This window comes from Paenibacillus wynnii (genome assembly GCF_000757885.1).
Classification (GTDB): Bacteria; Bacillota; Bacilli; order Paenibacillales; family Paenibacillaceae; genus Paenibacillus_AQ; species Paenibacillus_AQ wynnii.
In genome coordinates, this window is the sequence record NZ_JQCR01000002.1 from 171,446 (window position 1) to 286,788 (window position 115,343).

88 protein-coding genes, 2 pseudogenes and 1 riboswitch (2 of these 91 running past the window's edge) are annotated in these 115,343 nt (G+C 45.5%); of the genes and pseudogenes, 21 read left to right on the plus strand and 69 right to left on the minus strand.

What is annotated here, in order from left to right:
• Window positions 1–768 carry the 5' portion of a phenylalanine--tRNA ligase subunit alpha gene (pheS, locus tag PWYN_RS03760; RefSeq protein WP_036648690.1) on the minus strand. It extends 267 nt beyond the left edge of the window, so the window shows 768 of its 1,035 coding nt (coding positions 1–768); the start codon lies at window positions 766–768; its stop codon lies beyond the left edge, outside the window.
• Between the two features lie 1,004 nt (window positions 769–1,772).
• Between pheS and PWYN_RS27795 the strand changes: the two genes are divergently transcribed.
• A complete protein-coding gene (locus PWYN_RS27795; RefSeq protein WP_052087730.1) occupies window positions 1,773–3,386 on the plus strand; it encodes a diguanylate cyclase domain-containing protein in 1,614 nt (537 codons plus the stop codon).
• A 68-nt stretch (window positions 3,387–3,454) separates the two neighbouring features.
• Here PWYN_RS27795 and pulA read toward each other — a convergent pair whose 3' ends face one another.
• The 11 genes from pulA to PWYN_RS03820 all read right to left on the minus strand — a co-directional run bounded on the left by pulA (window position 3,455) and on the right by PWYN_RS03820 (window position 19,022).
• Complete coding sequence (pulA, locus tag PWYN_RS03770) at window positions 3,455–5,857, minus strand: type I pullulanase (protein WP_036648692.1); 2,403 nt, start codon at window positions 5,855–5,857, stop codon at window positions 3,455–3,457.
• 411 nt (window positions 5,858–6,268) lie between these two features.
• Window positions 6,269–7,981: a phosphoenolpyruvate--protein phosphotransferase gene (ptsP, locus tag PWYN_RS03775; protein ID WP_036648694.1), complete on the minus strand. Its 1,713-nt coding sequence runs from the start codon at window positions 7,979–7,981 to the stop codon at window positions 6,269–6,271.
• Window positions 7,974–8,249 (minus strand): HPr family phosphocarrier protein, encoded by a 276-nt coding sequence (locus PWYN_RS03780; protein ID WP_036648697.1) that lies wholly within the window; start codon window positions 8,247–8,249, stop codon window positions 7,974–7,976. Before PWYN_RS03780 ends, ptsP begins: the two co-directional genes overlap by 8 nt.
• Before the next feature lie 94 nt (window positions 8,250–8,343).
• The gene (gene ptsG / locus PWYN_RS03785) at window positions 8,344–10,404 is read right to left on the minus strand and encodes a glucose-specific PTS transporter subunit IIBC (protein ID WP_036648700.1); all 2,061 of its coding nucleotides are present in this window, start codon (window positions 10,402–10,404) and stop codon (window positions 8,344–8,346) included.
• A gap of 294 nt (window positions 10,405–10,698) precedes the next feature.
• Window positions 10,699–11,571 carry a glucose PTS transporter transcription antiterminator GlcT gene (glcT, locus tag PWYN_RS03790; protein ID WP_036648703.1) on the minus strand — a complete coding sequence of 291 codons (873 nt, stop codon included), beginning with the start codon at window positions 11,569–11,571 and terminating at the stop codon, window positions 10,699–10,701.
• A 199-nt stretch (window positions 11,572–11,770) separates the two neighbouring features.
• The gene (locus PWYN_RS03795) at window positions 11,771–13,258 is read right to left on the minus strand and encodes a flotillin family protein (protein WP_205622733.1); all 1,488 of its coding nucleotides are present in this window, start codon (window positions 13,256–13,258) and stop codon (window positions 11,771–11,773) included.
• A complete protein-coding gene (locus tag PWYN_RS03800; RefSeq protein WP_036648705.1) occupies window positions 13,258–13,794 on the minus strand; it encodes an NfeD family membrane protein in 537 nt (178 codons plus the stop codon). The genes PWYN_RS03795 and PWYN_RS03800 overlap by 1 nt, the downstream gene beginning before the upstream one ends.
• A gap of 160 nt (window positions 13,795–13,954) precedes the next feature.
• Window positions 13,955–15,118 carry an iron-containing alcohol dehydrogenase gene (locus PWYN_RS03805; protein WP_036648708.1) on the minus strand — a complete coding sequence of 388 codons (1,164 nt, stop codon included), beginning with the start codon at window positions 15,116–15,118 and terminating at the stop codon, window positions 13,955–13,957.
• A 136-nt stretch (window positions 15,119–15,254) separates the two neighbouring features.
• Window positions 15,255–16,838 (minus strand): UDP-glucose--hexose-1-phosphate uridylyltransferase, encoded by a 1,584-nt coding sequence (locus tag PWYN_RS03810; protein WP_036648711.1) that lies wholly within the window; start codon window positions 16,836–16,838, stop codon window positions 15,255–15,257.
• 17 nt (window positions 16,839–16,855) lie between these two features.
• A complete protein-coding gene (gene galE, locus PWYN_RS03815) occupies window positions 16,856–17,842 on the minus strand; it encodes a UDP-glucose 4-epimerase GalE (RefSeq protein ID WP_036648713.1) in 987 nt (328 codons plus the stop codon).
• Between the two features lies 1 nt (window position 17,843).
• Window positions 17,844–19,022: a galactokinase gene (locus PWYN_RS03820; RefSeq protein ID WP_036648715.1), complete on the minus strand. Its 1,179-nt coding sequence runs from the start codon at window positions 19,020–19,022 to the stop codon at window positions 17,844–17,846.
• Between the two features lie 153 nt (window positions 19,023–19,175).
• On the opposite strand from PWYN_RS03820, the gene PWYN_RS03825 reads away from it, so the two are divergent.
• On the plus strand, window positions 19,176–20,054 hold the full coding sequence (locus PWYN_RS03825; RefSeq protein WP_036648718.1) for an AraC family transcriptional regulator: 879 nt from the start codon (window positions 19,176–19,178) through the stop codon (window positions 20,052–20,054).
• Window positions 20,055–20,155: 101 nt separating this feature from the next.
• Here the strand turns inward: PWYN_RS03825 and PWYN_RS29050 are convergent.
• From PWYN_RS29050 to PWYN_RS03840, 4 genes and pseudogenes are all read right to left on the minus strand, one after another.
• Window positions 20,156–20,305 (minus strand): annotated as a pseudogene (locus PWYN_RS29050) (L-glyceraldehyde 3-phosphate reductase); the annotation flags it as partial.
• A 90-nt stretch (window positions 20,306–20,395) separates the two neighbouring features.
• Window positions 20,396–21,142, minus strand: coding sequence for an NAD-dependent protein deacylase (locus tag PWYN_RS03830; protein ID WP_036648720.1), 747 nt, complete (start codon window positions 21,140–21,142; stop codon window positions 20,396–20,398).
• A 28-nt stretch (window positions 21,143–21,170) separates the two neighbouring features.
• Entirely contained in the window at window positions 21,171–21,938 is a 768-nt protein-coding gene (locus tag PWYN_RS03835; RefSeq protein ID WP_036648722.1) for an HAD family hydrolase, read from the minus strand.
• Between the two features lie 42 nt (window positions 21,939–21,980).
• A complete protein-coding gene (locus PWYN_RS03840) occupies window positions 21,981–22,724 on the minus strand; it encodes an alpha/beta hydrolase (protein WP_036648725.1) in 744 nt (247 codons plus the stop codon).
• A 204-nt stretch (window positions 22,725–22,928) separates the two neighbouring features.
• Between PWYN_RS03840 and PWYN_RS03845 the strand changes: the two genes are divergently transcribed.
• Together PWYN_RS03845 and ilvD are read left to right on the plus strand one after the other, a co-directional pair.
• Window positions 22,929–23,969 (plus strand): acyltransferase family protein, encoded by a 1,041-nt coding sequence (locus PWYN_RS03845; protein WP_036648726.1) that lies wholly within the window; start codon window positions 22,929–22,931, stop codon window positions 23,967–23,969.
• A 246-nt stretch (window positions 23,970–24,215) separates the two neighbouring features.
• Complete coding sequence (ilvD, locus tag PWYN_RS03850) at window positions 24,216–25,901, plus strand: dihydroxy-acid dehydratase (protein ID WP_036648727.1); 1,686 nt, start codon at window positions 24,216–24,218, stop codon at window positions 25,899–25,901.
• A gap of 82 nt (window positions 25,902–25,983) precedes the next feature.
• Here the strand turns inward: ilvD and PWYN_RS03855 are convergent, their stop codons facing one another.
• Window positions 25,984–27,369, minus strand: a complete 1,386-nt coding sequence (locus PWYN_RS03855; RefSeq protein ID WP_036648728.1) for a polysaccharide deacetylase family protein — start codon at window positions 27,367–27,369, stop codon at window positions 25,984–25,986.
• A 249-nt stretch (window positions 27,370–27,618) separates the two neighbouring features.
• Between PWYN_RS03855 and PWYN_RS03860 the strand changes: the two genes are divergently transcribed.
• Window positions 27,619–28,767, plus strand: coding sequence for an AI-2E family transporter (locus PWYN_RS03860; RefSeq protein ID WP_036648732.1), 1,149 nt, complete (start codon window positions 27,619–27,621; stop codon window positions 28,765–28,767).
• A 4-nt stretch (window positions 28,768–28,771) separates the two neighbouring features.
• Here the strand turns inward: PWYN_RS03860 and PWYN_RS03865 are convergent, their stop codons facing one another.
• Entirely contained in the window at window positions 28,772–30,556 is a 1,785-nt protein-coding gene (locus tag PWYN_RS03865) for a peptidoglycan D,D-transpeptidase FtsI family protein (protein WP_036648734.1), read from the minus strand.
• 700 nt (window positions 30,557–31,256) lie between these two features.
• Here PWYN_RS03865 and PWYN_RS03870 point away from each other — a divergent pair.
• Window positions 31,257–32,540: an IS110 family RNA-guided transposase gene (locus PWYN_RS03870; protein ID WP_036648736.1), complete on the plus strand. Its 1,284-nt coding sequence runs from the start codon at window positions 31,257–31,259 to the stop codon at window positions 32,538–32,540.
• 670 nt (window positions 32,541–33,210) lie between these two features.
• On the opposite strand, the gene PWYN_RS03875 is transcribed toward PWYN_RS03870, so the two are convergent.
• Window positions 33,211–35,247, minus strand: coding sequence for a methyl-accepting chemotaxis protein (locus PWYN_RS03875; protein WP_052087731.1), 2,037 nt, complete (start codon window positions 35,245–35,247; stop codon window positions 33,211–33,213).
• 352 nt (window positions 35,248–35,599) lie between these two features.
• On the minus strand, window positions 35,600–36,622 hold the full coding sequence (locus PWYN_RS03880; protein WP_036648738.1) for a glycoside hydrolase family 130 protein: 1,023 nt from the start codon (window positions 36,620–36,622) through the stop codon (window positions 35,600–35,602).
• Window positions 36,623–37,086: 464 nt separating this feature from the next.
• Between PWYN_RS03880 and PWYN_RS03885 the strand changes: the two genes are divergently transcribed.
• The 3 genes from PWYN_RS03885 to PWYN_RS03895 are packed head-to-tail and all read left to right on the plus strand — an operon-like array spanning window position 37,087 to window position 40,446.
• On the plus strand, window positions 37,087–38,064 hold the full coding sequence (locus PWYN_RS03885; protein ID WP_036648740.1) for a glycoside hydrolase family 113: 978 nt from the start codon (window positions 37,087–37,089) through the stop codon (window positions 38,062–38,064).
• Window positions 38,057–39,268 (plus strand): AGE family epimerase/isomerase, encoded by a 1,212-nt coding sequence (locus PWYN_RS03890; protein WP_036648742.1) that lies wholly within the window; start codon window positions 38,057–38,059, stop codon window positions 39,266–39,268. The genes PWYN_RS03885 and PWYN_RS03890 overlap by 8 nt, the downstream gene beginning before the upstream one ends.
• 2 nt (window positions 39,269–39,270) lie before the next feature.
• A complete protein-coding gene (locus PWYN_RS03895) occupies window positions 39,271–40,446 on the plus strand; it encodes a glycoside hydrolase family 130 protein (protein ID WP_036648744.1) in 1,176 nt (391 codons plus the stop codon).
• A gap of 98 nt (window positions 40,447–40,544) precedes the next feature.
• Here the strand turns inward: PWYN_RS03895 and PWYN_RS03900 are convergent, their stop codons facing one another.
• The 11 genes from PWYN_RS03900 to alaS all read right to left on the minus strand — a co-directional run bounded on the left by PWYN_RS03900 (window position 40,545) and on the right by alaS (window position 53,964).
• Window positions 40,545–42,371, minus strand: a complete 1,827-nt coding sequence (locus PWYN_RS03900; protein WP_036648747.1) for an APC family permease — start codon at window positions 42,369–42,371, stop codon at window positions 40,545–40,547.
• Between the two features lie 129 nt (window positions 42,372–42,500).
• Entirely contained in the window at window positions 42,501–43,565 is a 1,065-nt protein-coding gene (locus PWYN_RS03905) for a LacI family DNA-binding transcriptional regulator (protein ID WP_036648749.1), read from the minus strand.
• 208 nt (window positions 43,566–43,773) lie between these two features.
• Window positions 43,774–46,023 (minus strand): methyl-accepting chemotaxis protein, encoded by a 2,250-nt coding sequence (locus PWYN_RS03910; RefSeq protein ID WP_052087732.1) that lies wholly within the window; start codon window positions 46,021–46,023, stop codon window positions 43,774–43,776.
• A 198-nt stretch (window positions 46,024–46,221) separates the two neighbouring features.
• Window positions 46,222–47,559 carry a peptidase U32 family protein gene (locus tag PWYN_RS03915; RefSeq protein WP_036648753.1) on the minus strand — a complete coding sequence of 446 codons (1,338 nt, stop codon included), beginning with the start codon at window positions 47,557–47,559 and terminating at the stop codon, window positions 46,222–46,224.
• Between the two features lie 37 nt (window positions 47,560–47,596).
• Entirely contained in the window at window positions 47,597–48,529 is a 933-nt protein-coding gene (locus PWYN_RS03920) for a peptidase U32 family protein (RefSeq protein ID WP_036648754.1), read from the minus strand.
• A 56-nt stretch (window positions 48,530–48,585) separates the two neighbouring features.
• On the minus strand, window positions 48,586–49,635 hold the full coding sequence (mltG, locus tag PWYN_RS03925; RefSeq protein ID WP_240479676.1) for an endolytic transglycosylase MltG: 1,050 nt from the start codon (window positions 49,633–49,635) through the stop codon (window positions 48,586–48,588).
• Window positions 49,636–49,805: 170 nt separating this feature from the next.
• Entirely contained in the window at window positions 49,806–50,111 is a 306-nt protein-coding gene (locus PWYN_RS03930) for a DUF1292 domain-containing protein (protein ID WP_036648757.1), read from the minus strand.
• On the minus strand, window positions 50,104–50,412 hold the full coding sequence (locus PWYN_RS03935) for a DUF1292 domain-containing protein (RefSeq protein WP_036648760.1): 309 nt from the start codon (window positions 50,410–50,412) through the stop codon (window positions 50,104–50,106). Before PWYN_RS03935 ends, PWYN_RS03930 begins: the two co-directional genes overlap by 8 nt.
• A 13-nt stretch (window positions 50,413–50,425) precedes the next feature.
• Window positions 50,426–50,842, minus strand: coding sequence for a Holliday junction resolvase RuvX (gene ruvX / locus PWYN_RS03940; protein WP_205622751.1), 417 nt, complete (start codon window positions 50,840–50,842; stop codon window positions 50,426–50,428).
• Entirely contained in the window at window positions 50,842–51,117 is a 276-nt protein-coding gene (locus PWYN_RS03945) for an IreB family regulatory phosphoprotein (protein WP_036648763.1), read from the minus strand. Before PWYN_RS03945 ends, ruvX begins: the two co-directional genes overlap by 1 nt.
• A 216-nt stretch (window positions 51,118–51,333) precedes the next feature.
• Window positions 51,334–53,964, minus strand: coding sequence for an alanine--tRNA ligase (alaS, locus tag PWYN_RS03950; protein ID WP_036648765.1), 2,631 nt, complete (start codon window positions 53,962–53,964; stop codon window positions 51,334–51,336).
• Window positions 53,965–54,479: 515 nt separating this feature from the next.
• Here alaS and PWYN_RS03960 point away from each other — a divergent pair.
• Both PWYN_RS03960 and bglS read left to right on the plus strand, forming a co-directional pair.
• On the plus strand, window positions 54,480–56,288 hold the full coding sequence (locus PWYN_RS03960; RefSeq protein WP_052087733.1) for an LTA synthase family protein: 1,809 nt from the start codon (window positions 54,480–54,482) through the stop codon (window positions 56,286–56,288).
• 173 nt (window positions 56,289–56,461) lie between these two features.
• A complete protein-coding gene (gene bglS / locus PWYN_RS03965) occupies window positions 56,462–57,175 on the plus strand; it encodes a beta-glucanase (protein WP_036653169.1) in 714 nt (237 codons plus the stop codon).
• A gap of 98 nt (window positions 57,176–57,273) precedes the next feature.
• Here bglS and PWYN_RS03970 read toward each other — a convergent pair whose 3' ends face one another.
• Window positions 57,274–58,869: an extracellular solute-binding protein gene (locus tag PWYN_RS03970; protein ID WP_036648768.1), complete on the minus strand. Its 1,596-nt coding sequence runs from the start codon at window positions 58,867–58,869 to the stop codon at window positions 57,274–57,276.
• 125 nt (window positions 58,870–58,994) lie between these two features.
• Here PWYN_RS03970 and PWYN_RS03975 point away from each other — a divergent pair, with 125 nt between their 5' ends.
• Both PWYN_RS03975 and PWYN_RS03980 read left to right on the plus strand, forming a co-directional pair.
• Complete coding sequence (locus PWYN_RS03975; protein ID WP_052087734.1) at window positions 58,995–60,746, plus strand: sensor histidine kinase; 1,752 nt, start codon at window positions 58,995–58,997, stop codon at window positions 60,744–60,746.
• Complete coding sequence (locus PWYN_RS03980; RefSeq protein ID WP_036648770.1) at window positions 60,724–62,337, plus strand: response regulator; 1,614 nt, start codon at window positions 60,724–60,726, stop codon at window positions 62,335–62,337. Before PWYN_RS03975 ends, PWYN_RS03980 begins: the two co-directional genes overlap by 23 nt.
• Before the next feature lie 48 nt (window positions 62,338–62,385).
• On the opposite strand, the gene PWYN_RS03985 is transcribed toward PWYN_RS03980, so the two are convergent.
• On the minus strand, window positions 62,386–65,352 hold the full coding sequence (locus tag PWYN_RS03985) for a GH36-type glycosyl hydrolase domain-containing protein (RefSeq protein WP_036648773.1): 2,967 nt from the start codon (window positions 65,350–65,352) through the stop codon (window positions 62,386–62,388).
• A 128-nt stretch (window positions 65,353–65,480) separates the two neighbouring features.
• Complete coding sequence (locus PWYN_RS03990) at window positions 65,481–69,047, minus strand: S-layer homology domain-containing protein (RefSeq protein ID WP_036648775.1); 3,567 nt, start codon at window positions 69,045–69,047, stop codon at window positions 65,481–65,483.
• Between the two features lie 414 nt (window positions 69,048–69,461).
• On the opposite strand from PWYN_RS03990, the gene PWYN_RS03995 reads away from it, so the two are divergent.
• On the plus strand, window positions 69,462–70,958 hold the full coding sequence (locus PWYN_RS03995) for an amidase (RefSeq protein WP_036648778.1): 1,497 nt from the start codon (window positions 69,462–69,464) through the stop codon (window positions 70,956–70,958).
• Between the two features lie 186 nt (window positions 70,959–71,144).
• On the opposite strand, the gene PWYN_RS04000 is transcribed toward PWYN_RS03995, so the two are convergent.
• From PWYN_RS04000 to PWYN_RS04030, 7 genes are all read right to left on the minus strand, one after another.
• Window positions 71,145–72,146, minus strand: coding sequence for a glycoside hydrolase family 130 protein (locus PWYN_RS04000; protein WP_036648780.1), 1,002 nt, complete (start codon window positions 72,144–72,146; stop codon window positions 71,145–71,147).
• A gap of 50 nt (window positions 72,147–72,196) precedes the next feature.
• Window positions 72,197–73,033 carry a carbohydrate ABC transporter permease gene (locus PWYN_RS04005; RefSeq protein WP_036648783.1) on the minus strand — a complete coding sequence of 279 codons (837 nt, stop codon included), beginning with the start codon at window positions 73,031–73,033 and terminating at the stop codon, window positions 72,197–72,199.
• A gap of 13 nt (window positions 73,034–73,046) precedes the next feature.
• Window positions 73,047–73,952, minus strand: coding sequence for a carbohydrate ABC transporter permease (locus tag PWYN_RS04010; RefSeq protein WP_036648785.1), 906 nt, complete (start codon window positions 73,950–73,952; stop codon window positions 73,047–73,049).
• Window positions 73,953–74,035: 83 nt separating this feature from the next.
• The gene (locus tag PWYN_RS04015) at window positions 74,036–75,442 is read right to left on the minus strand and encodes an ABC transporter substrate-binding protein (protein ID WP_036648787.1); all 1,407 of its coding nucleotides are present in this window, start codon (window positions 75,440–75,442) and stop codon (window positions 74,036–74,038) included.
• Between the two features lie 225 nt (window positions 75,443–75,667).
• Complete coding sequence (locus PWYN_RS04020; protein WP_036648788.1) at window positions 75,668–77,290, minus strand: response regulator; 1,623 nt, start codon at window positions 77,288–77,290, stop codon at window positions 75,668–75,670.
• Entirely contained in the window at window positions 77,268–79,142 is a 1,875-nt protein-coding gene (locus PWYN_RS04025) for a sensor histidine kinase (protein ID WP_084146583.1), read from the minus strand. Before PWYN_RS04025 ends, PWYN_RS04020 begins: the two co-directional genes overlap by 23 nt.
• Before the next feature lie 475 nt (window positions 79,143–79,617).
• Entirely contained in the window at window positions 79,618–81,225 is a 1,608-nt protein-coding gene (locus PWYN_RS04030) for an ATP-binding protein (RefSeq protein ID WP_036648789.1), read from the minus strand.
• Window positions 81,226–81,500: 275 nt separating this feature from the next.
• Here PWYN_RS04030 and PWYN_RS04035 point away from each other — a divergent pair, with 275 nt between their 5' ends.
• From PWYN_RS04035 to PWYN_RS04050, 4 genes are all read left to right on the plus strand, one after another.
• Window positions 81,501–82,028 carry a hypothetical protein gene (locus PWYN_RS04035; protein ID WP_036648791.1) on the plus strand — a complete coding sequence of 176 codons (528 nt, stop codon included), beginning with the start codon at window positions 81,501–81,503 and terminating at the stop codon, window positions 82,026–82,028.
• Between the two features lie 216 nt (window positions 82,029–82,244).
• Window positions 82,245–83,864, plus strand: coding sequence for a spore germination protein (locus PWYN_RS04040; protein WP_036648793.1), 1,620 nt, complete (start codon window positions 82,245–82,247; stop codon window positions 83,862–83,864).
• Window positions 83,865–83,876: 12 nt separating this feature from the next.
• Window positions 83,877–85,094: a Ger(x)C family spore germination protein gene (locus PWYN_RS04045; RefSeq protein WP_036648795.1), complete on the plus strand. Its 1,218-nt coding sequence runs from the start codon at window positions 83,877–83,879 to the stop codon at window positions 85,092–85,094.
• Between the two features lie 24 nt (window positions 85,095–85,118).
• Window positions 85,119–86,207, plus strand: a complete 1,089-nt coding sequence (locus tag PWYN_RS04050; RefSeq protein WP_036648796.1) for a GerAB/ArcD/ProY family transporter — start codon at window positions 85,119–85,121, stop codon at window positions 86,205–86,207.
• An 82-nt stretch (window positions 86,208–86,289) separates the two neighbouring features.
• Here PWYN_RS04050 and PWYN_RS04055 read toward each other — a convergent pair whose 3' ends face one another.
• From PWYN_RS04055 to PWYN_RS04070, 4 genes are all read right to left on the minus strand, one after another.
• Window positions 86,290–87,261, minus strand: coding sequence for a glycoside hydrolase family 43 protein (locus PWYN_RS04055; RefSeq protein ID WP_036648798.1), 972 nt, complete (start codon window positions 87,259–87,261; stop codon window positions 86,290–86,292).
• 51 nt (window positions 87,262–87,312) lie between these two features.
• Complete coding sequence (locus PWYN_RS04060) at window positions 87,313–88,161, minus strand: carbohydrate ABC transporter permease (RefSeq protein ID WP_036648800.1); 849 nt, start codon at window positions 88,159–88,161, stop codon at window positions 87,313–87,315.
• A 3-nt stretch (window positions 88,162–88,164) separates the two neighbouring features.
• The gene (locus tag PWYN_RS04065; protein WP_052087735.1) at window positions 88,165–89,100 is read right to left on the minus strand and encodes a carbohydrate ABC transporter permease; all 936 of its coding nucleotides are present in this window, start codon (window positions 89,098–89,100) and stop codon (window positions 88,165–88,167) included.
• A gap of 71 nt (window positions 89,101–89,171) precedes the next feature.
• A complete protein-coding gene (locus PWYN_RS04070) occupies window positions 89,172–90,518 on the minus strand; it encodes an ABC transporter substrate-binding protein (protein WP_036648802.1) in 1,347 nt (448 codons plus the stop codon).
• A 333-nt stretch (window positions 90,519–90,851) separates the two neighbouring features.
• Between PWYN_RS04070 and PWYN_RS04075 the strand changes: the two genes are divergently transcribed.
• Both PWYN_RS04075 and PWYN_RS04080 read left to right on the plus strand, forming a co-directional pair.
• Entirely contained in the window at window positions 90,852–91,766 is a 915-nt protein-coding gene (locus PWYN_RS04075; protein ID WP_036648804.1) for an ArsR/SmtB family transcription factor, read from the plus strand.
• Between the two features lie 90 nt (window positions 91,767–91,856).
• Complete coding sequence (locus tag PWYN_RS04080) at window positions 91,857–92,018, plus strand: hypothetical protein (protein WP_036648806.1); 162 nt, start codon at window positions 91,857–91,859, stop codon at window positions 92,016–92,018.
• A 112-nt stretch (window positions 92,019–92,130) separates the two neighbouring features.
• Here PWYN_RS04080 and PWYN_RS04085 read toward each other — a convergent pair whose 3' ends face one another.
• The 15 genes from PWYN_RS04085 to spoVAC all read right to left on the minus strand — a co-directional run bounded on the left by PWYN_RS04085 (window position 92,131) and on the right by spoVAC (window position 104,865).
• Entirely contained in the window at window positions 92,131–92,901 is a 771-nt protein-coding gene (locus PWYN_RS04085; RefSeq protein WP_036648808.1) for a class I SAM-dependent DNA methyltransferase, read from the minus strand.
• A gap of 38 nt (window positions 92,902–92,939) precedes the next feature.
• Complete coding sequence (locus PWYN_RS04090) at window positions 92,940–93,857, minus strand: CvfB family protein (RefSeq protein WP_036648810.1); 918 nt, start codon at window positions 93,855–93,857, stop codon at window positions 92,940–92,942.
• A complete protein-coding gene (gene rsfS / locus PWYN_RS04095) occupies window positions 93,854–94,201 on the minus strand; it encodes a ribosome silencing factor (RefSeq protein WP_036648812.1) in 348 nt (115 codons plus the stop codon). Before rsfS ends, PWYN_RS04090 begins: the two co-directional genes overlap by 4 nt.
• A complete protein-coding gene (gene yqeK, locus PWYN_RS04100; protein ID WP_036648814.1) occupies window positions 94,198–94,776 on the minus strand; it encodes a bis(5'-nucleosyl)-tetraphosphatase (symmetrical) YqeK in 579 nt (192 codons plus the stop codon). The genes rsfS and yqeK overlap by 4 nt, the downstream gene beginning before the upstream one ends.
• Window positions 94,748–95,350, minus strand: coding sequence for a nicotinate-nucleotide adenylyltransferase (locus tag PWYN_RS04105; RefSeq protein ID WP_036648816.1), 603 nt, complete (start codon window positions 95,348–95,350; stop codon window positions 94,748–94,750). Before PWYN_RS04105 ends, yqeK begins: the two co-directional genes overlap by 29 nt.
• 53 nt (window positions 95,351–95,403) lie before the next feature.
• Window positions 95,404–95,697, minus strand: a complete 294-nt coding sequence (gene yhbY, locus PWYN_RS04110) for a ribosome assembly RNA-binding protein YhbY (RefSeq protein WP_036648818.1) — start codon at window positions 95,695–95,697, stop codon at window positions 95,404–95,406.
• Window positions 95,698–95,755: 58 nt separating this feature from the next.
• On the minus strand, window positions 95,756–96,574 hold the full coding sequence (gene aroE / locus PWYN_RS04115; RefSeq protein ID WP_052087974.1) for a shikimate dehydrogenase: 819 nt from the start codon (window positions 96,572–96,574) through the stop codon (window positions 95,756–95,758).
• A gap of 74 nt (window positions 96,575–96,648) precedes the next feature.
• A complete protein-coding gene (yqeH, locus tag PWYN_RS04120; RefSeq protein ID WP_036648821.1) occupies window positions 96,649–97,776 on the minus strand; it encodes a ribosome biogenesis GTPase YqeH in 1,128 nt (375 codons plus the stop codon).
• Window positions 97,773–98,306: a YqeG family HAD IIIA-type phosphatase gene (locus PWYN_RS04125; protein ID WP_036653185.1), complete on the minus strand. Its 534-nt coding sequence runs from the start codon at window positions 98,304–98,306 to the stop codon at window positions 97,773–97,775. Before PWYN_RS04125 ends, yqeH begins: the two co-directional genes overlap by 4 nt.
• 91 nt (window positions 98,307–98,397) lie before the next feature.
• Window positions 98,398–100,635, minus strand: coding sequence for a DUF4129 domain-containing transglutaminase family protein (locus PWYN_RS04130; RefSeq protein ID WP_036648823.1), 2,238 nt, complete (start codon window positions 100,633–100,635; stop codon window positions 98,398–98,400).
• Window positions 100,632–101,879, minus strand: a complete 1,248-nt coding sequence (locus tag PWYN_RS04135; RefSeq protein WP_052087736.1) for a DUF58 domain-containing protein — start codon at window positions 101,877–101,879, stop codon at window positions 100,632–100,634. Before PWYN_RS04135 ends, PWYN_RS04130 begins: the two co-directional genes overlap by 4 nt.
• Before the next feature lies 1 nt (window position 101,880).
• The gene (locus PWYN_RS04140; RefSeq protein WP_036648826.1) at window positions 101,881–102,837 is read right to left on the minus strand and encodes an AAA family ATPase; all 957 of its coding nucleotides are present in this window, start codon (window positions 102,835–102,837) and stop codon (window positions 101,881–101,883) included.
• A gap of 193 nt (window positions 102,838–103,030) precedes the next feature.
• On the minus strand, window positions 103,031–103,381 hold the full coding sequence (gene spoVAE, locus PWYN_RS04145; protein ID WP_036648828.1) for a stage V sporulation protein AE: 351 nt from the start codon (window positions 103,379–103,381) through the stop codon (window positions 103,031–103,033).
• On the minus strand, window positions 103,378–104,412 hold the full coding sequence (gene spoVAD / locus PWYN_RS04150; protein ID WP_036648830.1) for a stage V sporulation protein AD: 1,035 nt from the start codon (window positions 104,410–104,412) through the stop codon (window positions 103,378–103,380). The genes spoVAE and spoVAD overlap by 4 nt, the downstream gene beginning before the upstream one ends.
• Before the next feature lie 3 nt (window positions 104,413–104,415).
• Window positions 104,416–104,865 (minus strand): stage V sporulation protein AC, encoded by a 450-nt coding sequence (gene spoVAC, locus PWYN_RS04155; protein ID WP_052087975.1) that lies wholly within the window; start codon window positions 104,863–104,865, stop codon window positions 104,416–104,418.
• A gap of 524 nt (window positions 104,866–105,389) precedes the next feature.
• Here spoVAC and PWYN_RS04160 point away from each other — a divergent pair.
• Window positions 105,390–106,463 carry a M42 family metallopeptidase gene (locus PWYN_RS04160; protein WP_036648833.1) on the plus strand — a complete coding sequence of 358 codons (1,074 nt, stop codon included), beginning with the start codon at window positions 105,390–105,392 and terminating at the stop codon, window positions 106,461–106,463.
• 288 nt (window positions 106,464–106,751) lie between these two features.
• Here PWYN_RS04160 and PWYN_RS04165 read toward each other — a convergent pair whose 3' ends face one another.
• The 9 genes and pseudogenes from PWYN_RS04165 to PWYN_RS04200 all read right to left on the minus strand — a co-directional run.
• On the minus strand, window positions 106,752–107,900 hold the full coding sequence (locus PWYN_RS04165) for a mannitol-1-phosphate 5-dehydrogenase (protein ID WP_036648835.1): 1,149 nt from the start codon (window positions 107,898–107,900) through the stop codon (window positions 106,752–106,754).
• The gene (locus tag PWYN_RS04170; protein WP_036648837.1) at window positions 107,900–108,334 is read right to left on the minus strand and encodes a PTS mannitol transporter subunit IIA; all 435 of its coding nucleotides are present in this window, start codon (window positions 108,332–108,334) and stop codon (window positions 107,900–107,902) included. The genes PWYN_RS04165 and PWYN_RS04170 overlap by 1 nt, the downstream gene beginning before the upstream one ends.
• Before the next feature lie 16 nt (window positions 108,335–108,350).
• Window positions 108,351–110,417 carry a BglG family transcription antiterminator gene (locus tag PWYN_RS04175; protein WP_036648839.1) on the minus strand — a complete coding sequence of 689 codons (2,067 nt, stop codon included), beginning with the start codon at window positions 110,415–110,417 and terminating at the stop codon, window positions 108,351–108,353.
• A 121-nt stretch (window positions 110,418–110,538) separates the two neighbouring features.
• Window positions 110,539–111,978, minus strand: coding sequence for a PTS mannitol transporter subunit IIBC (locus tag PWYN_RS04180; protein WP_036648841.1), 1,440 nt, complete (start codon window positions 111,976–111,978; stop codon window positions 110,539–110,541).
• A gap of 333 nt (window positions 111,979–112,311) precedes the next feature.
• Window positions 112,312–112,434: pseudogene (locus PWYN_RS28515) on the minus strand (family 1 glycosylhydrolase); the annotation flags it as partial.
• A 70-nt stretch (window positions 112,435–112,504) separates the two neighbouring features.
• Window positions 112,505–113,404: an aldo/keto reductase gene (locus PWYN_RS04185; protein WP_036653195.1), complete on the minus strand. Its 900-nt coding sequence runs from the start codon at window positions 113,402–113,404 to the stop codon at window positions 112,505–112,507.
• Window positions 113,405–113,504: 100 nt separating this feature from the next.
• Window positions 113,505–113,819 (minus strand): DMT family transporter, encoded by a 315-nt coding sequence (locus tag PWYN_RS04190; RefSeq protein ID WP_036648843.1) that lies wholly within the window; start codon window positions 113,817–113,819, stop codon window positions 113,505–113,507.
• 535 nt (window positions 113,820–114,354) lie between these two features.
• On the minus strand, window positions 114,355–114,690 hold the full coding sequence (locus PWYN_RS04195) for a DMT family transporter (protein WP_036648845.1): 336 nt from the start codon (window positions 114,688–114,690) through the stop codon (window positions 114,355–114,357).
• Between the two features lie 90 nt (window positions 114,691–114,780).
• Window positions 114,781–114,889: riboswitch (guanidine-I (ykkC/yxkD leader) on the minus strand.
• A gap of 98 nt (window positions 114,890–114,987) precedes the next feature.
• Window positions 114,988–115,343: the 3' portion of a beta-galactosidase gene (locus PWYN_RS04200; protein WP_036648847.1), read on the minus strand. Its footprint extends 1,648 nt past the window's final position; the window shows 356 of its 2,004 coding nt (coding positions 1,649–2,004); its start codon lies off the right edge, out of view; the stop codon is at window positions 114,988–114,990.

Consider the following 115,343-nt stretch of genomic DNA (forward strand, 5'->3'; position numbering starts at 1 on the left):
CTCAGTGAAAGGAAAGAAACTTGGGCGAAGACGGATTCCTGTATGGGGACCGAACATTTCCTGTACAAACTGCTGCAGGGTGCCTTTAAGATCGCTCATCCGAATGTTGCGTCCAATAACTAACCCTTCGACTTGATGGAACTGGAAGGAATGCGTTGCATCATCATCATCACGGCGGAACACCTTGCCGGGGCAGATGATTTTAACAGGAGCTTCGCCCTTCATACCCTGCATGGTTCGAATTTGTACAGGGGAGGTTTGGGTGCGCATGAGCAAATCATCCGTTAAGTAGAAGGAATCCTGCATATCACGGGCCGGGTGGTTTTTAGGCAGGTTAAGTGCCTCGAAGTTGTAGTAATCGGTTTCCACTTCTGGACCTTCGGCTACACGATAACCCATACCAATGAAGATATCCTCGATTTCTTGAACCACTCGTGTAAGAGGATGAATACCTCCCTGAGCCATACTGCGACCCGGTAATGTCACATCTACTTTTTCCGCCTGCAGGCGGTTTTGGGTCTCCTGCTGCTGAAATGCTTCCTGTTTAGCTGTGATAATCTCTTCAATCGCACCGCGCACATCATTTACAACCTGCCCGATAACCGGACGTTCTTCCGCAGAAAGACCTCCCATACCGCGCAGCACCTCTGTAAGTTCACCCTTTTTACCTAGGTATTTCACACGTAGATCATTCAAAGCCTGCGGATCTGCAACCTCCTGCAGCTTAGCTAACGCCTCAATTTTTAGTGCTTCCAATTTTTGTTTCATGGCCGTGTAGAGCCCCCTTCAAATCATTGTTAGATCAACATTTCAACCCCGCAAATTGGAGCTTACGCTCCTTGCTTATTTCAGTTCTAAGCTGGGGTTCAAAACAAAAAAAGGCCTTTCCTCCCGGTAAAGGGACGAAAAGACCGTGGTACCACCCTTGTTAGACAGCCTATCCTGATCCTGCTTCAGAGATTGTAATCTCTGCGGCACGACAAAATGATCCGTCTCACTCTACACAGATATAACGGTCTGCAGCCGGTGAACCCCTACTGTACATACTCAAGTGTTCTTGAGTGAGATTTCAGGGAACTGCTCCGGAGTGAACTTGGGCAGCTCTGTTTCGTAGAAACGCTCTCAATCACTGGCGTCTCCTCCCTGTAAGTCAGGCGCTGCTTACTCTTCTCCATCATTGCATTTACAATAATTTCAAATCAATTACCTTCTTAAATAAAAGAAGATATGTTCATTTATTATATGCAAAATAAGTTGCTTTGGCAAGCTGGGCCAAAAGTTGGATACGCCATGGGAATTAATTCCTAACTTTACACAAATTATTGATATGTGGTACATGCCTCATGAAAAAAGGAAAGTTTATATCTTATAATTCATATTTTAGAACAAAAGACTGTATCGTTTGTTACAAAGGTGGGTAATAGGTTGCAAGGGTTCGAAATAGAATGAAGAGTGAAGAAAGAAGACTATACATAATCTTATAAATGTTATTGTTCTACTGGTGAAATTTTATCTCCTCTTCGGGTTGCGGGTTGAAAGGCCTACAGGACCGATAAATTGGGGCCTATTCTACTTGGAGAGCGAGAAGAGTTTCCTACTATTGGTAGTAATATTTATCAGGCGAGCAATTGCCCTCTATGTAGAACGTCCTATATACTGAAAGGATATTCGATATACCGGGAGGCTCACTCTCCTGCTTCGCATCTTCTCCAACGTTTTATCAACTGTGTACTGCGGTTTTCCTAATATGTTTATCCGGGGAGAGGATGACAGTGGCTGGTTTTTCCGAAGTCAAAGTAACTCGTAGATTGATCCTTTTATTCGCTGCTATATCCATTCTTCTGGTTGCTATAAGCATCGCCTCTTTATTATATTTGAACCATACTATTAATAAGCTCTCCAGTTCTTTATACGAAGATGTGTATCAGAATTCAGAACTCATCTTAAACGCAGATCGAGATCTTCATCAGTCCTCCTTGGCACTTCATTCCGTATTGGGTCAAGTAACAACCGAGGAAGAACGAGATCAATACGCTCAGGTATTTGAAGAGAATATTATGCAGGCAAAAGAGCGAATCGATACCGTAGCTAAGAATATCTCCTCAGTTAAGGGACTCAATACCAAGTTTCCGGGTGAAGATTTACTACTGGCTGAACTTAAAACGGAGCTGTCGTCCTTCGATACCTCCTTCGCCGAATGGATGTCCGTTGGTCGAAGTATGATATCTGACCGTTTAAAGAGTAATATTAGCCCGGAGTCATTCTCCAGTATTGCAGTAAATCTGCAGATGAATGAAACCCGGGCCAGTCTCGATAAATCCGAGAATCTTGTAGATAGCTATGCTCAGCAGGTAACCAGTCATTTTAAAAACCAGAAGAGTGCCTTGTTCGCCCTGTATTCCCTTCTGTTGTTTCTTCTAATCCTGGTTATTATCTACTTAGGCCGAAAAATTATCGTGCTGCAAAATGAAATGTTAGAGGAACAGTCTTTGTATCAGCTTATTGGTGAAACCATGTCCGACTTTATTGTACTGACCGACCCCAACGGTTTAATTCTGTATGCATCGCCATCACATTCTGTGGCACTCGGGCATATTCCTAAAAAAGGGGAACCGCTTTCTAATTATATTCGTGAACCGGAAATTGCTTGGGCCAAGCTAAAAAGTGTTGTTCAAGGAACGCCTCGAATGTCTGAACTGCGGATGAGGGGAGCGGATGGGCAATGGGTCTGGTTGGAGACAAAAGTCTCCCCGATCAAAGGAAGTCGTTCCTTCCCTGCTCAGTTCATGCTCGTATCCCGTGAAATTACGCAACGCAAACAATACGAAGAGCGACTTCACAAATTAGCCTTCTATGATCATCTAACGGCTATACCTAACAGGGCGCATTTCAAAATGTACATGGAGAACCTGATCACCCAGCCGGAAGAACGGCGTCAGAAAATAGCCCTTGCCTTACTGGACTGTGACAGGTTCAAACAGCTAAACGATACACTCGGCCATTTAGCCGGTGATGAATTTCTCCAGATGCTCTCTCGGGAGCTTCAGCAAACTGTAAAAGGGGCCGGACAGGCATTTCGCATCGGAGGCGACGAATTTGCGGTCGTTCTTCATCGCTTCTCATCTTCAGAAATGTTGGACGAAATGCTAGCCCGTCTGCTCGAGCTCTTCAATAAATCATGGTCGGTTAACAAAGGCTCAAGCTTTCACACCTCTGCAAGCATAGGGGTAGCCCTGTATCCGCTGCACGGTCAAAGCATCAACGATCTCCTGCGCGCTGCCGACCTGGCCATGTACCGTTCCAAAAGTCATGGGGGCAACGAAGCTAATCTGTACAATAAGGCCATTGATGAAGGGTTTCCGAATCAAAAGAATGGACGTACTTAATTTTCCCGGAATGTAAAAGGCTGTTCCATAGTCATCGTAGAGATGATCAGGAACAGCCTTTTTTCGATTTAACTTGTCAATTGCAGATGATCTTCTGCTGTTTCTCCACCGTCATTTTCGCGATCATGAATCACTACCTTTATCAACTTTTCTCCGGGAGGACAGTCAATAAATCGATCTCCGCCGCCGTCCTTTTCCTCCCAATCATTAACCCTTAGGATATACCCAATCGTTTCCGTCTCCGGCAACGCTTCAATAATAGCTACTGCTCTTCCATTTTCCATAAAACTAAAATCACATTGTCCATCCTGTATTCCCGTTCCCCATACCCACAGATTCCAACCGCGATAATCACCATCGGGGCGATCGTAGTGAACCTGAATAATTTTGCTGCGCGGGCCTGGTTGAATGCATTCGTCGTATAGAACCATCATTGACAGTCCTTCAACCTGCACTTCTCTGCCCTCTACGGTACGGAAGGCCTCCTTACCCGCGCGGGTATGATCCACCACTATATTCCAATGGTTAGATTGGTCAGGCATATCTATTGAAATCGGCCATGAATTGGCGTTGAAGATCACAACAATATTATTCCAGCTGTCACTGCCGGCGTTGTTCTTCAGTACATAAGCTACTACCCCGTTATCACAGCGGATGAAATCTAGAGAGCGTTCAATTTCCTGCCGACCATGCAAGCGGAATGCCGGATGGCTGCGACGTAGATCCAGTAAGCCTTGATAATATTTGAATACAGGCATAAATTCCTTCTTGTTGTTCCATCTCAGGGCATTGATAGCATCACTGCTCCGGTAACTGTTGTGGTCACCATACTTGCTGCGAAGCCATTCATCTCCAGCATGTAAGAAAGGTATCCCCTGCGAGGTCAACACTATCCCATTCGCGAGGAGGGAACGGCGAACCGTTTCACTATCCAGAACATTCTCTTCATTTACTGTTACGTAAGGGTTTGAAAGAGCTACAGCTTCCTCGACACTGCCGCCATCCTTCAACTGACCGTTCTCAATATCTGGAAACCCTGCTTCTTGACGTTTCCCCTGCACAGCTAGAATTTTATCCCACAGGTTCAAATTATCGTGAGCCGTAACATAATTAACGGATTCTATAGGGGAATCGGCAAAATCATGAATAGCCCCTTTAATACCTTCGGCAATCGCACTTTCCTTACCGTACTCACCCGTTACGAAGCCTCTTCCCCATCCATCGCTGTCACCTTTAATCGCAGAACGGAAGTTATCGTTAAATACAGCATACCCTTTCCCCCGTTGTATACCCTTCAAGGTTTTGGTGTTCAGCGGAGAATCTCCCCCTGTCCAAGGCTCACCATATATAAGAAAATTAGGATTAACCTCCAAGCGAAGCTCTTCCGTAATTTCACGCATGGTCACCTTGTCAATCAAGCCCATAAGATCGAAGCGGAATCCGTCAATGTGGTACTCTTTAGCCCAGTAGTATAACGAATCCTTTATATATTTGCGTACCATTGGCCGCTCTGTGGCAAGTTCATTCCCAACACCCGACCCGTTCGAGAGTCGGCCGGTAAAGTCATGGCGGTAAAAATAACCCGGCACCAGCCGATCGAAGGGACCGTTCTCCACGGAATAGGTATGATTATATACGACATCCATAATGACTGAGATTCCATGACGATGCAGACTTTGAATCATTTCCTTGAATTCAGTGATACGGGTCACAGGGTTGGCTGGATTCGTGCTGTAGGAGCCTTCCGGCACATTATAATGCTGCGGGTCATAACCCCAGTTATAGTCTGTGAAATGAGGCATTCTGGTACTTGCATCACCTTCAGACTTCAATTCATCAATGGTCTGAAAATCGAAAACAGGCATTAAATGCACATGAGTGATGCCCAGTTCAACTAAATGGTCGATACCCAGTGCATTCCCTGCATCATCCTTGAGCCCCGTCTCGGTAAACGCTTTATATTTCCCCTTGTGTTCCATTCCCGAGCTGTCATGAATTGAAAAATCACGGACATGAAGTTCATAAAGAACGGCATCAGTCGGGTGTAATAAAGGTGGAGCTATATCCTCTGTCCAACCTTCCGGATCAGTACTCTTTAAATCCACAATAGCCGTTCTTACGCCGTTGGCAGATACCGCAGTCGCATAAGGATCCGCAACCTCCTGAACGGTGCCTTCTTCAAAGGTTACGCGGAACATATAATATTTCCCAATCAAATCTTCGCTTACCTTAACCTGCCAAAGTCCATCCACCCAAGGCTGCATTTGAATGAGTTGTCCTTTGTCCCCGATATCGGAAACAGAACTCAGGTTATCTTCATTTCCACCTGTAGCATACAGGACCAGCGACACAGATTTAGCTGTGGGTGCCCATACCTTAAAGACACTGCTTACCGGAGTATACGTTAAACCAAGGTCCTTACCTTCATAACGATCCATTGCGGATTCTGAATTTATATAATTGCTTTTCATTAATATCACCCATCCCATCGCTTCCGGCTTTTAGCCAACAAGCTAATAGATCCATATATTTCCAATATATATCAAATTCATACTTGCACTGCTCTGCAAGCAAGACTAACATAAAAACAACTTGCTCAGGATTCACTACTATAATATGTAACAATATGTTCACAGGTTTGGGTTCCTACAGAAAGGAATTTGTCCCCTGTTATTAATATCGGTAAGTGATCATGAGCATTAAAGACTTTTTATCATAAAATATCTAATTTAAATAAAGTATATATCAAAACTCATCCTTACAAAACACCCCACTTTGTGGAGCCAGATACAAAAAAAACCGACTCCCCAAAGGGAGCCGGTAATAAGTAGTTGGAAAAGTGTAATGCCCTAAAACGGATTGAAGATTTTACTAATTTACTGCTACTTTCCGATGCTTTGAACGAGTTCTGCAACTTCCTCGGCAGTCCCCATCTGTAATGCTTTAGCAGCTAGTTCCTTCATGTCGGCAGCCGACAGCTTGGAAATTTGACTGCGTGCTGGCAATATAGATGTGGCACTCATACTGAATTCATCCAGCCCGAGTCCCAGCAGCAATGGAATTGCTGTAGCGTCACCAGCCATTTCACCACACATTCCAGTCCATTTGCCCTCAGCATGAGCAGCATCAATAACAATTTTAACCAAACGTAAGATAGCTGGATTATAAGGCTGATACAGGTAAGATACCCGCTCATTCATACGGTCAGCAGCCATTGTATACTGGATAAGATCGTTTGTACCGATACTGAAGAAGTCAACTTCCTTAGCGAACTGGTCAGCCAGTACAGCTGTTGAAGGGATCTCAACCATGATACCAAGCTGAATGTTATCCGAAACTTCCTTGCCTTCTGCTATAAGATTAGCTTTCTCTTCCAGCATCAAGTCACGCGCAGCACGGAATTCGCCAAGCGTAGCAATCATAGGGAACATTATGCGCAAATCTCCATGAACACTTGCTCTCAGCAAAGCACGCAGCTGTGTGCGGAAGATATCTTGGCGATCCAGGCAAAGACGAATGGCCCGGAAACCGAGGAACGGATTCATTTCCTTAGGAAGGTCCAGATAAGGCAGTTCCTTGTCTCCACCGATATCAAGAGTACGGACTACAACCGGTTTACCACCCATATTCTCAATAACAGAGCGGTAAGCGTTGTATTGCACTTCTTCGGAAGGTAACTTGTCACGTCCCATATACAGGAACTCTGTGCGGTAAAGGCCAACGCCTTCCCCACCGTTCTCAATTACACCGTTCACATCATTAGGCGTTCCGATATTTGCAGCCAGCTCAACATGCTTGCCGTCCGCAGAGATCGTAGGCTCATCACGAAGTTTTTTCCACTCTGCGATTTGTAAATCGTAAGCTTCCTGCTTCTTGCTATATTCAGCAACGATTGCTTCACTAGGATTAATGAGTACTTCACCGCTTAAACCATCGACAATAATAAGATCGCCGGATTTTACTTGAGAAAGAATATTCTTGGTACCTACAACTGCAGGAATCTCCAACGAACGAGCCATAATTGCCGAGTGGGAAGTACGGCCTCCGATATTCGTTGTAAATCCTTTAACAAATTGACGGTTAAGCTGTGCTGTATCAGAAGGTGTCAAATCTTCAGCGATAACAATAACTTCCTCACTTATTTCAGCAGGACTTACATAATGAATGCCGAGCAAATGATTTAACACACGTTTGGTTACATCACGCATATCCGCCGCACGTTCCTGCAGATAAGCACTCTTCATATTCTCGAACATTTCAATAAACTGACCCGCTACTTCATTCAAGGCATAGTCTGCATTTACAGACTCATCACGGATTTTGTCCATAACGGGGCTGACCAACTCCGGATCTTCGAGAATTAGCAAATGAGATTCGAAAATCTCAGCTTTTTTCTCTCCAAGCTCTGCCAAAGTGCGTTCTTTGATGGATTGCAGCTCCAATTTGGATTTTGCAAGCGCATCGTTCAGCTTGGCGACTTCTGCTTCCGTATCGCTGATTGTAGCCTTAGTAATCGTATAATCCGGATGCTCCAGGATAAAAGCACGGGCTACTGCAATCCCTGCTGAAGCCGCGATTCCTGAAATTTTAGTCATTCAACTCGCCCAGCCCTTCTTTAATCATAATTTCTTGAAGTGCGTTCAAAGCGTCGCTTTCTTCAGTACCTTCAGTAATCAGAGTAAGAGTATCTCCTGCTTCAAGACCCAATGAAAGAACACCTAGAATGGATTTCAAAGTAACTTTTTTACCTTTGGCTTCTGCATAAGCCTCAGTTTCCTTAAACTTAGTAGCTGTGTTAACCAAAGCTGTTGCTGGGCGTGCGTGAATTCCATCTTCGTCGATAATTCTGAATGTTTTTTGCATAATATTCAACCTGCTTTCTATTCATATTAGGTACTTTTAGGAAAGGTGATTGCGCTCCCTTCATTATAATGGAAGCGCAACACCTTTGCACTTTTTACTGGATTACGATGATATCCTTGTCACCAATGGATACCTTGCCCGGCTTCTTCAAAGTTACAGAAGAACCTTCGGGAAGATTCGAGAAAATAACCGGCGAGATTACTGAAGGAGCATGTGCCTTCACGTATTCAAGATCAACTTCCATAATCGGTTGTCCAGCGGCAACAAGGTCGCCTTCTTCGACAAGAACAGTAAAGCCCTGACCTTTAAGTTTCACAGTATTAACCCCTATGTGAACGAGCACTTCTTTGCCGCCATCAGACATGATACCGATAGCATGCTTGCTCGGGAATACGTTGAACACTTTACCATATACAGGAGATGCAATCTTACCATCATCAGATAGGAAAGCAAAACCGTCACCCGTCATTTTTTGGGAGAAAACAGCGTCAGGAACCTGAGTGATATCCATCAATTCTCCATTAACTGGCGATACTATATCTTCCGGCATAATCGCTACACCTTCTTCACCGGCTTGTTTCTCTAACACCGGAGTAGGAACGGGTGTAGGAGCAGCAACTGGTGTTTTACCATTCATTACATCCTGAATCTGTGATTTAATCGTATCGGAACGTGTACCGAAGATCGCCTGTATGTTATTACCAACCTCAAGGACACCTGAAGCTCCAAGTTTCTTGAGACGGTTCTTATCAACACCTGCTTTATCTTTTACTTCTACCCGAAGACGGGTAATACAAGCATCCAGATGGGTGATATTTTCCTTACCGCCAAGAGCGGACAAGATATTACTCGGAAGATCATTGCCGCTAGTTGAAACAACTGCGGTGTTTTGGTCATCGTCATCGTCCGACGGATCTTCACGGCCCGGAGTTCTTAGATTAAATTTCCGTATAACGAACCGGAATCCGAAATAGTAGATTACCGCGATTACAAGACCTACCGGAATAACAAGCCACCATGCTGTGCGGTTCGGAATAATTCCGAAAAGCACATAGTCGATGAAACCCCCGGAGAAGGTCATTCCGATTTTTACATTTAGAATGTGCATGGTCATAAAGGACAGACCCGCAAAAACAGCATGTACTGCGAATAGCAGCGGAGCCACGAAAAGGAACGAGAATTCGAGAGGCTCAGTAATACCTGTGAGGAAAGAAGTAAGGGCGGCAGACACCATCAAACCACCAACAAACTTTTTATTTTCAGGTTTGGATTCATGGTAGATCGCCAGAGCAGCGGCTGGAAGACCGAACATCATGAACGGATATTTACCTGTAGTAAATGTACCCGCTGTGAATTCCACACCATCACGAAGCTGCTGCATAAAGATCCGTTGGTCACCACGTACCAGGTTGCCAGCATTATCTACATAAGTTCCGAATTCATACCAGAACGGGGAGTAGAAAATGTGATGCAATCCAAACGGAATTAGTGAGCGCTCAATCAGACCAAAGATAAAGGCTGCGAACGTTTTATTCGTATCAATCATACTTTGGGACACATAATTCAGACCTTCTTGAATAGGTGGCCAAATTAGGGTCAAAGCAAGACCAAGGATCAGTGAAGTTACCGCAGTCATAATCGGAACAAAACGTTTACCTGCGAAGAAACCCAGGTAGGACGGCAATTCGATTCTGAAGAAGCGTTTGTACATCGCCGCAGCTAGTACCCCGACTAATATACCCCCAAACACCCCGGTCTGCAGCGTCGGAATTCCGAGTACGCTAGCATAAGCAAAGTTACCTTGGCTTAGTACATACTCATTAACACCAACAACGGTACCCATCGTAATGTTTAATACGAGGAAACCGATAATGGCTGCAAGGCCTGCTACGCCTTCCCCACCAGCCAAACCAATCGCTACGCCGACTGCAAACAGCAACGCCAGATTGTTAAAAACGACCTGTCCTGAATTCATTAATACGTTGGCAATAGCTTGAACTGTATTGTTCTCAAGTGCAGGTACATACTGCAAGAAGTCTGGATTGACAAGCATATTCCCGATTCCTAATAGCAAGCCGGCTGCCGGAAGAATGGCTACCGGAAGCATTAACGCTTTACCAACTCTTTGCAAGACGCCAAAAAGCTTTTTAAACATTAAAGTCACTTCCTTATTTTTGATTTCGTAACAAAACAGAAAACAAAAAAAGCATGAGCAATACAGCATACAGGTTGTTATCTAACTCTAGAGTTAGATTACCCCGAGATGGGGTTATACAACCAAAATACTGTAAATCACTCATGCCTGATCGAATCAGTTACACGTTGATATTCTGTTTTGTTTAATAACTGGGATCAGTGTAGCATCGTTTTTTTTAACTTGCAAGCATTTTTTTCAGTAACTTCGGCTATATGTAAAACATAGGATTATAAGCAAAAATGTGCTGTGGAATTAACTGCCGTTCTCTTCCATTTCAGCCTCATCCTCTTTCTTCTGGGCAAGGCGCTGCAAATGAACCGTTAAGTAACTTACCTCAGCAGCATAAACGGGAATGCGAACACGCTGTTCCATCACCTTTGTTAATTTCCAAGCCAACGTATACATCTCTGGATATTCACGCTTCATCAGACCGTCCAGCGAGGATATTTCTCTAACCGTTTCTCCCCGACGCAGCCGCTCCAGAACAAATCTTAAGTGGGTGACCATACGGGAATAATCGAGAGAATCCCGCGGGATTCGATAGTCCAAGCTGTTCTCAACCAACGTTACAAGATCACCTATAAGAACTGAATGCTGTTTCACCTCGGTAATATGACGGTTGCTCAAAGCACTTACAATATGCAGGGCAACAAACCCAATCTCGTCGGAAGGCATGGATACATGCATGAGCTCGTTAATCCTGCCGATCGCATACTCAGCCATCGCATATTCTTCAGGGTATATCTCTTTGGTCTCATACAAAAAAGGGTTATGGATAGGGATATTTTGTTCATTCCGCCGGATGGCAAAAGAAATATGATCGGTTAATGCAATATGGATATGTTCATTCAGCGGCTCACGGCTGTGCTGCATGATGTGAATAATAATTTCCTGAACGACCTCTATCAACTTTTCGTCAATCTGAGGAACGAGCTGCTTGTATTGCTCCTGCTCCTCTTGACTGCGGAGAATAAACATTTTCTCAACGGAGGAAAGCTTTATACGATCACGCACTTTGCGGTTGAATCCTATACCTTTGCCAATGACAACAACTTCGGCATATTGTGGATGTTCGGCGATAATTACATTGTTATTTAGCACTTTAGCCACGGTTATGCTGCTCACTTTGACACCTCTTTTATTTCGGAATACCTGACTTCCGGTGCAACCCTCTATCGAAGCGGCACACGAATTGATTATACTTACGCTCTCATCATAACACCAGAAATTCTATAAAAGAAGTGTACAAACCGTACTGGCAGCTTTTGTTATACAAAAAAAGTATGTCTGTAGCGGCTACAGACATACTTTGATAAATTAAATATTATTCCGCTTTTGGCAATTCTGTTATTTCCGACCGCTTATGAGTGAACCCCTTGATCAGTTCTTCAACATCAATACCGGAGACGCTTTTCAGCATTTCAGGGGCGGTGGACATCAGTTGGGTTACATAATTGCTTACTCGGGCTGCACCTTCACCATTGCCTGTGTCGACAACTGTTAATTTATCAATGGAGGCCAATGGTTTAGCGATCTGTCCTGCCAGCTCAGGCAGCATTTTCACAATAATATCAAGGACTGCAGCATCACCGAACTTCTGGAAGGCCTCCGCCAGTTTTTCTTTGGCTTCGGCTTCAGCGAAGCCTCGCAGCCGGATGACCTCTGCATCTGCTGTACCCTTGGCGAGCTCTGCATCAGCAATGGCCTGACCTTCCAGACGCTTCTGTGCAGACGTTGCCTTAGCTTGGGTCTCAATGCTGTACTGGAGAGCATCTGCCTCACGCATTCTTTTCGCCTTATCCGCTTCAGCCGCTTGTTCAACCGCATAACGGTCTGCTTCGGCCTTTTTCTTCACTTCCGCGTCAAACTGCTTCTCGCGAATCTGAATTTCCCTATCCTGCAAGTCGATCTCTCTCATTTTACGAACGAGTTCCACCTTCATTTGTTCCTCGACCACGGTTTGCTTGCCGCGTGCTTCCTGAATGAAATAGGCCTGATCCGCTTCAGCTTTTGCCGTATCCTGATCCCTTTTAAAGGCAGCGACTTTCAGTTGGTTATCCTTGGATGCTTCCGCAATATTAGTATCACGTAACAGTTCAGCCTTCTGACCCTGTTCCTCTGCTGCGGCCTTTTGGATACGGGCATCACGCAATGCCTCTGCTTCAGCAATTTCTGCATCTCTCTTCACTGCGGCAATACGCGGCTTACCCAGCGCTTCCAGATATCCATGCTTATCACGAACATCCTTAATGGTGAAGGAGACAATCTGCAGCCCCATTTTCTTCAGATCGCGGGCAGCCACACCCTGTACTTCTTGGGCGAACCGATCACGGTTGCGATACACTTCCTCAACAGTCATCGTACCCAAAATAGCTCTGAGATGACCTTCCAGTACTTCCTGAGCTTCACTCTTTAATGACTCTATAGGTTTACCCATGAATTGCTCCGCCGCCGTAGCCACATCTTCAGTAGAACTTCCGACTTTAATTATAGCTACACCATCTGCAATAACCGGAACGCCCTGCTCCGTATACACCTCTGGAGTAGTAACATCAAGCTTATGGGATAACAGCGACATGAATTCAGCCTTCTGAAATACTGGCAAAATAAAAGCACCGCCACCGCGTACGATCTTGATTTTACGACCCGATCCATCATCTAAAATATGGTTATTCCCCAGGAAAGATCCCGTTACAATCATACCTTCATCCGGTCCTACCGTTCTAAAGCGGGCCCAGAATGCTAGCCCCAATACAAAAATGACAGCAACAACCACGGCTGGAATTAATAAAAAATCAGGAATACCAAACATCAAATATCCTCTCCCTTTCTCTCTTCAAATTCAGTTACAAGTGCCACCCCTTCGATAACGTCAATCACAACGATCTTGATTCCAGCGGGAAGGGGCTGATGCTCAAAGCTGGACGCGGTATGTAGACTGTTACCTGCGCCAAATTTCACCATGATTTCCCCAAAGCCCTGAGCCGGTATGGGAACGGTGATCACCCCCATTTTTCCGGGAAGCTCTTTCATGGAGAACCCGTTAGACATCTCGCTTTTGTCCATCGGTTTGACAAAACCCAAGTACAGCAAAACATCAACAGAACCGGCAATTAATAGAGACAAGGCCACCACAGCCCCGACCTCCAGTCCGCTATAACGAGTAAGCAAAAGTCCGGCACCGCCAAATACTGTTACTCCCCCTGCCAATACGGCGGGATTCAGGAAATCAAAGGCTGCAAAATGAAACATACCATGCAGTGCATCCCCAATCAGATCCCCTACCAACACGCTGACTACGGCAAAAATGACACCCAGTGCCAGACAGCCCAAATACAGCGTCTCCATACCCATTTCCTCCTGTCTTTCTTCTGACGATATGTCTTACTCCTATAAACGCATTAGATATGTCCTAGGTTTCACAAACTTGGGTTATTATTGAAAAAGCAAAAAGGATGCCTCTCCCGAAGAAGAAAGGCATCCTTTGCAGTAACTACTCAAAATAGAATTACAAAGACATTTTATAGATTTGAACAACATCCTCATGTTGAAGCTTGCGGAAATTCCCAAACGGTCCAAAACGGACAGCTTTATCCGCCATATTCTGAAGCTGGGAATCATCAATATCATAATCAGCCAAGCGGTTTGGTGCACCGATGGAATTCCAAAAGCTTCGCAAAGCTTCAATGCCTTCTAGACCCACCTGCTCATCACCTTTACCGGAAGGATCAATACCAAACACATTCACGGCCAACTGACGGAAACGTGCAGGTTGAACGCTCAGGTTGTATTTCATCCAGTGCGGGAAAAGGATAGCTAAACCGCCTCCGTGAGGAATGTCGTATACAGCGGATACTGCATGCTCAATGTTATGAGTGGCCCAGTCACCGGCAAACCCCATGCTGACCATCCCGTTCAAGGCCATCGTACCGCAGTAGAGAATCGTCTCACGCAGTTCAAAATTCTCCAGATCCTCAATTAACTTAGGAGCAGTCTCAATTACGGTACGCAGCAAAGTCTCACAGAAACCGTCTTGAACCGGAGTATTGCTATCCAAATGGAAATAATGCTCTAGCACATGCGACATAATATCTACCATACCATAAACGGTCTGGTCACGAGGTAATGAGAAGGTGTGCTCAGGATCTAGAATGGAAAACGCCGGGAAGGAGTACAAACTGCCCCAGCCCATCTTTTCTTGAGTGACTTCATTCGTAATTACCGAGCCGTTGTTCATCTCAGACCCAGTCGCTGCCATAGTAAGTACTGTTCCTAAAGGCAAAGCATCTTGAGGGATCGCTTTACGCTCCACGAAATCCCACATGTCTCCCTCATATTCAGCACCCACTGCAACCGCTTTGGCACAATCCAGCACGCTGCCTCCGCCTACTGCAAGGATCAAGTCGATCTGATGTTCACGACACAGTTCCACACCTTTATGTACAGTGGAAAGACGCGGGTTCGGCTCCACTCCAGAGAGTTCCGTTACTACGGAGCCCAGTGATTTTAACTGCGAGACTACTTTATCGTATAGCCCGTTACGTTTGATACTGCCGCCCCCGTACATTAGCAGTACATTTTTCCCGTATTTAGGCACTTCTCGATTTAGAGCTTCCAATGTACCCTGTCCGAAGATTAGCTTCGTCGGGTTGTGAAATTCAAACTTTCGCATACGTGTAACCCTCCATGATCCTTAATTTAGTTCACCAACTTATTATATCCCTCTGGGTACCCTCATTCAAATCCGTCACAAGCAAAAGACACCCAGATCCTTCCTCAGAGGGATCGGGTGTCTTGTCTATCGGTGTCTAGCTGGCACCAAAGCTCTTCACAAAACGATGGAAAGCTTCTTGCCCTTCAGGTGTCCGCTTATAAACCCCGGCGTGCTCAAGAATATGAGTGAATTTATTGCCTACCTCATTCTGTATGGTCTTCACTGCTTCTTCATGATCCAACGAAGTACCGAAGCGTTCAAGCAGCTCTTGAACCCAGCCTGCATGCAGAGCTAAAGCGTGGGTTGAATCCCCCTGTAGCGCATTCAACGTAGTCGAGTCTCCAGCTAGAATACCCGCAATTCTGTCGAGTTCTTCCTTAAGACGACCTGGTAAAATAGCCAAACCCATAACTTCGATCAAGCCGATATTCTCTTTCTTGATATGGTGCATCTCCCGGTGAGGGTGAAAAATACCCTCTGGATACTCTTCACTCGTACGGTTGTTACGGAGGACAAGATCCATTTCGTAACCACCATCTTCTGCCCTGCGGACAATAGGTGTAACCGTATTGTGAGGAGTAGACTCACCACCTGCCTCAGTAGTAAAAGCCAACACCTCTGCTTCAGGATCACTATATCCCTTCCACGCCTCATAAATGGAATTACCGCATTCCAGGAGAACCGCAGGATCCTGCCCGTGTAAACGCAGTACCGACATCGGCCATTTTACGATACTAATACTGACGCCAAGATAGGCCTCGTGAGTGAACGTACTTTCCTTAGGTGCTTTCTGTATCGGGAAGGTATGGCGTCCTCCTTGAAAGTGATCATGCGTCAAAATGGAGCCGCCTACGATCGGTAAATCAGCATTGGAACCTATAAAATAGTGCGGGAATGATTCCACAAACCCGAGCAGCCGTTTCAGGGTATCCTTAGTGAGCTTCATCGGGACATGGTCATGATGGAATACGATACAGTGCTCATTGTAATAAACGTACGGCGAATACTGAAAAAACCATTTCTCATTATTAAGAGCCATCGGAATAATCCGCAGGTTCTGGCGGGGAGGATGGTTTATGCGACCTGCATAACCCACATTTTCACGACAGAGCTGACACTTTGGATATACAGGTGGAGGAAGCAACCGAGCCATTGCAATTTCCTTAGGGCTTTTCTCAGGCTTTGACAAATTGATTGTCATTTCTAGGTCACCGTATGGAGAATCCTGAAGCCAATAGACGTTCTTAGAGATACGGTCCATCCGAATATAGTTGGAATCAATACTAAGCTTGTAGAATTGATCTGTTGCTGCTGATATCCCCTTCTCTTCTGTCAATCTGCGAAATTCAGCATTGACCTCCGAGGGGCGGGCCATCAACAGCCCCATGATTTTGGCATCCAGAAGATCACGATAGGTATCACTGTTCTCAGGAATAAGTCCAATTTCAAACCCATAATCAATTAAGATATCAAGCGGTGCTTGCGGACCCTCTAATATCGTTTGATCAACCTCATCAAAAGAGGGTTCGCTGAAGCCGAATTGCTCCAGCAGCACGTTGCGGCTATAGTCAAGATCCGCAGGCTCAATTAATCTCTGACGCAGAGCAAAGAGTGCAAGCTGTTCAATAGCTTGTAATGCCTTCACTCCGGCGGGAGTTACTTTATTCTCGTTGTCCATCTTGATTCTCCTTAGAATTAATTACCATAACCTTGCGGGTTCGCTGAATGCCAGTTCCAAGCACTTTGAATAATGTTCTCTAAATCTGCATGTTGCGGGTTCCAGCCTAGAATAGAGCGGGCTTTGGCAGAAGAAGCTACCAGTACGGCTGGATCTCCGGCACGACGCTCCTGAATAACCACCGGAATCTCAAGGCCGGTTACCTTCTTAGCGGTTTCGATTACCTGCTTCACGGAGAAGCCAAGACCGTTCCCTAGATTAAAGACGCTGCTGGCGCTGCCGCTGCGCAGATAGGTTACTGCACGAACATGCGCATCTGCCAGATCGCTAACGTGAATGTAGTCACGGATACAAGTTCCATCTTCAGTCGGATAATCTTCTCCGAATACTGCGATGCTCTCCCGTTGTTTAAGCGCAGTTTGCAGAACCAGCGGGATCAGATGGCTTTCCGGACGGTGATCCTCACCGATTTTACCACTCTCGTGAGCGCCAGCTGCATTGAAGTAGCGCAGTGCCACATATTTGATGTCTAACACTTTGTCAAACCACGCCATCATACGCTCCATGGTCAGCTTAGTCTCACCGTACACATTGGCAGGTTCGGTACGGTCGGTCTCTTCAATAGGCACCTTCTCTGGTTCACCGTAAGTAGCTGCTGTGGAAGAGAATACAATTTTGTTAACGCCGGCCTTCTGCATGGCTTCCAGCAGACATTGTGTTCCGTACACATTGTTGTCATAGTATTTCACTGGATCCTTCATACTCTCACCAACCAATGAACTTGCAGCAAAATGGATAACTGCATCAATCTCATTCTCGGAAAAAAGCTTCGCCAACAGTTCTTTGTCGCGCAGATCACCTTCATATAGCTTGCCGCCTAGCAGTGCTTCGCGGTGTCCTGTTACAAGGTTGTCAATAACAACAACTTCCTCGCCTCGATTCAGCAGCTCCGCTACTGTATGGGAACCAATATAACCTGCTCCACCCGTTACTAGAATCGCCATCTTATTTCACTCCTTTCAGCTCTTCGACACCGTTACCGATACCGCAAACGTAGAACTCGCCGACCAGACCGGATCTTGTAGTGTAGGCCTCTCCAACTTCCGAAATAAAGCGTTCGATATCATCCTCATGGACTAGTGAGACCGTGCATCCACCAAAACCTGCACCTGTCATCCGTGAACCAAGGGTTCCCGGAATGCGTTGTGCTTCTTCAACCATAATATCCAGTTCTACACAGCTCACTTCATATAGATCGCGGAGAGAATCGTGAGAGTCATTCATATATTGTCCAAACTGCTTAAGATCATTATTCTTCAGTACTTCTACGGAGTCGAGTACACGTTGATTCTCTTCCACCACATGGCGCGCACGGCGTCTGACCGTTTCGTCAACAATCTTACCCTGATGCTCCTCAAACTGTTCACGCGTAAGCTCTGCCAGATAAGACAAGGAAGGAATCTCCTTCTGCAAAATAGAGAGCGCCTCATCACATTGCTGACGGCGTTCGTTATATTTGGAATCCACGAGTCCTCTCTTCTTATTCGTGTTGCCGATAACCAGCTTATAAGAACCTGTTACAAAAGGTACCAAGTCATATTCCAATGTGTCGCACATCAGCAAAATCGCATGATCCCGTTTGCCGTTGGCAACAGCGAATTGGTCCATGATACCGGAGTTTACACCCACGTACTGATTCTCTGCACGCTGGGACAAGAGAGAAATTTCAACCGTATCCGTATCTCCGCCTTCCAAAGTCAGGAACGCAAAGGCGGTTACCACTTCAAGGGAAGCGGAAGAAGACAGGCCTGAGCCATTCGGGATATCACCATGGAACAGCAGGTCATAACCTTTTGAAACAGGAGTATCCTTCTTCTTCAATTCGACCATTACCCCAATGGGATAGTCGATCCATTCGCCACTTTTTTCATTCCCAATTTCAGTGAAATCTATAGATGCCTCGTAAGGAAGGTTTGTGGAAGCAAAGTTTATTTTACCGTCACTGCGCGGTCTCACAATCAAAGTGGTTCCAAATTCCAATGCCGCCGGTAGTACATAACCACCGTTATAATCCAGATGTTCACCGATAAGATTAACCCGTCCAGGTGCATAAAACACTCGTTCCTCTTGTCCGCTTTCTCCGTACTTGTCAATAAACTTTTGTTTCATTTGCCCGATGCTCATAATGTTACTCCACCCTTTCGTTTCTTACGGTTTTGTGAAAAAGTATTTGTTCTTGTATGCTTATATTATAATAAAAACAGACTTTAAATAGTAATGCAACCATGTGTGTAATGTATGGATAAATGTGACTTTACACGAAGAGAGGGGTTCGTTATGGAGCCTAACTACGACCACACCTATTCCGTTGCCTCAAATCCGGTTTACTACGAGAATCAAAATTTGCATGTGCTTTTCGCAGGTAAAAGTCAAACCCTGCCGCTGCATCAGGCCGGCCCCAAGATCTACGATTATTACCTCCTTCATTACGTGGAAGGCGGTTCTGGAATTTTCCGTACAGAGCATCGAACTTATGAGCTTGGAGTCGGGGACTGCTTTCTGATTCATCCCGGACAACTTGTCAGTTATGTTTCCGATCGAGATCATCCCTGGCAATATAGATGGGCTGCATTTACCGGAAAGGAAAGTGACGAATTGGTACTGCAAGCAGGATTCACACCTGAACAGCCCGTCCTATCCATAGCAGAAGGAAGCGTGATTCCAACTTCTCTTGGTGGAATGTTGGAAGCCTTCTATGCTAACAAGGAAAGCGCCCATCTGACTTCGCTCGGTTATCTCTACCTTATTATAGGAGAAGCAGCTGAACGATTATCCATTTATTCACGTCTCCCCGGAGCTGGGTCTCAGGTGAAACGCACTGTGAAGCAAATGATTCACTTCATGTCCTCCCAGTACGCCCATCCGATTTCAATTGAGCAAATGTGCGACAGCTTGGGGTATAATCGTGCCTATTTGTCTCGGGTATTTAAACAAGAAACGGGCTTGTCACCCGTAACCTATCTGCTGAAGCTGCGTATAGAAAAGTCCAGACAGCTGCTGAGGGAGAGGCCGGAACTATCCGTGGAGCAAGTTGCCGCTTCTGTCGGCCTAACGGATGCGCTATATTTCTCCAGGCAGTTCAAACGGTTCTGCAGCCAATCACCGACCTCTTATCGAATCAAGGTTACACGGCAATCCGATAAATCTGTCCATTAAAAGCTTATGCAGCAACAGCCCAGGTTCTTTTAGGGAAACTGGGCTGTTGCTGCTGCCTAACTGCATTATTGGAAATGTCACTGCGTACTCTGAGCTTCACATTTGATCATTTCTCTCCCATTTTCATACGTATCAATCCCGCCAAAATTATGCCACAAACCCAGTGATATAGCCGGCAGCTTAAGCCCTGAATGACCACAGCGGTTATACCGCATGATTTCATATCGTTCATCGCTAGCTACATATACCATACTTATCCCAGCCTCTCGTCTGATGTCCAATTAACCTATTTTAAACCACTGGGGGACATTGTAATCCGAGTAGCATGATTTATTGCAGGATTAGGACGAGTATAATAGGTCTTTAACCTTGCTCATCGTCTCGCCAATGCGGTCTGTAAGGATCAGGTCGGCATGATGATCATAGGGTGTAGGCTCACCATTCAGCAGTACTGTATGTTGTCCGCGGAAATATGTAACTAAACTCGCTGCTGGCTGGACAGTTAGCGAGGTACCCCCAATGATCAGCAGGTCTGCGTTCGCTATTGCCTCCACAGCCTCCATAAGAAGCGAGTGATCCAGTTCCTCCTCATACAGAACAACATCTGGCTTAATGATTCCGCCGCAGTCTGGGCAACGCGGTACCGTCTTTGTACTGTTAATAATTGAATCTAATCCGAAATAACGGGAGCATCCCATACAATGATTTCGATGGATAGATCCATGGAGTTCAAGTACACGCTGACTCCCCGCTTTCTGATGTAGGCCGTCAATATTTTGTGTGATGACTGCTTTTAGTTTCCCCTCCTGTTCAAGCTTAGCTAGAAGGTAGTGAGAACCGTTCGGATCAGCCTCCGAATGAATCATTTTACTGCGGTAAAAGTCAAAAAAGATGTCTGGTGAAGACATAAAGAAGGTTCGGCTAAGCATCACTTCAGGTGGGTATGGGGAATTTTGCTGAGTCTGGTACAATCCTGCTGCCGAGCGGAAGTCAGGAATCCCGCTCTCTGTAGATGTTCCTGCTCCGCCAAAAAAAACAATATTGTCACTGCTTGTAATCCATGAAGCAAGAGTATGCAGTTGATCCATTATATAACGCGTCCTTTCTGCACTGAATTCAAGGTGTAATCATGAGTTCCGTAAAATCAGTAATAACGGTGTCGGCGTTAAGCAGATGTTCCATTCTGCCGTCTTTCCCTGAGATACCGACGGTTAAGCACAGGTCAGCCGCTTTGCCCATCTGCATATCTGCATTACTATCTCCAATAAGAATGGTCTCATGTGGAGCCAGCCCCAATTCCCGGCAAGCGAGTTCCACCATTTCCGGCGCCGGCTTGCCCCTATTCACTCTGTCTCTAGTAACAACTGACCCGAAATAGCTAGTGATACCTAACCATTCCAAATGCTCAAAAGTCGTCTCCGATTCATCAGAAGTAACTACACCGAGCTTCAATGAAGCTCCGGCACATTGCTGCAGGAATGGTAACAAACCCCGCAAAGGAGCAGCAATCCTGCGTCTCCTAACCTCCTTCATAGCTTCGCTGCTAATACTAATTACGCGGGTTAATGCATCATTCCAGGGAACTCCCGCGGAATATAGCTGCCAGGCAAGAATACCGTGAGTCTCTTCTGTAGTCGCCATAGGGAGTGGACCTCCGGGATCATACCCAATGACCCTGCCCTCTGCATCGTGCTCGGTTCCAAGCAGCTTGGATGCGTTGCCGCTAAAGCGACTTCCCTCCAAGGCAATCGCATCCTCCATACCGCACAGTACAAGTTCAGCCCACGCCCCCCACATCGTCATGAAATCGAGCAATGTTCCATCCTTGTCGAACAGGATTCCCTTACAAGGGACAGATCTATTATTCACATGGAAAAAAGGCATCTCTCGTCACATCCTCAACTGAACTGGGTATTGGAATAGATATTATCGTAAATTCCCGAGCCAGTCCTGAAGCGCCCGAACGGTTCGGTTCTGCTGCTCATCCTCGGAAATCTTTGCTTCGCCGTCACCATTTTGGGATCCGTAGCTTCCAAACTGGGCGTGATTGCCGCCATCAACCGAATAATATACGGTGTTATCCGGCAGGTAGGCACGGCCTTCCCGATAACTGCCTTTATCAATAACTTGATCTTCTGTACCCAGCACGGATAGAACAGCCAGAGTAGTCCCTTTCAGACTGCCCTTCTCATCCGGATAGGAGGCCAGGAAAAACACGCCCTCCAGTTGATCCGGATGCTCTGCAGCGAACCGTGAAGCCATAACACCCCCCAAAGAGTGACCGCCCAACACAAACGAAGTTTGTGGATGAACCCTAATCATTTCCTCGGCAGCATCCACCTTAGTAATTGGAAGATTGAGCGGCATCTGGGCAATGTAAACTGCATGGCCCTTGGTTGCAATCCTTTTGGCAAGTGTCGAATAGGCTTCAGCTTCCACCAATCCGCCTGGATAAAAAATAATCGCAGGTCCGGTAGAGTATAAAGGCTCGAAAGAGATCCAATTATCATTCTTTTCAACAATAACCCCGCCTTCCGAAACCATAGCAGACTCTGCATTATCGGCAGGACGATAAGGGGTTAGGTATTTCCAAATCCATAAGCCTACAGCAATCAGAACCAGTAAAATGATGATGCTAACCGTACGTTTTGTTCTTGCCTTTTTCTTCAATAGGGTCACTCCTACATGCAACGGACTGTTATTCCTCTGTAATACCAAAATTATAGTGGAATCAAGGATTTCAAACAACCTTCAACGTTTTGGCACAATTCACAGCTATGATAACGCTTACCACTGTGACATTTTTCATAATTAATTAAAAGGAAAAAAGGTATTTTAAAATTAAAGTAACTAACGCGGATTGGAGGGGGAAAAATGGTCGGGGAAACTTCAATAGAGTCACGTGGAGAAACGTTTTTTCTGAACCTCCGTTTTATCCTTATAGCGACCGTATTTGCAAGCAATGCCATTGAGCCGTTGATTGGAACGATGGGCGGAATGCATGCTTTGTACATGTGGATTTTCAGCTTTCACATGCCCCTATTCGTTCTGGTTACAGGCTACTTTGCCCGGAAAAGCCTGAACGGATCTGCTGGACGCAAGATTCTAATGCAAATCGGACTGCAATATGTTGTATTTCAAACCCTTTATTCTTTATTAGATCAAACTCTTTTTCAAGTAAACGGTATTCATCATTCCTTTTTCGCACCCTATCTTCTCCTATGGTTTCTAGCAAGTCATGCCTTTTGGCGTCTTCTGATGCTGGGAATGAGCAAGTGGACACCGGTTGGTCAAATGACTTTCGCCTTACTGGCTGGTATATTAGTTGGATATTTGCAGTTGGACGGGGTTTGGTTCAGTATTAGCCGTACTTTTGTATACTTGCCTTTCTTCGTAATAGGGTACCACTTTTCGTTCGCAGCTTTTACACGTATTTATACCAAATGGATCAAGATTACCGCTGCCGCTGCCTCCCTATTACTCTTCTTCATCCTAATGAATTGGGGAGTTAAGCTTCCACTTGGCTGGTTATTCGGCAGCTTCACTTATATGCAGCTTGACCGTCAGGAATGGTATGCCGGGTTATACCGTCTAGCCATCTATGGTTTGCAGTTCATTGCTGCTCTAGCTTTTCTCGGTTGGATTCCTTTTAGAGCCAGTCGTTTAACAGACTGGGGTCGGCGTACACTGTATGTTTTCCTGTTACATGGTTTTATCGTTCGTCTGGCTGTTGTGTCTGGAATCTACAGCTATCTTGGTAATGCCGTAGGCGCTGCTGTACTGCTAACTGCTGCTGTCTCGCTTACCATCCTTTTGGCCCAGCCGGTTGTGAAACAATGGCTGCACCCCCTCGTAGAACCATCGGTAGGCTGGATGATGACTCTGCAACGGGCGGTATTGCGCCGCTCCTTATAGCCCCTATCTGATGCCCGCCCACTCCCTTGTGAGTGGGTTTTTTATTGAACTTTCACGCCTATACATGACACATGTGCGGTAGAAAAAAGATGACATTTGTGATAGACTCACTAATAACAATGGCTTGCCCTCCTTATATCAGTCGGCTTCCGTTAATACCATCATTGTATACACAGCTCTTCATAGAGCATTGCGTTAATGCGACACAATATTGAATCACAACTTATTTAGGGGGGAAATGTCATTATGGCAGCCAAGAAAATGCGTTCAGACATGATTAAAAAAGGCTTTGACCGGGCTCCGCACCGCAGTCTCCTGCGAGCGGCCGGCGTAAAAGAGGAAGATTTCGGAAAGCCATTTATTGCGGTCTGCAATTCCTATATTGATATCGTACCGGGACATGTACACCTTCAGGAGTTCGGCAAAATCGTTAAAGAAGCCATTCGTGAAGCGGGCGGCGTACCGTTTGAATTCAATACGATCGGCGTCGATGATGGCATTGCCATGGGCCATATCGGTATGCGTTACTCACTGCCAAGCCGTGAGATTATCGCCGACTCTCTGGAAACTGTAGTATCCGCACACTGGTTCGATGGTATGGTCTGCATCCCGAACTGCGATAAAATCACACCGGGTATGATGATGGGCGCACTGCGTGTCAACATCCCTACCATTTTTGTAAGCGGTGGGCCGATGAAAGCCGGAGTGGACAGCAAAGGCAAGAAGCTGTCGCTTACCTCTGTATTCGAAGGCGTTGGTGCTCATCAGGTTGGTAAAATCAATGACGCCGAGCTATTGGAATTAGAACAATTCGGTTGTCCAACCTGCGGCTCCTGCTCGGGTATGTTCACTGCGAATTCTATGAACTGTCTGGCTGAGGCACTTGGACTGGCCCTGCCAGGGAACGGCACCATCCTTGCTATAGCCGATGAACGCAGAGAATTTGTTCGTCAATCAGCAACACAGTTGATGAAGCTTATCGAGTTGGACCTTAAGCCGCGTGATATTGTAACTCAACAATCCTTGGATAATGCTTTTGCGCTTGATATGGCAATGGGCGGGTCCACCAATACAGTGCTTCATACTCTAGCACTTGCGCAAGAAGCAGGCATTGATTACCCGCTCGAACGCATTAATGAGGTTGCAAACCGTGTTCCTTACCTGTCCAAGCTGGCTCCAGCTTCAGACTACTTTATTGAAGATGTCCAGAATGCAGGCGGAGTGAGTGCTGTATTAAATGAACTCCTCAAGAAACCGGGTGCTTTATTCGGCGATTGCATGACGGTTACCGGCAAAACACTTGCCGAGAACGTTATGGGACATGAGATTCAGGATACCAATGTAATTCATACCTTAGACAATCCTTATTCTGAGATTGGCGGTCTATCTGTACTTTACGGCAACCTTGCTCCAGAAGGCTCCATTATCAAAGTCGGAGCGGTTGACGCATCTGTAGGCGGTTATCATAAAGGCCCTGCCATTTGTTTCGATTCTCAAGATTCTGCGCTGGAAGGTATCGCTAACGGCAAAGTCAAAGAAGGACATGTTGTCGTTATCCGTTATGAAGGTCCAAAGGGTGGACCAGGTATGCCGGAAATGCTGGCTCCAACCTCGCAAATCGTCGGAATGGGACTTGGTGCCAAAGTTGGTCTAATCACTGATGGCCGATTCTCGGGAGCATCCCGTGGGATCAGTATCGGACATATCTCCCCTGAAGCCGCTGAAGGCGGACCGATCGCTTTTGTTGAAGACGGTGATATCATCGAGCTGGATCTGAACAATCGTAAGATTGAACTGCTAGTTGATGAGGAAACACTGGCTGTTCGCCGCAGTGGATGGAAAGGCTTTGAACCTAAAGTGAAAACAGGCTACCTTGCCCGTTACTCCAAAATGGTTACAAATGCCAGCAACGGTGCGGTTCTTAAGATCTAACAGCGTTAAGTAGTTAATATAAAACAAAAAGCCTTCACTCCAGTAGATCATCTACGGGGTGAAGGCTTTTATTTGTAAAAAATCAATGTACAATTGTTGCGCTAGGAAGCTCTGCTTCATGAACAACTTTTACCGGATAATCCTCTTCCCGACGTTTCTTCACTTGACTGCCTGTAGGGATTTTCTTCTCCGAGCGAAGCAGAAGCTCTGAGATCGGCATGAGAATCATCTTAGGGATGAGAACTTCGCTGCGTTCTTTAAGCCTTGCACCCCCAGTTGGATGAATGACACTCATCAGAACACTTAAATAGAATTTGGTAGATCGTGCAAACCAACCCTTAGGAAGATCTAGCACAGTGAAACCGAACTTTTCCGGTCCTCGATTGAGCATGCTTACTCCATAAAGCGCCTTTGCTCTCACGAGATGCTCATCAGCAGTAATCCGATCTGCTAGCAGAGGCAGATCCTGATTCATCCGGCGGATCATACGAATCGCCAGCTGCGCTGTTGAACGGGAATGCATCCCTATCTCGAATAGCTGTCTGTTATCAATATGAAGCTCGATTACCTTATCGCCTTTGTTCAAGAATGCACCGTTCTCCATCATCAATGACTGTCCTTGATATTTCCGCAATCGGTAATGCAGGAATGGATCCTCTGGAGAAACCGTCTTCAGCCGGAAGAGAAATTGAAAGACCTGCTCCCACGCCAACCAAAGTCCAACAACCATTCGTTTGGCAAAAGAAAGCCTGTGCATCGGTGAACTCTCGGCTGCCTTGATCATTTCGTCTACTCTAATGCTGCTCAGCCCCCTGAGTTTGGCTTCTTCAAGCGTACGCTCAAGTGCAACCAGCATATGTTCAGGCGCATCTGGATTGGCACCGAGTGTAGTCCCGCGATCATGAAGCAGCATAACCTCACCAGGGTTCAAACGTGACAGCATCTTCTCTGCGAGGCGCTCTGAGCCTTGCTTCTCACGCCAATCACCGAACATTGCTGACCAAAGTACAATTTGTACCTGACGTCGTTTGGAAAAGTCGAACAGATTCACAATTCCCCAGGGTGGGCGGTAATAAGTACTTCTCTCCCCGGTAATATCAAAAATAATATCATCGGTACGCTGAATCTGCCGGCGAACGGTCGAAGGGCGCATTAGCCAGTTGCTCTTGTGCACATAATTATGAATACCGATAAGATGACCTTCCTCATGCATGCGCCGAATGAGATCAGGATGGCGTTCCGCATGGGCTCCAACTACAAAAAAGGTAGCTTTTGCCCCGTGCTGCTGAAGTAAATCCAGTAACCTCGGTGTAAAGCGAGGGTCTGGTCCATCATCAAAGGTAAGGGCAAATCCCCCTGTTCCGATTCCTTTCCGAAAGACGCGGAAACCGAAAATTCGGCTGATGATACCAGGAATAAAGGCATAGAAAGATGAGATGTAGAACAGCCAGAGCAGCAAAGTCTCCATGTGTATTCCCCGCTTTTCCAGAAGTATGACTTTGGCTCGTCTTTGTCTGCAAGCAGATTTAGTGATACGGCCAAGTAGAGTTATAGTCCGCCGTTTTGTAGCGGTTAAATCAGAGACTCACAAAAAAACATTACCTCCTATTTTAACACAGGTTGTAAAGAAAAAGACGCTTTTTCGTTAAAATCGTGTACAATGAATCCAAGTGAATAAAGACTGTTAATTTACCCTGAAAAGGAGTCGTTTATCTCTATGCTACCTCTTTACAAAAAGTATTGGCGCACCTTTTTTGATCTGGGACTGATCGTTCTGACCGTATATTTGGTCATGCTCACGTTCAGTAAGCTCTATCAATTGGCCGCTCCCGTGTTCCTGTCCTTCTTCGTATTCATGTTAATTGAGCCGCTGGCCCGTTTTTTAAACCGAAAAGGTCTAGCCAAACCTTTTGCCTCGGCGATCTCCGTACTGCTGTTTCTTATTGTGCTGCTTGGCATCTTGTTTGGTGCAGGACTGCTGATAACCTCTCAGGTCCTGAATTTCCAATCCAACCTTCCACATTATACATACGTAATTCAGGAGAACTTTGCAGAGTTCACTTCTTTTCTTCAGAACAAATTAAATACACTGCCTCCTGACGTAGCCGATAAGGTGAACGGTTATTTTCAAGATGCGACAAACCTGCTGTCCAAATGGCTGGTTGTATTCTTTAATTATATGATCGGTATACTGGGCTCGTTCTCCTCCTTTATGGCTAATTTCGGAATCGCTATTATTCTGGCTTTTTTCCTAAGTATGGAGATCAAAGATTGGCGCAAAATCGCGCATGACAAAATGCCGAAAACGTTCAAGACCGCCTACAATTTCCTGCAAGGTAACGTCTTTAAGTCTATCGGCTCTTACTTAAAAGCACAGCTTATTCTTATCTCTATTACTTTTGTGATCGTTCTTGTAGGGTTGTTTATTCTAGGCTCCGGGAATGTGATTACGATGGCGCTTATTTGTGCCATATTCGATGTCCTGCCGCTGCTTGGAGTCTCGACGATTCTTATCCCTTGGATTATCTATTTGTTCATTGTCGGAAATACGTCGCTCGCTATTGGACTTTTAGTTCTGCTAGTAATCGTTCTGGTTGTGCGTCAATTGCTTGAGCCGAAGATTACAGGGAACTCCATCGGTGTTTCCTCAGCTTTCCTTATGCTTTCGTTCGTCATTTTATCGACTTCAGCCTTTGGTATGGCCGGATTGATTTTGTCACCGATCCTGCTTATTTTGATTAAAGAGCTCCTGCAGCAAGGCTATCTCCAGCGATGGATTTTTCTGCCGAATGAAGAGTTTATTGTCTCTCCTTTTTCAACGGGTAATGAACCTGATGCTGAAGATAACGAGAGCCCTGAAATCTAAATATTTATACAGGAGATGTCTCGGATAAAAGATCCATTACCTGCCCGAACAGCTTCGTTGCGGTATGCCGGCTGCCGGGAGCTACATTCTGCACAACCACTGCTACCGTATATTGAGGACGCTCAAACGGACCATAACCGATAAACCATTGGTTATTTCGCGGCATTCCCTTCACAAGGGTTTGTGCAGTACCTGATTTTCCTGCCAAAGGCCATTTCGCGCTCTGTAGTGAACTGCCGGTGCCCTCCGTAACTACCTTACGCATCCAGGACAGCAGTAGCTCAGTTGTGTTCTTAGAGATTCGGCCGAACGGAGTAGGCGCCAGATGACGTGATAGATCCATCAGCTTTTGGCCATTTGCGAAATTGACCCTCTGCAAGATACGTGGAGCGGTGACTTCACCTCCATGAAGAAGGGTTACTATAAGATTGGCTGCTTGGAGCGGGGATACGCGAACATCTCTCTGACCGATAGCCGTTTGCACCCTGGTTCCGGCGTCATCAGTTACAAGAGTATTAAAAATCGTTCCCTTTTGCTCCCCTGCCAGCGGCTTCAAATGATTCATCCCGAGGGTATTGTCAGCTTGCCAGGTAATCTCTCTCCCGATCCCTAGTGCCAAAGCGAAAGATTGAAGCTGATTACCGCTTAGACGCTCGGCCAAAGTTGCAAATACAGTATTGCAGGACACGGCGAATCCTTCCTCAAGCGTGAGGGGCCCGTGTCCTTTTCCTTGCTGACAGGACAAGCCGTATTTATCAAATTCACCCTTGCAGGAGAAAAGTTCACCGGGGGATGTCACACCCGTTTCTATTGCAGCGGCAGCCGTTATAATTTTAAAAATGGATCCAGGTTCCACAGCCTGCAGCGCTCGATTGTTCCATTCTCCGCCCTCCGGTGAAATCCTTTCCGAATTATAAAAAGGCCGGGATACCATCGATATAACATCCCCGGTATGAGCGTCTAATACCACCACCGCGCCCTCTTTTATCCCCGCTTTAACGGCAAGTTCTTCGATTCCTTCCTGTATCTTCATATCTATCGTTGTGTAGAGTGAAAGCGGATAATATGGATTTGCGGGTGTACGTACCTTAATATCACTTCCAGGTAGTCGATTCCCCCGAGCATCCACTTGAGCGTATGCCTCCGTATGACCAACTCCTCGAAGCAAGGGCTCCAACGTCTTCTCTAAACCAGCTGTTCCCTTCATTGGAATTCGCAGCCCGGAGGATGAACGCGGTGCTGCTTCTGACAAGTAGCCCATCCATTGCCGCCCGGACATCTCTCCGTTATATCTGCGAGCAAAGGGCAGAACCTTCAGACCGTCAATACCGAGACTGCTAATTTCGTCAGCTTGTGTAGGAGTAATTGCCAGCGGATCGCCTGTAGTAGACGATGGCCATAGAATAGGTTCCTTAAGCGGAGAAATTTTGTTCAATAATGCCTTATGATTAGTTCCTAATATTTCAGCTACACGATTCAGGGCTATATCACGTTTCGTATTGCCGATATTCCCTTTGTTCTCCTCCTGCGGAAAAAAAGCCACCGTCCATATAGTTTCACCCGCAAGCGGCTTTCCGTTTCGATCATAAAGACGGCCTCGTCCCGAATCTAATATGGTCTCTCGTTCACTTTGAACCTCGGCCATCTTAGCCAGGGAATACTTGCTGCCGGGAACATGCCGGTCCTTCAAGAATAACTGAACCCATGCTAGCCGGAATATCAAAATAGAAATGGCAGCACATAATATCATCAGTCCGCTAAAGATACGTTTATTAGGCTTATTCAGCAAAAATATTCCTCCCGGCAGGCTTTCTAATTAGGTACTACCAAAGCTTTATTCTATTATGTCCTTTCATCACACAACGGAAACTTAGAATGGCAAAAAGAGCTGTCCCATAAGCCATAAAATGGCTACTTGCGATAGTACTTGCTTTTTGAATAGGAACGAGTTTGACACTCGATGAGGACGCTCCACGAACGGACCGTTGTTACAATCGCTGTTGTGTCCAGATTTTTTTTAACTCCCCTTAGCGGTGAAAATCCGGACACAAAGGCGACCGCTGCCGCTTTTCCACAATCGTTCCGTTCTCTCCGCTGCTTTGAGTAGAAAAAGTTTCTACAATCCTCCTAAATTCCTTTTTTGGTAAAATGGAGGTACCACCTACATCCCGTAAGGAGCGATGTAGACAGGACCCTTTAAGTTGACCAACAGCGGGAAAAGCGAACTCAACAAGGTGGCGACCTCGCCGAAGAAAAAGCCATTCAGATGGATTTGCTCCTTGCCTAAAAAAATACGAACAATAACAGCGCTAGGGATTAAAAACGAGAGTATATAAGCTGAACAAAAGAAAATAACAAATGGGAAAAGGAACGAAAGCATTCCTGTTGGCGTTAAGAAATGCAGTTTGCCAAAAGAAAGAGCGCCTCTGTAAGATAGAATCATGTCACGGCCAGTGACTAACAAAATTCATCTTGGGAGGACACTCACTATGGAGTTTAAACAAAGAAATAAACAAAATCAACAGATCGAAAGGATTACACCTAAACACGTGGTCATCGGTGTAGATATTGCTAAAGAAATTCATGTGGCTCGAGCTGTCAATTATCGTGGAATCGAAATAGGGAAACCTTTGAAGTTTGCTGACTCCAAGGAAGGCTTTATCCGGTTCCAGCAGTGGCTGGAGCACCTTCAATCCACTCATCGTCTAAACAATGTCTTGGTTGGAATGGAGCCTACGGGACACTACTGGTTCCACCTGGCGGATTGGCTTCTTGCGGAGTCCATTGATGTCGTATTGGTCAACCCGGCAACGACCAAGCGTAATAAAGAAAATCGGGATAACTCTCCCTCCAAAAGTGATATGAAAGACGCTTTAGTGATCGCCGATGTGGTCTCCCGAGGGTACTATACCGATTTGCCGCGAACGCCCGAAGTCTTCCAACGTTTACGTGTATCCATGAATTATCGGGAAATTTGTATGAAAGACCTAGTCATCATCAAAAACCGTATTACACGCTGGCTGGATGTGAGTTTTCCGGAGTACACCACCGTGTTTAAAGATTGGACCGTACCCCGTTCGCTAGCTGCCCTGCAAGCCTTCCCTCTGCCAAGGGATATCAAGAATCTGGACTCGGAGAAGATGATTGCAGGCTGGAAGCCTTTTATGAAGCGAGTGGGTGGTTCCCGCGCCCTGCAAAAGGCGGCGGAGCTGCTGGCAGCTGCACGTCGCTCTGTAGGGCGTACGACGTGTCAGGAAGAAGAACGGCGCCAACTTGCGAATCTAGTAGCCGATTATCTTCGGCTAGAACAGCGGATAGGAGAGATGCAAAAGGAACTGATCAAACTACTGGAGGAGATTCCTGAATTGACCCAACGGCTCCGTTCGATTCAAGGTCTAGGCACGATTTGTATTGCGGCCTTATTGGCGGGAACGGGAAATCTGAAAACCTATACCCATGGTAACCAAATTCTTTCTCAGGCCGGTCTAAATTTGGCAGAGAAGAGTTCTGGTAAATACCAGGGCCAAGTCAAGATCACTGGACGAGGAAGGCCCCAACTACGTAAACACCTCTACCTGGGTGTCATCTCTCTAGTCTCCCAAAACCCTGCCTATCGGGCTTGGCATGAGCATAATGTGAAACAAAAGAAGATGAAGCCCATGGCTTCCATTTTCAAGTTAATCGGAAAGCTCTGCCGCATCATTGTAGGTCTAGTCCGACAGGAGCGTTCCTTTGATCCAAAGGTCGCTAACCCCGCCCCACTGGCAGCTTAAGATTTATCGACGTTAATTTTTTCGCAAGGATTGGCTCATTTGCAGGATCGCTAACTAAAAGGAGCGTACCGAAGGCCGGATTAAATTTCCATAAGGGCCCAGACCCGCTACCTAAAGCATAACCGGCCTCCACTCCCTGGACAGGTGTAACGAAGGAATGAAAGGGCATAGACCCGTTGAGTCATGGGAGGGAAAACCTCCAGGGATCGAGTGGATCCAGCTCCTACATATCGTGAAACCAGGGAAATAACCCCTCCCTTGTTCCCGTATGCCCTCTGACAAGGAGGAGAGAAGGCTTTAACCGGCCTCACGCTCTTCCTCATCTGATTAGCAGAAAGATATCCTGCGAATGAGCGAGCATTTGAAAGGAAAATGGTTAATACAGAGGGAGGGAAATTTGGAACTGTAGGAGCGATAGTGACCGCCCGAAAGCTTTCCGTAGGAAAGCTCGCTTCGAAAGCATTAGCTGTATCCGGATTTCAACCGCTAAAAGCGGGTTAATTCGAAGAAATCTGGATACAACAGCGGCCGGAAGTCCAAATCTTCACGGTAGTGACACCTGAGCCTTAAGTTAATATCTTAAGTTCATCTTAAATAGCCAGTCTCCAATAACTCAGAGACTGACTAGTTTAATTCTTGAAAAATATCTAATTTTGAAAAAGCTTAACTGTTATACACTGAATTTGGATAGTCTATCCTTTAACTTCACGGAAGCATTCTTCAGACTGGCGGAAAGTTCAACGAGATGGTCGCTCACATTTTGTTGTTCACCGCTAAGCGAGGCCACTTCCTGTGATGCCGCAGAAGATTGTTCAGCCACCGAGCTCACATTCTCCATAGCTTCAGACATCACGCTTTGCGAATGACTGAGACCGTTGATTGATGTTGTCACCGATTCCAAACGATCAATGAAGTGATCCATCTGCCCTTTTACAGTTATAAAGATGTCACTGGTATTCTTAACAGAGGATACCTGCTCCTCAAAGAGCGGAGCAACATGGGACAGGGCCGTTACCGTCTCATTCATGTCTGTCATTATTTTGTCGGTAATCTCAGCCACTACTGCTATAGAACGCTTGGACTGTTCTGCCAGTCCGCGGATCTCTCCCGCAACAACCATGAACCCTCTTCCGGACTCACCGGCGCGTGCTGCCTCAATCGTTGCATTCAGAGATAATACATTCGTCTGCTGTGCTATGTTCTCCATGACTTCAAGAACTTTGATAACAGAAAATGCAGTTTCCTTCAGTTCATTCACCTTAGTAACCAGATCATGGGTCATTTCACCGGTAAGTGTTGTTTTATTCAACAATTCCCCCATCTGAGTGACGCCTTCTTGGCTGAATTGTCCAACAGTGCGTGCTGCTTGATCCATTTCCCGATTTGCGGCTATAACCGTATCCATTTGCTCTGAGATGCGGCTTGCCAGCTCATTGCCACGGTCCGCTTCCAGCGCCAAACTGCCTGCTCCGCCAGCAATTTCCTCTGTTGCTGATGCAATGTCACTCGCTGCAACAGCTGTTTTACGGGAAGCGCCGCTGAGCTCATCTGCAGTTGCCAATATTTCTAGGGCCGCTTCATTCGTATGATTAACCAATTCAGTAATACGTTCCATCATCGTGTTGAAAGACTCTGAAAGCTGTCCGATTTCATCACGGGAGGTTACCTTTGTCCGAACGCTTAGATTTCCCTCTGAACCTTCAAACATTAACTCCTTCAAGGTGGACAGTGGACGTGAAACCATTCTCATCATCCATAAGCCCACCAAAATGGCGATAACCGCTGCTCCGGCCACAACCATATACGTGGTTTGCAGGATCCGACCTGCATCCTTGACGAGGTTACCTTCCGGAACAACACCAAGCACCTTCCATTTAGAATTAACTACTGTACTATAGACCGCTAGAATGGATTCCCCATTCTCATCTACAGTAGGTAAAGACCCTGCTGCAGAGGTTACTCCTTTGAAAAGGGTACCACCTAGACTTAAATACGAGTCGGCTCCCTCCGCCAAGGAAGACGCAATCACCTGATCCTGAGCCGTCATTAGTTGTATGTACGAGCCTTCACCAAGATCCACTCCACTAAGCTGATTCCCCATTACAGTGCTCTTAATATCGCAGACTACGATGAAGCCTCCATTATTGCCACCGTTAGCTATGGATTTCGCTAAATGCAATACACCCGGGGACTTGGGCGTCTGTGCTTCTGTTATCCATAAGCTTGTTGGCTCTTTCTGCAACTGTTTAAACCAAGTGCTAGACTTTGCAGCTTTCTGAAACGCATCATCTAATGTTCCGGCAGCCACTACAGGCAGGGTCTCATTTAGAGGAAAGAGATAAACGGCTTGTACCTCTTTGTTATTCGAAAGCCAATTTCCAAGCTCTGTTAGTGTAGTTTTGCTATCCATATTTGCCTGTTTTACTGCGTCCTTGATTTGCTGATTATAGAACATCTGCTGTAAGTTATCCTCGAAGCGCAGTAATACAACATCCAATTTATTTGCTGTCTGGACTATGGTTTGCTCACTTGATTTTAATGCATTGTCCTCAATGGTTTGTTTGGCTACAGAATAAGAAGTATAACCTAACGATAATACCAACACCATTGTCGCGATGAAAAAAATAAGAAAAAGCCGTACCCCTACAGATTTCGAGGGATGCAGCCGGAAAAGGATGCCTCCTTTTCGTGCTTTTGATGCATTCAACTAGATCACCCGCCATATTTACGTTTATCCTGAAGTTATCCTCACTACAAGGGTTAGAACGTCTGCATCGACTACCCCAAGATATGGAAGATGTTCATGACCGTACTCATAATAAACTATTCGCACTTCCGAAGCTGTGATTTTATTGATATGAGAAATAGGGTGAACAAAGTCGAATGGTATCGCTTACTCCTTTGATTCACAGTACTTTATACCTAATTCGCGGATAAGGAATACTGATGAACAATCATATAAAAAAAGCATAAACGAAGAAAACTCTCCGCTTAGGATAGTTTTCTGTTTATGCTCTTGGTTTTTAACGTGGGTATATTTTCCTATACAAATCTAAAAATTAGATTTTACCAATCTCGGCATCGTCTCCGACTTCTTCATGGGTATCGATCACATAATTGACGATTTCTTGAACAGTAGTGTAAGCAACACCCACATAAGTATCAGCCGCACCGTAGTATATAGCAATTTTTCCGGATTCAGCGTCATGCAGTGTAGCACAAGGGAAAATAACGTTATTCACAAATCCTCTTTCCTCGTACCACTCTTCAGGAGTTAACACGAAATTTTTGGAGCGGTATTTCACTTTGGAAGGCTCATCGAGGTCCAGAATGACCGCACCCATGCTGTACACGAGTCCGTTGCATGTTCCAGTTACACCGTGATAGAACATCAACCATCCTTCGGAAGTTTCGATTGGAGCCGGACCGCCCCCGATTTTAGTGCTTTGCCACCAGCCTTGACCGCCTTTGGTCATTACATGCCGATGCTTGCCCCAGTATACGAAATCAGGGCTCTCACTAAGGAATACGTCTCCGAATGGAGTGTGACCGCTATCACTTGGCCGGGACAGCATAACGAAGTTGCCATTTATTTTCTTAGGGAATAGAACGCCATTGCGGTTAAACGGCAGGAACGGATTCTCTAGGCTGGTAAAGGATTTAAAGTCTTGCGTTTTGGCAACGCCGATTGCAGCACCGTAGAAATCCGTACACCAGATGATATAAAAGGTGTCCTCTACCTTTACGAGTCGAGGATCATAGGCATAACGCGGTTGATAGGGATTCCCTGCTTCATCTACAAATTGAATGGGCTCATCATCAATTTTCCAGTCCAGTCCATCCACACTATATCCCATGCGCAGATGCGGGCGGGTTGTATTGTCTTCTACTCGAAATACACCAACAAAGCTACCTTCATGTGCGGCTACCGCACTGTTGAATATGCGAGCTACTCCTTTAGCCGGATTTCTCTTGATAACCGGGTTATCACTGTGTCTCCATAACGGGTTAACATGTCCTTCTGGCTTCTCCTGCCAAGGAACATTAGGTAGATTATTTCCAATCAACTTTACTTCTTTCATAGTAAGGTATGACTCCCTTCAATTTTAAAGTTCGGATGTTTCTATAAATACATTAGTCAAAAAAACTAACAAATACAATAACTTTTATATCACCGTCCCCAATTTTTTATATTAGAGATAATAGAAAATGATAACTTACAGTGAATATTGACAATAACATCGCTTACAAAACTATTATAAACCTATTTTTCATTGAAAACGATGGTTTTTATCGTTCATTCTAGTCTTCTTTTGTTATTTTTGTTTTATAATATGTATATGTTATTATTATTAATAATCACGAATCTTCACACTTAAATGCATTTTCCTCTTGAAATCAACGCCAAAAAAGTATATAACTAAATTGAAATGTTATTACTAAATAACAAATTAGTAATAACAATATAACAAAATTAACAATGGAAATAACGGCTCCTTGAACATCTCAGGTTTCACATTCACTTACAGAACAATGGGAGGTTGTCATGGTATTGAATAATGAGTATATCGGAGGCGTTACTTGGGGATTCGTGGGTAGACGGGGAACATGGAAGAACGATGCGGCTGAAAAGTCCATGGAATTAATGTCTTCAACTACAGGAGCCAACTGGACAGCTATCGCCTTCAGCGCTCTTCAGGCCACCCCTCAATCCACAGAAATACCTTACTGGGACAATCCAACCGTAACGGATGAGGAGGTTCATTGGGCGATATCCAAAGCCAAGTCATTGAACCTGAAGGTATGTCTTAAGCCGATAGTTAATTGTGCCGACGGAACCTGGCGGGCGCATATCAATTTTTTTGACAAGGATGTTCCTTGCGAGCCTAAATGGTCTCAATGGTTCAACTCATATCGAAACTTTATCCTCCATTATGCCGCTATAGCTGAAGAAACCGGCTGTGAGATGTTTTGTGTAGGCTGCGAGCTTGTTCAGTCGGATCGCCGTGACCAAGAATGGCGCACATTGATTGCTGAGGTTCGCAAGGTCTACACCGGAATCCTAACTTATAATTGCGACAAATATCAGGAGGATAATGTAACCTGGTGGGATGCTCTTGATGTGATTTCCTCCAGCGGATATTACCCCGAACATGACTGGGAAGCACATCTTAACCGGATTGAAGAGGTTGTAAAGACTCATGAGAAGCCGTTCTTCTTCATGGAAGCAGGATGTCCAAGCCGAACGGGAAGTGCTGCAATCCCTAATGATTGGTCACTTCCGGGAGAGCCCAGTCAAGAAGAGCAAAGCCGTTTCTACCAGGCCATGTTCACTCATTGCAAGTCTAGAAAATGGGTTCAAGGCTTTATGTTATGGGATTGGCCGGCCCGTCTATACCCTGCAGAAGAAGGACCCCAGAACGATGATTACTGTATGTATGGCAAAGAAGCAGCGGATATCATCAAGAAATATTACACCGAACTAATTCTGTATTATCAGGGAGTGAACGAGAATAATGAGTAACAAACGGGTGGAGTGGTTGTCGCAACTGGAACACGAACTCAAAGAGAATATTCTAAGCTTCTGGATCCAACATACCATAGACGAGAAAAATGGCGGTTTCCTGGGAGAAATCGACTCAAAGATGAATGTTATTGCCAACGCCCGGAAAAGTCTAGTGCTGAACGCCCGGATTCTTTGGACATTTGCGAGCGCTTACCGAGTCTATGGTCAACCTGAATATTTAACCATGGCAGACCGTGCCTATGCGTATTTGCAAAGCTTCTTCACCGACAAGGAGTATGACGGACTATATTGGATGGTTGATGCTGAAGGCCAGCCTTCAGAGGACAAAAAGCAGGTCTATGGGCAAGCCTTTGTTATCTACGCTTTAGCCGAATATTACCGGGCAACTCCGTCTCCAGAGGTATTGGAGAAAGCCATCGGGCTGTTTCATATTCTTGAGAAATACAGTTATGATTCCCGCAATAAAGGGTATATTGAAGCTTTGTCCCGCGAATGGCAAATGACTGACAACTTAACCTTAAGCAGTAAGGATATGAATGAGAAGAAATCGATGAACACACATCTGCATGTATTGGAAGCCTATACGGGGCTTTATAGAGTCTGGAAATCGGAGCTTCTGCATCATAAACTATCCGAACTAATTGAGACTATGCTGGATCATATTATCGATCAGGACGGAAAGCACTTCCATCTATTCCTAGATGAGGAATGGAATGTTAAGTCTGACCGAATTTCCTACGGCCATGACATTGAGGGTAGCTGGCTGCTCGTAGAAGCTGCGGAAGTTCTGGGAGATCAAGCCCTTCTACAACGTGTAAAAGACGTAGCTGTTTCCATGGCCGAAGCCGTTCTTGCCGAGGGTATCGCTGAAGATCATGGGATTTGGAATGAAGCGGATGCTAACGGTCTTGTGAGCAGGGATAAAGACTGGTGGCCGCAGGCCGAAGCTGTAGTCGGTTTCTACAATGCTTACCAATTAACAGGGGATACAAAGTATGAAGATGCAGCATTTGGAACCTGGAGATTTATTGATAAGTACATCGTAGATCATGAACAGGGTGAATGGCACTGGGGTGTGGATGAGAACCTTCAACCTCTTGCTCATGAGCCTAAAGTAAGTGCTTGGAAATGTCCTTATCATAACAGCAGAGCCTGCTTCGAAATGATCGAACGACTCAAATTAATCACAAAGGAGCACTAATTATGAATTCATTATTCGAGGAACGCAAACAACAATTAACAGCACGTTATGAGGAACTGATCGGTCGCCACAACGAGAAGCTTCCTTACGGAAACGGCATCTATGACCGCTATCGTTACCCTCTACTCACTGCTGAACATGCTCCATTGATCTGGCGTTATGACTTTAATCCAGATACTAACCCCTATTTCGCTGAAAGAATTGGAGTCAACGGAATATTTAATCCCGGTGCTATTGAATTAGACGGAAAATTCTATATTGTAGCTCGTGCTGAGGGCGTTGACCGCAAATCATTTTTTGCGGTAGCTGAAAGTGACAGCGGCGTAGATGGATTCCGCTTCTGGGATCACCCGGTCGTAATGCCGGAGACCGAAGATCCGGATGTGAATGTCTATGATATGAGACTTGTAAAACATGCGGACGGCTGGATCTATGGATTATTCTGCACAGAGCGTAAAGATCCGGATGCACCGCACGGTGATCTCTCCAGTGCTGTTGCCCAGTGCGGAATCGCCCGGACTAAGGATCTGAAATCTTGGGAACGGTTGGCTGATCTGAAGACTGGCTCCGCGCAGCAGCGTAACGTGGTCCTGCACCCAGAATTCATTGACGGCAAATACGCATTCTATACCCGTCCACAGGACGGCTTCATCGATGCAGGCTCCGGCGGCGGTATTGGTTGGGGATTGTCTGATACCATTGTGAATGCAGTAATCACCGAAGAGACTATTATGGATCAACGCTACTACCACACCATTAAAGAAGTGAAGAACGGGCAAGGACCTGCTCCAATCAAAACCTCACGCGGCTGGCTGCATATCGCTCACGGTGTACGGAATACGGCTGCAGGGCTGAGATACGTGCTCTACGCTTTCCTGTCTGATTTAAATGAGCCTAACAAAGTGACATATGCTCCAGGTGGGCACTTCATTGCTCCGGAGGGTGAAGAACGTGTAGGAGACGTATCCAACGTGGTATTCTGTAATGGGGTAATCGCACGAGATAATGGAGACATCTATATCTATTACGCTTCCTCAGACACACGTATTCATGTAGCCACTACTACTGTGGACCAAATGCTCGATTATGTAATGAACACCCCTGAAGACCCGCTCCGTTCTTACGCTTCAGTTCAACAGCGGATTAGCTTGATCGACCGCAACCTTGAGTTGAAATAGGTTATTATACAAAAGGCGTTTACCACCAGCTAAGAATCATACTGGTGGTAAACGCCTTTTTGTGCGCGGTCTCTTTTAGACAGAGTTGGATTCCACATTCATTTCTTTAGATGGTACGGCACTGTAGTAATAATCACATCTCTCCGCCGCAACAAATGAGCACGAATGAACAGGCTGGTTTGATTATGAAGGATATTGTGCCAACCTTTCTTAGGAATAAATTGGGGGATTATAACCGTTACCTGATAGTTGGATTCACTCGCCTTACGTTGGACGGTATCAATAAATTTAGTCAAGGGTTGAAGAATGCTTCTATAGGGTGAATGCAGGGTGACCAATCTTACTCCGGGCTGCCACTTTTTCCATTTGGCTTCAAATATAGCTTCATCTTCTCTTTCGAAAGGAACATAGACGGCAATAATATGTTGGGCCGATAATGATTTGGCATAGTTTAAAGAGTAATCTACAACATGCGTGATGCCCGCTACAGGAACAATAATTACATTCCCTTCTATGGGTATAGACGGCTCGCAAGTGGTTATTCTCAATTGGTCAGCTACCGCATCATAATGCTTTCTAATTCTAAAAAACAGCCATAATATAAGGGGAATAAAAATTAAGACAGGCCAGACCTGTAAGAACTTGGTTAAGAAGAACATGACGGTGACGATAAAGCTAATCAAAGCACCCGTCGAGTTAATCAAGAACTTGGGAAGCCAGCCTTTAGGTTTTTGGCGAATCCATTTCAACATCATACCCGTTTGCGAAAGCGTAAATGGGATAAACACCCCTACTGCATAAAGAGGAATTAGATGCTCGGTCTGCCCTTTAAAAGCCAAAATCAAAAGTATAGACAACAAACCCAGAATAATGATCCCATTGGAATACCCCAGCCGATCTCCACGAACCGTAAACATTCTAGGGATATACTTATCCTTAGCGAGATTAACTGCAAGTAAAGGGAAAGCCGAATAGCCTGTGTTAGCAGCCAGGATTAAGATCAAGGCTGTTGTCCCCTGAATGAAGTAATACATAAAGTTCCGTCCAAATATCTGCTCCGAGATTTCGGAGACGACGGTAACGTTTTCCTGAGGACTAATTCCGTAATAATACGCTAAAAATACGATGCCCGTAAATAACAAAGCAAGCAGTGTCCCCATGGCAACCAACGTTTTTGCCGCATTATTAGGAGCAGGTGATTTAAAGTTGGGAATTGCGTTCGATATGGCTTCTACACCTGTTAATGCGGAGCTTCCCGAGGCGAATGCCCTAAGAAGAAGGAATAAGCTGATTCCCGCCACGGGGGTTCCGATAGGGGTATGTAATTCCGGTGGAACATTTCCCATAAATATATTAAAAATACCTACAGCGATTAGAAGGAACAAAGCTAAAACGAATAAATAAACCGGGTAAGCTAATATGGATGCAGACTCCGTTACGCCTCTTAAATTTAAGGTGGTAATAAATATTACAAAAAAGACGGCAATGATAACATTATACGAATGTAAGCTTGGAAAAGCCGATGTGATGGCATCCGACCCAGCAGACACACTTACTGCCACGGTTAGAATATAATCAACCAACAGTGAGCCTCCAGCGATTAAACCCGGGAATAAACCCAAATTTTCCTTAGAGACAACATAAGCCCCTCCTCCATGAGGATAGGCAAAAATAATTTGCCTGTAAGATAAAATAAGCGCTATTAATAAAACTAATACTCCAATCGCGATCGGCATGGAATACCAAAATGCTGCGGCACTAACTGTGATTAATACAATTAATATTTGCTCCGGTCCATAGGCTACTGAAGATAAGGCATCTGAAGAAAGAATGGCAAGCGCTTTTTTCTTATTCAATTTTTGCTCGCCCAACTCCGTTGATTTTAACGGTCTCCCGATCAAGAATTTCTTTAGAGAAGAATACATCTTCATTCACCGCCACATTTTTTATCTTATATTACCCTGCAAATAAATTATTAACCTCAAAGGCCAGGATGTAATACTGGATATAAAATGCGTGATTTATGAATTAATATTCTTCCATGAAAAAGTCTTCTAACGTTTAGGCTCATCGACAGAATCACGGTGAACGATATCTGCAGTAATTAAGATTTTTTCCAGGGGGGCAGTCGAATTATGGATACGGGCCAGAAGCTTCTCCACCGCTGCCCTCCCCATAGCTTCTTTAGGTACATGCACTGTAGTTAGCGGGGGGATTCCCCGTGATGCATCCTCAATATTATCGAAGCCGGTAACAGATAGATCCCCTGGAACTTGTACGCCCTCTTCTCTAAGTGCATCACTCACGGTAAGTGCAATGAAATCATTAGCACACAAAATAGCTGTTGGAAGTGATTGGTCCTTCTTCCTTTTGGCTACCCAGCTTTTAAACTCTTCCTTGAACGTTCCGTCATCCATACCTTCAAGGAACAGCATAGTATCATCCTGTAAGGGAGACTTTACTCCATTCTCCTCAAGCGCACTGCGGAATCCGATCCAACGGTCCCTAAAGCTGCGCGAGTAGCGGATATTCCCGATAAAATGGATCTGAGTATGACCTATACCCATCAGATGATTCGTTAACCTGGTCATGGAATCGACATTATTAGCAAATACAGTATCACTTGGAATCAACGGATCTTCATGATCAATCAGTACCATGGGCAGTCCAATTCGGTGAACCTCGAGCAATAACGATGTGGAAATTTGGCCTACGCCAACCAGCCCAAGAATACCACTCGGGTTAAGAATATTAATAAAATTATCCGCACGATGCTCGGATACGATCACCATACCCAAACCTTCACTGTCGAGTGCTAATGCAATACCGTCCACAATCTTCCCCCAATACAGGGAATCCTGTGTCTGTGAACGAATGTTAGGCATCAGTACAAGCACAGACTGTTTATTACGATCACTATTGGGCAGGGAAGGTGTACGTTTAATCCCTTGTACATAAGCATTTTTTTGTGTGAAATAACCCAGCTGTGAGGCTGCCTGTATGACCCTCTCTCTTGTTGTTTCATTAACTCCTTCTTTCCCTGAAAGGGATTTGGAGACTACGAACTTAGACACCCCTAAATGATCGGCTATTTTTTGCATCGTAATTTTCTTGGCCATGATTAAGAACCTCCATAAATATGCTAACTTTTTAGGATAATATAACAAATACCTAACAAAAATTATTATACGTCTATCGATGCTATTACACAACAAGAAGAAAGTAGCTGTACACAAAGAAAAGCTAATACATCCATACATAGAGAAACCGCTACTTCACGAGGGAAGCAGCGGTCTCTTGCGACGATCTTAAAATTTATTTGACCTACTAGATAGTGAACAACGACAACTTTTCTTTCAATTGGCTGGAAGCAGTCTCCAACTTACCAGAAAGCGTTACAAGATGAACACTAACACTTTGCTGTTCGCTGCTCAGTGAAGCCACCTCTTGAGAAGTTGCAGAAGATTCTTCGGCTACTGCGCTGACATTGCCCATGGCCTCTGATAATACGCCCTGGGAGTGATTCAGACTGTTAATAGATTCCGTTACCGACTCCAAACTTGTAATGAAATCATTCATCTGCCCTTGAACCGATACAAAGATATCACTCGTACTCTTCACCGAGCTCATTTGTTCCTTGAAGAGCGGAGCCACTTCAGATAATACAGAGACCGTTTCATTCATTTCAGCCATAATCTTATCCGTAATACCAGCTACCAGAGCAATGGATTGCTTCGACTGGTCCGCAAGCTGTCGAACTTCTCCTGCAACGACCATAAAGCCTCGACCTGCTTCACCTGCACGTGCTGCCTCAATAGTTGCATTCAGCGATAAGATATTCGTCTGTTGCGTGATGTTCTTCATTACATCCAGAACCTTGATTACAGAGAACACAGTCTCTTTCAGGTTATTCACTCTTTCTACCAGAGCACCTGTCATTTCACCGGTACGACTTGTTTGTTCCAGCAAGCCCTTAAGCTGCTTTGCTCCCTGCTCACTGGCTTCTCCAACGCCACGAGCCGCTGCATCCATCTCTTGGTTAGCAGATACGACGGTTACCATCTGCGATGAAATCAACTCGGTTAGATCACTGCCCCGTTCTGCCTCTAATGCTAGACTTCCGGCACCTCCGGCAATTTCCTCAGTAGCTGCTGCAATTTCCTTTGCAGACACAGCTGTCTTACGTGAAGCCTCTCCCAGTTCGCCTGCCGTCTCCAATACTTCACGGGCGGTCTCCGTTGTTTGAGCAACCAAATCCGTAATACGTTCCATCATGATATTAAAGGATGCAGACAGCTGGCCGATTTCATCATGAGAAACATATTCTGTACGAACACTTAAGTCTCCCTTAGCCCCCTCAACCATTAAGTCCTTCAAACGAGCTAAAGGACGGGCAATCATACGAACCATCCACATTCCCAGCAGAACCGCTAACAGAGCTGCAGCTCCCGCTGCTAAATACGTTGTTACAAGGATAGGTTTAGCTGCCTTAACAAGTTCACCCGTCGGAACTATGCCGGACAACTTCCAATCGGCCGTTGACATCGGATTATATACAGCTAGTAAGTCCTTACCGTCAGAGCCGGTGGTTTCTTGGCTGTTACTCTGGGTTTTGCTCTCTTTAATAAATCCAAACTCTGATGGCTTACCGTCATCTTCCTTTGCACTGGAAGCAACCACGGTTCCATCCGCAGTAACAAGCTGAACTCGGGAGCCTTCACCCAATTTAACACTATTAAAGGCATCTTCAAGCATTTTATTTTTCAATTCAAACAAGACTACATAACCTGTGCTGTCACCCAAGTTTTTGAGGGATCGCACCATGGCGATATTGGTTCCGCCTTTTCCTTCAACGGCTGTTGAGAACCAAAAATTAGGAGAACCTTTGCCTTCCTTAGTATAATAAGGTTTATATTCCTGTGTATTCGCTACAACCTTCTTATACCATTCCTGATCTCTCACACCCTCGAGGGCTAGTCCTGAACTGCCACTCGTAATAATATCAAGATCCGGCTTTTCCGGAATAAAGGATACACTCACGAAATTCGAATCCGAGGTTGTTTGGCTCGAAAGTTTCTTGCTAATGCTATTCGTAGCTACAAAACTTTCGTAGTAGGTCTTCGAACTCTGCATGGCTGTCAGATCACTTTGAATCTGAGGATCAAAAAACAGCTGAATAGACAGGTTTTCATATTGTTTAAGTATAATATCAAGCTTCTCAGATGTTTGTATAACGGTCTGGCGGTTAGCCTCTGACACATTATCCTTGATCGTGTTCTTCGCTTTAGTATAAGACAATAACCCCAATGCTAGCACTACGACAACTATACTGGATAAAAAGATCAAAAACAGTTTCACTCCTACAGACTTAATAGGGTTGACCTTTCTCACTTGTCTTGCTGAACCGTGCATAACCCCTTTAAAGCTGAATCCAGAGGGAATTCTTTTGTTGCCTTGAGTAGTCTTACCGCTATCTGTCTCTGTTTTCTGTGTAATCAACGACTTCCCCTTAATTCCCACTCTCATCCTTCTTTCTTTCCGCTTTTCCTTCTTACTCTCCTTTTGTGGAGTCCCCATTAACATTCACCTACCAGTTGGATTATAAGCTATATGTAAGCGTAATCTATGTATTATATATCGGCAGAGTTAGAGTTTCATGTTAGAAATTTTATATTTTTGTGATAAATTTTTATATTTTTCTCTCATTTCCGCCATTTTTTTATATATAAAAAAATGGGCCTCCCTCTAACAAGGAAAAGCCCCACTTTTAATGTTTTATTTAATATTCTTTTTCTTCCGCATCATATCGAAGTAAGCTATAGGCTGATCCACTTTCATACGAACAGCCTGCAACGGATGACGTGCTGCATCAAGAGGATTTCCGTCTGTATCCCATAGTTCTCCTACCGTTTGTTTGAAGAAGGTATTATCTGGGCCAAAAAACTCCACTTCTTGCCCTGGCTTGAAGTGATTCCGTTGTTGTATCAGGGCAGTGCCAGTCTCAGCGTCGTATTCAATCACCAATCCGGCAAAATCATAAGGGGCAGCCTTTTCCTCCGGCTCATAAATATGATCCTCATGGTCAGGTGTATCATAGAAAAAGCCTGTATTAAGCGGACGGTTAGCCGCTTTATTAAGCTCCTCGAGCCATTCAGGATTCAGTACATAATGCTCGGGATCTGCCATATAAGCATCGATAGCCTTACGGTAGGCATTAACCACTGTGGCCACGTAATGAATGGACTTCATTCGCCCTTCAATTTTGAAGCTGTCAATTCCTGCCTCAATGAGATCCGGAATACTCTCCAGCATGCATAGGTCTTTGGAGCCCATGGAGAATGGATTGTCCTCCGATTGATGCAGAGGAAGCTGAGTTACTCCGGGCTGCAAGAGTTCAGGCGATACCTGATTCCCCGCCTCTTCCTCGGATACCCAGGTACCCTCTGGGCGGTCGTCCTGGAATAAATCATATTTCCAGCGGCAGGATTGGCAGCAACCTCCGCGATTGGAGTCCCGGTCTGTGAAATGGTTTGATAGAACACAGCGTCCAGAGTAAGACGAACACATCGCTCCGTGGATGAACGTCTCAATTTCGATGTCGACATGATTTTTAATCTCCGCTATCTCTTCAAGACTGGTCTCCCGTCCTAATACAACTCGAGGAAGTCCCTCTTCCTTCCAGAAGGATACGGCTTGCCAGTTCAGTGTTGATTGTTGGGTACTCAGATGAACTTCAAGTCCAGGTACCAGACGGCGGGCAGTATCCACGATGGCCGGATCTGCCACGATAATCGCTGAAATCCCTACTTCATATAAATTACGCAGGTATTCTTCAATACCGGCGACATCTTCGTTGTGAGCATAAATGTTGGCAGCCACAAACACCTTGGCACCATACTTCTTTGCAAATTCTACACCCTCGCGCATTTCTTCGAAGCTGAAATTATCCGCACCCGAACGAAGGCCATATTTCTGCCCTCCGATATATACTGCATCCGCACCATAATGCACGGCGAATTTCAATTTTTCCAAATTGCCTGCCGGAGCAAGGAGCTCCGGTTTGTCCAGGCGATAACGTTTGCCCTTATGCTGCGGCTTTGCCATGGTTTCCATTCCTTTTCTCCTCTCGCTGTTAACCTGTATCATAATTTTAGAATACTTGCTCTTTATAGAAAAATCCGAAAGACAGCTCCCGTTCCGGTTCCTGCAGATGTTTGATTGGGTTCAACCAATTCTCACGAAAGGCATAAGCGGCGGGATTAGCTATATACAAGTCTATAGCGTGACGATAGGCTTTGACTACCGCTACATTGTAGGCAATAGGCTTGAATAAGCCTTCTATCTTGAAGCTGTCCACGCCAGCCCCCATCAGTACATGCAGATCCTCCAATATACAAATATCGTTCGAACTCATAATATGGGTACCGTTCTCATCCTCATAGATCGGGAACTTCTCATTCTGACGTTCGGACTCAATCAGGAACAGACCGCGGTCCTTACCCAGACTTCCGCCGTCACTTGGTCGGCCTTGATGAGACATATAGCTCTCAACCAATTTGCGTTTGGAGTGATATATGTTGGTCATGCCATGGACTTGAACCTGTGCCTCCACTTCCAGAAGCGGCATCATCTCCGTCATTTCCTCCATATTCAATTCACGGGCGAGGACCACCCGGGACGCACCCTTGCTTCCCCAATAATTAGCTGTAGCGTAATTAGTAGAGGTCATCTCCGCATTCCAGTGCAGATTCAAGCCGGGGGCTTCCTTTTTCACGGTCATCAGCACAGCTGGATCTCCGAATTCAATGCCATCCACTCCGAGTTCAGCAATAGCTTTGACATAGGCTGGGAGCTCGTCCAACAGGCGGTTAGGCATTAAGCCGCCTAAGCCGGCATATATTTTGCAGCCTCGTGCATGAGCCATAGCTACAACAGCTTCCGTATCTTTCAAGGAAAAATGTCCGGCCAGTCTCATGCCGAAACGGTCATCTCCGATCAGCAAAGCATCTGCCCCGGCATCCAGCAGCGCAGCCGCTTCTTCCAAGGAAGCTGCCGTCGCCAGTAGCTCCGGTTTCTTATTCATGGTTTATCCTCCTATGGCGTATTCTGTTTCCTGCGCCACTCTTTTATTTTAATAGATTATTTAGCAGATTTATTACTTTTTTGAATATTGGCTAAATGTTCCTTGTACGTCTTAGCAAATAAATGGGCTTGAGTGCCGTCTTTTTTTGTCACATAAAAGAAAAAGTCCGATGCTTCAGGCGAAAGGGCGGCCTCGATCGCGGCAAGTCCAGGATTACAAATAGGGCCCGGTGGCAATCCAACATTCCGGTACGTATTATAAGGGCTGTCTACTTCAAGATCTTTATTTAAAAGTCTTTCCTTTTGTTTGTCCAATAAATATTGAACGGTTGCATCGATCTCCAGCTTTTGTCCTTTTTCAAGCCGGTTATAGATAACTCCCGCCACAAGCGGACGTTCGCTATCTACCACGACCTCCCGCTCCACAAGCGAAGCCACCGTTAACAGCTCATGCAAAGACAATCCGCGCTCCTTCAGCTTTTGCTGCCAGTTCGGGATGGTATCCAGTTTCTTATTGAATTGGGCAAGCATCGCTTCCACCACTTCTTGAGCGGTGCTGTCTTTAACGATTTCATAGGTCTCAGGAAATAAATAACCCTCCAACCTGTGACGAATCCCTTTTTCGTTGGGAATGCCAAGGACATCAGTCTCTTTAAGTTCTGTACCCGTGTTCACTAAATCCAGAAAAACAGCTGAATCTATTTTCCAAGCTTCTTCAAGCTTGTCCACAACCTGCTCTGCGGTATATCCTTCAGGTATTGTAAAAACAACCGTTTCTTCCTTAAGCACATCTCCCGCGTTTAAGCGTGTTATGAGATTATCATAGGTATCTCCCGGTTTGGCACTGTAGGTCCCCGCCTTAAACTGGGAGCCTTCCTTCGTCCACTTCAAATATCCCTTAAAAAAAAGACTTTTACGAATAATTCCATTTTGCTCAAGAAGATCAGCAATTTCCGAACTTCCCATACCTTTTTCAATCGTAAATGTTACGGCGGGTCCCGCAGAACTTACAGGCTGCATCCCGTTCCAAATATACCATGCTCCGCCTCCAGCTGCTGCTACAAGCAGCAGAATCAAGATTAGCACAGTGCGGATTGCGGATTTCAAGGTTTCTCCTCACTTTCCGATTATAAATATAAAATTCTATTGTCTTAAATTCAACATTTATTTTTATAAGTTTCTAATAAAAACGAAAAAACATGAAATTGAAGCAAAAAGAGCGCGGAATTCTCCGCCCTCCTTTTGCAATCTGTACATGTAAGCTATTAGACTTGAGTTTACTCGAGATCTTCGCCTGGAAAGGTCATCTCATCATACAGCTCTGAAATATCTTCCCATTCTTCGTCGTCTACAATGCTCTCAAGTTCTGGCAACCCATCAGGGGAAACAACAATTCGCAATATTTCATGCTCTCCTGCTCCAGGACTTCCCAACACTGCATAACCACGGCCTTCGATCTCGAACTCGGCAATAATATCATAAACGGAAGATTTGCCTTGCTCGTCCTCCAGTTCTACTGCTTCTCCATATGCTTCTTTAAGCTTCGATGTCCATACCGCTTTATCGGCGGAAAAATCAGTCATTCTCCGCTCCTCCATCCAGTTCGTCGACAAGTGTATTGAAAGTCTCTTCGACAATCGCCCACTCCTCGTCATCCTCGATCATGAACAGCTGAAGATCGTCTCCTTCTTCCTCATAACGGAACGCATACACCTCATCGGTTTCTTCGTCCTCGGAATCAAGCGGAACAACCATCATGTATTTGGAATCCGAACCATCTACCTCGAATTTCATGATGACTTCAAATTCCTCTTCATTGCCCTCTTCATCGGGAATATAAATAATTTCCGGTTCTTCGTCTTGGCCTATTTGCTCGTTTGTCATTATGTTGCACCCCTCACCTTTTACTGTTAGCATCCAAAAAATTTTGCAAAATCAGGGCTGCGGCCATCTTGTCCACAAGCCCTTTGCGCTTCTTCCGGCTGACGTCCCCTTCAATCAGCACCCGCTCGGCGGATACTGTCGTCAGACGCTCATCCCAAAGGTGTACGGGCAATTCCAATTGCTCCCGCAGCTTGTCGGCGAATTCAATGCAAATTTCACCGCGGGGACCTACTGTACCATTCATATTCTTCGGGAGGCCAACTATTACCTCGCCTATTTCGTACTCTTTAACCAGTTGACGGATTCGTTCGAACTCATTTCCGTTACCACGGCGTTCAATGGTCTCCAAAGCTTGTGCAGTCCATCCAAAAATATCGCTTGTGGCTACACCGATTCTGCGATCACCGTAATCTAATCCCAGCTTTTTCATCATTGAGTGTCGTCCACCCGATTATTAGCGAGATAGAAGCGAACCAGTTCTTCGATCAACTCATCACGTTCTTTCCTCCGGACCAAACTTCTGGCATTGTTATGGCGCGGAATGTAGGCCGGATCTCCAGAAATCAGATACCCTACGATCTGGTTGATTGGATTATAATCTTTCTCCACCAGCGCGTCGTGTACAGAAAGTAGTATTTCCCGGGGAGAGGCTTCCTTTTCGTCGCCCTTCACATTAAATTTAACCGTTTTGTCCATGGAGTCCATTTGTGACACCTTCCTTCTGCAAAAACATCTATAAGATGGCCTCGCAAAGTTGCTACTATACAGCTTTCTTACTGTCCCATCATAACATATTCACTGCCTATCAGTGAAATCCTTCCAAGGTAATAACGCTTTTTTTGGCAATTTGTCTACAAAATACGCAAGAATTCGTTTTTTTAAGCCAAACATTCGTTAAATCTTACAAATGTTGGAGTCGTTCTAGGCTTGCGCAACTATAAGTTCTTCAGCCTTACGCAGTGCCTCTTCCAGCTTGGATGCATCCTTACCGCCAGCTTGCGCCATGTCAGGCCGTCCGCCGCCGCCGCCGCCGCACACCGCTGCAACTTCCTTCACCAGCTTACCTGCGTGTAGGCCCTTCTTGACCAACTCCTGCGGTACAGCTACAACAAAGTTCACCTTGTCATCCATGACAGCACCCAGAACAAGGACTGCATCAGGAAGCTTAGATTTCAATTCATCCGCTGTAGAACGAAGAGCATCAATGTTTCCGGCCTGAACCGAGACAGCTAACAATTGAATACCATTGCCTACAGTTTTCACCTGACTCGTAAGCTCAGCTGCAAAAGTAGCACTTAATTTGGATTGCAAAGACTCATTCTCCCGCGAAATCTCACGTACCTGAGCATGCAATGCTTCAATACGTTTGGGAACATCATTCAAAGACGACTTAAGCAGGCTTGCTGATTGTTTCAGTAAATCAAGCTGACTTTCTGTATATTGATACGCATATCTTCCGGTTACAGCCTCGATCCGACGAACACCGGAGCCGATTCCGCTCTCGCCAAGCAGCTTGAACACTCCGATTTGTGAAGTATTGGAGACATGGCATCCACCGCATAATTCCAGACTGTAATCACCAACCTGTACCACGCGAACGACATTGCCGTATTTCTCACCGAAGAGTGCCATTGCTCCCATCGCTTTAGCTTCATCAATTAATTTATTCTCAATCACTACATCAAGGCCACGCCAGATTTGTTCATTGACGCGGTGTTCAATCTCAGTTAATTCCTCCGGTGTAATTGCACCGAAATGCGAGAAGTCAAACCGCAAACGCGCTCCCTCAACAAGGGATCCCGCCTGATTCACATGTCCTCCAAGGACTTCCTTTAGTGCTTTATGCAGCAGGTGAGTTGCTGTATGATTCTTCACGATATCCTCACGTTGTGCACGGTTTACCTCTGCGCGAACCGTATCACCTACTATTAACTCCCCGGCTTCCACCGTCACAAGATGTACATGTTGTCCGTGCGGAGCCTTGAATAGTCCTTGTACCTTCGCGGTTACGGAACCGCCGGTGAGAATACCTGTGTCGCTAACTTGTCCGCCGCTTTCTGCGTAAAACGGTGTGGCTTCCAGAATGACCTGGCACTCTTTACCTTCGCCAACTCTGTCAGCAAGCACGCCGTCCACAACAATTGCAGCGATTTTTGACTCTATTATGGAGTCATTATAACCAACAAATTCACTTTTAACCGTTAAATCTGCTAAAGCACCGCCCTGAACTTTCATACTTCCGCTATCGTGGCGAGCGGCTCTGGCACGGTCGCGCTGTTCTTGCATAGCCGCATCAAAGCCCGCACGATCCACAGTCAAACCTTGCTCGGAGGCATAATCTTCCGTCAAATCGAACGGGAAGCCATAGGTATCATATAATTTAAAAGCATCGGCCCCTGCAATTGCGCTGAGTCCGTCAGCTTTTGCTTTGTTACTAATTTCACCCAGGATTGCCAGACCGTCTGAAAGCGTCTCATGGAAGCGCTCTTCCTCTGTACGGATAATCTTTGCAATGTACTCACGGTTCTCTACCACGGATGGGTAGTAAACACCCATAACTTCTCCGACAGTAGCGGTCAATTCATGCAGGAAAGGACGATCTAAGCCCAAGGTCTTTCCGTAACGTACAGCACGGCGTAGCAGACGGCGGATAATGTAACCTCGGCCTTCATTGGAAGGAAGGACGCCATCGCCCACCGCGAAGGTAACCGTACGGATATGGTCGGCAATAACCTTAAGTGCGATATCCTGCTCCAAACTGTCTTTATACTTCACACCGGCAAGCTGTGCCGTCTTTTGGATAATGGGTTGGAATAAATCGGTATCAAAGTTGGAATCTACATCTTGCAAGATGGAAGCAAATCGTTCAAGACCCGCACCTGTATCAATATTCTTATTCGGAAGCGGTGTGTAGCTGCCGTCTTTATTGTGATTGAATTGCGAGAAGACAAGGTTCCAGACTTCCAAGAAACGCTCGTTCTCTCCAGCTGGATTCACTTCTGGGTCAGATAAATCACCATATGCATCCCCGCGGTCATAGAAAATTTCTGAGCACGGACCGCATGGACCTTCGCCGATATCCCAAAAATTATCTTTATCCAGCTTGTATATACGCTCTGCTGGCAGGCCGATTTTTTCATTCCAGAGCTTGAACGCTTCTTCGTCTTCATGATAAACCGTTACGTACAAGCGCTCTGGATCGAAACCGATCCATTCTTTTCCCGTCAGGAATTCCCATGCCCAAGTAATAGCTTCCTCTTTGAAGTAATCACCAATGGAGAAGTTGCCGAGCATTTCAAAAAAAGTGTGGTGCCGGCGTGTTTTGCCCACGTTCTCAATATCATTGGTACGAATACATTTCTGCGAGTTGGTCAGACGCGGATTTTCCGGAATCTCCCGGCCGTCAAAATATGCCTTTAGCGGTGCCATGCCGGCATTGATCCATAACAGTGAAGGATCGTTATGGGGTACAAGGGAGGCACTGGGCTCCACTTTGTGACCTTTACTTTCAAAAAACTCAAGCCATTTGGAACGGATTTCACTTGCTTTCATAATATACAGCTCCCGTCTCATAGTTAATGCGGCACTTACGCCGAATTACAATTTTTCTCCATAAAATTTTAAAGAAAAATACAAAAAAACGCCCCTGAAATAGTTCAGGGACGATTATTATCGCGGTACCACCCTGGTTATCGCCTTGCTCGATTTGTTCGAACACTTGCAGACGATCGCCTTGTCGCGGCTGTTAACGGGAACCCCCCGGTGAGCTTGTTCTCACACTCCGAAATCAGCTTTCCGCCGTTTTGTCTTCAAGGTTCTCGCAGCCATTACGGACAGACCGTAAAGGAACCTATTCTCTGATCAAGCCATACCCCGGCGTACTTCATTTCATCAACGCTTTTTTTGCTTTGTATTTTAACATTTCAAGTATAGCCAGTGCCCTTATTTCTGTCAATCACAGACCGGAGTACTTACAACCCCTCCTCAGAAAAATCCACCGATTTTTAATGTCACTTTAAGAAAAAAGGCGTATACTATTCGTTTAGAAACGTTAGGAGAGGATAAGGGTGCGTCATTTTTTACCTACTAAACGATTGGGATATCTGCTGCTGGCATTATTTATAAGCGGGTTTGTTTTAAACTTCATTTTACAGGCTGCCTCTTATGATATGAATATTATTAGAGTGTTTAATTGGATATCGGAGTTTTACTGGCTTTATTTGTTTGGCAGTCTGTTCTTTTTCTTCTTGCTGCTTGCAGTTGCGGCGCTTCTACCTAATATGTATGCGGGGCCCTTGGTCGTTTTTATGGCGTGTGTTACTCTCGGCTTTGTCGATTATAAAAAGCTGACCACAACTGGAGAACCGTTGTTTCCATGGGATCTGATGCTCCTCAAAAATGCCGGGGAAATGAGCCGGATTACCAAAGGGATGGTTTCACCGCTTGCGATTATAATGGCCGTTGTCCTGCTTGCAGGCCTGATCTGGCTTATCTTCAAACTCCCTAAGCTAACTATCCGGCTGCCGCTACGATTTACTTATCTGCTGTTATCCCTTTCCATGATCTGGGGATTTGGTCTAATGGTCGGAGGTCAGCATACACTCGCTTCTGCCATCCGCTACCAGAATATTTATTGGAATCAGAAGGTGAACTATACTCAAAATGGATTTTTATTTGCTTTTACAGGGAATCTTAGACAGGATTTAATCGAAAAGCCGGAGCATTACAGCCGGGAGACTCTCATGCAAATTGCCAAAAAATACAATTCGTTGCCGGATATCGCATCCGTTTCTACACCTGTAGAGCAGCCAAATATTGTATATATGATGGACGAAGCCTTTTTTGATGTGACACGCCTTCCTGCTTTTACATGGAGTGAGGATCCCTTAAAGTTTATCCATTCGAAGGAAAAGTTAAGTCCATCAGGAGAATTGTTATCACCTGAATTCGGGGGGAATACCGCTAATATTGAATTTGAGGCGTTAACGGGGATGTCGATGTATTTCTTGAAGGACGGTTCAATTCCCTACCAGCAGAAAATTGTGAAAATGTCCTCGTTGCCTTCTATTGTCAGCATCCTCAAAGACAGGGGCTACAAGACGCTGGCGGTTCATCCTTTTGATGATACCTTCTACAACCGAAATCGGGTCTATCCGATTCTTGGGTTTGAACAGTTTACTAGCGAACAGGAGATGCAGAATGGTGGACGGATTACTCCGAATGGATACATCTCCGATAGGTCTGCCGTTCAAGAGGTTGTACAGGAACTGAAGGCATCTGACAAACCGACATTTGTACATTTAATTACCATGCAGAATCATTTCCCTTTCGTAAAAGGGATGAATGGGCCTAACACGATCACCGCCGAAGGAGTAAAGCCGGAACATAAAGAAGAGCTTGAAACTTATGTTCAGGATACAAAGTTGACAGATGAGGCGCTTGCTTTTTTAGATCAGGAGCTAAAGACCATTAAACGTCCAACCATTGTAGTATTCTGGGGGGACCACTTGCCCGCATTGTCTGCCGGAATCTACACACAAGCAGGCTGGGACAGCAATTCAAGAATGAAGCATGAAACACAGCTTCTGTACATCGCTAACTTTGATATCGGCAAGCAGCCTTTGGGTACACTTAGTCCTGCCTTTATCGGGCCGTCTATTTTTAAGTTAACCGGACAGTCCCTGCCAGCCTACTACAAGCTCCTGGAAAAAGTGCAAGAGGAAATCCCCGGATTAAGCAAAAATGTGCTTGTGGGCGCATCCGGCGATATCATAACCGGCTTAACCGCTGCACAGCAGGAATTGCTGAATGATTATAGGTTGGTAGAGTACGACATGCTAGAAGGAGAAAATTACTCACAGAGCCTGCTTTTTTAAGCAAGGCTCTTTTTTTATGAAGTGAGACCCCTTTTCCAATCTAGGTGAAAGCCCAAATAGTTGCCTTTTTGTTATCCAAACTTTAATTATTGTTATTTATCTCTGAAGCAGCTATAAGTATGATTAATCCGTAATGAAAACCCTTACAAGGAGGAGTGAAAATAATGAAACGCATGAAAAAATTAGGTCTCAGCAGCTTGGCTATGGTAATAATGAGCTGCGTTTTCCTGACATCATCGGTTTTCGCAGCTTGGGAATTTTGGGAGCCGCTTACTTATTTCAATTCAGCCAACTGGACCAAAGCAGACGGCTATTCCAATGGTGGCATGTTCAATTGCACCTGGCGGGCCAACAATGTATCTTTTACCGCCGATGGCCAACTGCGGCTTGCACTAACCAGCCCGTCCTATAATAAATTTGACGGGGGTGAATTACGTTCTGTGAACAAATACGGATACGGCAAATATGAAGTGAGTATGAAGCCGGCCAAGAATACAGGAATCGTCTCCTCTTTCTTCACCTATACCGGCCCGTCTGACGGAACGCCTTGGGATGAAATCGACATAGAGTTTCTAGGCAAGGACACTACAAAAGTTCAATTCAATTATTTCACTAATGGTGTCGGCGGGCATGAGAAGATTATTAATCTCGGATTTGATGCCTCTCAAGGCTATCACACGTACGCTTTTGACTGGCAAGCAGGTTCTATCAAGTGGTATGTAGACGGTGTGCTTAAGCATACCGCAACCAGCAATATTCCAACGCATGCCGGTAAAATCATGATGAATATCTGGAACGGCACCGGTGTTGATTCCTGGCTCGGAGCTTACAATGGAGCCAATCCTTTGTATGCCTACTATGACTGGATGAAATACACCAGCAATTAATTGCCTGTGACACTACAAGAAACCGTATTCAGTGAACAGGCAATTTCCTGTTCACACTGACATACGGTTTCTTGTATTACGGGAGTTCCGTCTATCTATTATTTCTGGGAATTTTGGGAGAGATACCAGTTGTTTACTTCCTGAGTAATCTGTTCGCCGCCGTATTGCGACCACTTTTGTACAAAAGAGTCAAAGCTCTCTACCTTCATATCGGAGAAGATGATTTTTTGGAAGGTCTTTTGCTCCAGTTTTCGTAACAGCTCCCAACTGGTTCTCATCGTCTTCGTAGGCGGCCCCGTGAACTGCTCCTTCTTAGAGGACTCTTTCTGAGAAAATAGCACTGGAATAATGGAATTAGGAATGGCTTTGAACACTTTGGAAGGAATCCGTGCACCATCAAAGGTCAACGTGTAGGACGCTACCCTTAAGCCTCCTTGCGGCAGGTATTCAGGTTCAACGGTTGGGCTGCCTTTGATCTCGGTCCAGTCATACTCCTTGGCAAGTCCATGCGTAAACTCACCATTTGACGTAGCATAATAATCAAATAGATAATTCTGGTAGATGAAGAAAACCTCTGGGTGCTTCATCTTCTTATTAATAAGTATTGCCCCGTTGACCGGTAGCGTCCCTCTTCTCTGAACGACCCCTGTTGGTCCTGCCGGAATGGGAACCGCTTGTACAACAGCATCTGGATAGCTGTTCTTTACGTTCGACAATGGCCAGCCATCCATCCAATATGGACCAGCGATAATACCGGCCTTGCCATCCGTGAATAAGGACGCCGCACGCTCTTCATCGAACCATTCACAGTCAGGAGAGATAAATCCTTTGGACACCCAATTCTTTAACAGATCCAGTGCTTGCTTGGTCCCCGGAGACGTGGATCCGTATTGCAGTTGTCCATCCGCTTGCATATTCCATTGTTCGGGAACCGCTCCGAGAGCGCCAAAGATCCAACTGCTGTCTCCCATCCAAGTACTGGGGCCGTTTCTGAATCCCAGGGACAGGCCATACGTATCTTTTACACCGTTGCCGTCCGGATCTTCATTAGTAAAGGCGTCCATGACTGCTTCAAGCTCAATAAAGGTCTGCGGAACAGGAAGGTTAAGGCGCTTGAGCCAATCCTCACGAATCCACAGAATTGGATCAGCCGAATACTCATAGTCCAGAATTGGAATGGCATATTTTTCACCATCACGAATGTAAGAATCCCATACGGAGGGTTCTTCATCCATGGCGCTTTTCCAAACCGGTGAAGCATATTGGTCAAATAACTCCCCAACGTCAATGAATTGGCCCGAATCTATTAACTCATGAATTAATTCATGATCCCTAGTAGTCACAATATCTGGCATATTACCCTTTACCAGTTCCAAACGGAGTTTATTTGCGTAAGCTTCATTAGAATCGGGAATGGTCCATAAATAGCGTATCCGGATACCAAGCCTTTCTTCCGTCCAGCGTGTATGTACATTATTTTCTAAGTTTTCTCCTTCCTTAAAATTAATATCAGGATTGACGGAACCAACGGTATATAGATCTACTGGCGGTACGAACTTCCCCAGTTCTAAGTCATAATGAGCAACATCTTGCTTGCCGTCCAAGGTTGAATTTGCCTCGGCACTGCCATCGCTTCCGCTAGAGCATCCAGCGGTGAATGAGAGTATAAATGTAATCAATAATAGCAACCGCATATTCTGCCTCCCGATTGAGTGCTACCCTAGTTTCTATTATATTTTTCAGTAGTATATCATAAAAAAAAACGTATAAATATGATATACTCTCTAAATTGTATACGCTTTAATAAAGGATGATTCTCTTGCCTATCCGCGTTAATTTATTCATAAAAATGGTTGCCATTCTGTTTTCCATTATATCGATCACTTTATTTTTTTACGGAATCTCCTACCGGAAAGACATACGGGTCATTACGAATCAGATCAAAACTAGCGATTTGAACCATTTGGACTTTTTGACAGAGCAAATGGATAACAATATCAATCAGCTGGCGGGAAGCATATATACACTGCAACACGACCCAACAGTACGCGACTATGAGCAAATTCAGAAGCTCGGTCACTTGATAGACCCTAGTCAAACGATACTGACCGTACTGGAGAAATTGTCGCTCCAAACCGGCTCCAGCACTTGGGAGAACCGGATCTTGATCTACAATCCTCAGAACAAAGAGACGCTTTCCTCAGATTCGGCACTTGCTTTCGACACCTCCGTTCTGCAGCGCGTTTTGGCGCCAGGTTGGGAATATGTTTCTCCCGGGACTGCAAACGGTCAGAATGGTGAATTTCGCTTACTTCTCTCCGATCCCTCCGACTACAGGGAAATGCCCGAATTGGCAAACATGATTCTCGAGGTACGGTTTCCGGTGGCAAATATCGAGAAAATGTTCAATAGCTATCAGTCACAAAATACGGGGAACACCTTTCTATATCATGAGAGACTAGGGTTCATTCAGCCCCCGAATTCAGAGGAACAGCTTGCCCGGACAATTGCGGAATCCATTCCGAATATCACGGACTCCACAGAACTATCCGCAGTAGTTAAGCTGAAAAATGACAGTTATCTGGTCAGCGCTGTGCGGTCATCTACACTCGGATGGTACGTGATCCATTACTCGTCGATTGAACAGATCCTTCAAACGATTCAAAGCAATCGGTACTCTTTCCTTATCGCTTCGGCTGTAATGCTGGTCTTGAGCCTACTGTTCTCACTGCTCTTGTTCCGCCAGGTACAGCGCCCGGTAAGTCTGTTGCTCCGAGCATTAAACCGGATGAAGGAAGGCCAGTGGTCGACCCGCATTCATATGAAGACCAATAATGAATTCTCACTGTTGAATGAGGAGTTCAATGAGATGGCTGCCACGATTCAATCACTGATTGAACGTGTCTATCTGGAACAGCTGAGTACAAAGGATGCTTATCTCAAACAGCTGCAGTCCCAGATCAATCCACACTTTTTATACAACTGCCTCTTTTTCATGAAAAGTAAGGCCAGCATTGGTGATACGGAATCCGTAGAGGCCATGGCGCTTAATCTTGGCGAATATTACCGCTATATCACCAAGATGGATCATTCCCTGACAACGATCGGAGAAGAGATGAAGCTGCTTGAGAACTATTTGGCCATTCAGAATCTTCGAAAACAGAGGATTCAATATGAGATTGATATGCCCGCTGAACTATTGGAAGAACCTATCCCCCGGCTGCTCATTCAGCCACTTGTGGAGAATAGCATTATCCATGGGGTCGAAAAGAAAAATGGACTTGGCGTCATTCGCATCATCGGCGTGCGCAATCCATCGGCAATGATCATTTCCGTCGAAGACAACGGAACCCGAATGGACGAAGGCAGGCTCGCAGAGATGTACACCCAACTAACCGCCTCTCTGCGAGAAGATCACGGGTGTGGGCTTTGGAATGTACAGCAGCGCCTGAAGCTTCAGTTTGGGGAGCTGTCCAATATTCACTTAACTGCATCTGAACTTGGCGGACTCAAAATAAGTCTTTATATACAACAGAAAGAGGCAGAGCATGCAGCAAATTCTACTCGTTGACGATGAGCCCTATGTGGTGGATGATTTATCGATTTCGATTCCATGGTCGGATCTACAGTTTGAGCAAGTTCACATAGCATACTCTGGAATGGAAGCTCTGGAAATTCTCCAGCAGCATCCGATTGACATCGTGATCACCGATATCAATATGCCTGAGATGTCAGGGCTTCAATTAATTGAAACCATCCGCAGACGCTGGAAGCATGTCAAGATCGTACTGCTTACAGGATATGCTGAATTTGAATATGCTAAGCTGGCTATTGAACAGCAAGCCAGCGCTTACCTTCTTAAGCCTATTAGCAACATACAGCTTGTAGAGGTTATAGAGCAGCTCCAAATGGAGATTAACCGCGAATGGGAAAACTGGTCCTCGTATCACCGTACTCTGCAGACTTTTCGAGAGCATCTCCCCCTGCTTCGAGACAGGCTGCTGAATGACTTGCTGCAAGGGCGACGAATTTCCCCCTACCAGCTCGCTGAACAAATGGATAAATTCAGCCTTCCGTTCACTTTGGAGGCTCCGGGCGCAATTCTTGTTGTGCGTCTGGAAGATTTCTTTCAGCAACATGACCTGAACAGCATGATACTATTTGAATATGCCATTGTGAATATTGCGAACGAACTGTTCCAGGAACAATTCTCCATTTGGTCCTGTAAAGATGTGCATGAATATCTGGTGTTTATCCTTCAGCCCAAAGTACCGCTCTCCGCTAATGAATCCCATGATGTTCATAAGCAGTTGGTTCAAACCGCCTATCAGTTGCAGAAAAATGTAGGCACTGTAATTGGAGGCGGCATCTCTGTCGTAACGACGGGTTGGGGAATATTCCCGGACAGTGTGCACGGGCTGTACCAATCCGCAGTCTCGATGATTCGTCAGCACATTGGAAATGAAACCGGCCTGTTCTTGGACGGCAGTGAATCGGCTGTTTTCCCGGAAATTCAAACGCTGCAGTCGCTGTACGAACCGCCCACATTATTTCATTTGTTTGATACGAACCATTGGAAGGGCATAGAAGAGAAGGTACTGACCATCATCACCGAGTTAAAAAAACGCAACGAGCATTCTCCCGAGCATATTCAGGAAGCAAAACATTATCTGGAAAGTGCCTTCTACTATTTTGCTCATAAAAACAACAAGCTGCTAGGTGATATAATCGGTAATGCGCTGCTGGAGGGCAAGCTTCTTCATACGCCGGACATGCTGCAGGAGTGGGCTTTTGATGTATTGCATCGGTTACAGGAGCACTTCGACACCGAACGCAAGGATATCCGCTCCGTTCTTATTCGGAGTATCCATGATTATATCGACCGCAATTTGAATTACGTCTCGCTGCAAGCTATAGCTGACCATGTTATGTTGCATCCAGTCTATCTGTCAAAGATCTACAAGCTGGAGACCGGAATACGCATAAGTGATCATATCAGCGGGGTCAAAATGGAGAAAGCTTCTTACCTTCTGATGCATACCCCACTAAAAATATATGAGATTTCATCGGCATTGGGCTACTCTAATGCGCATTATTTCATCAAGCTATTCAAAGAATACAGCCATATGACACCACAGGAATTCAGGGACCGGTCCAATTAATGGACGGTCCCTGTTTTTATTTATCATATAAGTTGTTGTATCTCTTACTCATCTAAAAGCAACTCTAATCTCATGTCGTTTGCAATCAGCCATTTTCGGTATCCAGTGGCTCTCCAGTCCCTGACCATCCAGACTCACTTGAACCTGGTTATCCATGGATCGATGAAAGCCTTCCGGCTTGCTGATGCTCACATGGTACGTCGTTTCATTTAGATTTAATACGAACTCCAGTGAACGCTCTTCTTCTCGCAGAATAGGATTGATTATAATTCCCTCTGGCGTGTGCTCCACCCCAAGCGCTTCTAACAAAGACAGCGTAAGCCAGGTAGAGGTTCCACTCAGCATCGGACCGATGTTCTCCCCCGTTTCACTGTTGTTATACTGCGTGCAGAATCGGGGGTTTCCGCAGAGGCTGAACGGATCTTCAAGCGTCCGGTACGGAACTGTAATGTCCAAGAGCCAATAGCCGAGACGTCCGAGTCTTGCAGCGAGTTTCCCATCATTCACAGATCGAGCTGCCTTGAACATAGATGTAGTCGCCATCATGCAAGCATGCTTGAACACCCCGCCGTTCTCCCGATCACCGGGGAAGTATTCATCAGAAGCGGTATGGGATGATACCTTGCCCAGTGCAGCAGGCGTGACAAGCTTAAGGCCAAAGGGAGTTTTCAGCCGCTGTTCGATTACATCCAGCATGGTCTCGATCTGTTGCTCACTTGCGCAACCGGACAGAATGCTCCAGCTGAACGAATTCAAGAAATACGAGCCGTCTATTTCCGGATCGGCGGACAATCCGTCTCCACCCGCCCCCAAATAAGTAAACGCACCATTCTCATACCGGTTAAACAGCACCCGCGCAAAAAAATCACCTTTCCAGGCATGCTCCTGAAGTCGCATAAACAGCTGGCTGCTGCGCTCTTCCAATTGCTTCGCATAATCGCTATCTCCCTTGCGTTCCGCCAAATCTATCATTTGATCCATGGCCATTTTGAGCAGGAATGCATTCATAACGCTTTCGGAATAATTATTTTCCAGTGGGTCACCATACATCCCGGAATTCTTGATCTGCTCACGGTACCGTTCTTCCTTTACTATTCCATTTATACAGGTCTCATCGAGCTTGAGGCAGTCATTCCAGTCCGCATAATCCAGCAGCGGAAGTCCGTGTTTGCCTACTGAAATTAAGCCGGAATAGACAAGAATGGACTGTAGAGTCTGATAAACCGGGCGTCTTTCGGACGATACACTACCCGCAACTACACATTCTTCGTCCAGAAAACCGATATCACCTGTTAAGTTAATATAACGGGAGACGGCCTGAACCAACCATAAAGCATCATCCGACCATTTCCCCGCTTCTTTACCTGTCCAGAAAAAATTGTGGTAGGCGAAGCCGAATTCAAATACCATGCTGGTCCATTCCTTAAGGAGTTGCCGGACCAGTTCTCCTTGACCCATTCCTGTAAAATAATACATGGAGGCATACATATCCTGAATCTCCCGAAAGCCGATTTCCCGGTATCCTTTCTGCGTTTGGCAAAAGGAACGGGAAACAAACGACTGGTACAGAACCTGAAAGGGCAAGTTCCGATTTACATACGTATTAAAGTCTTCATTTTGAGTATTCACTTGCAAGTAGTTGCTGTACTTATGAACAAATTCTTGATTTTGTGTCAATGCCCGATCTACCTCTGACGGGTCAGAGAATCGTACCGTAAGCCGCTCTACTTCCTCCGCCAGAGTGTGATCCCCCCAGTGAGGGTTCGCTTTGTCTGAAACAAGGCCTGTGAAATGGTCGGTCATCACCGTCTCACCCGCATTGATTTCTATTTGAGCCGCTACGGCAAAAAAGCCAGGTCCCTTGCGATAAAGAGAGTTGCTTAGTTGTAACGCGCCTTGAGGCCGCTGAAGCGTGCCATTTCCCACAAATTCGTTGTAATTCAGGCAAAACTCCCGTGGGAACTGCGGCTGGCCTCCATTATGGACCATGAGGGTATGAAATCTGCGGTCGGTTCTCCCTCCTTCAGGGTAATAATCGGGGCTGACCGCCGCCAAGGCTCCGGTTTCATCCTTCAGAATCCCTCCCTGCATAATAATATTGCTATAGAGTACATCCTCGAACAACGCGCCGGGAGCCGCTGAACCGAACATTCCTGTATATACCAAACGAAGATTTCTTACCGCTTTTCCGCTATGGCTTATGGTGATGCGCTGTACTTCAGTGGCTAGTGGCAGACCCTCCATTTGCGGAAGAATGAAAATCGTACGTAGAATTGTAAGTCCGCAGGTGGTAACGTATGTAATGGTCGTGTAATTCTGTGAATGGCAGCACACAGCGGAAATGATATTGGGATCCCCAGGTTCAGCAGAATAAAAGATCTGGCGGCTATCTTCATACAGATAAAACTGCCGGTTCGCGGGAAATCCGTTCTCCTCCTGTCGCATATCCCAACGCGTGGCGAGTACCTGCGTTGCGGCATGTGAACGGAAGCTGCCTCCACCCAAGCGGTCGACTACACTTTTAGGTGTTGTCTGCAGAGGATGGGCATAACCGATCCTGTTACCGAGCAGTAGATTAACATGGAAATGCGGTCCGGGCGACGGAGCCATCAAATCAACTTCGTGTCCCCCCTCGCCATTCAACGAACCTGCCCAGCCTTTCACATTCAGCAGTATCTGCTGAATTTCCCGGGTGGTATCTTCTGGAATCTCAGCCTTCTGCACCCTTGATGGGCAGACAAACAGTTCGATTTTCTGATCGCTCCACCTAATCAAAGCAGAGGTTTCCTCTGTGGTCAGACCAAGCAGAAATGAAGCAATGGCTGAGTGCTTCATTATCTCCAAAACTGCCGGTGCTTTGTGTGGTAAACCGGAAACCCCGATAACCGATTGCTGCTCCGCATCAGTATAAATCGCATCCACCATGTCCTCTGGTGAAATCTGGCTTGGGAACAGCTCCCGAAGCCGAGCCTCGGGACTCCCTAGATGCTGTCTTGCTATATGATGTACTAACATGAATTTCCTCCTTTTATCCCATACAGATATAGGCAAGCCGGGTACCCGAATATCAGGGACCGCCCTTCTTGCCTCCATCCGATGAAATCTTGTGTTTTTGCTAGATTAGCAATTAGAGCCTTTGGATCTTAATTCTGTGGTGATGGACCGTTATTGACCAAGCTAATATCGTCAATATTCACACTTAGGTTTCCAATAGCTGCATCCATGACTTTTCCCAGTTCAAAGGATATTCGTCCGATTGTTGTACTGTCGGGTGCAACATCAAACACAATCGTATAGGTCTGATATTCAGTCCCGAGCTCAATGATTTTGCCGCCATACGCGTGCCATAAATAGTTATTAGCCGCATCAAGCCAGCCTAGACTGATATTCATTGATCTTGCTGTTGTAGCTTTAGCCTTGAACGTGAGTGTATAGCGGTTGCCGTTGATGTAATTGGCACCTTCATAAAACACCTGTCTATCCCAAGGATTGTTACCTACGGTGCCAACATTGATTTGCAGGGATTCATCTACATTCTCTATCGAGAGCTGATCGCTGTCCGTAGAGTAGCTGCTCCAACCTTGAAATGCTGTTGCAAAATCACCATTATCCAGCAGATTGGCTCCGGTTGGTTGCTCCCCTGTAACCGGAGTCAAACGTACATTATCCAGTTCAACAGAACCGCTTGCTCCACCCATTAGAAATAAGAGTTCCGCACTTTGGCTCACAGAATCGCTCACTATAATCTCTACACTGTAGTCAGTTATTGTATTTGTCAGTTGGACCACCTGGCCGTCGGTGTAGGTCACGTCTTGGGAATTCCCTGTATCCAATTCAATCTCCAACGGACGGTTAAGATCTGATTTCGCCTCAAATGTTAGGTTGTATGTTGTTCCTGGCGTTAGTTCCAGATCGCCTTGCGACAGGATTACTCCGTCTGTTGACTCTGTGCTGCCCGTAATATCTACATTTAATTTGCGCTCCATAAGTGGAAAAGACAAGACATTGCTAACCCGGGCTACAGAAGCAGCATCGGCTTCCGCTGCGAAGGACCAGAACGCCATGCGGTCCGCCCCTTGATCAAAACCTCCATTATATATCAGGTTTCCGTCCGCTAAAGGTACTCGAACCTGCGGCAGCGGTTCTGTCTCTACCACTCTCACATTGGCAAAATAAGCGTCGATATCACTCAAACCAAGATTGAATTCGAACCGGACATTATTATCCGTCGCTTTATTCATAGTGAAACTATATTCGTAAGACTGCCATTCATCGCTAATTTGGTAGTTTTTCTCTCCTGAATATGCGGTCCAACTTCCGCCGAATTGCGTCAGCTTCGTCATAAATGACCGTTCCCCATCCGCCTTGGCGTCAAAGGTAACCTTATAAGCTTTTCCCTTCTCCAACAGCAGCGGCATCTGCGTCAGCTGGAGGGAGTAATTCTGCGTGCCTGCCTGATCAACGACAACCTTCGCGACCATGTCCTTGTACGTATCTTCAACGACACTTACAGTACCATCTCCACCGCCATTCAAAAGGAACTGCCAATCCTCCGGAACCCCGTTCATGGTATTTCCCGTGAAACCACCGTTATAGATTTGATTACCGTCTGCAAGTGGAGTCCGCTGCGGAACGCCCATCGAGGGGTCCACAGGACGTGTGCCTGTCACATCCGGCAGCAACTCCAAATCTTTGTACTCGTACACCCGTACATAGTCCACATACATTTGATCACTTTGGAAATCATTCTTTGGATTTCCAGGCCAATCTCCGCCAACGGCGAGATTCAGAATCATATAGAACGGACGGTCAAACGGTGCGGGATATGTGTAATAATCACCCTGCCCTTCAGCTTTCGTGCCCCAATCATTAGTCTCAAAGTACTTGTTGCCATCGACATAATAACGGATAACTCCAGGCAGCCATTCCATCGTAAACTCGTGATAATCATCTGCAAAGGTCATGCCTTCCGGGAGCACATATTCCGCAGTTTGTGAGTCATGCGGAACATCATAATGCAGCGAACCATGAACCGTTCTTGGATATTTGCCGGCATGATCCGGATCACTTCCCACCGGTCCGGTTAATTCCATAATGTCTATCTCACCTGATCCAGGCCAAGGTCCATACTGCTGCATCTCATCCGTCGGCATCATCCAGATCGCCGGCCACATCCCCTGCTGTATGGGCAGCTTGGCACGGACTGTGAACTTCCCATAAGTCCAATCCCCCTTCATTTTGGAGGTCAGCTTCGCGGAAGTGTAGCTTCTGTTCTGATAATTCTCACTCTTGGCTTCAAGAGCCAGAACACTGTTTCCGGACTCTTGGCGAATAGTCGCGTTATCAGGCTTGTAATATTCCAATTCGTTATTGTAGACCGTCCCAGTATCTTGAACGTTCCACTTGCTAGTATCTATAATGCTGCCATTAAATTCGTCATTCCAGATCAGCTCCCAGGGATCTGCGGGCGAAGAAGACGGAGCTGGAGTACTTGTTGGAGTGCTTGTTGGAGTACTTATTGGCTCACTTACTGGCGTGCTTACAGAAGGGCTCGCCGGTGTACTTGTGGGCTGGGCCGTTCCTTGAAGAAGTTTAAGTTGCACTCCCCGTTCAAGTGGTTTGCCATTCAGAAGAATGCCATCCGTAAGTACTTCCAGCAGAGCAATAGTGCCGTTATTCCTAATGCTTGATCCTGCCGCTTTCAAGTCAATGGTTACTGAGTCCACCCGCGAACCGGTGGACAACTCCAAATTTGCTTTCTGCGTGATATAAATATGTTCAGCTGAAGAATTGCCGGTCAGCGCCACACGGACAGGCCCACTCTTCTTCCCGATAGATAGATCAGATAATTTCGAATCGCTGAACACAACTGAGTTTACACCGCCACCCAGAATAAACGTTTTTCCAGAGACTCTTACATGATCGAATGCGGCTTCTCCATCCCCGACCCCTTCCGATACATAAAGATCACCTTGAATTTCTGTATTCTTCAAGATAACACCCGGACGGTTAATGATTACATTGCCTTCAACCTTCCCAAGCGTATACTCACCATCCACCATGCTCATCCAACCAATCATTTGATTCAGAAGAAAGGCCGCCTCGGCGCGGGTTATCGTCTGCTTTGGGTTCAATTTCCCTAATGGATCGCCTTGCAAATAACCTCCTGCCAGCATGGACTCCACTGCCGGTTTGGCATAAGTGGAAATGGCATTTCCATCTGTGAACTTTTCTATTCTGGCAACAGATGACTCCTTCAGTTGAAAGGTTCTGGCAAGGAGCAGCATGCTGTCCTGACGCAAAATGAATGAACCCGGATCAAAACGCCCATCACTATAACCGCTGATTAGACCCGCCTGTTGAGCCTTCAGAACAGAGTCTGCATACCAGGCTGATGTCTTCACATCGGAAAAGGTGGCTTCTCCCTTGTCCACATAATGAAATACGCGGTTCAGCATCGAGACAAATTCGGCCCGAGTAACAAAGTCATCCGGATGAAAACGGCCGTCCGTGTAACCGGTAACGATCCCGCCTTCTTGAAGCTCGGTTACCGCTTCCCCGGCCCAGTGGCCTTGCATATCTTCAAAATACACCTTACTTGAAGGAATCCCCCCGTTTAAAGAACCGGCGGCCCCTATGGATGCGGCAGAAGAAACAAGCGATACAATAATACTGAAAATCAGAAGTATGGAAATCTTTCTGTGATGCAAACAAACTCCCCCTCTTGGAATCAACCTCGGTTATTATTTAACCGTTCTGTTTTAGTATAAATTTGACCCCGAACGGGTTATATACCAATTCATTAGCTTAGATAACAAAAATACAACCTTAAATGGTTTGTAAAAAAGAAAGTTACTATAATGATCGCTTTAATGTCAGCTAAGTTTTTCGTTCGTGATCAACCAAACCATTGTCGGCACCGCAATGCCGAGAATTTTTTCCACTATCGCTACAGTGCTTGTCAGGAAGTTATCTGATATTTAAGGCAGGAAACCCTTCCTGTTGGCGGGAACAGTCATTTTTATAATCGGGGCCTTACGGCATTTAACCCATTCGCAAGTCGGCCTTCTGGTATATAATTCGAGAGGGGCGGCTATAGAGCCACTAGAAGGAGGTTTTCGATAATGTCTTTTTCTTATCATACATATGATGCTATTGGACTTGCAGAGCTCGTCAAAGCACGTGAAGTTTCGCCCCGTGAGCTGGTAGAAGCAGCCTTCGCCCGCATGGATGAAGTCAATCCGGTGCTAAATGCGGTCGTGCGTACCCGCCGCGAAGCTGCCCTGAAGGAAGCAGATGAAATGCCAAGGGGTGACTCCTCCCGACCTTTTGCAGGGGTTCCCTTCTTACTTAAGGATATCTCTCAAGCGATTGGCGGAGAACCGCTCACCTCCGGGGCTTTGCTGATGAAGAACCATATAGCCAAACGAGACTCTAATTTCGTGGCCCGTATTAGAAGCGGCGGCTTTATACCGCTTGGACATACAAATACACCTGAATTCGGACTTAAAAATATTACCGAATCCGTACTCCACGGCCCCGCCCGCAATCCTTGGAACACCGAATTTTCTCCTGGCGGTTCGAGCGGCGGTGCAGCAGCGGCGGTTGCTTCGTGCATCGTTCCGGCAGCAGGAGCCAGTGACGGCGGGGGATCCATCCGAATTCCGGCCTCGTTTACCGGCCTATTTGGACTCAAGCCAACACGCGGACGCACACCAGTCGGACCGGGAATCGGGCGCCAGTGGCAAGGCGCATCCATCGACTTCGCGCTGAGCCGTTCAGTAAGGGACAGCGCTGCAATGCTGGATCTGCTGCAGACCCTGCAGCCTGAGGCAGCTTTTCACACCCCCCTCTACCCGGGGCAGTATTTGGACGACCTATTGAAGCCTACTCCCAAAAAGCTGCGAATCGCATATACAACGGTCTCTCCGGTCGGCACACCAGTAAGCGAAGAAGCTGTAAGAGCGGTTCTAAAAACCGTGAAGTTTCTTGCAGATGAAGGGCATGAAGTAGAAGAAAAGCTAAGTCCGGTGAACGGTGTAAGACTCATGGAAAACTATTATACAATGAACGCTGGAGAGGTTGCAGCCATGTTCGTCTCGCTGGAGGGAATGCTTGGACGTACTATTTCTGCCGGGGAAGTCGATATCGTAACCTGGGTACTCGGTGAAGCCGGTAAAAACGTTACCGCCGCCGAATTTATCCACAGTCTACATGAATGGGACGTTGCAGCCGCTCAAATGTCTGCACTGTTCAAACGTTATGATCTTTATGTGACCCCTACCAACGCCGACTCCGCTCCAAAAGTCGGTGAGCTTACCCAGCGGCCAGATGAAATCGAAAAACTGCTGCAAGTAAGCGACATGTCCAAAGACGAACAGCGGCGGATGATTTACACCATGTTCGAGCCGAGCCTTACCTACACCCCTTTTACCCAGCTTGCGAATCTCACCGGACAGCCGGCAATGAGCGTCCCTGTGCATATGACGCCATCGGGTCTGCCGGTCGGCGTTCAGGTGATGTCTTGCAAAGGCCGAGAGGACCTACTGCTTCAGGTGGCTGCACGGCTGGAAGAGTCCGAGCTATGGGTGGGAATGAAGGGTAATCCTCTTATGCCGTAAAAGAAAAGCCTGTTTGAAGCCGAGCTGGACCCGGCATTTCAAACAGGCTTATTCGTATAAGATCTATTAGTTCGCTGCATAAAGCGGGAACCAAGCAACTCATAACCTACAGCATCTGGATGGAAGACCATTCTAAGCCAGGATCCAGCGTAGTTGAGTCTTACCCATAGGTTTCTCATCAGTTAATCAGCCTTTCAGGCAGAGGTCTATTAAATCATCTACATGTGCTGTCGCTAGACATTCGATCGTGTCGGCTGAGCCGTAATAGATTTTGACCTCACCGTTATCCTCTAGAATCATACCGCCCGGAAAAATAACGTTGTTACGGAATCCCCCATCGATCTCGTAACTGACTTCGGGCGCAAGCAGCGGTTCTTTAGACATGCCGATAATTTTCTTCGGATTATGGAGATCGAGCAGCATAATGCCAGCAGTATAGCGTTTTTTCCAAGCTGGCTCCCAGCCATGTTTACCTCTTGCGGGATCAATATCCACCGCGTGAAAGGTCGTTAACCATCCCTTGTCCGTCTTCACCGGAGGTGCAGCAGGGCCCACTTTATCATTAGCGAACGGAACATGCTCCACTCCAAACAGAAGGTCCGAGTTTCCCCAATACTTTAAGTCCGGAGACTCAGAGATCCAGGTATCAAAACGATCCAATCCGCCTCTGCTGTACACTGTAAAGGGACGCTCTAAACGTACATAATTTCCGTTGATTTTCTCTGGGAACAACACCATGTTGCGCAGGTCCGGCGAGGACAAACTCAGTATTTCAAAATCCTCAAAGTCATCCGTAACCGCAATACCGCCTCGGATCCCGTGTTGTGTATCTACTGCAAAGCACATATAGCAGCGGCCATTGATGACAGTCAGCCGCGGGTCATAGGCTCGGATAATTTCTTCGTCATGCAGCTTGAAGCATTTCTTGGAGCTGACTTCCCAATGAATACCGTCTTCACTGAACGCAATGCCAAGGTCCGTTGTATGATGCGGCTCAATGGTCTGATCCTTCAATGAACCGTAATCATTACGGAATACCATTACATATTTTCCGTTGAACTTAGTCACTCCGGCGTTAAAGACTAACGCTGTTGAATATGGCACACGTGCAGCATCCAAAATGGGATTCTCGGGATGACGGTGAATGAACTTGCTGGAATGAAGTATACTGGGAACCTGAACGGTCATGTTGTAATCCTCCTAATATATAAAAATAGCGGACGCAAACCCTCTTGGATTTATCCCTTAAGGGAACCTGCCGTCATTTGCATGAATGATTTGTTAGCAAAAACATAAGCAACAAGTATTGGCAAAATGGACAAGCACGCTCCAGCCATCATATAGTGCGTCTGGGATGCGGCTGAGATTCCATACTTCAGGTTCGCAAGGCCAACAGTCAGTGTCTGAAGCTCAGGCTTGGTCATCGTGAACACGAGCGGCAGCAAATATTCATTCCAAGCACCGCGGAAAGTGAATAACGCACCGACGCCAAGGCCCGGCCCGAGTAGCGGAAGGATAATTCTCCAGAAGGTCCGTCCGAGTGAACTACCGTCAATTTTTGCGGCCTCATCAAGCTCCTTGGGGATTCCCTTCATAAAGCTGAGCAATATGAAGAAGATGGAAGCATGGGCAGAGATCAGAATCAAAATGACCCCCCATAAGGAACTGTGTAAATCCAGCTTCACCATTAGGTCGAACTGCGGACGCAGCACAACCGCCCCGACTGCAACAAACATCGTAAAAGCCTGCATGCTGACATATATTTTTTTACCAAAAAAGTCCATACGATCTACTACATAAGCCGCCATGGAAGCAACCAACAGTGTACCTACCACCGCGGACAACGCGACAATTAAGCTGTTAAGGGTATACGTTGAGAAATTCGCTTGCTCCCAAGCCTCAGAATAGTTCGATAAATGCCATTTGTCCGGCAGCAAGGTTGCACCGGTTGTTAGTTCGATATTTGTCTTAAAGGAACCCAAGATTGTTATAATAACAGGAATCAAAGTGATCAAGCCAAAGAGTAGCAAAAAGACCCACAGTACCGTATTTCCGAATATTTTTTGTATTCTCATCGCATATCTCTCCTCAATCGATCCGATTCATTCGTCTGGATGCATAGAAATAAACCACTGAAACCATCCCGACAATAATCGCGGTAACGAACGAGACTGCACTGCCGTATCCGAACTCCTGCACTTGAGTTGAGGCTGCACCGCCTCCGAGCGGGAAGAACAATTTGTACAGATAGAGAAACATGACTTCCGTCTTTCCTACCGGTCCACCCTCCGTCAACACCATGATGCTCTCATAGCCCTTCAGCGCAGTAATGATAGCCAGCATAATAATCATTTGCATCACGGGCCCGAGCATTGGAAGCGTAATAAAGCGAAATTGCTGAATTTTATTGGCTCCATCTAGTGAAGAGCTCTCATAAACATCCTCAGGGATATTCTGCAGACCCGCCAGGAAGAGTAGCATATAGTTGCCGACCGCCCCCCATACTGCAACCAATATAACGGTAAGCATGGCGTGCTTCGGACCCAGCCAGTCAATACCGGCGGCTGAAATATTAAATTTAATTAGGAACTGATTCAGTATTCCGTTATAGGAGTTAAATATGGTGAAAAAAACCACGGCCATAACCGCTGTACTGATGACAGTAGGCATAAAAAAAACGGCCCGGAGCACATGCTTTCCACGAAGTCCGCGATTAAGAATTGCAGCCAACAACAAGGAAAGCGGAATGGAGAGCAATAACTTGCCTCCTGCATAGACAAAGGTGTTAAGAACCGAATCCCAGAACTGGGTATCATGCATAATACGTGTGAAATTGTCTAGACCGATAAAGCGTGCCGTTCCATACCCTTTATAGTTGTAGAACATATAACGGAACGCCCAAGCGATAGGGTAAATTCCCAGAACCAACGTTAGGATGGCGCTCGGAAACAAATAGCTGTACGCAAAGGTTGCATTCCTAATTTTGTTGTTCATGCTCTCTCTAGGCTCCTTTCCTATCTCTAAAAGAATAGGTAAGATAGGGGGATTTTCTCCCCCTCTTATCTTTTTCTCTGTTTCTATTTAGCGAATTTTCCACCTAGTATTGCTGGATCAAAGCTTGAGTCCGGTTCTGCCTTCAAACCATCGTTTGCAATCGCATCATCCAATGCCGCATTATAGCGTTTATTCAAATCTGTGATTACGGCGTCTATATCCCCACCGTTCAGCATGTATTTAAAGAACGCATCACTTGATTTCATACCTTCCGGTGCTACTGTAGGATAGACCGGCCACACGCCATCATATTTATTAGGAAGGAAGCCTTCGATACCATTCACTTGAGGAACTTTTGCGGCAGCACTGATGGTAGGAACCATCGAGATACCAAATCCGTTCTCCTGATAGTCGGTCAGCATTTGATCAGTGTACATGTATTCCATGAACTTCCAAGCCGCTTCTTTATGTTCTGATTTGGTGCTTAGTGCCAGCCATTGACCACCAAGGAATCCAGAGGCACCTTTTACAGTACCGTCGATAGAAGGTGCAGGAGCTGCAGCCCAATCAATTTTCGCAGGGAATTGTGAGCTGTATACACCTGGTTCAGAGGAATAACTCAGATACATTCCGATCTTGCCTTCGGCAAACTGTGCGCGGAGAGGATCAATATCCAGTGATTCCACACCCGGAAGCATACTGCCGTCATCCCTGATTTGCTTGAAGGCTTCGATAATCGGCTTGAATCCGGAATAATCAAATCGGGCCGTTTTAAAATCGTAACCAAACCCACCAAACCCACTCATTTCAGCAATTACACGTGCGGAGCGTGAAAGCGCACTTGTTGGGTTTTTAAAATTCAGCGCGAAGCCGTAGGCTCCGTCCGCTTTCCCGGCAACGGTCAGCTTTTTAGCAGTGTCTACAAGTTCCTGCAATGTTGTAGGCGGCGCTGTTACACCCGCTTTAGCGAATAGATCCTTATTGTATACCAGGCGCATCGTAGTGCCGAAGTTTGGCAAGCTGTAACGTTTACCGCCAAAGGTATTCAGTTCGTTCATCTCCGGAAACTTCGCTTTCATCTCATCTGTGAGGTATTCATCAATAGGCGCCAGATATTCTTTCAGATAAAAGGTTCCAATAGTATTCTCTTTCACTCGGATGACATCGGGAGAGTCTGCAGTTTGGAAGGATAGATCTAGCGCGGTGTCGAAGTCGTCACCTTTTACTACCAGTTCTACCTCAATGCCATCCGTATTCGTTTCATTGAATTTTGCTACTCTTTCCTTAATGAATTCAGCATCGTGACGGTCGCCGGTCCAATAGCTGATTTTGGTCTTTTCCTTTGGAACTTCTGTCGTACCCTCTGGACTGTTCTTTGTGTTGGTTTTAGTATTGGCGTTCGTGTTAGCTTCGGAATTAGAGTTACCGCATGCTGCCAAACCGAGTGCTAATACAATGCTTAATGAAGATAGAAGTAATTGTTTCTTCATTTCTGGTGTGCCCCCTTTTATTTCAATGCTGGTTTGCCTTACAACCTGATTATAGGTCAGCTCTGTATTTGACATAATGCGGGTAAGCCCACATTAAGGGCAGATTTCTGATGTACTATGGAAAATAACATTCTGCCCTGCCATGATCCGGTTAACGAAAAGAGGATGAACTCCGGCAGTAAACTCCGGCAATCCATCCCCGTCAGAACTCGAATTGAGTCTCCTTCAGACCTTACCTAAAAAAGATATTTTGAACTCTGAAGGTGTCATGTTTGTATACTTCTTGAATACATCACTGAAATAGCGTCTATGCTCATAACCAAGTTCCAAGGCGATCTCCTGTACCTGATACCCTTCGATCAACATACTTTTGGCCTTCTCCATCTTTTCATGCATGACAAATTGCTGGAAGGAAGTACCCACTACCTTCTTGAAAAGGTTCGAAAAATATCCCTGACTGAGATTGATTTGCTTTGCCACCTGCTCCAGCGATAAGCTTGTATGCAGATTTCCGCAAATATACACTTTAGCCTGACGAATAATTTTGGTCGATTCAATAGAGCGTTCTTCTTCTACCCAGCGGCAGCCTTCTGCGCACAAATCACTTAGCAGCGATCGAATTTCCATTAGTGTAGGATGTATGCGGTTCCTCAGCAGATTGACCTGCTGCTCCATGGGCTGCACCTTTTCATAGGGGAAGAGTTCCAGCATGACCCTGCAAATTTTATACGACAGCTCATAACCGATATTCTCCACATACTTAGGCTCCGGAAGCGGGTCGAGACTTAAGAGTTCATCGAAAATTCCTTGTAAAACAAGCTGGCTTTTCTCCCAATTTCCCGAGCGGAGGGCGAACAGGAATTCCTGCTCCGTGGCAACTGAATAATTACTCACAACTCTTGGCTTCTTTAGGATATTGGCATAACTATAGGCAGCATTTCCATCGGTGTAGAAATGATATGCCAATGCACTAAGAGCCTGTCCGTAGGAATTTGCAAGCTCATGGATGGTTGAAACACAGAGACCCATACCGATGGAAATCGTATTACGGGAATAATGGCTGACATTAGAGCAGCACGCTTCTATTATTTCTTCGGCCACCTCTGGATCTGAGCCATTAATAACACAGACATAACGATTCGTAGCTTCCCGGAAAATGATCCCACTCGTCCAAGCAGCTATCGTTTCTTCCAGTATATTTTGCAGACTGAACCGGACTAATTCGATCTCTTGAATCGGCTGTGTCTGATACTTCTCGGCAAAATGATCAATCTCCGCAATAAAGACAACAAAATCCTGCAGTGCAAGCGGAATGCCAAGATACTCCCAACGTGATTTCGCACTATGCTCTGAAGTCTGGTGCTGCATTAGGAAGGTTAAATATTCCTGCTGTAAAATAGGCAGACTTTCTTTGATTTTCCCCTCCATTGCCTTGGTTTTCTCCTGCTCTTCACGATCCTGCAAACATATTTGTTTTGCTTGGAGTACCACTTTTATGATCTCATCGAGGGAGAATGGTTTTTTGACAAAATCCATTGCACCCAGTCGTATGGCCTGTTGGGCATATGAGAATTCCGAGTAAGCGCTCAGAATAATAATCTTGCATAGAGGTGCAAACTCAAGAATAGCTTTCGTCATCTCCAGTCCATCCATACGGGGCATTCGAATATCGGTAAGCACGATATCAGGCAAAGTTTCACGAATTATACTTAGTCCCTGTTCCCCGTCCAGTGCTGTGCCTACGATTTCAATTCCGAATTCCTGCCACTGCGGTTTGCGGGAGATCATATCGACCACACTTTTTATATCATCAATAACGCATACTTTAATGGGCTTGAGATGTTCCATAGGCTTGCTCTACCCCTTCCTTTACTGAGTTTATAGGGTTCATGGTGGTTATGGGAATGATAGGTATCCATAGATCCGTACGGGAGCCCCGTCCCGCTTCACTAGACAGCTTCATCCGTGCTTCGTCTCCATAATAAAGCTGTAGCCGGTGCCTGATATTAACCAGGGCATACCCTTTTTTAGAGACCGTCCTCTCTGCCATTCCCTGTTCCACTTTTTGTATATCCATTCCCTTGCCGTTATCCTCGACTACAATGTGCAGCATCGCTCGCTCTACCTCCAGAGACACCCTAACAGTGATATAACCTCCCGTTCTTCGATCCGTAAAGCCGTGCTGAATACTGTTCTCGACGATCGGTTGAAGCAGAATTTTGGGAATGGGGAACGACAGCAACTCATCCTCCTCAACAATCACCTTATACTCAAATAAATCCTCATAGCATTTTTGTTGAATAGCGCAATATTGCTGCACATGGGAGAGTTCATCCTCGAGCGGAATCAGATCTTTGCCGCCGCTTAAGCCCAGTTGGAACATTTGCGACAAGGCTAAAATCATCTCGTTAACATCGTCATTCTCCCCGAGGACTGACTTGCAATATATTGTATTCAGCGTGTTATACAGAAAATGAGGTTCCATCTGTGCAGTCAACGCACGAATTTCAGCATGCCTTTTGCCCTCTTCGTTTGTCCTTACATCATCAATCAAGTTCTTAATTTCGTTCATCATTCGGTTAAATTGAAAGCCGACTTGGGCAATCTCATCATTATATTTACTTTCAAAAGAAACACTTAATTGATTCTCTTCTACACGCCGCATCAGCCTGCTAAGTTTGAACAATGGCTTTAGCAACGCGGCCGTCAAGGTATTGGAGAAAAACCAAGTAGTCAGCAGAAATATAGCAATTACATAAATCATCGTGCGTTGCACACCCTTCAGCTGTCCGAGAAGCTGATCCTTAGACTGCATACCTGCCACAATCCAATGGGGTGCTGCAGTCGATGGTTTGTAGTTGACTAAATAATCCTTACCATCAATAGGGTAAAAAAATCTTCCTTGGCTCCCGTTTGTGCTTTCCTGCAGAAACTCCGGATTTTGGGGTAGCTTCTGATGATAAGGCCCATTGTTCTGGACTACATCTTCCCCTTCCTTATTCAAAATAAAGTAATTACGGTCATTCTTCGAATTATTCTCATTCAATAAGGAAGCAATCTTATTCTCTCTTAAATTCACGACGATAAACACATTGGTAGTGGGAGTATTATCATAAATCCCCCTTACGACAAAAGAGATCACCCGCTGATTACCTGTAAAAAGCCGGTCAAAATGACCTTTTGCCCAGTAGCCGCCGGGACTTTTTTTGCTATTGTCATACAATTCCGAACCATAAAATGAATTTTCCTGAGATCGAATCTGTGTCGTTGAATAAAAGTCACCGATCGGCGTTGCAATGAGGACGTTCTCAATAATGGGCTCGTTAAACGTCGCTTGCGAAAGGACATATTGCATCCTCGAAAGGTGAACATAATAGTTGGTTACATCATGGGCCTGAACATCAATCATCATTTGCCGATAGGCGTCACTTAACATCAAGGACTGCACAGACATAGCCACATCATTTAACCGATAATCCAATAGCTGGGTAGTCTTGTCCACCGTTTCCTTACTAGTTTCAAAGGCGTTATTCTGTATTTCCTTACCGGCTATCCGATAGGTCAAGGTTCCCATTGCACTGATTGAGAGCGTTATCAAGACTACAAAGGAGAGGAGTACTCTTTGTTTAATAGAAATCTGGTAATAAGTATCTCCAAGCTTCGCCCAGATCAGACTATACCAGTTCTTGAGAGTTTTCATGAGAATTCCTTTCTACACGTAAAATGAATGCCACTTCTCGTCCCCTGTACCATACGACCGATTCCAGCTAGGTGTCAATAGAATTACCTCCATGCATACTTCAAAGAAACCCGCCATGCAAACTCGCCATCCAACCAGGCATCCGGCAACGCCGGAAGCCGCTCTATATAACCTTGATGAGATTAAGTAGCATCTCAGCTTACCGCCGATAATATACGCATAGCTATGTCCCAGAATATGATTTAATAGATTTGACAAGCTGTTAGTTAGCTTTGTAGTTATATTTCATTATAACAAGACATCGTTTTAAAGAGCAGAAAATCGTAAAACCTGCTGCCGCAGTTTCGATTTAGAAGCTAAGGTGACTTCATTTTATGACTGATAACGATCCTTGGAGCCTTTTAGGTATGCTGGTACAAAAAAACGCATCCCTCGGTTTGCTGCCGGGGAATGCGTTCAACATATTCGTTGTATCCTATAATTCATCTGTAGACTTATTATGATTTGGTAAAGAAAGTATGGTGTTCAATAAGTGGAGTTTACGAATCGGCTTAATAATGATGGATTCGAACAGTGATTTGGTTTCGTCGTCCAAATTCGTTCCAATCGGAGCGAGTAGAAATAAGGACAATTTCTTATGAGTAGTTAACTTACTGATTTGTTCAGCCATTGTAATGGCATTTAGGCCTCCGATATCCTTGTCGATAAGGATCAGGTCGAAATCCAGACCATCAGAAATCCATTGGAACACTTGAGTGGGATTCTGCGTAGATGCAACATGAACTCCCCAATCCTCCAGCATCGATGAGATAACTTGAAGGCTGGTTAGATTATCATCTATAACAAGTATGTTTTTTCCTGCTAACACTTCAGTCTCGAAAGGAATGGAGGGTAGATTCGAATACTTATTCAGGAACAGGGTAATCTCAAAGGTGGACCCTTCTCCTTTTTTACTCAACGCTTGTATATGTCCGCCCATCAGCTCCGCCAGATGCTTGCATATCGCCAAACCCAGCCCTGTTCCGCCATAATGGTGAATCGTATTTTCATCATGAACCTGCGTATACTTGTTAAACAGCAGATTTAACTTCTCTTCTTCAATGCCTATCCCCGTATCCTGTATGGCTATCTTGACGCACACTTGTTCATCATCGCGGGCTGGCAATAATTTAAGCTCTACAAAGATTTCACCCTCATGTGTGAACTTAACGGCATTATTTAATAGGTTCATGATAATCTGGCGCACCTTCATTGCGTCACCGACCACATAGAGCGGGACCTCGGAGTCAGTATTAAGTACCACCTCCAGATTCTTCTCAAGTGCTTTTGTAGAGAACAAATAGACGGTTTCCTCTAGGGTGGAGATAAGATCAAAGGGCTCTTCTTCTACGGACAGCTCGCCCGCCTCCATTTTGCTGAATTCCAGCATATCATTTAAAAACTCCAGTAATCTTGAATTGCTCTCGTTGATAATTTCCATATAATATTTCTGTTGCTCGTTCATTTCAGTAGTCAGCATCAAGTCAGTCATTCCTACAATCCCGTTCATTGGTGTGCGCAACTCATGGCTGAGCATAGAGAACAAGTCATTTTTCGTCTGGATACGTCGTTCTGCAGAATCAGATTTCTGCTCCAATTCAATTAAATAGGTTAAAAATATGGCAAGTGCATACAACATTTTTACGTCTTCTTCACCATATTCACCAGCAGCCTGATCCATCACACAAATTGTTCCGTAAGATCTGCCATCCTCAAAAACCAAAGGAATTCCGATAAAGGAGTGTACTCCTTTTGTACGGATATATTCAAGCTCCTCAGAAGTATCATGGTCATTGATATTAGATACGCGAAGTGTTTTATTGTTATTCAATAATATCAAGGCACCGATGTTCTCAAGTAGTGATAATCCTTCATCTCCTTGTGCAAACTCCTTATAGCGATTATAAAATTTATGAATAGGTTCAGACAAACCGGCATTAATTGAGATGATAATCGTATTGACATTCAGCATATGCTTTAACAGAAAAAGCATATGATCTGCGGCATCCTCAATGTTATGAATTGATAAGCTATTGTTTTCCATATTTTTCAGTTCCCCATTCTAATTCTACCTAATCTATATAATAGCTTTAATTCTAATCCAATAGCGTAAAAATATTGATAAAAATATATATATAATTTATAACACTTACCTAAACCGAATAGGCCATAGCATTGGGAAGGATTGGGCTCTTAAGAAAAATGCAACCTTTTTATACCGCATAACGTTAATAGTAATGAAAAGCACGTTTGAGAAATACCCCGAAGGGTAATAAACCTTGTACCGTGTTTCTCAATTGCCAAGGGGGAGAATGACTTATGATTAAGAAGAGATTTGTTTATGTTTTACCTTTTGCTGTATTGCTGTTTCTTTCCCTTATTTCTACGGCAAGTACGGGTGGAACACGGGTGGATGCAGAGAGCAGCGGATCCACGCAAAACCTCACCGTATACCTTCAATCGCTGAAATCCGGTAACGGAACACTTTCCATTGAAGCCGATGAAATAGATTGGTATCAGGGCGAGGCCGCGAATCAAGTCTTTGCCGAAAGAGAACCGGAGGCTTATGCAGAAATAGGTGGAACGCTGAATGACTATTATATTGTAAACGACAGCGATACAACCACAACTTATACGATTGCAGACCATGCAGCAGTCACTATGCAGCTATTCGATCACACTGGAAATCTAGGGGACTTAGACATTCAATGGAATGAGAAGGTTACTCTGCAGCAGTTTATAGATGAATTCAATAAAACGGATATCGTAGATTTGAGTCAATTCCCCTATCACATCACCATCCAGGATGGAGAAATTATCTCTATTGTGCAGCAATATATTCCGTAAATCCTATTTCAATTAAGTTCGAGTTATCCGAATCATAAGATGCATCTCCTTGAAAAACACCGGCAAACCCTTTGGGTTGACGGATGGAATTTTCAGGAGATGCTTTTTTTTATGTCAATATACCCCTAGGGGAGGACTTCCAAATCCGTGACCCAATGCATAAATTCCCGTCCAAAGGTAAACGTTATTGGTTAATCAAGGAAGGGAGTGAGATCTGTGCCATTGAATTGGATAAAGGATGCTTTGAAGCCGGCAAAAAGCCATAAACTGGACGCTCTAAAAAAAAGACAGCAGGCCAATGAAAAATCTCTAACCTCTTCCTTGTCTCATACCCTATCCTTCCTTAAATCAGAGTTAGGAACAAGTCCTGACTTCGTTATTCGTGAATTTAATGAGGACTCGGAACAGACAAGTCCTGTTGCGGTCTGTTATATCCAAGGTCTGGTTGATAATGTACTGCTCACAGATTTAATAGAGGCCATTATCACTGAAAATAGCTCACAAGCTACTTTAAAACTTGATGCAAAAGAAGCAGCAGCTCTGTTTAAGAAAAAGCTCCCTCTGGGAAATATCAAAGTCGTTAAAGCTGAAAATGAATTAGTCCAGACTATGCTTGCCGGGAGCGCTATGGTAATTATTGATGGAGTAGAACATGTTCTAGCAGTCTCCATTTCTGGCGGTTCCCGTCGAGGCGTTGAGGAACCTACTTCTCAGACCGTCGTTCGGGGTCCTAAAGAAGGATTTACGGAGGATATCTCACTCAACATAGCCTTGCTTAGACGAAAACTACTGACACCTCATTTAAAGCTTGAAAGTCATATTATCGGTGAATATACGCAAACAAAGGTCATATTGGCTTATATTGATGGAATTGCCCCGCCAGAAGTGGTGGAGGAAGTAAACAAGCGCCTCCGTGCAATTGATACAGACAGTATACTGGAGAGCGGTTATATTGAAGAGTTCATTCAAGACGGGGCGTTCTCCCCATTTCCGACGATTTTAAATACCGAACGTCCGGACACAGCGGCCGGGGCTCTTCTAGACGGACAAGTAGCCATTTTGGTGGATGGTACCCCTTTTGTTCTTATTGCACCCGTTACTTTTTTTAATTTCTTTCAGTCAAGCGAAGACTACTATCAACGATATGATATTTCCACATTTCTTCGTGTTGTCCGGCTCATGTCCTTTTTAGTCGCCTTGCTGCTTCCATCCCTATATATTGCAATAACGACATTTCAACAGGAAATTCTACCCACTACCCTGTTAATATCTCTGAGTGCACAACGGGAAGGAACCCCTCTGCCCGCTTTAATGGAGGCACTGATGATGGAGATGATGTTCGAGGTTATACGTGAAGCCGGAGTTCGGATGCCTCGGGTCATCGGTCCTGCTATCTCGATCGTAGGCGCACTGGTAATCGGTCAAGCAGCGGTACAGGCCGGTCTAGTGTCAGGAGCAATGGTCATAGTTGTTTCTTTCACGGCCATAGCCAACTTTGTAATCCCCTACTTTAACATGGCATCGGCAGTTCGGTTGATCCGCTTTACGCTCATGATTCTAGGAGGAGTACTTGGACTATTCGGAATCATTGCAGGCATAATACCCATTTTGTCACATCTGGTCGCTCTCAAATCCTTCGGTATCCATTATATGATGCCTTACGCTCCGTTCTATAAATCCAACATGAAGGATCTGTTGCTCAGAGTACCCTGGTGGGCCATGAAGACCCGCCCCAGCAGAAGAACAGCGTCTAACAAGTACAGACAGGCAGCACACCAATTCCCTGAAAGTTCGGTTCAAAAGGGGAACACTAATGAAACTGATTCCCAAGAATAAGGAGAGGTCAAAATGCGCAAATTAGGGGTTATGTTCTTATTGCTTCTTATAAGCCTTTGGCTCTCAGGATGTAGTAATCGAGTCGAACTAAATGAACTTGGGATTATAACAGCTACCGGAGTAGATGGAAAAAGCGGTGCGTGGATTGTGACCTATCAAATTATCATCCCTTCGGCGATGGCTTCAGGCACGGGCGGTGGCGGAGGAGGCTCCCAATCGGCTGTTCATACCTTTTCTACGGAGGCCAAAACCATAAGAGAAGCAATAGATATAAGTAATCTGGAAAATCCGCGAAGACTTTATTTCGCCCATAACAACGTGCTTCTCATAGGCAAAAAAAGTGCAGATCAGGGAATCAACGAGATTATAGATATCTATTTACGAAATTTTGAGACCCGTGAAACGGTGAAAGTATTAGTAGCCGACGGCGAAGCTCGTGAACTCCTGAAGCAGCTTACACCTCCAGAGAAGGTTCCAGGTGTAGCATTAGCTAAAATTCTGGCTAAGGATAATCAGTTAGGATCCTTTTTCCCTTTAATCACGGTGTACGAAATTGCCCAAAGAATCAGTTCAGATAGTGAGGCGGCTGGTATTCCGGAGGTAGCTAAGGTGGGTTCAGGGGATGGAAAACTCGATACTATCGAAGTTTTTCAAAAGACATCCGCTAAGGTTAAGCTAAAACTATCCGGTTTGAGTGTGATAAAGGGGAGCAAAAGGATTGCAACTCTGAAACAAAAGGAAAGTCAAGGCGTAAGCTGGTTAAACAATCAGATGAACAGCAGTACTCTTTCTTTTACAGATCCTGTTAAGAACAATGAGGAAAAACGCTATACCGCTTTTCAGGTCCGTAAAGCTACAGTTAAAGCTACACCGATAAAAGGTCCTCTCCATTACACTTTGAAGGTGGATGTAAAGGTTAAAGGAGAAATTGTAGAATCCGAGACTAAAATAAACATCACTAAATCCAAAGGGATTAATCAAATGCAGCAGCTTATCAATAAAGAAATAGAGGCGCAAATTCTGAACAGCTGGCAAACCATTCAGAGCCTCAAGGTTGATCTTGCAGGGGTTGCTAATAAAATTCACCGTAAATACCCCAAGGATTGGCACAAGATTAAAGATACCTGGCCTGAGGAATTAGCAAGAATGGATATCAAAATAAATGTTGAAACGGTTATCAGCCGACCTGGGTTGTTTCAAAACTCATTTAAAAAGCAGATAGGCAAGTAATAAAGGGGAAGGTGAATCCATTCTATGAGCTTAGGTAAAATTAGGGTATCTGAATTAGTTGTTGTTTTGTCCATATTTGAAGTGGGCAGCACCACCTTATTCTTAATGGGGGCAGAGGCAAAACAGGATGCCTGGTTAGCCATGCTGATAGGAGCTACAGCCGGGTTTCTCCTTCTCTTACTACATTTGTCCATTCACCGACGGGATCCGCAGCTGGATCTCTTTCGGCTCTTCCGCCGTTACATGGGTAAATATCTGGGTACCTTCATAAATATATTGTTTGTCGGCTACTTTACATATGAGGCTTCTAGAAATTTGCGTGATTTCGGAGAACTTACCATAATGAGCTTACTGAACCGTACATCTTTGTGGATTATTATACTTATAGTGGTCCTAATCATTGCAAACTTAGTTCGCTATGGACCTGAGGTATTTTTCATGTTCTGCATGATTCTATTTCCTGTTATGCTAATAGGTTATTTGGTCATAAGTGTTCTAATTCCGGCTACAGGCCTTTTTCATTTTGAGTATATGCTTCCGGTGCTGGAGTTTGGTTTAATGCCTGCTGTAACCTCTGCGATTCCCGAGATCGTATCATTTCCATTCGGCCAGACGGTGTTATTTCTTGTATTTTACCCGCTGGCCATGAAAGGACGTAATCTCCCCCGCGCTGTCATCGTTACCTATATTATCAGTGCACTGTTTCTGACCGTTTTTAATCAACTGAATATTTTTGTGCTTGGAACTGAACTGGCGCCCAATATGACCCTGCCGCTTCTTGAGACTGTGCAATTAATTCAGTTGACACAGGTATTTGAACGGACAGATGCCCTTTTCACAATGGTTCTCTACATAGGGCTGGGAACCAAGATGGCAGCCTTTTATTTAGGGGCGGTGATCGGACTTGAAAGAATAACCAAAATAAGCTACAAAAAGTGGGTCTTACCTCTAGCTATTCTACTCTATTACCTTGCCTTTTTATCTCCGAATTACACCCATCATATCGAGATTGGCCGAGGTATCGCTGTAAATAGATGGTGGCCTATATTTCAGATCATCCTTCCCATTCTGCTATTTTTGGTGATGGTTATTCGAAGACGGAAGAAGGCTTGAATACTTTCTTATATTTTCAAAAAAACCGCCTCGGCAAGTACGCCGTTGCGGTTTTTGGGTTTAGGACAAAACGTGTACTACTCTACTCTTCGATGCGGTCGTCCGGTACCGGAAAACCAAAATTCGGCGTTCCGTCCAAATTCCAAGTGAAAACCTGAGCACGGGTGTGACGGTTCGGATCATATAGAGGATCTCCCACGATATCCGTGTAGTTTCTCGCATGGTAGACAATGATATCCTCACTGTCATCCGCAGAACGTGTGAAGCTGTTATGACCTGGACCAAATTGCCCCGTAGTCGCGTTGCTCTGGAACACGGGTACTACCGATTTGGACCATGAAGCTGGATCTAATAAGTCGCTATCTTCGGGTGCAGCGAGCAGTCCCATACAGTAATTATGGTCGGTTGCGCTTGCAGAGTAGCTAATAAATACTCTTCCGGCATGTTTAATTACCGCTGCTCCTTCATTTACTTTGAAACCGATGATCTCCCACTCAAGCTCTGGCGTAGAAATCATGACCTGCGGTCCTTTGATCGTCCAAGGGTTCTCCAATTCCGCTATGTAGAGATTGGAGTTCCCTTCAATTGCAGGGTCTTTCTGTGCCCAAACCAAGTAGGAAATCCCTTTATGATCAAACCTTGTGGCATCCAGCGAAAAGGACTCCCAATCCGTGTGAAGCTGACCCTTTTCTACCCAAGTACCTTCAAGAGGATTGTCCGCTTCGTTCTCCAGAACAAACATACGATGATCAAATATACCCTCAATCGTATCTGATGTATGTGCTGCAGCAAAATAGACATACCATTTGCCGCCACTGTAATGAATTTCCGGTGCCCATATGTTAGCACTCATGAGCCCGCTTTCAGGTTTTCTCCAGATGGTTAGAGGCTCCGCCTTGCTTAAATCATTTAAAGTCAGAGATCTTCTAATTTCAATTCGATCATATTCCGGTACAGAGGCGGTGAAGTAATAATACCCGTCTGTATGTTTATAAACCCAAGGATCTGCACGTTGTGGAAGAACGGGATTATTTAATGGTTCCTTTGGAAACATCTGAATTTCTCTCCTTTATTCTATCTTTAGAAAAACTGCAACTCTATCAACCTAACCTTTAACTCCACCGGCTGTCATGCCCTCAATGAAGTACTTTTGAAAGAATACAAATACGATTAGAACTGGAATGATTGCAAATACGGAACCGGCAATTAGAATTTTATAGTTGTTGCCATAAGGCGTAAGCAATGTAGATAACCCGATTGGGATGGTCAGCTTGTTCGTACTATTTAGCACGATGAGCGGCCATAAGAAGTTATTCCAGCTAGCCAGTGCCTGCAGAATAGCCATGGATGAGAAGGCTGGAGCCATTAACGGCATCATAATTTTGAAGAAAATTCCATACTCCGTACATCCGTCTACACGGGCAGCATCCAGGAAATCCCTTGGTAACCCTCCGGCATACTGTCTGAAGAAAAAGATCGGCAGCGGGGCCACCACAAACGGAAGGATAACACCCCACATATTGTTGATCAGGTGAAATGAAATAGCGAGCTTATACATAGGCAGCATAATGATTTCCAATGGCACAGCCATTATGATAAGCACGAGTACGAACAGAAAATTACGGAATCTAAACTTATACACAGCCAGCGCATAACCGACCATGGAAGACAACAGCAGACATAACACGGTGAACGTAAAAGTAATTAATACGCTGTTCTTATACCACGTAACATAATTCTCTTTGGGAGAAAATAAATTCGTGTAGTTGGAGAGCGTCAGAAGCTCTTTATCCAAACTTAAATTCAGACCATTCCGGAGCAATTCCTGAGCAGGTTTGAAAGAAGCAATTGCTAGCGTAATGATTGGGAACAGAGCAAAGATTGCGAGTGCGGTGAAGAGCAACAGCAGCAGCACCCGATTTAGCGACCATTTGGTTTCTTCGGCAGTTTTCATCGGCTACTCCTCCTTCTTAAATAATCCAAACAGATTCAATTGAACGAATGTGATAATAAAGGTAATGGCAAGCAATACGATACCCACAGCAGCACCGAGGCCCAGATTATTTTGTTCCCAGCCGCTGCGATATAGGTAACCCACCATTGTGAGACCGATATCTTTCGGTGAGCGGTTGCCGCTCCAAAGCATATAGCTTTCTGTAAACATGGCATAACCGCCGTAAATACTGATTGTGAAAACGTAAATAGTGATTGGTTTCAACAAAGGAACTGTGATATTAGTAAACTTCTTCCATGTATTGGCTCCATCAATTTCAGCGGATTCGTAAACTTCTTTTGAAATGTTCTGCAGACCAGCCATGAAATAAAGCATATTAATCCCCATCCAACGCCAGCATGCCAGAATCAGCAAAGTCATAAGTCCCAGCCAGCGGTCACCCAACCAACGCTGCTTCTCAAGGCCGAGCGCGGTTATAAAGGTGTTCATAAGAGATCCATCCAATTCGCCGAAAGCAAGCCGGAAGATCGTTCCCGCGACAACAACCGAGGTCAACGCCGGGATAAATAGAGTTGAGCGGAAAAAGTTCTTGAATATCATGACTTTGGAATTCAAGAATGCCGCCAGCACCAAAGGTATCGGTATTAGCAAAAGCAGTGTTAATGCGGTATACACTGTACTGTTCTTAATAGCCTTGAAGAAAGTCGGATTCCACAGCTCTTTATAATTATCAAAGCCGATAAACTTACTTGAACCCGGAACAATTTCCTGAAAGCTCATGATGAATGCCGAAACCACAGGGTAGGCAAAAAACACGGAGAACGAAATAATAAACGGGAGCACAAATACGTAAGGAGCAATCTTCTGCGAATAAAGCAGACTAGAAATCGATGTTGAACCAGACGTTTGTTTCACCCGGGTGACGTTAGGCTTGCTCATGAACCGTAACCCTCCTTTGGTAATAACGCATCACCGACGCCAAGGGTCGGTGATGCATTGCTACTCTTTTTCTATTTCAAACCGGAATTAACATCTTTTAATACTTTTTCAGTGTCTTCATTATCAAGCAGAATTCGAACGTTGGATTGAGTTTTGATGGCGTCAATCACTTGAGGTGTTTTCTCACCGATGTTGATACCTTCGATTTCGTCTTTCACTTCAGTAAGTACATCGAAAATGTTACTTCCAAAGTATTCAGTAAACTTGTTAGTAGCCTTCATTGCTGGGTCATTCCATACATCCGAACGGAGGGGATCGAAGCCCAGAATGGTCCAAGTAGCTAAACTTCCTTCTTTGGAGAGCTTAGCAAAGCTCAGGAATTGCTTCACAATATCTTCACTCTTAGTTTGATTTGTAATTACAGTTGCAGTACCGCCCATACCTGCCGAACGTGGTTCGCCTGCACTCCAAGCTGGCATTGGACGAATAACCATTTTGCCCTTCAGATCAGGCATGCTGTCTGTAAAGCGGCCCATGTACCAAAGCGGCATCCATACAGAAGCTGCTCCGCCTTTACCCATAAATCCGAAGTACTCTTCAGCATGATGGAATCCGCCAGGTGCTCCAACAGCCACGCCTGATTTCATTTGCTCTTGTTGCCATTTCATAACTTGTGTAACTTCAGGTCCATCAAGGTTTGGTGTACCGTCTGCTTTCAACAAATCATCTTTTGATGGAAGTTGAGCGGTTTGCAGCCACATCGACCATTGCTCGGAAGTTTCCAAGGTTGTCATAGGAATCCCTGTTTTGTCCAGAACGACTTTACCTGCTTTAGCAAAATCATCCCAAGTTTTGATATCGTCGGCATTCACGCCTGCCTTATCGAGAATTTCTTTGTTATAATAGATTACGGAAGCGCCTACATGATAATCAATGCCGTAATAGTTTCCCTCTTTAGCATAAATATCAAAACGGGCTTTAACGAGGTTATCCAGCTCTGGATCGATAATATCATTTAGAGGTAAAAGTTGTGGTTCACCTTTGATATAGTTAGGGAATTTACTAATTTCAATATCTGCAAAATCAGGTGCTCCGCTGCCCGATTGTAAGGCAACCAACAATTTGTTGTGCACATCATCATACGGACTCACGTTAGCGACCAGTTCAATAGTTTTATCGGGGTTAGCTGCATTCCATCTCTTTACCATTTCAGTATAAAATTCGGCATGAAGCTGTTGGAAAGTCCAGAATTCAACTTTGGTAGCCTTAGCTGTAGTTGGTGCCGTATTACCACTGCCCTCGTTAGTAGCTTTGCCTGCATTGTTCGCAGTGTTGTTTGCATTATTGCCACCGCAAGCAGACAACGCAAGGGTCATAACAAGTGATACTGAAAGCAAGCTTAGACTCTTTTTCCTCATTTCTATAATCCCCCTATTGTGTAATTTATGCTGAATCCCGAAGGATAAAAGCCTTTTGTTTAACTTTCTCTAAATCAATTTATACTTTTATAATATATAGTTCAATAATGAATGTCAACACTAAAATGTATGCGTTTTCTTAATTATTTATATAAAGTAAAGGGCTTGTTTTATTAAAATTTGTGGTACATTTTGTGTATAAAGTTTGATATTCGGTTGGATTTGTGGAATTTTAAAGAAGTTATATGGTATATCATTGCAAAACGCTCCTTTTTGTTTATAATTAATTAAAATGAAACAAAAATTATCATTGAGAGAGGACGCTGTTGTGCTTTGATTCACATAAAAGATCTAAAATCAGGTTTGAATATTTTTAAGGCTTTAAGCTCAGATATTCGAATTGAAATATTGGGATTACTTAATACTTATGAGAGTCTTAATCTGAACGAAATTGCTGAGAAGCTCGGTTTGACCAACGGGGCGATTACAATGCACATCAAGAAGCTTGAAGAAAGTGGATTGATTGATATTACCACTGCAGTTGGTAAGCATGGAATTCAAAAAATTTGTTATCTAAATGAGAATATGCTCACGGTTGATTTACGAAGTAAAGAAACGGAGAACGTATATGAAGTTGATATTCAGGTAGGCCATTACAGTGATTATTATGCGGAACCCACCTGCGGTTTAGCCACTAAAGACAGTATTATAGGAGAGTTTGATGATCAGCGCTACTTTGCTGATCCACAGCATATTAATGCAGGCATTGTCTGGCTTAATAAAGGGTATTTGGAGTATCGAATTCCAAATTATCTGAAATCCAACCAAAGATTTAAGGAACTTCAGTTTATTATGGAGATCAGCTCTGAGGCTCCGAGCTACAACAATAATTATCCATCGGATATCGTATTCTCTCTCAACAAAATCGAGTTAGGGAGCTGGACCTCACCAGGGGACTTCGGGGATCGAAAAGGAAACTTTAATCCTCAGTGGTGGCCGCCACACCTTAATCAGTACGGAATGAATAAGCTGCTCCGTATTAATGACGAAGGAACCTTCATTGACGGCTGCCGTATTTCAGACGTGAGAATCTGTGATATTGGGCTGCATCAGCAATCCGATATCAAATTCAAAATTGCGGTATCAGAAACCGGTCAGTCCGGCGGTCTTACCATTTACGGACGCAACTTTGGCAACTACGATCACGATTTGGTAGCGAGAGTAATGTTTGATGTGGTAAATTCCTAATCTTAACAGTGACCTTCGACTTGTATAATTGCTATCCCTTCGACGCAGAATAACCCTTGTCTCCAAAACCACCGAGAAGGAGTGTTTCGAATGCGCGAAGGTCTGATTCCCACTGTTCTTGGAACTGTTGTCTGTGCTTCAAGCGCCGCTTTTCTTGGTAGCAGAAGATACAAAATGGCTGCTACAGGCGTGCTAGGGTTCGGTCTTGCCCATGTAGTGTTGGGTGCGATTGACTTGTTTGAACACCGTTAAGTGTTTGGAGAATGCTGAGAGGTGCTCACCAGTGCCTCTTGGCTTTTTTTGTACAAAAAAAATAAAACGACCCTCCCCCTATACCGGGCTTGGACCGCTTAGTGTTGATTATTTATTTCACAGCAACATAAAAGAGGCGTTCGGCCCCTTCATCCGCCTCGACCCATTTGAAGTCAGCGTAGGTTGTAACATTAGAGAAACCGGCCTTGAGCAGCTCAGCAGTGAGCCATTCGGGATCATAAGCACGTTGTACATGAGTCTCTTCAAAGCGCCGATACAGAGTGCTTTGTCCGCTCTCTCGGGCAAATATCACTAGGTGGTGCTCAATCTCACGACGTGGGGCATCCAGTTCACAGGTCCATATATAAGATACGGATTCTTCGTCCAGTATGAACGGCTGTTCTTCCTCGTAACGAATTAATGTATTCGGGTGGTGTACATCGAACAAAAAAGTGCCACCGGGCTTAAGTCCTGCAAAAGTGCGGGCAAAGGTAGACTTAATGTCGCTTTCATCCAGCAAATAATTAAGACAGTCGCAGAATGAAATCACGGAGTCCACCATCTCCGGCAGCTCCCATTCCGTCATATTCTGCCTGATCCAGTGTACACTACCCTCTCGCAGAAAGCGGCGTCCCTGCGGATGCTCCTCAAGCTTCTGTCTTGCAACCGAAAGCATGTCCGAGGATAAATCAATACCACTCATGTGATATCCTGCACCGGCCAGGGGAATAGTAATACTGCCTGTCCCGCAGCCAAGCTCCGCTACAGTTACCGGCTTCCCATGTTTTTTCCACGCGGTTTCAGCAAAGGTCAGCCAGTCCGGATAGGGCATATCGGCCATAAGCTCATCGTATACATATGCAAATTTCCCATAGGAAGACACCAGAGTACACCGCGCTTTCTATTCAAAAAATAATAAATTTATTCGGCAGACTCATTACCTTCAACCGAAGTCTCTTCTTCCTTGCGGGCAAGATACGTCCAGTTCTCTTTTTGAGTAATAAGTCCTTCTTTCATCAGCTTGCCAAGCGCTCTCTTAAAGGCTGACTTACTGATCCCAAAGCGTTGTTTGATAATGTCAGCAGGCGTAGCATCTGAATACGGCATGGCTCCACCGGGACGGGCGTTGAGGAATTCCAACAGATTAGCGGAATCTAAATCCATACCCACTTCTTTACGAGGAGCCATAGAAAGATTAACTCGTCCATCTTCCCGAATGTGCGTAACACGTGCTTCAACCTTTTCACCGAGTCGCATCAAACGGCTACGTTCAGAAGAATGAATCATACCGATGACACCAAAGCCTAATACCCCAGCATCCACCAGTACAAAAGTACCCATCTGCAGCGGTCTGTACACTCTGGCGGTAACGGTTTGACCCATCCACGATTCAGGCGCATCCAGAGCTTTCTCTGAAAGCTCGTACTCACCGGCCAATTTAGCGCGAAGACGCCCTTGTTTATCATGCTCCATCATTACATATACACAATCACCTATCTGTGGACGTAGTTCTTGGAGCTCGGGAAGTTCACTGATGGGCAACAGAAGCTGCCGACCCAGACCAATTTCCAGAAAGCATCCCAGACGAGGATGTACATCAGCCACTTCAAGCAAGGCCATTTCTCCAAGAGTAAGAAACGGTTTTCTCATCGTAGCAGCGAAGCGGTCCTCTGTATCAAAGAACAGAAAAACCTCGACGGAATCACCTGGTTTGATTTTACGTGTAAGCTCTGTATAATGCAGCATAACATCTTGATCACCTGCGGTCAGAAAGTAACCGTACGGAGATACTTCCCTTGCTACCTTCAGTGTAACTATAGTTCCGGCAATCAAGCTCATACAGACGTTACTACCTTGGCATCAGACCAAAGGCGCTCGATATTGTAATATTCACGCTCATCGCGGTGGAAAATGTGTACCACAACATCCCCCAAGTCCATTAGAACCCAACGTGCTGAATCTACACCTTCCATACCACGGATAACTCCTCCGGCTTCATGTACTACTTTACGAACTTCAGTTGCAATGGCTTGCACCTGAGTATCGGAATTACCATGGCAAATGACAAAGTAATCACTGATAGGTGAAATATTCCGTAGATCCAACGCAACCACGTTATTTGCTTTCTTGTCTTCCACTGCCGTAACGGTTAACTGTAATAATTTTTCTGGATTTAATTTCATCTTTTTTCCTCCAATGCTCTAACTAAATCATTTCGTGCCAGCACGGTCAGCGGGAATACAATTCTCCGCTTCTCCAGAAGAACACGAATCGTAGAATCAAAACCTTCTACGAGTCCTTGCTCGAGACTAACCTTGGCCAGCTTGCGTATCTCATCCACTCCGGGAAAATCCCGTCCGGGTTCAATATAATCGGCTAAACATACAACTTTCTCCAGAAGACCCATGCCTTCACGGCCAGATGTGTGATAGCGGATGGCATCCAGAACTTCAAGATCATGAATCCCATACTCTTTCTCGGCAACAAACGCACCTACCTCAGCATGCCACAGCTGCTTATCATGAGACAGCAATTCCTGAGAAAGCGCATTCTCCTCAATGATCTTCCGCATTCTTTCAACGGCCCAATACTTGGCCACATCATGCATTATAGCTGCTGTCTCTGCACGCCCGGGATCAGCTCCATATCGGCCCGCTAATTTAACGGCTGACTCCATAACGCCTAGTGTATGCTTCCAGCGCTTATCAGGCATCTGCGCAGATACGGCTTCAATCAGCGCTTCGCGGCTGTACTCCATACAATCCACTCCTATGAACATAATTGAAAACGGCCTCAGGCACCATATAGCGGATCGACTTCCCTTCTGCTGCTCGTTCTCTAAGCATTGTGGAAGAGATATCGACTTGCGGCATATCTGCCAGCACAATCTTCTCGGCGATATTCTCAGGCAGTACTGCAAGGTCAAGCTTGGTTCCCGGGCGACCCACACCGATAAAAGTCAGGCGCTGTACGAGCTCTTCAATTTCTTCCCATTTTGGCAAGTATTGAACCATATCCGCTCCGATAATAAAATAGAGCTCCAGATGAGGAAACTCCTGCTGAAGTTTTCTTACCGTCTGAATCGTGTAAGAGACACCCCCGCGGGAAATTTCCCAGTCAAGGGTTCGAAAACTCTCATGCGCTTGAACGGCTTCCTGCACCATCGCCAACCTATCTTCACTTGATACTCCGGCCTCATGCTTATGCGGGGGAATATGCGACGGCATAAACCAAACTTCATCCAAACTATAGGTATCTCTTGCAGCTTCCGCTGCGAGCATATGACCCATATGCAGAGGATCGAAGGTACCTCCCATGATTCCGACTTTCAAGAGGCCACCTCCTTCAAAGATCATATAAGATGACAACCGCTCATCTCTATTTTCTAACGGGGCAGCTCAATAGTCTTGTTATCCCGTGACTCCTTGTATAGAACAATTGTCTTTCCGATGACCTGAACGAGCTCGCAGCCTGATTGTTCAGCCAAAGTTCTGCCGATTACCTTAGGATCCTCAACATTATTGTTGAGCACACTGATCTTCATAAGCTCACGCTTCTCAATAGCTTCTTCGATATGGCGAACAAGATGGTCGTTTACGCCACCTTTACCGACCTGAAATACCGGGTCAAGATGGTGTGCCATAGAACGAAGGTAGCGTGTTTGTTTTCCAGTTAACATAAATGAACAAAACTCCTTAATTAACATATATTATTACCCGAATTTTCTAAAACCATTTCTATTCATTACCACTAAGACATTCTAGAATAGTCTGCCGCATAATTTCGATTGGAGCAGGCTGACCCGTCCAATACTCCAGTGCATAAGCGCCCTGATATACGAACATGCCAAGACCTCCATGAATGCGGCAGCCGCGTTCTAAGCTTTCCTGGAGCAGTCGGGTACGGAGTGGATTGTAAATCAGATCGCTTACAACCATCCCCTCGCGAAATAAAGAGGTATCTACCGGGGATTCATCCATATGAGGGTACATTCCCACTGAAGTAGTATTAACAATCACATCAATATCCTGTAATAACTCTGGAATTAAATCCAGAGTTATTCCGGTGATATTCCCCTTATTACTCCACTCTTCCGCAAGTTCCAGTGCTTTGTCGGCAGTGCGGTTAGATACAATAATGGATGCCGGAGATTCCTGTAGCAGGGCCGCTATAATTCCTCTAGCAGCTCCCCCCGCTCCAATAACCAAAATTCTGGTTCCGGTTAAGTCGGGAATGGCCTCAGCCTTCAGCGAACGAACGTAACCAATACCATCGGTATTGTACCCCGTCAATATTCCATTAGTATTCACAATGGTATTGACAGCTCCAATATCCTTCGCGCTTTTATCTAGTATATCCAAATATGCCATAACAGCTACTTTGTGAGGAATCGTGACATTAACACCGCGAAAGCCGAGAGTCCGAATCGCCTCTACAGCTTCTCCCAGTTTGTCTGGAGTTATATGCAGAGGGACATAAGCCCCCGATATCCCCATGGCCCGCAACGCAGCTGTATGCATGATCGGAGATTTGGATTGCGCAATAGGGTCCCCCATGACTCCAAGCAGAATATCCCCGTTGCCGGGGAACCAGGTTGCAGTTGTCTCTGGCACTCTTGTAACCTCCCTAGTTAAATCAGTGAAGGGCGGGTAAGCACCTTCACTCCTTTCGGAACGTGTATAGCTATTACAGCCCCTTCAGTACTGTTCAGTTTAATCCATCCCAGGCCTGATACATATATATCGGTATTACTTCCCCGATTGATGCGGAACTCGTGACGCTGCCATTGTGGAAGCTTGTCCATACGATCCGTTCCCGGAGGAGATAGTAACTCCCCGCGATGCTCCTGATATAGAGCATCTGCACGTTCTAGCTTCGTCCGGTGAATCTTGAGTGTTCCACTGATGAAGCAAGTGAAGGACTGACGCTCACCCTGTACAAAGTCAAACCTTCCCAAACCTCCGAAGAACAGGCTTTGTCCCTCGTTAAGCTGATATACCGCAGGTTTCAAGGTTTGCGCCGGCATTACCGCATCCAAATCCTGACGTTCTACCAACTCGCTATAGCGCCAAGGATACACAATACCAGGAGTATCGATAATGTAGTGTCCGTCGTCGAGCGGAATTTTGACTGTATCCAGAGTAGTTCCCGGGTACTGTGAAGTTGTAAGCTCCTGATCCAGATCACTATAATCTGAGATTAGACGGTTAATCAGAGTGGATTTACCTACATTAGTAGCTCCGACTACATAGACATCACGTTGTCCACGAAGTTCAGTAACCGATTCAAGCAAACGGTCAAATCCCTGATTGCGTTTGGCGCTGCAGAGTATGATTTCCTCTGTCTTCATACCATGCTCTTTACAGCGCTGCTGCACCCAATTCCGCATCTTGTTCAGGTTCGTCACTTTAGGCAGCAAATCCACTTTGTTCACTGCCAGAATTACGGGGTTATTACCCACGAACCGTTGCAGACCTGAAATTAGGCTTCCTTCGAAATCGAACAGATCAACGATGTGAATAACAAGTGCGTTCTTCTCACCGATTCCGCTGAGCAAACGAAGGAATTCATCCTGATTCACAGAAACGGATGAAGCCTCATTATAGTTTTTAATCCGGAAACAGCGCTGACAGATGACTGGATCCCGATCATAGGCGACCTCAGGAATAAACCCAGGAATCTCCTTATTTTCGGTTTGCAGTTTAATTCCGCAGCCGCTGCATTTTACAGGAAGCTGTGCTTCATGCTCTTGACTCATTTCAATTTTTCCTCCTCGTGCTCATGCCACAATCCTTGTTTGCGCAGTCTGGTCAGAGCAATTTGCTCTATTCTGCGATTAATTCGGGTACCTATACCTTCATCCTTCACCGATATGGGAAGCACTAATACGGTATGAAGACCCAGCCGATTTCCGCCATAGACATCCGTAAGCATTTGGTCACCTACAACAATAGTTTGCTCCGGTGATAGCTCCATTTGCTTCATCGCCTTGCGAAAGGGCGCATTACTGGGCTTGCGTGCCTGATGTACAAATCCAATATTAAGCGGAGTGGCAAACCGCGACACCCGATTCATGTTATTATTTGATACAATGATCAGCTTAAAGCCGAACTGCTTCACCTTCTCAAACCACAACAGCAGTTCCGGAGTAGCTAAAGGTGCTTTGGCACCTACAAGCGTGTTGTCCAGATCCGTTATAATGCCGCGATAACCCTTGATATAAAGCTCCTCCAGAGGAATATCAAATACCGTATTCACGCGGAGTTTAGGGACTAGCATTTCAAACAATACATTCACCTCGATTTCATACAAAAAACTATATCATACTCTCTGCACTTCGCAAATGACTGAGCGCAAGGCTACTATTACTCCTAAAGCATTACTTCCCGGACTTCAGGCTTTTACGTAGCCGCAAAGCTTCAGTATACACGTTATGCCAATCTTTGTCTTCTATAACATCCGGGCTATATTGCGCTTTTTCAAATATTCCTAATAAAATGCGGAGAACGCCTGTAAGGTCAGGGCGTTTTAGGCTCCAATGTTCTACGGATTCACGCAGCGTTTCATGTTCTTCCTTCACAAAACCTCTCCGCCGCAAGTATCGTACCCACCGCTCCGTCTCCACCGCAACCTTTTGAGCCGGTGATAAAGGATGTCCTCTTCGCAACTGCAGAATTAGAAAACGAAGACTAAAGCGCCGAGCCCAAACTAGATATCCTACCCATGCAAGCAATACTATACCCGATGCCACTGCAGCCCAGGCTCCGAATTGAAAGCCGTTATCTTCTGCTCCTGTGTTGGCTGCATTATCCTCGGACTGTGCATTGTCCTCTTCTTCATCCAGAGGGTCCTTTACAGGTTCAGTCTCATTCTTAGTCAGCAGGGGAGCATTAAATCCGGGTGTCGCTTCTACCGGAATCCAACCATAATCCCCGAAATAAACCTCTGCCCAAGAATGCGCATCAGCATTTGTAATCGTATAGTTGTTACTAACCGACCTACCCTGCTGCAAAGCAATATTATCAGGGAGCTCTGCCTGTTCTCCGGGTGCATAACCCTTCACCCATCGAGCAGGGATATTAAGAGAGCGGGCCATGGTGACTAGTGCAGTGGAGTAGTAATCGCAGTATCCTTCTCTGATCTCAAACAAAAAGCTGTCAACAAAGTCAGAGCTGGTACCAAGAGAAACATTGGGTTCATTGGTATACGGAAAGGTTTGTTGTAAGTATTGTTGCAATAGCGCCGTTTTTTCATACGGAGTTTGTGCACCAGCCGTAATTTCCTGAGCGAGCTCCTTTACCCGAACCGGGAATTTACCGGGCAGCTGCAGGTATTGCTTATCTACTTCATTTTCTTGATACAAGTCTTCGTATGTCATCACACTCAGCTCTTGAACAGGAACAATTGGAATTTCGGCGGTTAGCACGTAGGTCTGCGGATAAGGCAGGTTTTTTTTGTCGGGATCCCACAATAATTCACTATCCTGATTTCTCCAGAATAATCCGCTGCTGTTCTCAACACCGTTGATTGTATTGACTGTAGAAATGGAATAAGGACCGAAAATAACCGGATAGCGGTTATTTCCTAGGATTTTAACCGTTTGCTGCAATTTCTGGGTCTGGACCTTCGAAGTAGAGGGATTATCCAGAAGCTGGCCCACTGCAACTCCATCGAGCAGCCCCCGGGTAGACCGGTCATTATCAACCCAACCTTCTCCGGAGTAGACGTTGCGGCTTTCTCCACGCATGTAGGTACGCATATCAGAGACTACTGTCATAACGGGAGTATAATCAAAAGCAAAGCCCCCACCAAGATTGTCATCATTCAGACTATATCCTGATGAAGTGTTCTTCACCGCCGTACCTGCCCCTGTTCCCGTCCCTTTTCCAGAGGTACCGAAGCCGGAAGACCCCCCCGTTCCGCGCCACTCTATCCAGGCCGTGTAGGGATCGGTTAAACGCGGTTTTACTTCAGGCATATTGATACCGGTAAGAATAATAAGAGAGAAAATGATAGCAATATTCACGAGAATTTTTAAAGGATAGTCCATAAGATAAGACCAGCCGCCCGGATACCGCAGTTGGAAGCTTCTCAAGTGCTGAGTTACAAGCCAGCCCATACCGGCGAATACGGTCCACGCCACTTCCTGCCATAATACAGTGGAGGTAAACGAATCGAGTGCAGCAAAAGCAACAATGTTTAAGCCTATAAATAGTAAAATACGCGCCTTCGTAGATGCCCACCAGGATGACAGAAGCAGTAAGACCCAGACCCCAAGTGCAAACCATATATACGGCATCATCTGAGCAGCTATATCAGGAAGACGCTCTAGAACTCCCAAAAAGGGGTCAGGAGTATATAATCCGTAGTATTTGATGGTTCGGAAGACAATATAGATGATTACCGCGGCTTCAACGAGAATCCGGTATAGAGAACGAACAGGGATTAGGATCTCAATAATTATTGCCGCGGTCAGTGCTAACAAAACGGATGATGTCGTCTCCCGATACCAGAGGGGCTCTGTATAAGAAATCCACTGCAGCGCAATAATCATAATCCAAAGCAATCTTAAGGAGTGGTGCCAAGAAGACTTCTGTTGAGTCCACCAATTACTCATCTTTTCTCCCCTCCCAGCACAGCAGGCAGCTCTTGGAGAGAACTAACGCTGTATCCTGTCAATCCGCGAGATGTCAGCACACCCATCCAATCATCAGCACGGCTTGCCTCTGTAGGATCAATTACATGTATATGAGAAGGATTCATTCCGTGGCTCTCCGCCCATAGCAAAGCATCCAAGACCGGAATTCCCCGCTGGGGGCTGATCAGAACGAAATAGGACCCTCTTGGGAACATACGGTATCCCATTTCCAATCTGGAGACAAGGGGTCCTTTTCCTTCTGCATTGATATCTATTAAATATTGAATCATTTTCTGGCGCTCTGCTCCGGTCTCCGCAGGTGAGAACATTTTGGTATTCTTATCAAGACAACATAGGCCAATACCGATCCGTTCCCGGATGCCGAAACCCAATAAGGAAGCTGCAGTAGAAACCGCCAGTTCAAAAGCACTTGAAGATGAATAAGCCCTTGAACTGCCGTCCAGAACGATCATCGTCTTCGGAATGGATTCATGCTCAAATTCCTTCGATTTCCATGAACCGGTCTTCGCAGTTGCATTCCAATGGATGCGCGTTAGCCTGTCACCATATACATAGTCACGCACCCCATTGATTTGTGTAGTTTCACGCCTGGATTGAACCCGAGAGACTTGCGGTCCCGCTCGTCTCGAATTCCGTTCATATAATTGCCATCGCGGGATGAACACAGAACGTGGTAATATCCGAAACTGCCCCTTCGCCAAAAAGCTTCCTTTGTGCTGTGTAAGCCCAAAGATATCTTCCGTGATAATATCCGTGTCTGCAAACGTATAGCTTCCGCGTTCCAAGGCCGGTGTCTGAAAACGCAGCTCCCCGTCCCCTTTAAAGTTCGGAACAAAACTCTCTTCAAAAACCCATGATTCCCCGTTATGCCGTTTCAACATTTCTCTCACGACGACATAAGGCAAAGGTAAATAGCCGGGTATAGAGATTTGAAGTTTTACCCGAAGAGCACCACCCGCATAGAGAAGATCAGGCTTTTCCTGTTCAGCATAAAGACTGCGTACCCCTTTGGAGCGGCGAACACCGCCTAGACTTGCGGCTATTAAATAAACGATAAGCAGTGAGACCATTATAAATAGCATGAATGAGGTTTTCCCGCCTTGAAATAGTACATACAGCAAAGTAATACTCCATACCCCGAGTATTCCGGCCAGCTTGACTGGCTGTATGACCGCTGCCGCTGCAGACAAGTAGCGTCCCATCTTATTGCCTCATCGTAACTGGCACATGGATGCTCTGCAGCAGTTTTTGCAATAATGAATCCACACTTACATTGTCCAGCCGTGATTCCGGACGAAGCAGAATACGATGGCTTAGCGCATAAGGGGTAAGCACCTTGACATCATCGGGAAGCACATAGTCCCTCTCCTGCAGGAAAGCATAGGCTTTGCAGGCCATCATGAAGGATAACGATGCCCGCGGGCTCGCTCCCAGCAAGACGCGAGGATGTTCTCTAGTCGTGCGCACAATTTCCAGCAAGTAATTCAACACAGGGTCGCTTATATAAACCTCGCGAATTTCCTTCTGGATCGCCGAGATCTGTTCCATATCTGTTACCGGTAAAAGCTTATCCACCGGCTGCCCTTCTTGATGCTTCCGCAGCAAGCTTTTTTCCGTATCCGCATCCGGGTAGCCCAAGCTGATCCGTAACATGAAACGATCTAATTGCGCCTCTGGGAGCGTATAAGTCCCCTCGAAATCTATGGGATTTTGGGTGGCACACAGCATAAAAGGATGCGGCAGCGGATAGGTCTCCCCATCGACAGTAACATTCCGTTCCTCCATGACCTCAAGGAGGGCGGATTGCGTCTTAGTTGTAGCTCTATTAATCTCATCGGCCAGCAAAATATTAGTCATTACCGGACCCGGACGAAAGTGAAACATCTCATCACGCGGATGATATACAGAAACACCCGTAATATCACTCGGCAGAATATCCGGATTACATTGTATACGGCGGTATTCACCGGACATAGATCTGGATAGTGCACGAATCAATTGCGTTTTGCCTGTTCCCGGCACATCCTCTATGAGAACATGTCCGCCGGCGAGCAGCGCTGTTAACAACAGTTGTATTTCAAAAGATTTTCCAAGGATGCACGATTCCAAATTCATACGGACAGCATTTACAGTTTTCATCGATTCTTGACCTACGGGCATATATAGTAAACCTCCTATGTCAGAATAAAACAGTATATTTATATTTTACATGATGAAGGGACCCAAAGTACATTAGCGGGCCTCAGGAAAGTGAAATGTAATAGTCCTGTAATAGAAGAGATCGTTTTGATGCAAAAAAAAGAACCATACCCTTCGGCATAAGCCTGTCGGGTATGGTTCTGAGGGATGCATTTTATCCTTTAGGCCGAGCGATCAACGCTGCCAGAAATGAGAAAACTATAGCCGAGGAAATCCCCGCGCTGGTGATATCGAAAATACCGGTTACCACACCGATCCAGCCATCTCGCTCAAGCTCCGTAAGTGCACCGTGTACAAGTGAATTTCCAAAGCTGGTTATCGGTACCGAAGCACCTGCCCCAGCAAACTTGATCAGAGGGTCGTAGATTCCAACAGCATCAGCTATAGCTCCTACGACAACTAAGGTACTCATTGTATGAGCAGGTGTCAGCTTCACCACATCCATCAGTAATTGACCAACTACACAAATAGCTCCCCCGATGAGAAAAGCCCATAAAAAAATCATGCTTCTTCACCTCCGCTCTCCAGAGCTATAGCATGAGCAACACATGGGATGCTCTCTCCTTGCTGATAAGATAAAGGGGATAGCAGTGCTCCGGTTGCTACAATAAGTACACGCTTCAACTCGCCCTTCCTCATGCGTTTAAGAATGTGTCCATAGGTCACCACTGCGGAACAGCCACAGCCGCTGCCTCCAGCAATCGCGTACTTCTGCTTGTCCAGATTATAGATCAGGAGGCCGCAGTCATTGAACGTTGTCTCCTCCATCGGAACACCTTCATCTGCCAACAGCTTCTTGGCAATCGGCAAACCTACAGTGGCAAGATCACCGGTAACAATTAAATCATAATGGCCGGGAGTGAGGCCCGTATCCCTAAAGTGGGCAAGGATGGTATCCGCTGCTGCCGGCGCCATGGCTGCTCCCATATTTAAAGGGTCCTTAAGGCCGAGATCCATAATCCGTCCAAGCGTTGCTGAGACTACAAATGGACCCTTTCCAGATCCGTCATTTCGACCTACAATGGCGCACCCGGACCCAGTGACCGTATATTGTGAAGTCGGAGGCTTCTGTGCACCGTATTCTGTAGGATAACGAAACTGTTTCTCCACCGTACAGTTATGGCTGGCTGTACCTGCCAAGGCATATTTACCTCCGCCGGAATCTACAATCATCGATGCGATGGCCAAGCTTTCCATAGAAGTGGAACAGGCCCCAAAGACTCCAAGATAGGGAACTCCCATCTTCCTTGCGGCAAAAGAGCTGCTGATGATCTGGTTCATCAAATCGCCGCCCACGAAAAATTCCAGCTTGTCCTGCTCTATCCCTGCATCTTCAAGAGCCAACACTGAAGCTTTCATAAAGAGCGCGCGTTCCGCTTTTTCCCAAGTTTTCTCGCCCATCTCAAGAGAGTCATATATAAAATCAAAATCTGAGGCTAGAGGTCCTTCCCCCTCTTCAGGTCCTACAACAGCGGATGAACCGAGAATGACGGGCCGGGTTGTAAACTGCCAGGTCTGACTGCCGAGCTGCTTCATAACTTAATGTGAGCCTCCTAAGCCCATAAGGGCATAGACTATACCGACAATAAAAGCAGCCACAGTCCCGAAGACTATAACTGAACCGGCCAGCTTGAACATATTTCCGCCAACACCGAGTACCAGACCTTCAGAGCGGTGTTCTAAGGCCGCTGAACACATACTGTTTGCGAATCCGGTTACAGGCACTGCAGAACCGGCCCCGGCCCATTGTGCTATTTTGTCGTAGACGCCTAGGGAGGTCAGTATGACAGAGATTAGAATCAACAGAGCCACTGTGGGACTTGCAGCTTCCTTTGAGTCCATTCCAAAGACGGACATAAATCCAGTCTGAATGCCTTGTCCAATCACGCAGATCAATCCACCGATCAGAAAGGCCCTAATACAGTTTTTCAGCACAGGCCTGCCTGGAACAAACGGCTGTGATAACTTTTTATATTCCTCCGAAGTCATGTCGTCAAGCCGCTGCTTGATCTCGGATGGTTTAGATTTTGCCGGCAAAGAGCACACCTCCTAGGATTTGCGAAGGGAGCCAGCCTTATGAACAATAAACTGCTGCTGGCATAGGCTCCTGTAAATTTCTTCGCTTAAAGGTTTTTCCCTATTATTTGCTATCTGCCGCTCCGTTATGTCCTATTCACTTAGGAAAAATAAAGCAGGAATATAATCAGCAGCAAAAACAGCACCAGTATAAGTACAGTATCCCTTTCCTGTCCGAGTCGATATGCAACCCTCCTGTAATTCCCTCTGGCTGGCACGCTTCTTAAAGACGCCGGTTCTCTAACTTTGCGCATAACTCTTGTTGGACTCATCCTCTTTCGCATCCTTTCTAGGCCTCTGGTTAAAGAGCCCCTTAGCAATATATTCCGGGTAACTCTACCCGGTGTACAGCTGGATGGTTAGCATCAAGGCCCCAGAATATGGACAATTGCACCGACAATGCTCATACTAGACGTTAGAAAAGGAGCGATACATTTATGAATCAGGAAACACTGGATTTGTTCAAAACACTAACTGAATTCCCTTCAGCTCCCGGATTCGAGCGAGAGCTGCGTGCTTATGTTAAAGAGGCTATGACGCCTTACACAGATGAATTCGTACACGATCGCCTTGGAAGTCTATTCGGTGTACTTCGCGGTGAGGAAAATGGGCCTAAAATTATGGTGGCCGGTCATTTGGACGAGGTCGGCTTCATGGTTACAGGCATCACTGACAAGGGTATGATCCGCTTTACACCGCTTGGAGGATGGCTTTCATCAGCAGTTGCTTCACAACGGCTTCACATCATAACTCCACAAGGAACACTGACTGGCGTGGTGGGCAGTACTCCTATACACCTTCTAAGTGATGAGGAACGGAAAAAGACAGTCGACATCTCCAAAATGTTCATCGATATCGGCGCTGACAGCCGTGAAGAGGCTGAAAGCTTTGGAGTCGCTCCCGGTCAGCAAATTGTCCCGATCTGCCCTTTCACACCGCTTGCCAATCCAAAGAAAATCATGGCCAAGGCTTGGGATAACCGTTATGGTGTAGGACTTGCTATTGAGCTGGTAAAAGCGCTGCATGGAAAAAAACTTCCTAACACCATTTATGCTGGAGCTACTGTTCAAGAGGAAGTGGGTCTACGCGGAGCACGAACAGCCGCAAATCTTTTATCCCCTGATATTTTCTTCGGGCTGGATGCAAGTGCTGCAGCCGATATGTCGGGCGATCGTCAAGCCTTCGGTCATCTGGGCCAAGGCGCTTTGCTGCGCATTTTTGATCCCACTATGATCACACACCGCGGTTTGATTGAATATGTGCAGGATACAGCGGATACTCATCGAATCAAATACCAGTACTTTGTTTCCCAAGGGGGAACCGATGCCGGACAAGTGCATGTAAGCGGAATTGGTGTTCCGTCAGCAGTAATCGGAATCTGCTCACGATATATACATACCGCTACGTCAATAATCCATAGTGACGACTATGAAGCCGCCAAGGAACTTCTCATTAAGTTGGTTGAAGGTCTGGACCGGACAACGCTGCAGACTATTATTGAACGGAGCTAAATACGATGCGTTTACTTGCACTTTGTGCAGCTATTTGTAGCAGATCAAACGGTATCTAAGCTTTAATTGTACTTTCTGCAACTATTAGGCACAGATAAGACTAATTGAGTGGATATCCCGATATATAAGTGTACAGAGTGCAACTAAAGTAATTTTTTACAATAAAAGCATACTTTTAGTTGCACAACGTACATCTAAGCATAAGGATAATCAGCGATATGGCTGTAAATAAGTAAAAAGCCGCAGGGGCTTCATACCACCCCTGCGGCTTTTTTTTATTGATATTACTTACTTCAACTTGTTATATTCCACCATAACAGACTTATGAGTATCATGGTCTGCTGCAAGCCCCGTATACTTCGTAACGGTTGCTTCCACTCCGATGTCGGCTATGGATGCTTGAAGCTCAACCGCCTCGGGATCATCCTGCACGTTGAACAAGAGAGCGCCTGCCATTGAACGGGTCAAAGCGGCATAACTCAAGCCTCTTTCGTGCGCCTCAAGCGCCGGTGATACCAGACGATCGTTCGGAGAAAGCTTGCGAATCGGCGAACGGCCTACGCGTGATACTTCATCCGTCAAAGACGGATTACGGAAACGCTCCAGGTTCTTATCGATATACTTGGTGTGCTCAGCTTGATCAAATCCATGTTTGCTTACAAGAACTGCACCCGTTTCCAACAATACTTCTCTAACCAAAGACGTGAGCTGTTCATCAGCCATAGCCTGCTGGATGGTCTCATATCCCCGCAAGAATCCAAGGTAGGCAGCGGAACAGTGACCGGTGTTTACAGTGAATAATTTACGCTCAATATAAGGATCCAGGTTCTCTACATAATGTACGCCTCCAATAGGTGTGTATCCCGAAATCATCTGGGACGAATCGATTACCCACTCATAGAAAGGCTCTACTACAACCTTAAGTACATCTTCATGCTGCTGCAGCGGAACAATCCGGTCTACTGCGGCATTCGGGAAAGCGATAGAAGCATCTGCTTTCGTCCGGGATTCCTCATCCAACTGAGCATACACAAGCTCTTTAAGCTGCGCGCTGCCGCCAATCGCGTTCTCGCAAGCAATTACATGCAGCGGTGCAGAGGATACAGTCAGACGTTCAGTGATTCCCTTCGCAATGGAACCTGCGATATGTTTCAATATGGATACTCCAACAGCCGTGGTAACGATATCAGCTTCAGCAATCGCAGCGATTACCTCATCTGCTTGTGTGACACTGCTAAGAGCAGTAACATTAGTTACGGTAACGGTTTCCTGACCTTCACTTGCCAAGGTAACCGGATACTCTCCACGCTCTTTAAGTTGTGAGACAAAATTCTCATTTACGTCCACGAAGCATACTTCATAACCTGCCTGTGACAATAAAAGACCGATAAACCCTCTCCCGATATTCCCTGCGCCAAAATGTACGGCCTTCTTCATTATTCAACGCCTCCTTCAAAGATCTCGATGATCGAAGCCGGAGTTGGTGCATTCATTACCCGTTCAATCGCATCATCTTCAGTGAATATCATTGCTACATTGGTCAAGACTTCCATATGGGAATCCCCGGCAGCCGCAATACCGATAACGATAAATGCCGGCTCATCTCCACCAAAGTCAACACCGTTCGGGAAACGGACAACCGACATCCCTGTTGACTTGATGAATTGCTTCCCATCTTTTGTACCATGGGGAATGGCAAGACCTCCGCCCATATAGGTAGAGACAACCTCTTCCCGCTCCAACATTTTAGGAATGTATTCTTCAGTGACATGGCCTGCTTCCACAAGCAATTTTCCGGCAATAGCGATCGCTTCATATTTATCTTTAGCGTCGGCATTCATAATAATTTTTTTCTCTGACAGTATACTCATATGGTTCCTCTCACTTTCACATTTTATTTTCGAAAAATCGCAGAAGCTCAGAAGACAGATATCGCTTAATTTCTGCCTCTGTCCTTTCCTCTAGCAATCTTACGAGTTCGGAATTCAGTAGTAAGGCACTAATTTCACTTAACACCTCAAGACTCTCCTTCGAGAGTTTACGAGGGGCGAGCATAAGCAGGATCACTCTGACCTCTGTATTGCCTTCCAGTTGAACGGGCTGGCGAAGTCGATATAACGTCAAAGATGACATATGAATATGACTGCTGCGTGTGTGGAACAGCGCTAATCTGGTATCTGGAATAACCTGACTCGCCATTCTTTCCCGTTCCAGCAGGCGTTCCAGGAGAATATCAGAATCCCCGATTACACCGCTGCCGTTCAGCGTATCCAACATCTCAGACAGTGTTGCCGGGAGATTCATACCCCCGTTATCTAAAGAGTAAAATCGAAAGCGATCGATCAGACTTACCATCTCATCCAAAATGCCTTTATGACTTTTCATTCTTTCTAAAGCCATTTCTTCACGCACTGATTTGTCGGGCTCTTGGAATGTAGATTGCGTTCGTTCCTTAAAGGTTGTGTTCTGGATATAATTAAGCAGCTTATCAATCTCTTCTCTAGTAAGCAGAGGACTGATCTTGATATAACGGTCTTTAACCAGCGGAAGATCAATCGTAGAGATAATTAAATCATAATCTTCCTCCCGCATACGGGCGGCTTCATACCAAGATATATTGCCAAGTACCTCAATTTGCGGCATTTCTTTCATAAGCCTTGTTGCCAAAAGCCGGGAAGAACTTAGCCCGCTGGCACACACGAGTATGGCCCGCACATTACGCCTGAGTTGGTTCAGCCTTTCTACAGATGCACCAAAATGCATGACTAGAAAACCGATCTCTTCATCAGGAATTTCCAGATCCAGCTTCAAATCCTCTACAGCAGATCGAACAATATGGAACAAGAATTCATAGTCCTTACGAATAGGTCCTAACAGTGGATTACGTATACGCGTTCCTTCACGGATGCGTTTCAACGCAGGATCGATATGCTCAAGCAACCCTTCCCGAAGTGAACGATCACTTTGAAAAGGCAAACCTGTCCGTTTCACTACATTTTCGGTTAACCTATAGACGATTTCCATCAAAGCGATATCTCCATAAGCAAAATCGGCGGATGAGAAAGAATCCTGCACCCGATCGAATAACCCGGCAATGTACAAAATCTCCAACTTCGGAAACTCCAAGGACAAAAGCTCTCCTAGCTTATGCACGAATTGCTCGGTTCCTGCGATGTTTCTGTGATCGGACATACGGGAGTAACCCGCTTCTTCAGCGCTATCGATTCCTCTGCCAATCTCAACCCGTCTTACAGTGACAGCGAGACCCAGCAGCAGTTCCATATAGACGATTTCCGGAAGTTCAACCGTCCATGACCACTCCATATCCCACATGGTATTCTCAACATCCATCAGATTGTTTTTGCCTACCATGGTCAGGAGCATATTGAATACCGGGTTGCCCTCCATTTGTGGAGCGTGACCTACCAAATCTGACTGATCAAGATGTTCTGCGGCCAAACGGCAAATCGCTCTGCGTTTATCGATTTCACTTCCGGTAATTTCAACGCCATAACCTCGTCTGCGAACCAATTGTAAACCAAACTTTTGTACCCAAGGCTCCAACTCATCCAGGTCATAACTTATGGACGCTACAGTTACCTTTAAAGAATGTGCCAGTGAGAATAGTTTGACTGGCTCTTCCGCCTCAAGCAGCAAGCATAGCTCATATACTTTGCGGTCCTCGCCGGAATACTCCGCCGTCTTTTCTTCCTGCAAAAATGACCGCAGCTCCGCAAGACCGGCCTCAAGACCTGTCAATTGGATGCCTTTTCCTGATTTTCGACTCAGATTCAGTCCGAATTCTCCCAAGATACCTTCTAGTTCTTCCATTTCCCGGTGAACCGTTCTAACGCTCACTCCGGTGCTTGCGGCGATTTCGGCGGCTGTGATCTCTTCGTTTACTCCCAGGAGAAGAAATATGATCTGTCGTTGCCTGGCGGTAATTTTCCTCATCTCAGGATACCTCGCCTTAAATGGAGACAACGCTGGCTTTGCGGCCAGCGTCTCCTTTTATTTACAAAGATCTTGAATTATTATCTCTGTGTGATTGTTAATTATTGCATACCAGCCGTTGTTATTTCAAACGCTCCACAAGCTCATCATATTTCGGACTCTTCAGGAAATTATCAATTGAAATGTGCTCTGCAGTCGGATTGCTTGCAATGGCACGATCAGTCAACGTCTTTTGTGTAACTACGATATCGGCATCTGCCGGAATTTCACTGACAGGAGAGTTTACCACAGTAATGTTAATCCCTGCTGTTTGTAATTTCTTTTTCAGAACAGATGCGCCCATTGCACTGGAGCCCATTCCTGCATCACAAGCGAAGACGATTTTGTTAACTTCTGATTTGTTGCGAACGTTAGCGGATACAGTAGCAGTTGCTGCTGTTTGAGCTGCAGTACCAGATGCCTTCATGTCTTTCATTTTGGATGCTGCTTCTTCAAGATCCATATCCTCTTCACCAGACTTGCGGGAAGTTTTCAATAGAACAGAAGCAATCAGGAACGATACAACAGTCGCTGCAATTACACCTGCAAGCATCGGAAGGTATCCGCCTTTTGGTGTCATTGCGAAGTAAGCAAAGATACTACCTGGTGATGGGGAAGCTGAGAGTGCTGCTCCAAACATTTGGAAAGTGAAAGTACCTGTAACACCACCACCGATAACTGCCAAGATCAGACGTGGGTTCATCAAGATGTATGGGAAGTAAATTTCATGAATACCACCAAAGAAATGGATCACGATTGCACCAGGTGCGGATGATTTAGCCGCTCCGCGACCTACCAGCCAGTAAGCAAGTAGGATACCAAGACCTGGGCCCGGGTTAGATTCCAACATGAACAGAATGGATTTGCCTAATCTTGCAGATTCTTCTGCGGCAATTGGACTAAGAATTCCGTGGTTAATTGCATTGTTCAAGAACAATACCTTGGCTGGCTCGATAATAATATTTACGAGCGGGAGCAAATGATTGTCAACTAGGAACTGTACTCCGTCAGAAAGAATATTGGTAATACCTTCGATAACTGGCCCGATTCCTTTTAAAGCTCCCAATGTCATAAGACCACCGAGAATACCCAACGAGAAGTTGTTGACCAACATTTCGAATCCAGCTTTGATTTTGCCGTCGACCGCACGGTCAAATTGTTTCAAAACCCAAGCTGCCAAAGGACCAACGATCATAGCCCCAAGGAACATTGGAATTGTAGAACCGACGATAACACCCATCGTTACTACAGCACCGATAACACCACCGCGTTTGCCGTGAACCATTTGACCCCCTGTATAACCGATTAATAGCGGTAACAGGTAAGTGATCATTGGACCTACCAGTGCGGCTAAACTCTCATTTGGCCACCAGCCAGTTGGAATGAATAATGCCGTGATTAACCCCCAAGCGATAAAAGCGCCGATATTTGGCATAACCATACCGCTTAGCATACGGCCGAATTGTTGTACTTTTACCCGTGCACCACCGGATGTATTTTGCTTAGTTGGCGTTGTGGCCATTTGTAATTGCCCCCTTAAATTATTGAATGAAGTAACTTCGTTTTGAGCTTGTTTTTGAAGTCATCTTCTATGTACACATCGTAAATCAAAGCGCTTTCTTTGTCATCAAATTGAAAACACGGTTTCGTCATGAACGTTGTTGACAACATTTAAGAGTTCCTGCCAAGAGACTATTTTACTATTTCCAAAAACAAAGGGAAGCCTGCATTTTACCGCAGAACTTCCGCCATTTCCTTGCTTTTTCAGATGTCAAAGTCACTGTTAGTAATCGTATCCTGATACCAGTAATAGCTGTCCTTCTTCGTTCGTTCTAATGTGTTGTAGTCTACATTTAACTTCCCCAGACCCTTTGGGAAAAATACGGGGCCACGCTATTGAAAATCTATAGGCTTTAATGCCCAGCTCTTTCATTAAGGCTATATCTTCACGATAACGGTGATAGCTGTCACAAGCGATTTCATTCTACACCCTCAACATACCAAAAAAAGCTACCCGAACTATCGGACAGCTTTCCAAAAATAAGAGCTTAAATCATGTCGAGTGGAACCTTCCACGAAGGCATCTGAAAGGCGTCGTCCAGCCTCCAATGCTCCTCAGCTGTTAATTGCAGTAATCCTGCAGATGCATTTTCAATCACATGCTCACACGAGGAAGCTTTCGGAATCGCCATTACATCACCCTCACGAGTCGTCCAAGCAAGTAAAATTTGTAGAGGTGAAGCATTATGTTTCTTTGCTATCTCCTGAACAATCTCATTTTCGACCAAGCCTTTGCGCAACGATCCTGCCTGAGCCAAAGGCGAATAGGCCATAATAGGCATTTTACGGCTTCGCTGCCATGGCAGCAGGTCATATTCAATACCGCGTGACCCCAAATGGTATAACACCTGGTTGGTGACACAATGGGTTCCTCCCGCAATACGGGTTAGTTCCTTCATATCCTCTGTATCGAGATTGGATACGCCCCATCTTGCTATTTTGCCCTTAGTAACCAAATGCTCCATGCCCTCCACTGTTTCTTCAAGAGGGATATCTCCCCGCCAATGCAGCAGGTAGAGATCCAGATAATCGGTTCCAAGCCGTTTCAGACTTTCCTCACAGCTGGTCACAATTTTCTCTTGACCCGCATTATGCGGATATACCTTAGAGACCAGGAACACATCCTCACGTATCCCTTTTATAGCTTCGCCAACCAGTAATTCAGACTTGCCATCCCCATACATCTCGGCAGTATCAATAAGATTCATTCCCAGTTCTACACCTAGCCTAAGAGCAGCAATCTCACCTTCCCGATCAGAGGTGGAATCGCCCATAAACCAGGTCCCCTGTCCGATTCTGGGTACTGTAGCTCCATCGGCAAGTGTAATTCTTGATCTACGGTTTGCTTGTGCAATCTCAGCTAAGTCTGGTTTTGTACTCTTGTACATATTCATATTAAAGACCCCTTACCCGAAAGACTGTTTACTAATTATACTTACCATGTTCTTTCATTCAAAACATTGTATCCTTGTCCAAATATAAAACGTTTTAGTCTACCAACTTTAGCCCCACTGCCGCCCCTAGAATCATTACTATAAATAGCACGCGCCGAAAATCCTTAGATTCTCCATACAGAAGCATCCCCAAAACGGCCCCGCCAGAAGCACCTATACCCGTCCATAGCGCATAAGCAGTACTCATCGGCAATGTTTTCATCGCCAGTGATAAAAAGAGAAAACTCCCTCCAAAGCCTAAACAAAGCAAACAAATCACTTGCCAACTACGCACCCTGTTCAGCTTATTCATCATCGCCACCCCAAACATCTCAAACATTCCTGCCACAATCAGTGATAACCATGCCACGTTAATTCCCCCTCATCCATGCTAAAAGTAAATTTATTTTCTATCCTATAAAAACCCTTTGGCTCGCGAGCCGAATTGTTTGCATAAAGTGCAGGATTCCTGCTTCTTTCGGGGCTCACGAGCCGAATTGTTGTACAAAGTGCAGGATTTCAGCTGCTTTCGGAGCTCGCGAGCCGAATTGTTGCATAAAGTGCAGGATTCCTGCTTCTTTCGGGGCTCACGAGCCGAATTGTTGCATAAAGTGCAGGATTTCAGCTGCTTTCGGAGCTCGCGAGCCGAATTGTTGCATAAAGTGCAGGATTCCTGCTTCTTTCGGGGCTCACGAGCCGAATTGTTGCATAAAGTGCAGGATTCCTGCTTCTTTCGGGGCTCACGAGCCGAATTGTTGTACAAAGTGCAGGATCCCTGCCACTTTCGCAGGCTCACGAGCCGAATTGTTGCATAAAATGCAGGATTCCTACTTCTTTCGGGGCTCACGAGCCGAATTGTTGTACAAAGTGCAGGATCCCTGCCACTTTCGCAGGCTCGCAGTCCATTAACTAACCGATTTTTCCATGGTAACCTGTTTTAATCCTACAACTCCTGTAAGCAAAACGAGCACAAGAGCAAGCTTTATCAGATTGAACGGCTTATCAAAAAGAATAATCTCTGCAAGGAATGTTCCGGCTGTACCCAGCCCTACAAAAACAGAATATACGGTTCCGACAGGAAGCTTCCTCCCGGCCGAAATCAAGACATAGAAGCTTATCAGGATAGCTATAATGGTGACAGCCCATTCCAAAAATGTGGAGGCATGCTTCAGCCCTATGACCCATACGACCTCGAAAAAAGCGGCGCCAAATACTTTTGCCCAACTCAAATTATTGTTCATACCCTTTCCTCGTTTGAAATAATAAGTTGCGATACTAATTAGGACCGATTGACAATAAAAAAGCCCGGAAGGCCATCGTCGCTTGACGATACCTCCCGGGCTTTTATCCCTCCGTGTAGACACGGACGATTCTTATCCGTGCGTTTTCCCTCGGACCAGACCAGCCGGAATCAGCTGCGGAACCCTAGAAAACCAAGTAAATCTTTTAAGTTACATCGTATGTTAGCAAATTCAGCGGTTAAAAGCAACCTTATTAGCCTACTAGACGGTAGAGCAGAAATCCTTAATATCTTATCATTATTGTTTCTCCAACAGGATTAAAAACCCCCAAGGCTCCAAGCTTAGCTTTTCACCCTTATTGACCTCACGTCCGCTCAAAAGTTCAGTTCCCTCCACATGTATATTCGTAAATGAAACCGCAGCATTCGAATAGTTGAAGTAATATCGCACGGTTTGCTGAGCTCGATTCGTTCCTTTTTTGACGATAATCGGGAATGACAGTTCTTGATCGCTGCTCCATAATCCTGCCTCTTTCACAGTGGACTTCAGCACACTTCCCACCATAGCAGAGCTTGTCATACAACCGATATAGGTTGCTGTTCCTAGACCGTAACGGTTACGTGTAACCGCGGCATAATCACCATACGCCGGAT

Excerpts from the sequence above, each read along its gene's own strand:
- PWYN_RS04070 (WP_036648802.1), bottom strand. The coding sequence starts at position 90,518 with ATGAGGAAAAAGAGTCTAAGCTTGCTTTCAGTATCACTTGTTATGACC.
- PWYN_RS04035 (WP_036648791.1), top strand. The coding sequence starts at position 81,501 with ATGATTAAGAAGAGATTTGTTTATGTTTTACCTTTTGCTGTATTGCTG.
- PWYN_RS04165 (WP_036648835.1), bottom strand. The coding sequence starts at position 107,900 with ATGAAGAAGGCCGTACATTTTGGCGCAGGGAATATCGGGAGAGGGTTT.
- PWYN_RS04185 (WP_036653195.1), bottom strand. The coding sequence starts at position 113,404 with ATGTACAAGAGTACAAAACCAGACTTAGCTGAGATTGCACAAGCAAAC.
- ptsP (WP_036648694.1), bottom strand. The coding sequence starts at position 7,981 with ATGACTAAAATTTCAGGAATCGCGGCTTCAGCAGGGATTGCAGTAGCC.
- PWYN_RS03970 (WP_036648768.1), bottom strand. The coding sequence starts at position 58,869 with ATGCGGTTGCTATTATTGATTACATTTATACTCTCATTCACCGCTGGA.
- PWYN_RS03890 (WP_036648742.1), top strand. The coding sequence starts at position 38,057 with ATGAGTAACAAACGGGTGGAGTGGTTGTCGCAACTGGAACACGAACTC.
- PWYN_RS03880 (WP_036648738.1), bottom strand. The coding sequence starts at position 36,622 with ATGAAAGAAGTAAAGTTGATTGGAAATAATCTACCTAATGTTCCTTGG.
- PWYN_RS04090 (WP_036648810.1), bottom strand. The coding sequence starts at position 93,857 with ATGAGCTTGATTGCCGGAACTATAGTTACACTGAAGGTAGCAAGGGAA.
- PWYN_RS03980 (WP_036648770.1), top strand. The coding sequence starts at position 60,724 with ATGCAGCAAATTCTACTCGTTGACGATGAGCCCTATGTGGTGGATGAT.
- PWYN_RS04195 (WP_036648845.1), bottom strand. The coding sequence starts at position 114,690 with ATGAACAATAATTTGAGTTGGGCAAAAGTATTTGGCGCCGCTTTTTTC.
- PWYN_RS03805 (WP_036648708.1), bottom strand. The coding sequence starts at position 15,118 with ATGCGAAAGTTTGAATTTCACAACCCGACGAAGCTAATCTTCGGACAG.
- PWYN_RS03855 (WP_036648728.1), bottom strand. The coding sequence starts at position 27,369 with ATGGAGACTTTGCTGCTCTGGCTGTTCTACATCTCATCTTTCTATGCC.
- PWYN_RS04055 (WP_036648798.1), bottom strand. The coding sequence starts at position 87,261 with ATGTTTCCAAAGGAACCATTAAATAATCCCGTTCTTCCACAACGTGCA.
- PWYN_RS03895 (WP_036648744.1), top strand. The coding sequence starts at position 39,271 with ATGAATTCATTATTCGAGGAACGCAAACAACAATTAACAGCACGTTAT.
- PWYN_RS03885 (WP_036648740.1), top strand. The coding sequence starts at position 37,087 with ATGGTATTGAATAATGAGTATATCGGAGGCGTTACTTGGGGATTCGTG.
- PWYN_RS04000 (WP_036648780.1), bottom strand. The coding sequence starts at position 72,146 with ATGACCGTTCAGGTTCCCAGTATACTTCATTCCAGCAAGTTCATTCAC.
- PWYN_RS03910 (WP_052087732.1), bottom strand. The coding sequence starts at position 46,023 with ATGGGGACTCCACAAAAGGAGAGTAAGAAGGAAAAGCGGAAAGAAAGA.
- PWYN_RS04060 (WP_036648800.1), bottom strand. The coding sequence starts at position 88,161 with ATGAAAACTGCCGAAGAAACCAAATGGTCGCTAAATCGGGTGCTGCTG.
- PWYN_RS03860 (WP_036648732.1), top strand. The coding sequence starts at position 27,619 with ATGCTACCTCTTTACAAAAAGTATTGGCGCACCTTTTTTGATCTGGGA.
- PWYN_RS03995 (WP_036648778.1), top strand. The coding sequence starts at position 69,462 with ATGTCTTTTTCTTATCATACATATGATGCTATTGGACTTGCAGAGCTC.
- rsfS (WP_036648812.1), bottom strand. The coding sequence starts at position 94,201 with ATGAAATTAAATCCAGAAAAATTATTACAGTTAACCGTTACGGCAGTG.
- ruvX (WP_205622751.1), bottom strand. The coding sequence starts at position 50,842 with ATGAAAAAGCTGGGATTAGATTACGGTGATCGCAGAATCGGTGTAGCC.
- PWYN_RS03945 (WP_036648763.1), bottom strand. The coding sequence starts at position 51,117 with ATGGACTCCATGGACAAAACGGTTAAATTTAATGTGAAGGGCGACGAA.
- PWYN_RS04065 (WP_052087735.1), bottom strand. The coding sequence starts at position 89,100 with ATGAGCAAGCCTAACGTCACCCGGGTGAAACAAACGTCTGGTTCAACA.
- pulA (WP_036648692.1), bottom strand. The coding sequence starts at position 5,857 with ATGAAAAGCAATTATATAAATTCAGAATCCGCAATGGATCGTTATGAA.
- PWYN_RS03905 (WP_036648749.1), bottom strand. The coding sequence starts at position 43,565 with ATGGCCAAGAAAATTACGATGCAAAAAATAGCCGATCATTTAGGGGTG.
- bglS (WP_036653169.1), top strand. The coding sequence starts at position 56,462 with ATGAAAAAATTAGGTCTCAGCAGCTTGGCTATGGTAATAATGAGCTGC.
- PWYN_RS03800 (WP_036648705.1), bottom strand. The coding sequence starts at position 13,794 with ATGGAGACGCTGTATTTGGGCTGTCTGGCACTGGGTGTCATTTTTGCC.
- PWYN_RS04005 (WP_036648783.1), bottom strand. The coding sequence starts at position 73,033 with ATGAGAATACAAAAAATATTCGGAAATACGGTACTGTGGGTCTTTTTG.
- PWYN_RS04030 (WP_036648789.1), bottom strand. The coding sequence starts at position 81,225 with ATGGAAAACAATAGCTTATCAATTCATAACATTGAGGATGCCGCAGAT.
- PWYN_RS04015 (WP_036648787.1), bottom strand. The coding sequence starts at position 75,442 with ATGAAGAAACAATTACTTCTATCTTCATTAAGCATTGTATTAGCACTC.
- PWYN_RS03795 (WP_205622733.1), bottom strand. The coding sequence starts at position 13,258 with ATGTTTGGTATTCCTGATTTTTTATTAATTCCAGCCGTGGTTGTTGCT.
- ilvD (WP_036648727.1), top strand. The coding sequence starts at position 24,216 with ATGGCAGCCAAGAAAATGCGTTCAGACATGATTAAAAAAGGCTTTGAC.
- PWYN_RS04020 (WP_036648788.1), bottom strand. The coding sequence starts at position 77,290 with ATGGAACATCTCAAGCCCATTAAAGTATGCGTTATTGATGATATAAAA.
- PWYN_RS04050 (WP_036648796.1), top strand. The coding sequence starts at position 85,119 with ATGAGCTTAGGTAAAATTAGGGTATCTGAATTAGTTGTTGTTTTGTCC.
- alaS (WP_036648765.1), bottom strand. The coding sequence starts at position 53,964 with ATGAAAGCAAGTGAAATCCGTTCCAAATGGCTTGAGTTTTTTGAAAGT.
- PWYN_RS03930 (WP_036648757.1), bottom strand. The coding sequence starts at position 50,111 with ATGACTGATTTTTCCGCCGATAAAGCGGTATGGACATCGAAGCTTAAA.
- ptsG (WP_036648700.1), bottom strand. The coding sequence starts at position 10,404 with ATGTTTAAAAAGCTTTTTGGCGTCTTGCAAAGAGTTGGTAAAGCGTTA.
- PWYN_RS03780 (WP_036648697.1), bottom strand. The coding sequence starts at position 8,249 with ATGCAAAAAACATTCAGAATTATCGACGAAGATGGAATTCACGCACGC.
- yqeK (WP_036648814.1), bottom strand. The coding sequence starts at position 94,776 with ATGGAGTACAGCCGCGAAGCGCTGATTGAAGCCGTATCTGCGCAGATG.
- yhbY (WP_036648818.1), bottom strand. The coding sequence starts at position 95,697 with ATGTTAACTGGAAAACAAACACGCTACCTTCGTTCTATGGCACACCAT.
- PWYN_RS03835 (WP_036648722.1), bottom strand. The coding sequence starts at position 21,938 with ATGCCTTTTTTCCATGTGAATAATAGATCTGTCCCTTGTAAGGGAATC.
- PWYN_RS03845 (WP_036648726.1), top strand. The coding sequence starts at position 22,929 with ATGGTCGGGGAAACTTCAATAGAGTCACGTGGAGAAACGTTTTTTCTG.
- spoVAD (WP_036648830.1), bottom strand. The coding sequence starts at position 104,412 with ATGAAGCAGCTCGGCAGTCAGACCTGGCAGTTTACAACCCGGCCCGTC.
- PWYN_RS03870 (WP_036648736.1), top strand. The coding sequence starts at position 31,257 with ATGGAGTTTAAACAAAGAAATAAACAAAATCAACAGATCGAAAGGATT.
- yqeH (WP_036648821.1), bottom strand. The coding sequence starts at position 97,776 with ATGAGTCAAGAGCATGAAGCACAGCTTCCTGTAAAATGCAGCGGCTGC.
- PWYN_RS03830 (WP_036648720.1), bottom strand. The coding sequence starts at position 21,142 with ATGGATCAACTGCATACTCTTGCTTCATGGATTACAAGCAGTGACAAT.
- PWYN_RS03915 (WP_036648753.1), bottom strand. The coding sequence starts at position 47,559 with ATGGAAACCATGGCAAAGCCGCAGCATAAGGGCAAACGTTATCGCCTG.
- PWYN_RS03985 (WP_036648773.1), bottom strand. The coding sequence starts at position 65,352 with ATGTTAGTACATCATATAGCAAGACAGCATCTAGGGAGTCCCGAGGCT.
- PWYN_RS03900 (WP_036648747.1), bottom strand. The coding sequence starts at position 42,371 with ATGTATTCTTCTCTAAAGAAATTCTTGATCGGGAGACCGTTAAAATCA.
- PWYN_RS04135 (WP_052087736.1), bottom strand. The coding sequence starts at position 101,879 with ATGGGACGCTACTTGTCTGCAGCGGCAGCGGTCATACAGCCAGTCAAG.
- spoVAC (WP_052087975.1), bottom strand. The coding sequence starts at position 104,865 with ATGACTTCGGAGGAATATAAAAAGTTATCACAGCCGTTTGTTCCAGGC.
- PWYN_RS03825 (WP_036648718.1), top strand. The coding sequence starts at position 19,176 with ATGGAGCCTAACTACGACCACACCTATTCCGTTGCCTCAAATCCGGTT.
- PWYN_RS04140 (WP_036648826.1), bottom strand. The coding sequence starts at position 102,837 with ATGCCCGTAGGTCAAGAATCGATGAAAACTGTAAATGCTGTCCGTATG.
- PWYN_RS03935 (WP_036648760.1), bottom strand. The coding sequence starts at position 50,412 with ATGACAAACGAGCAAATAGGCCAAGACGAAGAACCGGAAATTATTTAT.
- PWYN_RS04080 (WP_036648806.1), top strand. The coding sequence starts at position 91,857 with ATGCGCGAAGGTCTGATTCCCACTGTTCTTGGAACTGTTGTCTGTGCT.
- PWYN_RS04175 (WP_036648839.1), bottom strand. The coding sequence starts at position 110,417 with ATGAGGAAAATTACCGCCAGGCAACGACAGATCATATTTCTTCTCCTG.
- PWYN_RS04160 (WP_036648833.1), top strand. The coding sequence starts at position 105,390 with ATGAATCAGGAAACACTGGATTTGTTCAAAACACTAACTGAATTCCCT.
- PWYN_RS04180 (WP_036648841.1), bottom strand. The coding sequence starts at position 111,978 with ATGGCCACAACGCCAACTAAGCAAAATACATCCGGTGGTGCACGGGTA.
- PWYN_RS03820 (WP_036648715.1), bottom strand. The coding sequence starts at position 19,022 with ATGAGCATCGGGCAAATGAAACAAAAGTTTATTGACAAGTACGGAGAA.
- aroE (WP_052087974.1), bottom strand. The coding sequence starts at position 96,574 with ATGGGGGACCCTATTGCGCAATCCAAATCTCCGATCATGCATACAGCT.
- PWYN_RS04025 (WP_084146583.1), bottom strand. The coding sequence starts at position 79,142 with ATGAAAACTCTCAAGAACTGGTATAGTCTGATCTGGGCGAAGCTTGGA.
- spoVAE (WP_036648828.1), bottom strand. The coding sequence starts at position 103,381 with ATGATTTTTTTATGGGCTTTTCTCATCGGGGGAGCTATTTGTGTAGTT.
- PWYN_RS04170 (WP_036648837.1), bottom strand. The coding sequence starts at position 108,334 with ATGAGTATACTGTCAGAGAAAAAAATTATTATGAATGCCGACGCTAAA.
- PWYN_RS03920 (WP_036648754.1), bottom strand. The coding sequence starts at position 48,529 with ATGAATAAGAAACCGGAGCTACTGGCGACGGCAGCTTCCTTGGAAGAA.
- PWYN_RS04045 (WP_036648795.1), top strand. The coding sequence starts at position 83,877 with ATGCGCAAATTAGGGGTTATGTTCTTATTGCTTCTTATAAGCCTTTGG.
- galE (WP_036648713.1), bottom strand. The coding sequence starts at position 17,842 with ATGGCGATTCTAGTAACGGGTGGAGCAGGTTATATTGGTTCCCATACA.
- PWYN_RS04130 (WP_036648823.1), bottom strand. The coding sequence starts at position 100,635 with ATGAGTAATTGGTGGACTCAACAGAAGTCTTCTTGGCACCACTCCTTA.
- PWYN_RS04010 (WP_036648785.1), bottom strand. The coding sequence starts at position 73,952 with ATGAACAACAAAATTAGGAATGCAACCTTTGCGTACAGCTATTTGTTT.
- PWYN_RS03810 (WP_036648711.1), bottom strand. The coding sequence starts at position 16,838 with ATGGACAACGAGAATAAAGTAACTCCCGCCGGAGTGAAGGCATTACAA.